The organism is Algiphilus sp., assembly GCF_965216485.1.
Classification (GTDB): domain Bacteria; phylum Pseudomonadota; class Gammaproteobacteria; order Nevskiales; family Nevskiaceae; genus Algiphilus.
This window is the reverse complement of the sequence record NZ_OZ244162.1, coordinates 57,672-170,967: the sequence shown is the minus strand read 5'-3', so window position 1 is coordinate 170,967 and position 113,296 is coordinate 57,672. Positions and strand designations below refer to the sequence as shown.

The window sequence follows — 113,296 nt, the reverse complement described above, 5'->3', positions numbered from 1 at the left end:
ACCTGGTCTCTCGGGTCGGGGACTTCGCGTGCCGCATTGAAGGCATCCAGGACGTGGCCGACTTCCAGCCCGTGATTGGCGCCGCGATTCAGAATGACCAGATCGTATTGGCCGATCTGGGTCACGCCACCAAACACCGAAATGATACGGCCGCTTAAAGCCTGACCGGGCGCACGCGGGAAGAAATTGGCGGACAGCATGTCGCGCGGCCGCGGGATCAGGGCATCGCCGATGCGTGTTTCGCGCCGCGATTCCGACAGGCGCAGCACGGAGACTTCCTCCGCATGACGGCTGAGGGTGGCATCGGCAGCGGGGATGGCTTCGTAGCCGAGAATGCGCCCGCTTTCCGGGTCCACATAGGCCTCGCCTTCGTGCACCACCAGCCAGTCGGCGCGTGCCGAGGCAGGCAGGCCGCGGGCATAGGCATCGGTCCGGTCCGGGCCCATCAGGTGTTCGTCCGCGAACTCGACCAGATAGGGTGCGTTCTTGAAGGTATCGGGGCCGACCACCAGTGGGCCATCCAGGAAATCCCGGATCAGGTCGAGCGGAATGGTGGGAATCGTGGCCTCCAGCGGCTCGCGACGAATCTGCGGTTCCAGCTTGGCGACTTCGGACACGCTTTCCTCACCTTCCAACCAGCGCAGTTCGAGCACATCGCCGGGATAGATCAAGTGCGGATTGGCCACCTGACGATTGGCCACCCAGACTTCCGGCCACTTCCACGGGTCGATCAGAAAACGTTCCGAGATGTCCCACAATGTGTCGCCGGGCTTGACCACGTAGCGTGCTGTCTTGCGCACGCGCTGGCCTTCCCGGGTCTGGACCGGGCGTGGCGTGACTGATGACGCATTCTCGGCGGGAGCCGCCATCGCGTTGCTGTCCCTGCCTGCCGTGGGCGTGGCCTCGGGCGGCTGAGGAGCGCTTTGCTGCGCGCCTCCGCCTCCTTGTGGCGCCGTGGCGCAGGCGGTCAGAGCCGCAGCCAGTACGCACAGGCCGAGCCGGGATGATCGACGCACCGCGCTATACTTATGTCCTTGTTTTACAGTCATCGCTCCCCGTCGCTGCCAGACCCGTCGTTGACGTGATCGCACTGTAGCAGCCTCCGCATTTGGCCGGAATCGCATAACAGCATGGCACTGCTCGAAATACTCCACCATCCCGACCCTCGGCTGCGCGAAAAGGCGCAGACGGTTTCCGACTTTGGCCAGGACCTGCAGCGTCTCATCGACGATATGTTCGAAACGATGTACGACGCGCCCGGTGTGGGGCTGGCGGCCACCCAGGTGGGCGTGGCGCTGCAGGTGGCCGTCATGGATTGCGGCGCCGACGAACAGCGCGAGCCGCGGGTGATGATCAACCCTGAAATCATCGAGACCGACGAGCCCGAGGTGGTGGACGAGGGCTGCCTTTCCGTCCCCGAGGTGTCGGATCGGGTTCGTCGCTTCCGGCGAGTACGCCTGCGCGCCCTCGACCGCGATGGCAATCCCTACGAACTCGAGGCCGATGGCCTGCTGGCGCAGTGCATCCAGCACGAGAAGGATCACCTCGACGGCAAGCTCTACATTGACCATCTGTCCAGCATCAAACGGGATCGACTGCTGAAGCGTCAGCGCAAGCTCCGCAAGCAGGAGGGCTAGGCCGCTGACGGTGCGCATCGCATTTGCCGGTACGCCGGAGTTTTCCGTTCCCGCGCTGGAGGCACTGGTCGAGGCGGGCCATACCGTGGCGGCCGTGTTCACACAGCCGGATCGGCCGGCCGGCCGAGGACGCCGGCTGCAGCCGTCACCGGTGGGGCAGCGCGCGCAGGAGATGGGGTTGTCGGTCTACAAGCCCGAACGCTTCGACGCCATGGCGCAGGCGCAGCTGTCGGAAGCGGATGTGGACCTGATGGTGGTGGTGGCCTACGGGCTCATTCTCCCGCAGGCGGCCCTGGATATTCCCCGACATGGTTGTCTGAACATCCACGCCAGCCTGCTCCCACGCTGGCGCGGTGCGGCGCCCATCCAGCGCGCCATCGAGGCGGGCGACGCCGAGACCGGTGTCTGCATCATGCAGATGGAAGCGGGTCTGGACACCGGGCCGGTGTGGCGGCGTGCCGTCACGCCCATCCGCGAGGCGGATACCGCCGCCAGCGTGCACGATCGACTGGCCCAACTGGGCGCGCGCGAGGTGGTCGCCGCAGTACCGCAGGTTGTCGAGGGCCGCGGCCGGCCCGAAGCGCAGCCGGACGTGGGCGTGACCTACGCGCGCAAGCTCGACAAGGCCGAAGCCCGTGTCGACTGGCAGGAGGCCGCCGCATCCATCGCGCGTCGCATCCGCGCCTTCAATCCGGTCCCCGGCGCCTGGACCCACTGTGGGGAGGCCCGGGTGCGCTTGCTGGATGCACGCGCGCTGATGACGCCGACCGACGCCGCGCCCGGCACGGTGCTGGCCCATGACGCGGAAGGGGTCGTGATCGCCACTGGCGATGCCGCATTGCGGCTGCTGTGTGTGCAATGGCCTGGCGGGCGCGCCCAGGAGGCGCGCGTAGTGGCCGCCGAACGATTTCCCATCGGTCAGGTACTGACATGAAACATCCGCCGCGACCTGCCGCCTCGAATCGTTCAGCCCCCGGGGCCCCGGTGCGTGCCGCCGCTGCCCACGTCATCCAGGCCGTCATGCAGCACGGCCGCAGCCTGGACGATGCGCTGGCCTTTGCGACTTCTCGCAACCGTTTCGACGCGCGCGATCACGCCTTGCTCTCGGCCATGGTGTACGGCGTGCTACGCCACTACCGCCGCCTCGGCTGGCAGCTTGAGCAAATGATGGATCGACCCTTGCGCGACGCGCCGCTGGTCGATGCTCTGCTGCGGGTGGGCCTCTATCAGATGCACGACATGCGCATTCCGGATCACGCCGTGGTTTCCGCCACGACCTCGGCCGCAAGCTTGCTGCAGGCGGAGTGGGCCGGCTCCCTGGTCAATGCACTGCTACGGCGGTCGCAGCGCGAACCGGAGCGCCTGGAACCGCCCGAGGACCCCGCCATTCTGCATTCCTGGCCCAACTGGCTGGCCGAGGCCCTGCGTCACGACTGGGGCGAGGCAGCCGACGCCATCCTCGCCGAGGGCAGTGCCCAGGCACCGATGACGCTGCGCGTGAACCGGCGCCGCATGTCCGCGTCCGATTACCAGGCCCGTTTGTCGCGCATGGGGCGTGCAGCGCGGACCCTGCCTGAGGCGCCGGATGCGTTGGTGCTTGAGCAGGCGGGGGAAGTCGAAGCGTTGCCAGGCTTTTCGCGCGGCAGTGTGTCGGTGCAGGACGCCAGCGCGCAGCTCGCCGCGCCGCTGCTCGACATACAGCCGGGCCAGCGCGTACTGGATGCCTGCAGTGCGCCAGGGGGTAAGGCCGCACACCTGCTGGAGCTGTGCCCCAAGGCGCAACTGACCGCTCTCGACAGTGACCGCGCGCGTCTGCAGCGCGTGGATGAAACTCTGCGTCGCGTGGGGGTGCAGGCGACGCTCGTCGCCGCCGACGCCACCGATACCGCGCGCTGGTGGGACGGTACGCCCTTTGATCGCATTCTGATTGATGCGCCGTGCTCCGGTACCGGCGTGATCCGCCGCCACCCGGACATCAAGTGGTTGCGCCGGGTGGGTGACGTGCGGGCGCTGGCCAAGACGCAGCAGCAACTGCTGGAGACGCTGTGGCCGCTGCTCGCCCCTGGCGGTCGCATGGTCTTCGCCACGTGCTCGATCCTGCGCGCCGAGGGGCGTGATGTGGCGGCGCACTTCCTTGAACGTCACCCCGACGCCACAGCATTGCCCTGCGAATTACCGGTCGGTACCCCGGATGGTGCCGGCTGGCGCATTGCCCCCGGCGGGGACTGGGACGGCTTCTACTATGCGCTTCTGACCCGTTCCGACTGATCAAGCGGTCGCGCCCGCGTGCCGCTCGTCGCGGCATGCCCACCGCTTAACGCAGGACAATGTCGCGGCGCGTCATGAAGGGCGCAGCATGTGGAACAAGGCGCGATGACACGTGCGATGTCATCGGGCTCCGCCCGGCAAGGCCTCGCGCTGTGCCGGAAGCATGTCCACCACGCGAGGGATGGCGCACGATCTCTTGAACAGCCTGGCTTCCCTCTTCAATACCGACGGCTTCATGCCGCACGGCTACTGCTATACCTGGCAGCCTGGGCTGCTGTGGTCGATGGTGGTGTCTGAAGGGTTGGTGGCGCTGGCCTATTTCTCGATTCCGGTGGCCTTGCTGTTCTTCCTGCGCCGGCAGCCCAACATCCGCTACCGCGGTGTCTTCCTGCTGTTCAGTGCTTTCATCTTCTTCTGCGCGCTGACGCACGTGATCGGTATCGTCAATATCTGGATACCGCTGTACCGGATGGAAGTGGCGCTGATGGTCATGACCGCGGCCGTGTCCATTGCCACGGCCTTGATGCTGTGGCCGCTGCTGCCGCAAGCCTCGAACTTTCTGAGCGAGCAGGCGGCGATGAAGGAGCAGATGCGCGAAGCCAACGCGCGGCTCCAGCAGGCGCTGAACGAACTCGCGGAGCGCAATGTGGCGCTGGATCGTCGTCGGCGCGAGAGCGAGGAACTCAGCCGGCTCGAGATCGTGATGCAGTCCTGCCTGACGCTGGGCGAGACGCGTTTGCCCGTGCGCAGCTCTGCGCAGAGCCTGTTCCCGTCGGCATCGGGTGCGCTCTATCTGATTAATGCGTCGCGCAACTACCTGGAGCGCGTCAGTGATTGGGGCTCCGCCCACATGGGGGGCGGCGTCATTGGCATGGAGGACTGCTGGGCCCTGCGCCAGGGGCGTCGGGCCGTGCTGCATCTGGAGGATGAGAACGCCATCCGCTGCCGCCATATCGATGCAGACATGCATAGCGGACAATCGTGGTGCATCCCCATGAGTGCACAGGGGGAGCTGCTCGGCTTCATGACGCTGTACGTTCCCGACGCCGACGACCGCAACGCCGACTGTCCGAGCGGCGAGGCGGCGGAAGCGCTGCTCAACGAATTCGCCGACCGCGTCAGTGTCAATCTGGCCAATATCCGTCTGCGCGAGACGCTCAGTCGGCAGTCGGTGCGCGATCCTCTGAGTGGCTTGTTCAATCGGCGCTATCTGGAGGAGACCCTGACCCGGGAAATGGCGCGCGCCGAGCGTGACGGCAGCAGCTTCGCCCTGCTCATGGTCGACATCGATCACTTCAAGTCCTTCAATGACCAGCATGGCCATGCCCTTGGGGACTGGGTCATCAAGCGGGTGGCCGACATGCTGCGCGAGCAGCGACGCGGCGGCGACGTGACTTGCCGTTACGGCGGTGAGGAATTCGTCATCGCGATGTTCGAGACAACGGCCAAGGCCGCCGCCGAGCGCGCCGAGGCATTGCGTGCCGCGATCCAGACCATCACGCTGCCGCCCCCCTACGAGGGCGAGCCGGGCATCACCATTTCCATCGGCATGTCGGCCTTCCCCACCCATGGCACGACGCAGTCGGAACTGCTGGCGGCGGCCGACGGGGCGCTCTACGCGGCCAAGCGCGGTGGTCGCAACCGCGTGGTGGTGGCGGGCGAATCCGGCCACGAGCCCGAAGGCTCGAAAGCCCCGATGGCCGTACCGGCTGCGCCCCGCCTGATCAAGGGGCAGCAGGGCGCCTGAGACAGTGATTCCCGCGCGGTTCGGTTGGTGCCACCCCCTTGCTACGTGTGATGTTGCCGGCACCAGGTTGTGATCGTTTCGACGACGGCTTGGGGCTCTCGGGCCCATCGGTAATGGTCCGCGCGCGTGCCCAGGGTGGCCGCATCCAAGACCACCTCCTGGCAGCGAGCCGACGAGAGCTTGTCGGTGACGGCGTGACAGGCTTCGGCGGGAGCAAAGGCGTCATCGCTCAGGCGCAGGCTGAGCACGGGCCCCGCGTAGCGCGCCACGCCCGCTTCCATATCCTCGTCGATGCCTTCGGCCTGATAGCGGCCGCTGCGGGCCATCTGACCCCATTCCCGCATCAGCCGTCTTGACTGTCGCCCGCCGAATCCGACGCGGTCGCCGGGGAAGTAACCCAGCAACCAGTTGCACAGCGGGATCAGCGCACGGAGGAGATCAATGCGGCGGCGCGCGCGTGCGTCGAAGGCATCACGCCATGGCAGTCCGCAGGCGAGCAGGGCGAGTCCATCGACGGCAGGGGCGAGGCGACCGGCACTGATGGCCGCGAGGTGACCGCCGAGGCTGTGGCCGGCGAGCCACACCGGCAGACCATCGCCTTTGGCATGCAGCGGGCGCAGGGCCGCGGGGATGTCCTCATCGAGCATTTCGCGAAAGCCGAAGTCGCAATGGCGCCCGGCGCGCATGGGGCTGTCGCCCGTGCCGCGCAGCTCCAGTGTGTGCGTCTCCAGACCCGCGGCGGTTAGTTGCTCGGCAAGGGGATCGTAGTAGCGGGCCGGTACGCCCAGCGCAGGCAGCAGCAGCAGGCGTCCCAGGGTCGGTGGTGGTCCGGGGGCATGGCGAACAACGGGGTCCGCGCCGGGTGCTGTGCTATCGGTGGGATGGGACATACGGAAGGCCCTAGCCGTCTGAAGTCGGAGCGGAATGATCGCGCGATGCGCGTCCGAAGCCCAAGCGCCGGCGCAGCAGGCTGACGGCAACCGCGGTCGGCCGCCGCGTCCGGCGTGGACGCGGCACGAGCTCGCCCGCGCAATTCGGGCAGCGGTCGTGCAGGGCCTGCGCGCATTCCGGGCAGAAGGTGCACTCGAAGGAGCAGATCCGGGCGGGGTCCTGCCAACCCAGTGCCTGGGCGCACTGCTGGCAAGTGGATTTCATCTTGAGCATGGCGGCGCCTCGTGCTTCAGTGGTGGGGTGCGCGCGCCGCCAGGGCGTAGGTCGCTACCGCGATGGCCAGCAATCCCAGTCCTACGATGTCCACGCGCATCACGCGAAGGATGGCGGGCTCATGCGGACCGGTGCCTGCCATCCAGAGAAAGCCCGCCATGGACACCAGCGCTGCCAGGAATGCCAGGGGTTGCAGGCTCGGACGAAAGGCGGCGTACACCAGGAAGGCGCCCAGCAGCGCAAAGAGCAGCGCGCGGTGCTGGAGCAGGAGCACCAGCGTGGGCGCATCCGGCGCGATGCCGTACAGCTGCTGCAGGCGCGCCGGGGACCACGCCCCTGCGGCAGGCAGCAGATGAATGACGCCGAGGACGACCAGCAGGCTACTGACGATCAGGGAGGCAGGCATGGCGGAGTCACGGATACCAGTGCGGGGAACGCGTGCTAGCTTTCCTCAGCCCGCGCGCTCTGTCCTTAACATTTCTCAAGTGCCGCCTTGATGCGGCTGAGGGACTCCGGCGCGATACCCAGATAGGAGGCGACGTGATAGGCCGGAACACCCGCGACGATTTCCGGCTCCATGTGGCGCCGATAGAAGGCGTAGCGCTCTGCAGCCGTGCGCGACTGCAGCATGCGAACACGCCGCTGCAGCGCCCGGAAATGGCGCTCGGCCAGTTCGCGACGCATGGTTTCGGCGAGCAGGCCCGGGTGGTCGCGACAGAACGCGCGAAATCGGACCCAGTATCCACCGCCGCCGGACAGCGCCTGCAGCGCCTCTTCGGCGGCTTTCTGATCCAGGTAGCTCTGGTACGGCAAGGCGGCCGCCGGCGCGCTCAGCAGGCGCAGATTGATTTCCCGGCTGCCGTGGACGTAGTAGCAGCGCACCAGTCCATGGGTCAGCAGCACCAGATCGTCCACCGGGTCTCCAAGCTGGAAGAGGTGATCCCCGGCATCGAAACGGCAGCCACGAAAGTAGGGCAGCAGCGGCTCAAGTTGCACCGGCGCCATGTCCAGCCATTGCGCCAGATAGGCCTTCAAGACAGCGGCATCGGGGCGGTCGAGCAGGTGCATGTGGGCATGCTAGCGCGTGCCACGAAGGCCCGCGAAAGGCGGCGGCGTCTGGCATGCCGCACGCTGCGCTGCAGCGCGCCAGCCGACCCCGACCGTGCGGCGTATCATGCGCGGGTGCACAGCGATCCTTCATCGCATTGAAAATCATCATTCTCGGTGCAGGCCAGGTCGGGGCATCCCTGGCTGACAATCTGGCAGGCGAGCAAAACGACGTCACCGTCGTCGATACCGACGACGCGTTGCTCAATGAGTTGCGCGATCGTCTTGATCTGCGCATCGTGCATGGTCATGCCTCATTCCCGCAGGTTTTGCGCGACGCCGGTGGCAACGACGCCGATATGCTGATCGCGGTGACCGAGTCGGACGAGGTGAACATGGTGGCCTGCCGTATCGCCGCCAATCTGTTCAACACCCCGACCAAGATCGCCCGCGTGCGCGCCGACGAGTACCTGCGCAAGGGCGACGACCTGTTCAGCCACGGTGGCTTCCCGATGGAGATGCACATCTCGCCGGCGCAGCTCGTCACTGATTCCATCCGGCGATTGATCGAGTATCCGGGCGCGCTGCAGGTGGTCGACTTCGCCGAGGGGCGGGTGCGCCTCATCGGCCTGCGCGCCTATTACGGTGGGCCGCTGGTCGGCCGGCAGTTGAAGCAATTGCCCGAGCATCTGCCTGGCATCGATGCGCGCGTGGCGGCCATCTATCGCCGCGGGCGCCCGCTGTTGCCGGAAGGCGACACCATCATCGAGGCCGAGGACGAGGTCTTCTTCATCTCGGACGTGACCGTCGCACCCAAGATCATGGCCGAACTGCGCCGGGTGGACCGCCCAGTGCGCCGCATCATGCTGGCGGGTGGCGGCAACATCGGGCTCAAGCTGGCGCAGGCGATGGAAGGCCACGCGCAGGTCAAGATCATCGAACGCGACCGCGCCCGCGCGCGCATGCTGTCGGAGCGCCTCGATCGCGCCATCGTGCTCTGCGGTGATGCAGCCGACGAGGACATGCTGACCGAAGAGAACATCGAGGATATGGATGTTTTCTGCGCGATCACCAACGACGACGAGGCCAACATCTTGTCGGCCATGCTGGCCAAGCGTCTGGGGGCACACAAGGCCTTGTCGCTGATCAATCGGCTGTCCTACATCGATCTGGTCGAGGGCGGCATCATCGATATCGCGATCTCGCCGCAGCAGGCCACAGTGTCGGCCGTGCTTGCCCACGTCCGCCGGGGCGATGTGGCGCGCGTGCACAGTCTGCGTCGTGGCGCGGCCGAAGCCATCGAGGCGGTGGCGCACGGAGACCGCGACAACTCGCGCGTGGTCGGACGCCGTCTCGACGAGATCGACCTGCCGCCGGGCACCACCATTGGCGCCGTGGTGCGCGGCAACGAGGTGATCATTGCCCATCGCGATGTGGTCATCGAAGGCGGGGATCATGTCGTGCTCTTCATCGTGGATCGCAAGCACACGCGCGCGGTGGAGGAGCTGTTCAACGTGCCGCCTACCTTCCTCTGATGCGTCTGCCGCAGGTGCAGCATCGCTATGCCACGGTCCAGCGCGTGGTGGGCTTGTTGCTGATGGCCTTCTCCAGCACGATGCTGCCGCCGATTCTGGTCGATGGCTTCTATCGCGAGGGCGTGGCGCTGGCCTTCGTCTGGGGCTTCCTGATCACCCTGCTGTTCGGTGCGCTGCTCTGGCTGCCGGTGCATCGTCACCGGCGCGAGCTGAAGATTCGCGAGGGCTTTCTGGTAGTCGTGTTGTTCTGGACCGTGCTCAGCCTGTTCGCCGCCATCCCGTTGTACATCGCCTTGACCCCGCGCCTGGGCATTGCGCAGGCGGTGTTCGAAGCCGTGTCGGGGCTGACCACTACCGGCGCAACGGTGATTACCGGCCTGGATAGCCTGCCGCACGCGGTGTTGTATTACCGCCAGCAGATGCAGTGGCTCGGCGGCATGGGGATCATCGTCCTGGCGGTGGCCATCCTGCCCTTGCTGGGTGTGGGCGGCATGCAGATCTACCGCGCCGAGGTGCCGGGCCCGATCAAGGACAACAAGCTGACGCCGCGTATCAAGGAAACCGCGCGCGTGCTCTGGCAGATCTATCTGACGCTGACCATCGCCTGCGGCGTGGCCTATTACCTGGCCGGGATGACGCCCTTCGACGCTGTGGGTCATGCCTTCTCCACGGTGGCGACCGGGGGATTCTCCACCCATGACCGCAGCATCGGCTTCTATGAAAGCCACACCATCGAATTGATCTGCATTGCCTTCATGATCGCCAGCAGCATCAATTTCGGTCTGCACTTCGCCATGCTGCGCGAAAAGCACCCGCTGGCCTATTGGCGCGACGCCGAGTTCCGCACCTTTATCGGCATTCTGGGGGCGGGTGTGGTGCTGATTACCGTCGTGCTCTGGATCTTCGGGACCTACGGCAGTGGGCTGCAGGCCTTCCGCCAGGCGCTGTTCCAGGTGGTCTCGATCGGCACTACCTCCGGTTTCACCACGGCGGACTACAACGCGTGGCCGTCGCTATTGGCGCCGCTGCTGCTGTTCGGCAGCTTTGCGGGCGGCTGCGCGGCTTCGACCACCGGAGGCATCAAGGTGGTACGTATCGTGCTGCTGTTCAAGCAGGGCATTCGCGAGGTGGTGCGCATGATCCACCCGAACGCCGAGTTGCCCATCAAGATCGGTCACCGCAAGGTGCCCGACCGCGTGGTGCAGGCGGTCTGGGGCTTCTTTTCGGTCTACATGGGCTTCTACCTCATCATCTTCTTCCTGATGATGGCATCCGGGCTGGATGTGGTGACGGCCTTTTCGGCCGTGGCCGCGACACTCAACAACCTCGGTCCGGGCTTGGGCGATGTGGCGAACAACTTCGGTGTCGTGCCTGAATTCGGCCTCTGGGTGGGCATCTTCGCCATGTTGCTCGGGCGATTGGAGATCTTCCCCTTGCTGGTATTGTTGACGCCCTATTTCTGGCGGCGCTAGTCAGCAGCGCAACGGACGACGGACCGCCGCCTTCTCAACCGGTGCCCGTGGTGCGCCTTGAACGGAGGGGTGGGTGGCAGATCCGGTCCTTCTGACGGTATTGATTGTCAGTTCGCTGCTCGTACTGAGCATCTTCAGCAGTGTCCTGTCCTTTCGCATCGGGGCACCGCTGCTGCTGGTCTTTCTGACCATTGGCCTGGTGGCGGGCGCCGAGGAGCTGGGTGGCCTAGCCTTCGATGATGCCGGCTTGTCGTTTTGGCTGTGCAGCCTGGGCCTGGCCGTGGTGCTCTTTGATAGTGGCTTCGCAACGCCATGGAGAGCCTATCGCAAGGCGGCCGCACCGGCGCTGACGCTGGCCACCGTCGGCACGGTCATTACCGCAGGGCTGTTCGCCGTCTGCGCCTACTGGTTGTTGCCGATCGACTGGCCGCTGGCGCTGCTGCTCGGAGCCTGCCTGTCCTCAACCGATGCAGCGGCGGTCTTCTTCCAGTTGCGATCGGGTGGGGTGCGCATCCAGGAGCGGGTGCGCTCCACCATCGAAATCGAATCCGGCACCAACGATCCCATTGCGATCTTCATGGTGATTGCCGTCCTGGCGGTAATGGACGGTGACCGCAGCGCCGGCACGCAGTTGCTGCTGACGCTCATCGAGCAGTTCGGCATCGGTGCGCTGATGGGGTTGCTCGGCGGGCTGCTCATCGTGCGCGCGGTGAATATGCTCGACATCGAGACGGCGCTGTACCCGGTGGCGGTGCTGGGCATGACCTTGCTGCTGTTCTCGGCCACGGCGTGGATGGGTGGCAGCGGTTTTCTCGCGGTCTATCTGGCCGGATTGGTCGCGGGTAACCGGCCGTTGAAGGCAAAGTACTCGATGCGTCGCTTCCAGGCGGTGCTGACCTGGCTGGCGCAGATCCTGATGTTCGTCACGCTCGGCCTGCTGGCCGTGCCCGAGAATCTCATCACCGTGTTCTGGCCGGCCCTCGCACTGGCGCTGGTACTCATGTTCGTGGCGCGTCCGCTGGCGGTCGCCGCCTGTCTGCCGTTCCAGGGTTTCAGTCGGAACGAGACCCTGTTCGTGTCGTGGGTAGGTTTGCGCGGGGCCGTCAGCATTCTGCTCGCGATCATGCCCATGCAGGCGGGTATCGAGGGCGGACAGCTGCTGTTCAATGTCGTGGTGCTGGTGGTCGTGTTCTCGCTGCTTCTGCAGGGCTGGACGGTCAAGGCCGCGGCACGCGCCTCGCGTGTGCTGCTGTCCGAACAAAGCGCAATGATCGACCGCATCGAGCTGGAATTGCCTGGGCGCGCCGAGCATGAGCTGGTCGGTTACCGGTTGTTGGCGACCAGCCCGGCCATCACCGGCGCTCGCATTCCGCGCTGGGCGCGGCCGTCATTGGTGATTCGCGACGGACACAGCCTGCGTCCGCATCAGGCGGGGGCGCTGCAGCCCGGCGATACGGTGTACATGTTCTGTGCCGAGCATCATATCCGGCTGCTGGACCGTATCTATGCCACCTCGCATGGCCTGGACGCGCGGCAATGGTTGGGGGACTACTCGTTGCCACCCGATGCGCTGGTCGAGCCGGTCGCGCAGCGCTTTGCCATTGCCCTGCCGTCCGATCTCAAAGGTCTGACGCTTCGGCAGGTTTTCGAGAAGCGGTTGCGTGGCCGGATCGAATTGGGCGACCGCGTCCCGCTGGGCGAGTTCGCCTTGATCGTGCGTGACCTGAGCGTGGACGGCACCATCGAAGAAGTGGGATTGCTGGTTGACGACCCGGAGACGGTCGGTCGCTGAATGCCTCTGGAGCGGGCTTTCGTGTATTTTCCCGCCTTTATGACCTGAAAAGCGGCGCATGTCGGTCTTTACCAAGGTCTCGCACGAGGCGCTGACCAGCTTTCTGAAACAGTACCCCCTGGGCGCCCTGATCGGATTTCAGGGCATCGGCGAAGGGGTGGAGAACACCAATTACTTCGTCGATACCGAGGATGGCCGCTTCGTTCTGACCCTGTTCGAACGCCTGGACTACGACGATCTGCCCTTCTTTCTCGGTCTGATGGCCCATTGCGCCGACCGCGGTGTCCCCTGTCCCCGGCCTCTGCAGGGACACGACGGTCGCGTGCTGCGCGAACTCTGTGGCAAGCCTGCGGCACTGGTGCAGCGCCTGCGTGGGTCCAGCGCCCTCACACCGAATGTTGCGCAATGCCACTCCGCCGGTCAGGCGCTGGCCCAGCTGCATGCGGCCGCGCATTCCTTTTCCTTGAAGGCGGTCAATACCCGGGGTCCTGAATGGCGCGCGGAAACAGCCGCCCAGGTGCGACCTCAACTGGATGATGCCGGCATCGCCCTGCTCGACGCCGGACAAGCGGCCGACAGCTCAGTGGGATGGGAGCGGCTGCCGCGCGGCGTCATTCACGCCGATCTGTTCCGCGACAACGTGCTCTTTGTGGGGGAGGAGGTCAGCGGCATCATCGACTTCTATTACGCCTGCAATGACGCGCTGATCTTCGATCTGGCGGTGATGGTCAATGACTGGTGCTTCGAGCAGGACGGCCGACTCAACCGCGCGCGCTATCAGGCACTGACGGAAGCCTACTGCGCGCTGCGCGAACCTTCGGCGGGCGAGCGCACCGCCTGGGGCGCGGTGCTGCGCGCTGCCGCGCTGCGCTTCTGGCTGTCGCGTTTGTACGACTGGTATTTCCCGCGTGATGGCGACCTCGTGCATATCAAGGAACCGTCCCCGTATGAGCGCATTCTGCGCTACCACGTCGATCACGATGCCCTGAGCCTGTGAGCGAGTCGAGCCACCCTCTGGTGCGTGTCCTGACGCGGGCAGCCCGTGTCGTGCAGGCCTTCAACCAGTGGGTCGCGCGCGCCATGGCCTGGCTGGCCGTGGCCATGGTCGCGATCTTCGTCAGCGTGGTGGTGCTGCGCTACGGCTTCTCCCTCGGACCCATCTGGCTGCAGGAATCGGCGCAGTATCTGCACGCTGCCATCTTCCTGCTGGCGGCGGCCGGCGTCATTGTCGTGGACGGGCATGTACGGGTGGATGTCTTGCGCACCCGCTTCGCGCCCCATGTGCAGCGCCGCATCGAGGTCCTGGGGCACCTGTTGCTGCTGTTGCCCTTCGCGCTGTTCCTGCTGTGGGCGAGTACGCCCTATGTCATGGAGTCATGGCGCATTGGGGAAAGGTCGGTGGAGACCTCCGGCCTGCCCTTTGTCTATCTGCTCAAGACGCTGATGCCGTTTGCCGCCTTGCAATTGGCGACGCAGGCGCTGGCCTCCGCCTGGTTGCTGGCCGTCGAAGAGCAGCCACTGGCGCCGCCGCATCATGAGGAGGGGCTCTAGATGGAATGGATCGCCATCCTCATGTTCTTCGCGGTCTGTGCGACGCTGCTGCTGGGGTATCCCGTGGCCTTCACCCTGGCCGGGGTCGCGCTCTGGTTTGCCGGTCTCGGTATGGCGCTGGGCGCTCTGTCGCCGGGTGATCTGCTCGATATCGCCAGTCGCACCTACGGCACGATGACCAACGTCACGTTGATGGCGGTGCCCTTGTTCGTGTTCATGGGGGTCATGCTCGAACGCAGCAAGCTGGCTGAGCAGCTTCTGCAGACCATGGGCGCGCTGTTCGGGCGCGTGCGTGGCGGTCTGCTGGCCTCCGTCGTGGTGGTGGGCGCGCTGCTGGCTGCCAGTACCGGCATTGTCGGCGCCACCGTGGTCGCAATGGGATTGATTTCATTACCCACCCTGCTGGAGCGTGGCGTGTCGCCGCGACTGGCGAGCGGTGCGATCTGTGCCTCGGGCACGCTGGGGCAGGTGATTCCACCATCCATTGTCTTGGTGCTGCTGGGCGATGTGCTTTCCGCCGCTTATCAGCAGGCCCAGTTGCGCTCGGGCGTCTGGTCGGTGGAGACGGTCTCGGTGGGCGATCTCTTTGCCGGGGCCCTCATCCCCGGTCTCGTACTCGTCCTGTTCTACGTGGGCTACGTCCTATTTGCGGCCCAACGCGCCGCGCGGCGTGGCGATATGGGCGCGATGGCTTCGGATGCGCCGCTGCCATCGCTCATGACGGTGGTCACGGCACTGCTGCCCCCCGTCGCACTCATCATCCTGGTGCTCGGCACCATTCTCGGTGGCTTCGCCACGGCCACGGAGGCGGCCGGCATTGGGGCTGCGGGTGCAGTACTGCTGGCGGCAATGAAAGGGCGGCTCAGTCTCAAGGAGCTGCGCGCCACGGCACGGCAGACGGTGGTCGTCACAGCGATGGTCTTCATGATTCTGCTGGGTGCCTCCACCTTCTCCATGGTGTTCAACGCCTATGGTGGGGACGGGCTGATTCAGGCAGCCCTGCAGGCACTGCCCGGTGGTGCGGTCGGTGCGCTCATCAGCGTAATGGTACTGATGTTCTTTCTGGGATTTGTGCTCGATTTCATCGAGATTGTCTTCGTGGTCGTCCCGATCGTGGCGGTGCCGCTGCTGATGATGGGGCTAGACCCGGTCTGGCTGGGCGTGCTGATGGCGATCAACCTGCAGACCAGTTTTCTGACGCCGCCCTTTGGCTTCGCCCTGTTCTATCTGCGCGGTGTCGCGCCACCGGCGCTGGCGACCACCGACATCTACCGGGGCGCGGTGCCCTTCATCGGCATTCAGGTCGCCGTGCTGATGCTGGTCGCGCTGGTCCCGGTCCTTGCGACCTGGCTGCCGGGAGTGCTGTAGCCGGTATCAGTCTGGGGGAAGCGAGTAGCTGCCGGTGGCGTGGACCGCCGGCGGCTCGTCGACCGCGCCGACCGACACGCTCATCACGGCCAGGCGCTTGCCAAGCTTGAGAATCCGCGCCTCGGCGATGATGTCGCGTGGGGCACAGGCGCGCAGAAAGTGAAGATTGATATCGGAAGTCACGGCCATCGGCTTCTCGCCGATGTGCGCGAGCACCACGGCGTACATGGCGGTATCGATGGCCGCAAACAGCGTGGGCCCTGATACGCGCTCTCCGGGACGCAGCATGCGCGGCGAAAAGGGGATGCGAATGCTGGCCTGCCCGTTGCCGACCGACTCCACCCGTACGCGGATGGCTTCGGCCTCGGGCAGGCCGGCGTGGATGATGGCTTCGACGCGCTCCGCGCTCAGTAGGTTGTCCATAGCGCGATTATGCCGCTGATCAGCAGGTGGGCGGCGAGCAGGACGAGGGTCCACCGAAAGGCCGTGTGAAAGTGTCGGTCGGATAGGCGATCACCCCAGCGCGTGCCGAGCTGGGTGCCGGCAATGGCAGCCAGCACCATGCCAAAGACAAGCGTCGGCTGGTCAAGCAGCATCGCCCCGCTCAAGGCAAAGGCCAGGATCTTGACCAGATGGCCCATGGCCTGGGTGGCGGCCACCGTGCCGACAATGCGCGGCCGCGGCCAGTCGGGTTGCAGCAGCAGGCGCCCGACGATCAGCCCCGTGGCACCGATGACCATCCCCACGGTCCCGTTGAGCGCACCGGCCGCGGCATAGGCGGCCGAAGGCGGCCAGTGTGCGCGGCGCCCGGCGGGGCGAGGAAGCAGCGACCACAGGATGAAGGCGCCCAGCGTGACGGAAGCGGCAGCCGCCGGAATATACACCGCCAAAGGCGCGCACAGAATGGCCAAAGGAATGCTGATACCGCTGAACCAGAGCAAGGCGCGCCCGTCCACAGCTCGCAGATAGCGCAGGCTGCGACTGCCGTTGGCGGCCAGCTGCACCAATGCGAAGAGGGGAACGGCTTCGGCGGGCGGCATGCCGGCGGCGAAGAGCACCGCAATCAGCAAGGTGCCACCGCCCAAACCCAGAGCCCCAGAGACCGCCGCGGTCGCAAAGGCGGCGAGGCAGAGCAGGGCGGTCAGCACGGGGTTTGTCTTTGAGCGGTCTCAGCGCAGAAAGCGATAGCCGATGGACAGGCCCACAACCGGGTAGATATCGAACTCGTCGATCTGCTCCTCGAGTGCGCGACGCTCGCGTTCCAGTTCTTCGCGGAACTGCTGTGCGCGCGGGTCGTTGCCTTCGACGTCGAAGGACGTCACTGAGCAGGTCTGGGGCGACTCGTTGCAGGCGCTACCCGACGCCGAGGCGGAGGCCTGCGGGCTGCCCTGGAACAGCGCGCCAAGCTCGAACTTGAAGTAGATATTGCCCTTGCCGCTGGCAGCGTTGCCCCAGCCGATGCCGAGGTAGGGGGCGACAGAATTGAAATCCAGACCCGCGCGGAGTTCGAAGGGATCATCGGGGTCCGAGACATAGGTCTGATTGCCGACCTGGAAACTCTCGTTGCCGGTGGCTTCGCTGGCCAGCAGCTTGAGTTCGTTGCCGTTGCTGGCGACGCCGCCGGTGATGTGGAAGCCGCCACCAAAGACGTGATAGTCCGCGAGCAGCCCAACCGTCAGCAGTTCCAGATCGGCGTCGTAGCGAATGTCGTCCTCGGTGATGTCGTCGCTGTAGTTGAAGCCGCTGACCGGAATGCGCAGATTCAAACCATCCAGCATCGTGATAGAGACTTCGGCACCCAGGCCGAGGGTAGAAGCGCGTAGGCCCACCCCGAGATCCGCTGCCTGGGCAGCCCCTGACACGGCGGCTAGGAACACGCCGAGGAAAACACGTTGCTTCATGATGCCGTCTCTTTTTGTGCGCTTTTCTCTACGCTAGCACAGCCTCAGCGGCTGGCCGCACCCGTCTTCAGCGCATCCGGGTTGGCAATGCCAAGAGCCAGATCGTATTCGCGTTCGGTCGGGATGCGCGTCAGCGTCTGCCCGGCCCAGAGCACGAAGACCTTGCGGCCAGTACGGTCTTCGTACCAGCCGGCGGCGTAGCCCGGGGTACGGATGCGACCCACCGCCTCGAGGCTGTCGAATTGCAGTGGCTGAGCCGCGCTGGTGCGAATCTCGGCAAGGGGGATGTCGGCCGAAAAGGCGCGGCTGGCTCGCAGGTAGAGGGTGCTGTCGTCGCGCCAGACGCCGTTGACGCTGATCAGCCAACAACCGATGGCGGCCACGGTGGCACCGATGATGCCGAGAGCCAGCGGGATTCCGGACGCCACGGGCGCCGGCAGTCGCTGATAACCCGGCAATATCGCGCGTAGTAGCAGCACGAGGGCCAATGGCGCCAAGGCCAGGGCGCTGAGCCAGAGGTACTGCGTCAAGCCGGGCAGTGCGACATCAAGAGCCTGGAATGCGCCGGATTCGTTCATGGCGTGCGGTGTGCTGAGCAGTCAAAGGCGTCATTATGCGTGCCGCATTGACCGGAGACAGCAATTGGATACCCAATCGATGGCGAGCCTCGTGCTCGACGACGCAACACGCTTGGCGCTGACGGCGGCGGGGGCCTTCCTGCTGGTGGGGCTGCTCACCGGGGTGTGGAAGTACTGGCAGATTGCACACAGCGCCGAGGCACAGGCGCACCCCTACGTGGATATTGCGCATCGTGCCAGTCTGCTCTACAGCTTCGCGTCTCTGGTGCTGGCTGCCCTGGCCTGGTTCTCGGTCTGGTCCGATGCGGTCAACACCGTCGCCGTGGCTGCATCCGTGCTGTTCTTTGCGCTGGCGATTGGCAGTTACGTACTGCACGGCTGGTTGGCGGATACCGACAACCAGCTGCGTGCCCCGCATACGCTCGGGTCGGGCACGGTGTCGGGCTTGGCGGTACACGGCTTCATGGTGGCCCTGATCATTGCCGAAGTCGGCGGGGCCGCAGTGCTCTTTGCAGGGGCCATGCGGGCCATCTGGTGAATTCAGCCTGCACTGGCCGGCGCGCAGCTCAGATGCGCGCGTAGCGCGGCATCCTCGCGCAGCGCGTCCCGAAACCAATTGAGAGCAAGGCCCTGCTCGCCGCTCCGCCACGCCACCAGCAACCGGGTGCGCTCCCGCGGTACTTCTACCGCGATGCGCAACAGGCGGCCGTCGTCAAACCAGGGCTGAGCCAGATGCCGGGGCACAAAGCCGACGCCGAGACCGGCAGCCTGGGCGCGAATCTTGTTGAGTACACCTGAGACCGCCAGGATCGGTTGGCCCTCCTGCACGCCGGAGGTGCGCGCCGCCAGCTTGCGCGCCGTGTCCGATGCCACCACCGCGCGAAAGCGGCGGATGGTGGCCGCCGTCAGCGGGCGGGACGCCCCGGCGGCGATGTCTGCCAGCGGGTGGTGCGGGGCGCAGGCGAAATCCCAGGTGATTTCGGCCAGCAGGCTGCTGCTGATGCCGTAGCCTGCCGGCGCTTCGCCACCCGCGACCGCGATATCGGCGCGCCCTTCAATCAGCGCATCCCACGGTCCACCCAGGGTTTCTTCGTTCAGTCGCAGCGCCGTGCGCGTCTCCTTGGCATCAAAGGCGGCCACGATTGGAAACAGCCATTCGATCCGCAACATCGCATCCACCGCGACGGTGAGCCGTGCCTCCCAGCCTTCCCCCAGTTTCCGAAAGCGGTTCTCCGCGGCCTCGGCGTGGCGTAGCAGTGCACGCGCTTCGTCGACCACTGCCTGACCCGCCGCCGTGAGCTGCATGCGGCGCCCGACGCGCTCGAACAACACCAGGTCGTAGTCCGACTCCAGTTTCTGCACGGTGTAGGTCAGGGCCGATGGCACCCGATGCAGGCGCTCCGCGGCGCGCGCGAAGTTGCCGGCATCGGCGATGGTTTCGAGGGTACGCAGTGCGTCGAGGCTGAGGCGCATGGCCATCTCAAGCGTTCAATTTGATTGAATTCTATACGCTAAACATTCCGGTTTTCGGGGCGGAGCGATTCGCACAGACTCCATTGCACCATTCAGTAGGAGTGAAGTCATGAAGGTGCATATCGTTCGCTATACCCCGCGTACTGGCTCGCGCACGGCGCAACTGGTGGATTACGCCGTGTCGCAACTCGATCCCTCGTCGGTCACCGTGAGCGATCTGGCGGCACCTCTGCCACCGGCCCTGGACCAGCGCACCGTGGACGCCTATATCCAGCGCAACTATCTCGGACAGTCGGTGGATGCCGAGGCGGCCCAGGCGCTGGCGCCGCTGGACCACTATGTGGATGCGCTGCGCGCGGCTGACCATGTCATTCTGGCCACGCCGATGTACAACTTCGGGCTGCCGGGGGCCGTCAAGGCCTGGTTCGATGCGGTGATCCAGAAGGATCGCACCTGGACCATCCGCGACGGTCGGTACGAGGGTTGGCTGACCAGCCACAAGGCCTTGCTGCTCTACACCAGCGGCGGTGCCTATGAAGAAGCGCCCGGGGGCATGGATCTGCTCACGCCGATGGCGCGCCAGCTGTTCGGCTTCATGGGGATCCCCGCGATGGATGTGGTGTCTGCCCAGGGCACGGCGGGCGGCGAAGACGCGGTTACGCAGGCGATGTCGCAGGCGCGCGGGCAGATCGACCGCGTGCTCGCCACCTGGCGCGCCGAAGCGGCACCGGCCTCACCAGTAGAGCGCGGCCTGCATGCTGAAGTCGGGTGAGGCGTAGACGCCCAGATCCTCCTGGAAGAGCAGGTGCAAGCGTGTGCTGGCGGTGGGGCGGAAAACCGCACCCACCGACAGCTGCACGCTGTCGCGGCCCAGGGTTTCGATCTCGCTGTCCTTGAAGGGCGCGCGGTGCACATAAATCTGCGTGACGGCGGTCGCCCAGTCGAAGACGCGCAGGCTGACACCGCCGCCTGCGAAGGGGGTGACGCGGTGCTGCTGTTCGGGAAGGATGTCGCCGCGTTCATTGGCAGAGGCGCCGGCGGAGAGGAAGCCACCGAGACGACCAATCTGTCCGCTGCGCGTGACCCAGACGGAACCGCCCCAGGCGCCGCCGCCGGCCAATTGCTTCTCGTCGCCGGTCGGCAACTGCAGTTGCGCTCCCAACAGCCAACCGCTGGTTGGTTCGTAGTGCCAGGCAATCTCCATGTCGCCAAGGCGCGTGCCCGTGTCGGTGACATCCAGCACCAGCGTGCCTTCGCGTGCGTAGGCAAAGCGGTAGCGGTCGCCGGGCGCCGTGTCGCGCCCGCCTTGCGGCAGTCCGAAGAAGTCGTGCCAGTCAGTGATGATGTCGTCCATGAAGCCGCCACCCTGATTCAGCACTGGCAGGCGCACGCTCCAATGGCTGTTGTCGCTGTATCGGCCGCTGGCCGACAGAGTGAGCTTCACCACTTCACCGTCGGCCAGCAGGGCTTCGTCATCAGCGGCGAGGTTGGCGAACTCACTGGTCAGCTCCAGGCGGGCGCCGAAGTCGAGCTGGCCCGCCTCCGGTGCGCCGGGCAGCAGCACCGGCAACGGCACCGCGCGTGCGAACTGGTTTTCGTTGCGCACCTGAAAGAAGTCGGAGGCATGCGAGACGGAAGCCGCGCAGCCCAGAAGGATGAGGCTGCAGACGCGGGGAAGCATCATGGCGAGCAGGGCAGGATAGGCAGGATCAGCAGGAAGGATAGCCGATGGTGATCGGAATGCTCAGTTGCGTCTGCTACTATCGCGCGCCCGAATCATAGATCGACGATGGCGTCGTCAGGCTTCCCCATGTCCGCTGTTACCGAAAATACCCGCATTCGCAGTGTGCGCCCCGTCTCGACCCCGGCCGAAGTGCAGGGTGAGCACCCCATGTCGCAGGCTGCGGTCGATACCGTGCTGAGCGCGCGTCGGGAGATCCAGGAAATCCTCGCAGGCCAGAGCGATCGTCTACTGGTGATCGTCGGCCCGTGTTCGATTCACGACCCCAAGGCCGCACTGGAATACGCCGAACATCTGCGTGCGCTGCGTGAGCAGCTGTCGCGCGACCTACTGGTGGTGATGCGGGTCTATTTCGAGAAGCCGCGCACCACGGTTGGCTGGAAGGGCCTGATCAACGACCCGACCCTCGACGATAGCTTCCATATCGACACCGGAATCCGGACCGCACGCAAGTTGCTGCTGCAGCTGACCGAATCCGGCGTACCGGCGGGCGTGGAGTATCTCGATCTGCTCACGCCGCAATACATCGCGGACCTGGTGAGCTGGGGCGCGATCGGTGCGCGCACCACCGAGTCGCAGCTGCATCGTGAGATGGCCTCCGGCCTGTCCTGCCCGGTGGGCTTCAAGAACGGCACCGACGGCTCCGTCAAGCTGGCCGTGGATGCCGTCATGTCGGCTGCGCACTCGCACCACTTCCTGTCGATGACGCGCGACGGACAGGTCGGCATCTTCGAGACCACGGGAAATCCGGATGCGCACATCATCCTGCGTGGTGGCACCAGCGGTACCAACTACGACGCCGCCAGCGTCGACGCCGCCTGTGCAGCCCTGTCCAAGGCCGGGCTGTCAGAGCAGGTGATGATCGACTTCTCGCACGCCAACAGCCAGAAAGACCACAAGCGTCAGCTGCAGGTCGCGCAGGATGTGGGCGCACAGATCGCCGATGGCGACGACCGCATCATGGGCGTGATGGTGGAATCCCACCTCAAGGAAGGCCGCCAGGACCTCGGCGGCGAACTGGAGTACGGCAAGTCCGTGACCGACGCCTGCGTGGGCTGGGACGACACCGTCACGATTCTGCGCGAGCTGGCCGGCAGCGTGGCGCAACGTCGCAAGCGGCTGGCCGAAACCGCCTAGGCAACGCGCTTCGTGGAGTCAACAACGCCCGCCATCTGGCGGGCGTTTTTTTGTGCTTTGATCTGAGCACTGCCGGCGATCGCCGTCGTGTCCGATCGCTGCGCACGAGTTTGCAGGCCGGCATGAACGAGGCGCTTCTCCCGCTGGCGGGAGAAGGGTTGGGATGAGGGTGGGCCGCGCAAGCGGCTTGCAGCTGGCCTTAGGTTACGCGCGTCATAGGCCGCCGCTGTCACTAAACTCGATCTTCCTGATCTCGTTAAGTGCCCCGCGCTCGGCCGTCCGTGGCCGAGCGTGATTTGCTGCTGCGGCTTGCGGGTGCACTTAGGCGGCGCAAGGCATCGACAGCCGCAGTCACTAAGTTCGGCATCCCTGCCTCACTAAGTGACCCGCGCCAGCGCATCCATGTGCTGGCGCGATCTGAAAAAAGACTTGCCTTGGCGTTCCTTGTGAGCGCGCGATATCGACAGCCGCTGTCACTAAACTCGATCTTCCTGATCTCGTTAAGTGACCTGGCCTGGGCCGTCCTTGGCCCAGGCGTGCGCTACGCTGCGAACAGCCACTGGCTGTTCGGTCGTAGCGCACTCACCAATGTTCCCCCTTGAAGAGGTTGGCGAAGACCACCTGTTCGATGGTGGGCTTGCCGCCTTCCTTGATGCCCTTGGCGGCGCCGGAGGAGGGGAAGAGCTGGAAGCCCTTCGAGAGGATGTAGTCGTTGACCTTGGGCCACACGGCGTAGCTGAGCGCGGCGGCGGTGCCCACCGGCGTGGCGATGGACTTCGGCCGCTTCAGGATGGCGTCCACCACCGTGTCGGCAGCCTGTTCCGGTGTCCAGGTGGGCACGTAGTCGTACATCTTGGTGGGGGCGATCATCGGCGTGCGCACCAGCGGCATGTAGATGGCGGTGGTGTGGATGTTGCGCGAGCGCACCTCGGCCGACAGACAGCGCGTATAGGCATCGAGTGCCGCCTTGCTGGCAACGTAGGCCGAGAAGCGCGCCGCGTTGGCCAGTACGCCGATGGAGCTAATGTTGATGATGTGGCCGGACTTGCGACGTGCCATCTCGGGCAGCAGGTTCATGATGAGCCGGATGGCGCCAAAGTAGTTCAGCTGCATCGTGCGCTCGAAGTCGTGGAAGCGGTCGAAGGACTCGAAGACCGCGCGCCGGATCGAGCGCCCAGCGTTGTTGATCAGGATGTCGACGTGACCGAAGTCATGCAGCACCTGCTGCGACATGGCATCGATGGATTCGAGGTTGTTGAGGTCGGTTGGGTAGCAGTGCGCCTCGCCCCCCATCTTCTCGATGATGTGCTTGGTCTGCTCCAGTTTCTCCGGCGTGCGTGCGACCAGAATGACCTTGGCGCCGCCGGCCGCGATCTTTTTCGCGGAGGAGAAGCCGATGCCGCTGGAGGCACCGGTGATCAGTACGACCTTGCCACCGATGCGGCGCTGCAGGCTCGCGGGGACCTTGACGTCGAGGTCGAGATGAATCTCCCAGTACTGGAACAGCTTCTCAGCATAGTCGCGGATGTCCGGACACTTGATGCCGGTATCGCGCAGGGCGGCGCGCGCCTTGCGGTCGTCGAAGATGGCCGGATTGAAGACATAGCCCAGCACGGAAACCGGCACGCCGAGCGTTTGCGAGGTCATGCGCAGTACACGCGAGGGCACCACGCGGATGGCCGAATTCGTGACCTGTCGAATGGGCGAGGGCAGGGTGCCGAAGCGGCCCACATCGATGGTGCGCGTGATCTCCGGGCCGTGTGCGGCTTCGAGCAGAATGCCGAGTAGTTCGCCCACGCTGGGAGACGGCGACTGCAGCAAGTGGAAGCACTCGCCGTCGCCTTCCTTGCGATGGGCGATGGCATGCATGGCCAGGGCGACATAGTCGACCGGAACGATGGGCACGCGGCCACCGTCGATGCCTACCAGCGGCAGCCAGCGCGGCACACTGTCGCGCACCCGCTGGATCGACTTGAAGAAATAATAGGGCCCGTCCACCTTGTCCATCTCGCCGGTTTCGGACGAGCCCACCACCGCACCGGGGCGGTAGACCCGGAAGGGAACGCGGCACTCTTCGCGCACCAGCTTTTCCGATTCGAACTTGGTGCGGTAATAAGGGTGATCGAGGGGCTGTCCCTCGTCGAACATATCCTCGGTGAACTGTCCCTCGAACTGAATGCCCGCAACCGCCACCGAGCTCATGTGGTGCAGTCGCACGTCGCCGCCCAGGCTGTTCGCAAAGGCGACCACATTGCGCGTACCTTCGGTATTGACTCGGTCGGCGGTGGCGTCGTCCATGTTCATGTCATAGACGGCGGCCAGGTGGAAGATGTGGTCGATCTTCCCGGCGATTTTCTTGCGCGCACTCGCCGAAACCAGGCCGTCATCCGCGATATCGCCCCAGACGGCGTGGATGCGCTTGGCTGCACTCTCGCCCAGGTCGCGCTTCAGCTTCTCCACCTTGTCGCGCGAGGATTCGCGCGCAAGGACATGGACCACGGCATCCTCGTCCTGCAGGATGCGTGCGACCAGAAATCGACCGATGAAGCCTGTGGCGCCGGTAACGAAATAGTTCATGTGTCTGAGCTCCCCCTGTTGACACGGCCGCCCTTCGGCGGTGCGTGGCCTTAGATTGGTGTGGTGATCGTAGTGAGTGTACGGATTCTGTCGCCTGGGTAGAAAGCTTTTGCGGACTAGCGCGCGCGCAGCCGCATGGGAAGGGCCGACTCCAGCTCCTTGCTGTGCTGCCGGCTGGTGTGGTCATCCATCGGCTCGGGCGCGCCATTGCCCCACACCGGCCGCGGCCATGCCGCATCCCCCTGATAGCGCGCGATGTGGTGGATGTGCAGCTGCGCCACCTGATTGCCGAGGGCCGCCACATTGAGCTTGTGCGGGGTGAAGGCAATGCGCATGGCGCGGCACAGATCGGCGGATTCGTCCCACAGGCGCCGGTAGTCGTAGGCGCTCAGGTCAATGGCATCACGGGCGCCGGGTACGCGGGGGACCAGGAGGAACCATCGGAAGCGTGCGTCATTCATCATCAGCAAGCGGCAGAGCGGGAAATCCGAGACCCAGAAACAATCCTGCTGCAACTGCGAATCCAGCACGAAGGAGGTCATGGCTTTCCTGTGAATTGACTACACTCGACGCTGCAAGCTGCCAAATGCGCGGTAACTTGTCCACTGTGGGAGATCGAATGACCGAAGCAAAGCCGGTTCACGTGTGGCTTGCCGGCGGCACGGGCCTTGTCGGGAGCGCCCTGCTCGCACGTCTGCGCACGCATCCACGGGTGGCGACCATCGACGCTCTGTGCCGTCAGTCACCCAGCGCCGCCCAAACGGGCGTGCAGTGGCGGCCATGGTCCTGGCTGGACGAGGGCGCGGACCTGGCCTGCGATGTCGCCTTCTGCTGCTTGGGCACCACCCACAAGCAGGCCGGCTCAAAGGCGGCCTTTGCGGCCGTCGATCGGGATCTGGTACTGCGCTTCGCTGAGCGCGCCCAACAGGCCGGGGCGCAGCGTTTCGGACTGGTCAGCTCGGTGGGGGCGTCGTCGAGGGCGCGCTCGCACTACATGCGGATCAAGGGTGAGGTCGAAGAGCGTCTGCGTGCAATGGACTTTGCCGCTCTGCCAATCGTCCAGCCGTCGCTGTTGCTCGGTGCGCGCAAGGACACGCGCGTGGCCGAGGATCTGGCGCAGCGTTGTGCGCCGTTGGTCGGTGGCTTGATGCGCGGTTCGCTCGCACGCTACCGACCCGTGCCGGCCGATCGGGTGGCGGACTGTCTGCTTACGGCCACCCTGGAAGGTGAGCCGGGCGTACAGGTGCATTACCCTTGGCTGACGGATGCCAGGCGGCCAGAGAACTAAGGACAAGGGACAGACTCCCGAATGATTTCCGACATCGCATCCCACGCCATGCTGGTCGCGGTGCTCGCCTGTTTCGCGGCAGCCATTGCGGCGCCGGCGCTGCTCAGCCGACTGGGTACCGTGCTCGGTGGCCGCTTGCTGGCCCTGGTGCCGCTGGTCATGCTCGGCGTGCTGCTGTCCGGATGGGGCGGGCAGGTGGCGGCAGGCGGGACCGTGCTGCAGTCCCTGGCATGGATACCGGGGCTCTCGGTCTCGGCCTCCTTCCTGTTCGATGGCCTGTCCATGCTGATGGCCATCCTGGTGCTTGGTATTGGCGTGCTCATCGTGACTTTCGCCGCCACCTACCTCGCCGAGGACGCCCGCGCGCCCCGGTTCTTCGCCTATCTGATGTCCTTCATGGGCGCGATGCTGGGGCTCGTGCTGTCGGACAATCTGTTGTTGATGTTCATTTTCTGGGAGCTGACCAGCGTCACCTCCTTCATGTTGATCGGCTACGACCATGAGGATGAGAAGGCGCGCAAATCCGCATTCCAGGGCTTGTTCGTCACTGTGGCCGGGGGGCTGGTCATGCTTGCCGGCATCATCGTGCTCGCACAGCTGGCGGGTAGCTATGAGCTGAGCGTGATCCTCGCCGCCGATGATCTGCACGCAGCGCCGGGGGCTGGGCTGGCGCTGGGTCTGATTGCCATCGGCTGCTTTACCAAGAGTGCACAGTTCCCCTTCCACTTCTGGTTGCCCAATGCCATGGCGGCGCCGACACCGGTGTCCGCGTACCTGCATTCGGCCACCATGGTCAAGGCGGGGGTCTATCTGCTGGCGCGACTGCATCCAGTACTCGGCGAGCATGCGCACTGGTTCTGGTGGCTGGTGCCGGCGGGCAGCGTAACCATGCTGCTGGGGGCCGTTCTGGCTTTCCGCAGTTCCGGGCTCAAGCGGGTGCTGGCCTACACCACGGTCATGGCGCTGGGCACACTGACCTTGCTGCTTGGGCTCGGTGAAGCGGGAGCGGCGGTGAGTTTCCTGCTCGCGCATGCCCTCTACAAGGGTGCTCTATTCCTCGTCGCGGGCATCGTGACGCACGAGTCCGGCGCCAAGGACATTCGAGACGCCAACGGGCTGGCCCGTACTATGCCAGTCACTGCGGCCGCCGCTCTCGTTGCCGCGGCCTCGGCTGCGGGTCTGCCTCCGCTGTTCGGATTCATCGGCAAGGAATTGCTGATGGAGGCGGGTCAGCATGGCCCCATGCTGGTGCGCCTGATGGCGTTGCTGGCTGGCGCTTTGGTAGCGGCCATGGTGGCGACGCTGGTGCTGCGCGTGTTCTTCAGCGGTGACGGTGCCGCCAACCCGAAAGCGGCGCACGAGGCGCCCTGGTCGATGCTCGCGGGCCCGGTGGTGCTTGGCGTCGGCAGTGTGCTCTTCGGTCTGTTCCCGGCGCTGGCGACCGATGGCGTGCTTGCCGCCGCGGCTGCCGCCGCAGGACAGGACGGGAAGTTCTATCTGGCCCTATGGCACGGCTTCAATATGGCCTTGCTGATGTCCGCCATCTCGCTGCTCATCGCAGTCGGTCTGTACCTGGGATGGCCGACTCTGCAGCGGCGCTTCGCCGCCTGGACGGTGCCGGAACGATTCGGGGCCGAAGCCGGCTACGGGCGGCTGCTCGACGGTATTCTGGGCTTCGCCAGTCTGCAGACGCGGCTGCTGCAGAGCGGCTATCTGCGCTACTACGTCATGACCCTGTTGTTGGTGCTGCTCGTGCTGACCGGCGGCACCCTGCTGACGCGCACCGGCATCAATATCCCGGCCGGCGCCGAATTCGGGGCCTATGGGGTTCCCGGCGTGATGGCGGCCATTGTGCTCGCCGCCGGCTTGGCGGCGCTGCGCACCCGCACTGCGCTTAAGGCGGTACTGGCGCTGGGCGCCCTTGGCTTCGGCGTGGCGCTGGTCTTCCTCTGGTATTCCGCGCCAGACCTGGCAATCACGCAGGTGATGATCGAAACCCTGACCACCATTCTGCTCGTGCTTGTGTTGTTCCGTATGCCGCGCTTCCGGCGCTTGTCGACCGTGGCCGAGCGGGCACGCGATCTCATCATCGCCGTGTCGGTGGGCGCATTGATGACGGCGCTGGTGTGGATGGTCATTGGTGGCCGCCAGTTCCCCAGCATTGCCTCGTGGTTCCTGGAGCACTCGGTGCCGGATGGGCATGGCCGCAATGTGGTCAACGTGATCCTGGTGGACTTCCGCGCCCTGGACACGCTGGGAGAGATTTTCGTGCTGGCGCTGGCCGCGGTGGGCGTTTACGCGCTGCTGCGGGGCCCCGCGATGCTGGAAAGTGAGAGGAGCAAATCGTGAAGACCTCGATGCTGCTGCGTGTGGGCGCTCAATTACTGCTGCCGCTGCTCATGGTGCTGTCGGTCTATCTTCTGGTGCGTGGACACAACCACCCGGGTGGCGGTTTCATCGGTGGGCTGGTGGCATCCGCCGCTATTGCCTTGCATCTGTTTGCCGTGGACATCCGCTCGGCGCGCGGCGTGCTGCGCGCGGATCCGCGCACCCTGCTCGGCGTCGGGCTGTTGATCGCTCTCGTCGCGGCGGTCATGGGGCCGCTGGCGGGAGGCGCGGTGTTCGAAGGTCTGTGGATCGATGTCCATCTGCCGGTGGTCGGCAAGACCCATATTGGTACGCCGCTGCTGTTCGACATCGGGGTCTATCTGGTGGTCATCGGCGCCGTGCTGACCATGGCGCTGACGCTGGCCGAGGTGGAGGGCTGATGGCGGTCTGGCTGGCAATCACGGTGGGCGGCCTCTACGGCTGCGCCTTCTACATGCTGATGCGTCGCTCCATCACGAAGACGGTGATCGGCCTCATCCTGCTGTCGAACGCCGCCAATCTCCTGATTTTCGTTGCGGCCGGTCTGACCGAAGCGACTCCGGCCCTGATTCCGGCGGGCAGTTATCTGCCCGAGCCCGGTACTGCCGATCCGCTGGCACAGGCGCTGATCCTGACCGCCATCGTCATCGGCTTCGGTGTGCTCGCCTTTGCCATGGCGCTGATCTACCGCGCCCATGAAGTGCTGCATGTGGATGATTTCGACGCCCTGAAGGACGCCGACGAATGAGCTATCTGGTTGCTGCCCCGGTGCTGATCCCCATGCTCGCCGGGGCGCTCTCCCTGGTGGCATGGCGCTCGCACATGCTGCAGCGGGCGCTGGCGGTGCTGGGCACCGGCGCGCTGCTGATCTCGGCCATCCTGCTCATGATCGAGGTGGCGAACGAAGGCATTCAGGTCACCGAATTCGGCGGCTGGCCGGCACCGATGGGCATCGTCTTCGTTGCTGACTGGCTGAGCGTGCTGATGGTACTGCTGACCGGCATTACCGGATTGGCGGCCGCCATCTTCTCGTTGCCCGGTACCACGCTGCGCATGGAGCACGCCGGCTACTACGCGTTGCTGCATGTGTTGCTGGCCGGGGTCGCCGGCGCTTTCCTGACCGGTGACGTGTTCAATCTCTACGTCTGGTTCGAGATCATGCTGCTGGCCAGCTTTGCCCTGCTGGCCATGGGCGGCGAGCGCGCGCAGATGGCCGGCGCGCTCAAGTACGTTGTGCTCAACCTGATCAGTTCGGCCATCTTCCTGACCGCCATCGGCCTGCTCTACGGTCTGATCGGTACGCTGAACATGGCCGATGTGGCGGTGAAGGTGGCGGCGCTGGAGTCCAGCGACCGCGTCACCGTCATTGCGACCCTGTTCATGATCGCCTTCGGCATCAAGGCGGCGGCTTTCCCCTTGTTCTTCTGGTTGCCGGCTTCGTATCACACCCCGCCGGTGGCGGTGTCGGCGCTCTTTGCGGGGCTGCTGACCAAGGTCGGGGTCTATGCGCTGTATCGCTTCTTCACGCTCATCTTCACGGCCGATGTGGGCTTCACGCATGAGGTACTGAAGTGGGTGGCTGTATTCACGATGCTCTCCGGCGTCCTTGGTGCGGCGGCGCAGTTTGAATTCCGCCGCATTCTGTCCTTCCACATCATCAGCCAGATCGGCTACATGATCCTCGGACTGGCCCTGTATACGCCGCTGGCCGTTGCGGGTGGGGTCTTCTACCTCGCGCACCACATCATCGTGAAGGCCAATCTCTTCTTCATTTCCGGCGCCACCTACCATCTGCGCGGTTCGCATGATCTGTCGCGTATCGGCGGGCTATGGAAGACCCACCCATGGTTGGGCGTGCTGTTCCTCATTCCTGCGCTGTCGCTGGCAGGCGTGCCGCCGCTTTCCGGCTTCTGGGCCAAGTTCATTGTCATCAAGGCCGGCGTCGCCCTGGACGAATGGCTGGTGGTGGCCGCCGCGCTGTTGACGGGCCTGCTCACCCTGTATTCGATGATGAAGATCTGGATGGAGGTCTTCTGGAAGGCCACGCCACCGCAGACGGCGGAGTTGCGTGGCGTACGTCCCCCCTTCGCGATGATGCTGGTCATCGTCTCGCTGGCCGTGCTGACAGTGCTCATCGGCCTGGTGGCTGAGCCCGTCTGGCAACTGGCTGCGGCGGCCGCGGACCAGTTGCTGGATCCGAGCGCGTATATCGCGGCAGTACTTCCCGAGGGCGCGCAATGAACGGCTACGTCTTCAATCTGATGCTGATGCTGGCCTGGGCGGCCATCACGGGCTTCTTCTCGCTGAGCAATCTCGCGGTGGGCTTCGTGCTGGGCTATCTCATCATTGCCTTTACGCTGAGCAACGACCCGCGTTTTGCGCACTATGTGCGCAAGATTCCGCGGCTGGTGCGCTTCGTGGGCTTCTTCTTGAAAGAGCTGGTGGCGTCGAATCTGCGCGTGGCCTACGACGTGGTAACACCCACACACCTGATGCGGCCGGCAGTCATCCGCATGCCGATGGAGGCACGCACCAGCGGGGAGATCACCGTACTGGCCAACTTCATTTCACTGACCCCCGGCACGCTCAGCCTCGATATCGACGAGAAGAATCATGTGCTCTACGTGCATGTGATGTACCTCGATAACGAAGAGACCACGCGGGATCAGTTACGCGAGATGGAACGTCGCGTCCTGGAGGTTCTGCGATGAGCATCCTGATTGCGCTGAGCTACGGCATGCTCTGCCTCGGCATGATTTTCTCGTTCATCCGCTTGCTGCTGGGGCCGTCGCTGCCGGACCGGGTCGTGGCCCTTGAGCTGATCGCGTCACTCACCGTAGGCATGATCGCGACCTACGCCGTCGATACCAATGTCGGAGCGGCGCTCGATGTCGCCCTGGTGTTGGCGCTGACCGGCTTTCTGGCGGCGCTCGCCTTCGCGCGCTACCTCGAAAAGCGGGGGGAAGAATGATCTGGCTGGAATGGATTGCTTTGCTGCTGCTGGTGGTGGGCAGCGCCTTCATGATGATTGCCGCACTCGGTGCATTGCGCATGCCCGATCTGCTGACGCGCATGCACGCCACGACCAAGTCCGGGGTTTTCGGGGCCGGCCTGATGCTCGGTGGGGTGGCCTTGCACTATCTGGAGGCGAGCATCACCGCCCGCGTGCTCGCCATCGTCGGCTTCATCACCCTGACGTCGCCGCTGGCGGCGCATGCGATTGGTCGCGCAGGCTATTACACCGGTGCACCAATGTGGCGGGGCACCATCAAGGACGATCTGCGTGAGGACCTGGACGCCCAACGCGAGCGTGGCGAAGGCTAGCTGGCAGCGCGTTCTTCGGCCAGCTGCTTGATCCGTTGCACCATGGCATAGAAGCCATTGCGGCGGTTGGCGGTGATCTGATTCTCCAGGCCGAGACGGCTGAAGATGTCACCAATGTCCATGTCGCGCACTTCCGCCGCGTCGCGCTCGGACATGAGCATGCGTAGCAGGGCAATGAGGCCGCGCACGATGTGCGCGTCCGAGTCGCCACGGAACCGCAGCTGCGCTTCCGACCCGTTCTCGGGGACCAGCCACACCTGCGACATGCAGCCGCGCACCTTGTTTTCCTCCGTGCGCTCCTCGTCGGAGAGCGGCGGCAATTGGCTGCCCAGCTCGATGAGGTAGCGATAGCGCTCCTCCCAATCGCCGAGCATTTCGAAGTCTTCGATCAGTTCTTCCGGGTCCATGGCGATCATGCTAACCCGATTGTCCTCGTCGCCCGCAGGGCGGCGGGGTGCTGTCGGGCTTTGGCCGTCTCTGTCCCATGGACCAGCAGGCCATGGCTCGCGTTCGCGCGGGGGTGGAAGGCCATCGCTATACTGCGCGCCCTCTCGAACCTGGAAGCAAGCCATGGCCCGTCCCTCCGGCCGTACTCCGGATGCACTTCGCCCCATCCATTTCGAGCGCGGCTACACGCGGCATGCCGAGGGCTCCGTGCTGGTCGCCTTTGGCGATACCCGCGTGCTGTGCACTGCCAGCGTAGAGGAGCGCGTTCCGCCCTGGAAAAAGGCCGCCGGCGGCGGCTGGCTCACTGCAGAGTACGGCATGCTGCCGCGTGCCACCCACGATCGTGGCCGTCGCGAAGCTGCCAGCGGCAAGCAGTCCGGTCGTACCCAGGAGATCCAGCGGCTGATCGGTCGTAGCCTGCGCGCCTGTGTCGACCTCGATGCGCTGGGTGCGCGCACCATCACGCTGGACTGCGATGTGCTGCAGGCCGACGGCGGAACGCGAACCGCCGCCATCACTGGCGCCTATGTGGCGCTGGTCGATGCCGTCACTACCCTGCGTCGGCAGCACCTGGTGCGTCGGGATCCGATTCTTGGCCAGATCGCCGCGGTCTCTGTTGGTATCGTGGACGGCACGCCGGTGCTTGATCTGGACTATGCCGAGGATTCCAGCGCGGAGACCGACATGAACGTCGTCATGAACGAAGCCGGCCAGTTCATCGAGGTGCAGGGGACCGCCGAAGGACACGCCTTCCGGCGTGACGAACTCAATGCGCTGCTCGATCTGGCCGCGGCCGGAATCGCTGAACTGACCCGCGCCCAGCAGGAGGCACTGGCAGCATGAGGGTCTTGGTCCTTGCCAGCCGCAATGCCGGCAAGCTGACCGAAATGCAGGCGCTGCTGGCGCCGCAGGGCTGGCAGGTACGCCTGCTCTCGGAGTTCAGCGATGGGGCGGCGGCGGAGGATGCGCCCACCTTTGTCGAGAACGCGATCGCCAAGGCGCGTTATGCCGCCGCCGTCAGCGGACTACCGGCGCTGGCCGACGATTCCGGACTGGAAGTCGAGGTGCTGCAGGGCGCGCCCGGTGTGCGTTCCGCCCGCTACGCAGGCGTGGACGCCGATGACGCCGCCAACAATGCCAAGCTGCTCGCAGCCCTAGCCGATACGCCAGAGGCGGCGCGCATTGCACGTTTTGTCTGCGTGATGGCTTTCCTGCGCCATGCCGAGGATCCGGTGCCGCGCATCGCGCAGGGAGATTGGCAGGGTCGCATCCTCTCGGCCCCGCGAGGCGATGGCGGCTTCGGCTATGACCCACTGTTCGAGGTCACGGAGCTCGGCTGCAGCGCGGCGGAACTGTCGCGCGAACAGAAGCAGGCACGCAGTCACCGCGGGCAGGCCATGCGCGCGCTGCTTGCCCAGTTGCCGCGCGGAGGTGACGGCGGCTGATGCCCGCGACGTTGCCGCCACTGGCGCTGTACGTGCATCTGCCTTGGTGCGTCCAGAAATGCCCCTATTGCGATTTCAACTCCCACGGCTTGCGCGATGGCGCCCTGCCCGAGACCACCTACACCGAGGCGCTCCTGTCCGACATGCGCTGGGAAGCAGAGGTATTGGGGGTGGGGCGCCCGCTGGTCTCGGTGTTCTTCGGTGGGGGTACACCCAGCCTGTTCAGCCCATCCAGTATCGCTGCGGTGCTCGAGGCCGCGGATCGCGCCTGGGGGCTGGCCAGCGATTGTGAGATCACGCTGGAGGCGAATCCCGGAACCGCCGACGCGGCGCATTTTTCGGGTTATCGCGCGGCTGGCGTCAACCGCCTGTCACTGGGTGTGCAGAGTTTCGACGACGCGCAGCTGCGTCGCCTCGGCCGGATTCACGATGGGGCGGCCGCACAGCACGCCTATTCGTTGGCGCGTAAGGCGGGCTTCGGGAACATCAACCTCGACCTGATGTTCGCGCTGCCCGAGCAAAGCATGACGGAGGCGGCGGCGGACCTCGAGACGGCCATTGCGCTGGGCCCGGAACACCTGTCCTATTACCACCTGACGCTGGAGCCCAACACGGCTTTCGCTGCCGCGCCCCCGCCGTTGCCCGACGAGGATACGGCGGCGGACATGCTGGACGCCGGCGGGCGCTTGCTGCAGGCGGCCGGTTACGCGGGCTACGAGACCTCGGCCTGGGCGCAGCCCGGGCGGCGCTGCCGCCACAACCGCGTGTACTGGTCCTTTGGGGACTACATCGGCATCGGCGCTGGCGCGCATGGCAAGCATTCCGCACGCGGCGCCGACGGCAGCTTGTTGATCGAACGGCGCATACGTTGGCGGCACCCAAAGCAGTTCATGGCGGGGGCGGGGAGTGCAGAGGCGCTGCAGTCGCTTCAGCCCGTGGTGCCGCAGGCACGCCCCTTCGAGTTCGCCATGAACGCACTGCGCCTGCACGAAGGCTTTGATTGGGAGAGCCTTGCCGCGCACGCCGGGCTGTGTCGTGACGATCTGGCCGTTGTGCTGGAGGCGGCGCAACGGCGCGGCCTGTTGAGCGTGGACCAGACGGGGGTGCGGCCTACTGCACTGGGCCGGGCACACTTGAACACCCTGTTGCAGCTGTTCCTGGAGCCTGCGTGATCGAAGAAGTCGAGGTGACCTGTCCGGCGTGTTGGGAGTGCATCGCGCTGACGGTGGATCTGTCGGAGGGCAGTGCCGCCTACACCGAGGACTGCTCGGTGTGCTGCCGCCCCATGCTGGTGCGACTCGAGGTTGCGACGGACGGCGATTGGCAGGTCGACGTACAAGCCGAAAACGACTGAATGACGGGCTTTGCAGGCTGCCCGGGCAAACTTGCGGCGCCGGGCTAGCATTGGGAGTTGGCAATCATCTATACTCCGCGCCCCTTGTAGCTCCCGGGACTCGGCTATGAAGCCCGCTATTCACCCCAAATACGCACCGGTCAAAGTGACTTGCAGCTGCGGTCACTCCTTCGAAACGCAGTCCACGCTGGGCCAGGCGGAACTGTCTGTGGAAGTGTGTTCGAACTGTCACCCCTTCTACACCGGCAAGCAGAAGCTGCTTGACGCGGGTGGTCGCGTCGATCGTTTCCGCAAGCGCTACGGCGGCTAATCACGCTTGATTGGCGGTTGCCTGGGCGCGGTACGCGCCGGTGGCCGTCTGCCGCGTGTCGTGGCCGCTTTCCGTCGCCGCCCGTTGGCGTGACCCACCGCACTCACCAGTCCCCGGCATCCGATGTCCGACGCTTTCAAGCAGGCAGCGCTCGATTATCACGCCAAACCCCGGCCGGGGAAGTTGGCGATTGCCATCACTAAGCCTTTCACGACCCCGGAAGAGCTGTCGCTGGCCTATTCCCCGGGTGTTGCGGAACCGGTGATCGAAATCCAGCGGGACCCGGAGCTGGCCTTCCGCTATACCTCGCGCGGCAATCTGGTGGGCGTCATCACCAACGGCACGGCGGTGCTCGGCCTGGGCCGCACAGGTGCCCTGGCGGGCAAGCCCGTCATGGAAGGTAAGGCCGTCCTCTTCAAGAAGTTTGCGGATATCGATGTCTTCGATATCGAGGTGGATGCCAGCGATCCAGACGCCTTCATCGAAACGGTTGCGCGCATCGCGCCGACCTTCGGTGGCATCAATCTTGAAGACATCGCGGCCCCCGACTGTTTCCGCATTGAGCAGGCGCTGATCGAAAAGCTGGACATCCCCGTCTTTCACGACGATCAGCACGGCACGGCCATCATTGTTGCGGCTGGCCTGGTCAACGCCCTGCTGTTGCAGGAAAAACGGCTGGAAGATATTCGCATTGTCTGTCTCGGCGCTGGTGCCGCGGGTGTGGCCAGCATGAATCTGCTGGCCGCCATGGGCGCGCGCCGCGACAACATGCTGATGCTGGACCGCCAGGGCGTCATCCATAGCGGCCGCGAGGGCCTGCCACCGGAGAAGCAATCCTTCGCCGTGGAGACGGATCGGCGGACATTGGCAGAGGCGCTTGATGGCGCGGATGTGTTCATCGGCGTGTCCGGGCCGCGCTTGATGTCGGTGGACATGCTGAAAGGCATGGCCCCGCGACCGGTTGTCTTTGCTTTGTCTAACCCCGTGCCGGAGATCATGCCGAGCGAGGCCCTCGCCGCGCGCGATGACCTGATCATGGCAACCGGGCGCAGCGACTTTCCGAACCAGGTCAATAACGTTCTGGGCTTTCCCTATATCTTCCGGGGCGCACTGGATGTGAGGGCCCGCCGCATCAATACCGAGATGCAAATTGCTGCAGTGCACGCGCTTTGTGCCCTTACGCACGAGCGCGCGCCACGCGTAGTGATGGAAGCCTACCGCCAAACTTCGCTAAGCTTCGGGCCTGAGTACATCATCCCGAAGCCGCTCGATCCCCGGTTGATAGAGTTCGTGCCGCCAGCAGTTGCCGCTGCTGCGGTCGACACCGGGGTCGCGCGTTCGTCCTATCCAGCGCACTATCCGGCGCGTCCCGAGGCACCAAACCTGGAGTAGTTGCTCATGGCGCAATACAGCCTCCTCAATGAGGAAACCGGCGAAAAGACCGAACTGCCCGTCAAGACCGGAACCCGCGGTCCCCTCGGTCTGGACGTAGGCAAGGTCTACGCTCAGCAGGGTGTTTTCACCTACGATCCGGGCTTTACCAGCACCTGCTCTTGCGACTCGTCGATTGCCTACATCGATGGCGACGCCGGCATGCTGCTGTATCGCGGCTACCCTGTGGACCAGCTCGCGAAGCAGTCTTCCTTCATCGAAGTGGCCTACCTGATCCTCAACGGCGAGCTGCCGCAGAAGGATGAGTTGGAGAACTTCGACCGCAGCATCCGTCGTCACACCATGATCAATGAGTCGCTCAAGCGGCTCTTCGAGGGCTTCCGCTACGACGCGCACCCGATGGCCATGCTGTGCGGCGTCGTGGGTTCGCTGTCCGCTTTCTACCACGACACCACCAATAATCAGGATCCGGAACATCGCAAGATTTTTGCGCACCGGATGATCGCCAAGATCCCGACCATCACGGCGGCCGCCTACAAGCGCTACTTCGGTCAGCCCTTCATCTACCCGCAGAACCACCTGGACTACAGTTCCAACCTGCTGCAGATGATGTTTGCGGTGCCGTCCGAGCCTTACCACGTGGACCCGGTCGCAGCGAAGGCGCTGGATGTGCTGTTCATCCTGCACGCCGACCACGAGCAGAATGCCTCGACCTCCACGGTGCGTCTGGCCGGCTCCACCGGCTGCAACCCGTATGCCGCCGTCGCCTCGGGCATCGCCGCGTTGTGGGGGCCGGCGCACGGTGGCGCCAACGAAGCCGTGCTGCGCATGCTCGATCAGATCGGCACGGTGGAGAACGTCAAGCCCTTCATGGAGAAGGTCAAGAACAAGGAAGCGGGCGTGCGCCTGATGGGCTTCGGCCATCGCGTGTACAAGAACTATGACCCGCGTGCCACCATCATCCGTGAACACTGTCATAACGTGCTCAAGCACTTCGGGCAGGAGAATGACCCGCAGATGGAATTGGCGCTGGAACTCGAGCGCATCGCTCTGGAGGACGACTACTTCAAGGAGCGCAAGCTCTACCCGAATGTCGACTTCTACTCCGGCATCATCTACAAGGCGCTCGGCATCCCGGTGAACATGTTCACGCCGATGTTCGCCATTGCCCGCACGGTGGGTTGGGTGGCGCACTGGTCCGAAATGGTCTCCGATACGACCACCCGCATCGGCCGTCCACGCCAGGTGTATACCGGCGCCGATATCCGCGACTACCAGCCGATGGACAAGCGCTGAGGCGCGAAGCCGTCGCACAGCAAGAGCCACATCCCCGGATGTGGCTTTTCTTTTTCTGGGGGCGGGTACGCGTAGCCGAGATGGGTAATCAGGCGCCTTCATCCGTTCAAGGAGCAGGTCATGCCTGACGGGCACGCGCGATTGCGCTGGGGGCAACTGCTGGCCTACGGCACGCTCGGCTTGCCACTGACGGCCATGCTGTTGCCGTTGGTGGTCTTTCTGCCTCCTTACTACGCCGCCTTGCCGGGTGTGGGGGCCGCCGCCGTCGGTGCTGTGCTGTTCGGAGCGCGGATTTGGGACGTCATCACCGATCTGGGCGTCGGTTGGCTGTCAGACCGCTGGCGCGGCCGATATGGTCGGCGTCGCCCCTTCATCGTGCTGGGGGCGCCTGTCCTGCTGCTGGGGACGTGGCTGCTGTTTGCACCGCCGGAAGGCGCTGGCTGGGCCTATCTGCTCACCACCGCCTTGCTCGCCTATCTGGGCTGGACACTGGTGTCCTTGCCCTATCAGACCTGGGGCGCCGAACTGACGGCCGACTACGACGAGCGCTCTCGTGTCACCGCAGCCCGCGAGGGCTTTGCCGTACTCGGGACGATGGTCGCCATCCTGCTTCCGACCGTGGTGCAGCGCCAGACCGGGAGCGAAGCCGCCGGGCTGCAGTCGATCTTCTGGTTCCTGCTGGTGGCGCTGCCGCTGGCCATGGTGCTGCTGCTGCGCGCTGTTCGGGAGCCGCAGGTGCCGCAGCAGGCTGCGCTGCATCCGGGAGAGGGCTTGGCCTTGCTGGCGGCCAATCGCCCTTTCCGCCGTCTGGTCCTGGCCTATCTCGCCAATGGCGCGGCCAATGGTTTTCCGGCCACGCTGTTCATCTTCTTCAACATCCATGTGCTTGAAGTCAGCCGTGAAATGGCAGGCATTGCCCTCATCGTTTACTTCCTTGCTGCGGTCCTTGGGTTGCCGCTATGGATGCAACTGGGGCGCGCCATGCCCAAGCATCGGCTCTGGTGCGCGTCCATGCTGTGGGCGGCATTCGTCTTCGCCTTTGCCACGCAGCTGGGGCCGGGGGACTTTGGCTGGTATCTCCTCATCTGCGTGCTGGCCGGGTCCTGTCTCGGGATTGATCAGGCGGTGCCGGCGTCCATGCAGGCCGATGTCATCGACGAAGACACGGCGGCTGGCGGTGGTGGCCGCGCCGGTCTGTATTTCGGACTGTGGGGCATGGCGACCAAGCTGGCTTTTGCCGTGGCCGTCGGGGTGACCTACCCCTTGCTGGAATGGGCCGGTTTCGATGCCAGTCAGGACGGGCAGGAGGTGGCCGCACTGGGCATGTTGGTGTTCCTCTATGCGCTCTTGCCGGTCGTGGTCAAGCTCGGCGTGGTCGTCATGGTATGGCGCTATCCGCTGGATCGCGAACGGCACGCGCAGTTGCGTCAGCGCATTGCGGGTGGCTGAGTGACGCATCCGTCAGCTGTCCGGGGCCTGCTGTCCGCAGTTGGCGGCAGAATTCCAGGTCCAATGTGCTAGCCTTCCGGCAATTCCAGTGTTCGGGGGCGGTTCCATGGTCAGCAGGCACCTTGCGCAATGCGTCGTAGCCGGGGCGGTGTTGTCTTCGATGGTGTCCACGCTTCAGGCGGCGGATCTCTCGCCAGGACCCTATATCAAGGGCTTTGCGGGCTATAGCGATCTGGAGGTGGAGGTCGACGATGGCGAGGGCGGCGTCTCGCGCTTCGACGCCGACGGAAGCGTCTTTGGTGGTGCCCTGGGCTATCTCGCCCCTTGGGGACGCGGCGCCGTGGGCATTGAACTGAATGCCTATGCCGACGACGCAAACAAGCGCGCTGATGTGCTGCTGCGTGACCCGGAGACCGGCAACAGCAGCGAAGGAAGCCTCGAGTTGCAGGGCGACTATGGCTACGGTGTGAAGCTGCTGCTCGGCGGCTTCGTCGCGCGCAAGGTACTCGTCTATGGCTTTGGAGGCTGGCAGTGGTACCGCGCCGAGGCGACGGTTGGACGGTCGGACGGCAGCTTCACGCGCGATTCGGAGCAGTTCGAAGGCGCGCGCGGCGGCGTCGGGGCTGCCATTCCGCTCGTTGGCCAGGCATGGTCCGTACAGGTGGAATACAGCCGTAGCTTCTACGACGAGGAGTCCTTCAGCGAGCCGACGCAGGATCTCTTCACCGTCGGTCTGGCCTTCACCTACTGAAGCCCCTTCCGGGGTTCGGATCCGATCCCAACGTAGCGGCTGAGCCGCTTTTCCGCAGCAAACTTTTGCCTGCATGGCGACGCGCCAGGCGATGCCATGTCACGTTTTGGTCGGTTGGAGCTGCGGTCTCGAAGCAAAGCACACGCCACCCCTGTTGCCCTTCCTTTTGGCGCTGCGGTGCCTGCTAGGCCCCGCGTATGAAACGCTGATTGAAGGCACGGACATTGCTCTGCGGCACCGTGGACGAAGTATCGCTTTGCCCAGAGATCCCTATGGCCCAAAAAAAACGGGCTCCCGAAGGAGCCCGCAAATCGGTCCAGAAGACCGGGAGACGACACGGGGAAAACTTATTCGTTGGTGAACTCGGGGTAGGCTTCCATCCCGCACTCGGAGATGTCCACGCCCGCTTCTTCTTCCTCTTCCGAGACACGCAGGCCCATGATCGCCTTGATGAGGAAGCCGAACACGAGAGCCAGACCGAAGGTCCAGGCGAAGATCGAACCAATGCCGATGAGCTGAGCGCCGAAGCTGGCGCCGCTGAAGACGGCAACCGCGAGCACGCCCCAGATGCCGACCGTGCCGTGCACGGAGATCGCACCGACCGGGTCGTCGATCTTGGCCTTTTCGAGGCCGACGATCGAGAACACCACGATGACGCCGCCGATGGCACCGATGATCGTGGCCAGCAGGCCGGACGGTGACAGCGGATCAGCCGTGATGGCCACCAGACCCGCCAGCGCGCCGTTCAGCGCCATGGTGAGGTCGGCCTTGCCAAACATGGCCTTGGCCACGAGCAGCGCGGCGATCAGGCCACCGGAGGCCGCCATGTTCGTGTTCACGAAGACGCGGGCGACATTATTGGCGCTGTCGACGCTGGCAACGGCCAGTTCCGAACCGCCGTTAAAGCCGAACCAGCCCATCCACAGAATGAAGGTACCGAGCGTGGCGAGCGGCAGGTTGGCACCGGGGATGGCGTTGACCTTGCCATCAGCACCGTACTTGCCACGACGCGGTCCGAGAACGATCACCAGCGCAAGGGCCGCGGCCGCACCGCACATGTGCACGATGCCGGAACCAGCGTAGTCGCTGTAGCCCACTTCGCTCAGGAAGCCGCCGCCCCAGCTCCACAGACCCTGGATCGGGTAGATGAAGCCCGTCATGATGACCGCGAAGACCAGGAAGGAGAACAACTTCATGCGCTCGGCAACGGCACCCGAGACGATCGACATGGCCGTTGCGACAAACACAACCTGGAAGAAGAAGTCCGACAGGTTGGAGTAGTAGGGCGCATCTTCACCACCGGCAGTAACGGCTTCGGCGCTGTTGTCAGCCATGCTGAGGATCAGATCGAAGCCGGGCAGGACATAGCCGCCGCCGTACATGAAGTTGTATCCGATGATCAGATACATAATGCACGCCGTGGCGAAAAGCGCAACGTTCTTGGTAAGGATTTCAACCGTGTTCTTGGCGCGGACCAGGCCTGCCTCGAGCATGGCGAAGCCAGCCGCCATCCACATGACGAAGGCGCCGGATATCAGGAAGTAAAACGTATCCAGCGCGTATGCGAGTTCTTTTTCCATCGGGAATGCTCCTTGTGTTCAGGGGCGCCTTAGAGCGCGTCCGTTCCGGTTTCGCCGGTGCGGATACGCACCGCCTGCTCGAGCTCGAAGACGAAGACCTTGCCGTCACCGATCTTTCCGGTGTGTGCGGCCTTGGTAACGGCTTCAATGGCGGCATCGAGCTTGTCCGGCTCGATGGCAACTTCGATCTTCACCTTGGGCAGAAAATCGACGACGTATTCCGCGCCGCGATACAGCTCGGTGTGACCTTTCTGACGGCCGAAGCCCTTGACTTCGGTCACGGTGATGCCCTGCACGCCGATCTCCGACAGGGCTTCACGTACCTCGTCAAGCTTGAACGGCTTGATGATTGCACTGATGAGTTTCATTACCAGACTCCATGTGGTCGTGTGAGCCGGGACGCGGCTGCCTGCGCCCGGTTGGCTCTGGTGAATGCGAGACTCGTGCCAACTTTTGAAATAATCATGCAATCAGTGGTTTGGCGGTGGTGGTGGCATCCATAGCGCGCGCGCTCCATACTTTGGCTATGAACCAAGAACCACAGCTGGACGAGCTCGCCGCGCGCCTGGTCCGGGCCGTTCCGGGCATGACCGCAATGCGCACCGAATTGGAGCAGAACTTCCGCGCCTTGCTGCGCTCCCACCTGGATCGCCTTGACCTGGTCTCGCGGGAGCGTTTCGATACACAGGCGGAGCTGCTGGCACGCACCCGCGCGCAGCTCGAAGCACTGGAAGCCCGTATCCGGGCCCTCGAAAGCGAATCGTCGAACCAGCAAGGAAACCCGTGACGTGACTCTTGCCACCGTGGCCTCCCGAGCAGTCAATGCAATGACTGCCGATTTGGTGACGGTGGAAGTACATCTCGCCCCGGGTTTGCCCGGCTGGAGTGTCGTCGGCCTGCCGGAGGGCGCCGTTCGCGAAGCCAAGGATCGCGTGCGCGCCGCATTGGTCCAGTGTGGCTATGACATTCCGGCCAAACGCATCACCATCAACCTGGCGCCGGCAGATCTGCCCAAGGAAGGCGGGCGTTTTGATCTGGCAATGGCGCTCGGCATGCTGCTGGCATCCGGTCAGTTGCCTCGTGATGCCTTGCATGGTGTGGAGGTGCTCGGCGAGCTGTCGTTATCCGGTGCCGTGCGGCCTGTACGCGGCGTCCTCCCCGCCGCGATCCGCTGTCACGAAGCCGGTCACGCCCTCCTGCTCCCCAGCGAGAACCTGCTCGAAGCCTCGCGCGCTGGGGCGGTGCGGCTGCATGCAGCGGACACCCTTGCCGCCATCTGCCAGGCCTTGCAGACCGGGGAGCTGCCCATCAGCGCTGCCCCTGCAACTGCGGCCCCCGAGTCAGAGGTGGTGCTCGATATGGCCGATATCCATGGGCAGAGCCAGGCGCGGCGTGCACTCGAAGTGGCTGCCGCAGGTGCGCACAGCCTGCTCATGACAGGACCGCCGGGCAGTGGAAAATCCATGCTGGCCGCGCGTTTGCCGACCATCTTGCCGCGCCTTGGGCATGCGGAGGCTTTGGAAGTGGGAGCCATCGCCTCCGTCGCGGGCTGCTTCGATGCACAAAAATGGGGCATTCCCCCTTTTCGTCAGCCGCACCACACCACATCCGCGGCTGCTTTGGCGGGTGGAGGCTGTGATTTCGCGCAGTAGTTGGGACTGGTCACAGAAGTTAAGACTTGGTATGTATGCCAAGTCTTCACTACTTGCTGGTTTATGTGACACATCCTCAAAGGCGTGGCCACGGGTGGCCCACAGATGATCGTATCTGGCAAATACACTGGCTGGGTGGCTTAAGTAAGAACCCTGACCTGCCGTCAGAGCCTCTGCTAGAGGTCTTCTTGAAGCCTCGCATGCCGGGTTCGCCAAAGAACTCGACAGAGCCTAACGCGCATGGGGTGCGCGCAAAGGTGGGAGTCGGCTATTTCCCGGCAATGAGGGTTGGGGCCTTATGGGAATCCGGTCGACCGGTTGCGCTTGCTAGGCTGAATTCACTATCAGCAGCAGTCGACTTTTCGCGGAGCGGATGCCGGGTGGTTCGAGCGGGAGACAAGCTCCCACCTGGAGATCAGCGCAAGGCCGCGAACCACTTTTACATCCCTCCATTCGACTACCGATTGGAAGAAGCTGATGCTCGTCGGGCCTTCTGCGTCGTGTACCCGCTCACCAATGGACGGGATGAGATTATTCTCCCGTGCACTGAGGTAGCTCGCGCATGGTATCTGAGAAGCACCACATTGGTGCACGCCGTGCTCGGTACCGACCCGTATGACTGGATTGGGTCCGTCGCGAATCCCGAACGCACGTATTTGCAGGCTGATGGAGGCTACCGTCTTGGCCTTCGCAAGCAATTCTCGTTTCAGGACGCCGTGGTCGTTGCCACGGTTCTCCTGAATGAGGATGCACGCGTGGGCGCGAAGCGAATATTTGAGTCAATGGTGCGTTCACTACAGAGTGATAATCCCGCAGAGGTCTTCTGTATGCCCCCCGTCTCTGATGTGCAAAAGGTGCGGGCACATGGCGTCTGGACGTACTCAGGTGGTGTGAGGCGCTTCCTCGTGCACCACTTGTCGCAAGTGCCCTTTCCCGATCTACCAGAGCTTCACGTAGAACACGACAGTTACAACCCGGTTGGTCCTGGCACTGCAATCGATGGCGAGACAAACCAGCTCCCCGCCGCCTGGCCCGGCCACCGCAATAGGGGAAGTCGGGTGCTCGGAGAAGAGACCGTGTCATCCGAAGAGGAACCGGATCTGAACATGCCTTTGTGCCATGTCGGTGCGGACCTTCCCGAGATCAGTAATCCGCCCTCCATAACTCCGGCAGCACCCAGGGATCCAGTCTCGCGCTCAGTCTCCTCACCTGGGGGAGTCGAGTTCTCTCCTCATCATTCGACTGCCCCTGGTCGCTACTCGGAAGGCAATCCAACCCCGCTTCGCATTGTCAACGAGGCTTCGTCTTCACAGATGAACCGGACTTCCCGGCTGCCATCCGATTTTCAATCGTTCAGTCGTGCTCTGTCCTATCTGGAGTCGTTTGGACTGCACGCTGAAGTGCTGAGCATAGATGCGGATCCGATTAGAGCCAACGGCTTAGTCATCTCCCAGGTTGACGTCAGCGATCCTCGAAACAACCAGAGAGCGGCTCGCTCTGGCGGGCAGCCCAGGCAGTACGTGCTGGTCGAACTCACTCGAGATGGACTGGTGGCCTACTGCTGGGAATTCGAGCCGCGGCAATCATCTAGCCACTCGGCTTCGAAGTCGGGTCCACCCACCGCTGTCATTTGCACAAGCGATGGCTCTCAGATGACGAGAGAGCAAATCAGAGAATGCGTCTCGGCGTTCGTCACGAACAACGGGGTGTGGCCTCAAAGGATTGGCGACAGCATCCAAGTTGATCGCATTGCACATAGGCATACCAGTGAACGTGCGTTCGCGGAGAAAATCGTGCACAAGTACAAGACGCTCTGCGTCGGGTCTGATGCATCCGTAGCGAACGACCCGCAGCCTGAAGAGTCGGGGCTAGCAGCCGCGCACTAGCGAGTGATGTTGGACTGAGTTTTATCGTGCTTTATTGCGACCTTCGATAATTATTGCGATAGGCAATAAAGCGCGACAAAAGTGCCGTACCCTGGGTCGTCGGAGGTTCTATACACCGTGGGTCACGGCAATTTTGAAACGATCATCCGAGTGCAGGGCTTATTGAGTCAGAGGAATGATCAATCGGGCTGGCCGGTCTCCGTCTTGCCAGGCCGGAAACTCTTTCGCAGATCCTCAACTGTAATGTTACTGAGCGCAGCTACCGCTTGTCGGCCGCGTGGGCTGTTCAACTTCTCATGGACGCGATCGTAGTAATCGGGCTCCTTGCCATCCTGAACGCTGGCGCGGCGGCTCTTGTCTTGGGAAGAACTTCGTTGGTTCATAAGTTCTGCTCCTTGGTCAGCTTAGGTACCGAACCCCTACTTGAACACTGTTGGGCGACTCGCGGCGGTTGCCAAACGGCATCATTGCCCGTCGGAGAGTGATCTAGCGTCTCCCCGGCAAGGGCGCTAACCTTGCAACGCGACTACCTGAAGCAAGGCGTGAGAACACAGTACGACGTCAAGTTGATCGCTGCGATCCTCGGGTTGCACCATGGGCGTGAAGGCTACTCCAAAATATGGCTTTCTGAGCGCATGCGGCAAGGCTTGCCGGGCGTTTCGCTTGTGCGCGTCCATCAGAATGTTCTCGGAGGAAATAAGGAGCATCTGAGGCCTGTCGCGTCGCGGTCGACCCTGATTCGAGCGCGCAGGGGAAGCGGTCCCTTAAGCCCATCAACCAGTGAAAAGGTTGTGCGCTTGGCGCAAGTTTGGATCCAGGCTCAAGGGGTCTACAAAGACGATTCCAAGGCGCGAAGATTCCTTGCTGAGCCGCACATGATGCTCCGTGGGTTGCCCCCTTTGACCGTCGCTGTGACAAACAGAGCGGGTCTCGAAGCCGTGGAGCAATTAATCGGCCGACTACGCTTTGGATCCGCGCCTTGAGGTCTGCGCCGTTCTTCCGAGGCGTTCGCCAGGTAGGTCACCTGAGTTTGTTGTGTCCGCGAGCCGGTTTCTCTCGTCCCACGCCATTGATTGAGCGGCCAACGTGGTCCTGACTGCGCTAAAGCCAAGATCGACACGCATGCTTACCCCACTGTCCCAGAAAAATCCCACCTTCAGATCGCGATGGCGCTGGCGGGATCGCTCGTATTGGGATGCTCGTCGGCTGAAAGCGCGTTGACAGGCGTGGCTTCCGTCATCGACGGCGACACAATCGAGATTCACGGGGAGCGCATCTGCTTCGGTGGCATAGATGCGCCGGAGGGGGGACAAGTCTGTCGCCGTAATGGGGAGAAGTGGCGGTGTGGTCAGGCCGCGAGTTAAGCGCTGGACCATTGGATTGGCGGAAAAACCGTTCGTTGCGAAACGACCAACAAGGACCGGTATGGTCGCTGGATTGCCGAGTGCTTTCGACAGGACGAGAGCATTAGCCGTTGGTTGGTGCGCGAGGGCTGGGCGTTGGATTGGGCGCGCTATAGCAATGGCAAGTTCAGCGTCGAGCAAAAGCATACCGAGGCCGAACAACGTGGGGAGTGTCCTGAATTTCGGGGGGGGGGGGGCGATCGACAAAGCGCAAGGCGCGGGCCTTTTTCTTTACAGGCCCCGCAATTCCTTTTTCAGTATCTTGCCCACCGGATTGCGGGGCACCGCCTCAACCAATTTCAACTTCTCCGGCAGCTTGTAGACACTCATCCCCTGCTTCTTCAGGTAGTCGTTGATTTCCTCCAGGGCCGGAGGGTTGTCTGCATCGGCTGGCACCACACAGACACAGACCCGCTCTCCCATGATGTCGTCCGGCTGAGGTATCACGGCCACGTCCTTCACCTTGGCAAAACCCAGCACCGCGTTCTCCACCTCCACGCTAGAGATGTTGAAACCACCCCGAATCACCATGTCTTTCTTGCGATCATAGAAGCCCAGGTGCTTGTCATCCTGGACGATGAACAGGTCACCGGTGCGGAAGAAGCCATCCGCTGTGAAGGACCGCTCGCTAATATCCGGCCGCTGGAAGTAGCCGGCAAACACCCCCGGGCTGCGATAGCACAGCTCACCAATGCCACCGGGTTCGGTGATTTCCTCATCCCCGTCACCGAGGACCTTCACTTCGATACCACGGATACCGGAGGGCCATTCGACGCCTTCCTTGCCCCACCAGGGCAGATGATCCACCCGCCTGTCCAGATCCGGCACATCCGCCGGACCGGCCACCAAACAGGTCCCTTCGTTCTGCCCCCATATATTGACAATCTCGATATCCCAGCGGCGCTTGAATTCCTGCAGGGACCAGGCCGAGGGCGGCGCCGAACCGGTGGTGATCGTGCGCACGCTCGACAGATCTAGTTGGTCCACGTTGGGCAGTTTTGCAATCATGTTCAGCATCGCCGGTACCAGAATGGTGTACTCGATCCGCTCTTCGGTCAGCTGGCGCAGCAGGATCTCCGGCGTAATGGGATGATGCAGCACCAGGGTGCCCGCCGCCGCCAGCCAGGGTAGGTAGTTCACTCCTACCGCCGTCATATTCACCAGCGGCGCCACGCACAGAATGCGGTCGCCCTTCTGAAGGCCACAGGTGGTGAACACCAGGCGGACCATGAACTCCCAGTTGTTGTGGCTCATGGGGCAGCCCTTGGGCTCTGCCTCGGTGCCCGAGGTCCAGCACAGGGTGAATATGTCGTTGGCATCCACCGGCACCTGCGGGACGCGGCCAGGCTCTGCCAGGGCGATATCGGTCAGTTCCTCCAAGCCAATATAGTGCTCGAAGCCCAGATCCTGGCCCAGCGCCCGGTAATCAAAGCCGTGGAAGTTTTCCACAGAGACATAGAAACTGGCCCGGGTTATTTCTTTCACATAGCCCACATCCTTGCGTCGCCATTGCAGGGGCAACGCGGAAAGCAGGCCGCCGGCCTTTGCCGCGGCCAGATAGAGCATGGCCAGCTCCCAGACGTTGGGCAGCTGAGCCACCAGTATGTCATCCTTGCCGAAGCCCCGGCTTGCCAGTTCAGCGGCGGTGGCGTCCGCGGCCCGGGAGAACTCGGCCCAGGTCAGCCGCTGTGCTGGCGTACCGACCAGTTCATCGCGGTTGGGGGGATCCACCACCGCTTCCCGGTCGGGATGGGCGACGCAGTTGGCGGCAAAGCGTTCCAGCAACGTGCTGTTTCCCCAGTAGCGGTTGCCGGTGTATTCCTCAATGATTTCCGGTTTGTGCAGGATCACGATTTGCCACTCCTGTTGTCTTCATGTTGATAAAGGCCGCTTCCATAAGCTTCACGATGATCGGCACCGGGCTATCACCTTCCCGGGGGATGGACCACGCCCCTTGGCACTCGGCAACATGGTTTGCCGCACTGCACCCAGGCCCCTTCCCGTTTCTCCATAAACAGAAGTGGCGAGCGCTCATTCCAGTCCCCGCGCAATCAGCTCCTTCATGATTTCGTTGGTGCCGCCGTAGATCTTTTGCACGCGGGCGTCGGCGTAAAAGCGCGCGATGGGGTACTCGAGCATGTAACCGTAGCCACCGAAGAACTGCAGGCACTCGTCGACGATTTCGCACTGCTTCTGGGTGCACCACCATTTCGCCATCGAGGCCGTCTCCGCGTCGAGCCGATCATCAATCAGACACTGGATGCAGCGGTCGATAAACACCTGACCGAGGGTCACCTCGGTGTGCCGCTCAGCGAGCCGGAAGCGCGTGTTCTGGAAATCGAGCAGTCGCTTGCCGAAGGCCTTGCGCTCGCGCACATACGCGAGGGTGTGCTCCAGGGCCGCCTCGGCGGCGGTGATGGCACCGACGGCGATGATCAGACGCTCACGCGGCAGCTGTTTCATCAGTTGGTAGAACCCCTGGCCCTCCTGGCCGCCAAGCAGGTTTTCGGCCGGAACCTTCAGATCATCGAAGAACAGCTCGGCGGTGTCCTGGCCTTTCTGGCCGATCTTGTGCAGCAGCCGGCCGCGGCGGAAGCCGGGCTGCTCGGCCGGCTGTTCGACCACCAGCAGCGAGACGCCCCTGGCGCCCTCGACCGGATTGGTCTTGCAGACGATGACCAGCAGGCCGCAGTGATGGCCGTTGGAGATAAAGGTTTTCGCGCCGTTGACCACGTAGTTCTTGCCCTGGCGTTCGGCGCGCGTTTGCACTGCCTGCAGATCCGAGCCGGTGCCCGGCTCGGTCATGGCGATGGCCCCCACCCACTCGCCGGAGGCGAGCCTGGGCAGCCAGCGCCGCTTCTGCTCGGGCGTCCCGCAGCCGACGATGTAGTGGCTGACGATCTCATGGACGCCCTTGGCCCAGCTGGTATTGCCGGCACGCGCTTGCTCCTGGAGGATCACGGCCTCATGGGCGAAGGTTCCTCCCGCGCCGCCGTATTCTTCCGGCACGTCGGTGCACAGCAGGCCGGCGGCACCGGCCCTGGTCCACAACGCGCGGTCGACGTACTGCTGCGCGTCCCACTGTTCCTCGAAGGGCGTGATTTCCCTGGTCATGAACTTACGAACGTTGTCGCGGAACAACGAGAGCTCTTCGTCCATCCAGGGTGATTGATCCGATGTCATGGCGGCCGTCCCCCTCACATCGAGAAGCCGCCACCGCAAAGCAGCGTCTGGCCACTGACGTAGTTCGATTCCGGAATGCAGAACAGGTAGACGGCCCCGGCAGCCTCGGCCGGCGAGCCGGCGCGACCCAGCGGCACCATGGCCTCCATGGTCTTGAGCAGATCGGGGTTGACGCCGACCTTGATCTTGCGGCCTTCGACGTCGATGCTTGCATCCGAGCCGGCGGCAGCCTCGGTGAGCCGCGTCTTGATCAGGCCAAAGGCCACGCAGTTGACGTTGACGTTATAGCGCCCCCATTCCTTGGCCATGGCCTTGGTCAGGCCCATCACCGCCGCCTTGCCGGCCGAGTAGTTGGCCTGTCCGGCATTGCCGCCGGTACCGGCAAGCGAGGAGATGTTGACGACCTTGCGAAATACCTCGCGCCCTTCGTTGGCTTCTTTCTTGGCCTGCACGCGGAAGTACTCGGAGGCGGCACGAAGGATCTGGAACGGCGCAGTCACGTGCACGTCCATAATGGCGTGCCACTGCTCATCGGTCATCTTGTGGATGACATTGTCCCAGGTGTAGCCGGCGTTATTGACGATGATGTCCAGGCCGCCGAGGTGCTCGATCGCCGTGTTGACGAAGCGCTCGGCAAAACCGTCTTCCGTCACGCTGCCGATGCAGGCCACGGCCTTGCCGCCGGCGGCTTCGATCGCCGCGACCGTTTCCTCCGCCGGGGCAGCATCGAGATCATTGACCACCACGCTCGCGCCTTCGGCGGCGAGCTTGAGGGCGATTTCCCGGCCGATGCCGCGGCCCGAGCCGCTGACGATGGCCACTTTATCTTGAAGTTTCATGCAGTCTCCTCTTGTATGGGAATTAGGGTGCGTTTCATCATCAGGCCAGCGCCACCAGGGCCTCACCGGCGAGCTTGATCTCGCCCTGGTCGTCAACCACGCTAATCTTGAGCCGTGCCAGCGCCTCGCCGCCGCCCTCCGTGATCTCGACAACCTTGCCGGTGCAGGTCAGCCTGGCACCGACCGGTGTGATCGCCGCAAAGCGCACGGAGAAGTGGCGCAGCTGCGTCTGCGGGGCCCACTGGGTAAGGAACCGGCCAAGATAGGCCATCGGCAGCATGCCGTGCGCGAACACATCCGGCATGCCGGCGGCCCTGGCGAAGTCGCTGTCAATGTGAATCGGGTTGTGGTCGCCCGAGGCACCGGCGAACAGCGCCAGGGTTGTGCGCGTGATGGGCGGAAGCTCGAGCGGCGGCAGCTCCTCGCCGACCCTGATTTCGTCACGGCGCGGACTGTTCATGCTGCGTTCTCCTGTGGGTTGCGTACGACGATGACGCTGCGGGCCTCGACCACTGTCTCGCCTTGGGCATCCTTGATCTGCGAATCCTTGACGATGAACTCGATCGCGCCGCCCTTCTTGCTATAGATGTCGCTGATCTTCGACTCGACGCTGAGCACGTCGCCGGCGCACACCGGCGCGTGGTAGGTGAAGCTTTGCTCGCCGTGCAGGATTCGCTCGATCGGTACGCCCAGGGTGTCGAGCAGTGTGGTCATCGTCCCGGCATCAAGATCGGCGCCCATCAGGAAGGTCGGCGGCACCGGCAGGCTGCGGTAGCCCGCGGCCCTGGCCGCCTGCTCGTCGAGATACTCGGGCCGCGTTTCGCCGGTGGCCTTGGCGAAAAAGCGCAGGCGCCCCTTTTCGACCTCGAAGGGGACGGTCGGCAGCTGCAGGCCAATGTGTTTAGTATTAATCATATGCAACTCCTGTTTAGGTAGCCTGGTACATCGTCACCACGCAGGCGCCGCCCAGGCCGAGATTGTGCTGCAGGGCCTGGCGCGCACTTTCGACCTGGCGGTTCCCGGCCTGTCCGCGCAACTGCTGGACCAGCTCGGCGCACTGTGCCAATCCGGTGGCGCCCAGTGGATGGCCCTTGGACAGCAGTCCGCCCGAGGGGTTGGTGACCACACGCCCGCCGTAGGTATTGTCGCCGTCCTCGACCATCTTCTCGCCACCGCCTTCCGGCGCCAGCCCCAGTGCCTCGTAGGTCAGCAACTCGTTGGTAGCGAAGCAGTCGTGCAGCTCCACCACATCGACGTCCTCGGGGCCGATGCCGGCGGCCTCGTAGACCTTGTCAGCTGCGGCGCGCGTCATGTCGCAGCCGACCAGCTGCATCATGTTGCGTGCCTCGAAGGTATTTGGGGTGTCCGTGGTCATCGACTGCGCCACGATGCGTACCTGATGATCAAGGCCATGAGTCTTGGCAAAGGCTTCGGAGCAGACGATGGCAGCGGCCGCGCCGCAGGTCGGCGGGCAGGCCATCAGGCGGGTCAACGGGCCGATCAGCACCGGGGAGTCCATGACGTCCTCCACCGTCACCTCCTTGCGGAACAGTGCCACCGGGTTGCGCGCCGCATGCCGGCTGGCCTTGGCGCGGATTTTGGCGAAGGTTTCCGCCCTGGTGCCGTACCTGTCCATGTGCGCCATGCCGGCGCCGCCGAAGTAACGGATGGCCAGCGGCACGTCCGGTTGGCCGACCAGTTCGTCGCACACATGATCGAAGGGCTCGAAGGGCGTCGGCCGGTCGTGGTAGTAGCTGCCCAGTGCACCGGGCTGCATCTGCTCGAAGCCCAGCGCCAGCACGCAGTCGGCAGCGCCGGAGGCCACCGCCTGACGCGCCAGGAACAGGGCGGTCGAGCCGGTGGCGCAGTTGTTGTTGACATTGACCACGGGAATGCCTGTCATGCCGAGCGGATAAAGCGCCCGCTGACCGCAGGTGGAATCGCCGTAGACATAGCCCGCGTAGGCTTGCTGTACCTTGCCGTAGTCCAGCCCGGCGTCGGCCAGCGCCTGGCGTGCCGCCTCGGCGCCCATCTCGTAATAGGGCGCGCTGGCGCCCGGTTTGGCGAACGGCACCATGCCGATGCCGCTGACAACGGGAGTGTGTTTCATGCCTTGCTCCTTGAGCCCGGGTAGTAGACAGGTCGAAACCTTTGCATTTCCGGCCTGCTCCGGGTGTGGCAGGCCTCCAGTCATCAGGCGGTGTGCGCCTGTCGCGCGTACGGCCCGCGTGTGCTCACCCGCTCCCCTGTTGCAGTGACATCATCCGGCGCACGGCATCCCGTACCGCCTCGGGTCGCTCCATGGGCAGGAAGTGGGTCGTTCCAGGCAAGACCTCCACCTCGGCGCAGGGCAGCCGGGTCCGCAGGCGTTGCCGCGCTCTTTGCGAGAAGGTCGAAGCCTGTTCCGCGGCCAACGTGATGACCGGACACTGCAACCGACGGATGCCGGGCCAGGGGTTGTGTTCGGTATGGGCGAAGGTGGTGCTCTCCCATTCGGGTGCGCAGGCCAGGCGAAAGCGATTACCACTCTGTACGAGGCCATGCTGGACATAGGCTTCAAGCCAGGCCTCGGGCCAGGTCTTGAAGCCACCGCGGCCACGGAAGTTGTCAAGGGCTGCGGCATGCGAGTCGAACTCCCGGCGCCGGCGTGCCGCGCCGGCGGCGAGGGAGAAGCGGTACGACTGGCGAAGCAACTTCGCCAACCATAACTGCCAGCCCTGCCAGCGATCCATGATCACGGGTTCCGCCAGAATCAGGCCCCGCACCATCTCCGGCCGGCGGGCGGCGGCCATGATGCTGGTGGTGGCACCGATGGAATGGCCGGCCAGCCAGACCGGCTCATCTAGGCTCTGCAGCCAGGCGGTGAGGTCCTGGTAGTAGGTTTCCCAGCCGCGGAATGTCGCCATGTCCGCCGCCCCGGCGCTGGCGCCGTGGCCGCGCATGTCCCAGGCCAGCACATTGCAATCGCGCGCCAAATCGTCCAGCAGCGGTTGGTACAGGCGGCCATGGAAGCCTGTCGCATGCGCCCAGTGCAGGGTGGGACGACCTGGCGTATGCGGCCAGCGCCACAGGGCGATATCCTGGCCGTCCGGGGCCGTGAATCCGTCGCGCTCGATCACGCGGGGCGTCTCAGTAGGATTTGGGCAGGCCGAGGACATGTTCGCCGATGTAGTTGAGCAGCATTTCGTTGTTGATGGGCGCGATCTCCATCAGTCGCGCCGACGGCCATAGCGTGATGATGTCGTAGTCCCGGTCGAAACCGTAGCCGCCGTGGGTTTGCAGCGCGGCCTCGACGGCCTTGACCGCGGCGCGCGAACCCAGCAACTTGGCCATGTTGGCATGCGCGCCGGCATTGCCGCCCGCATCGAAGGTCGCGGCGGCCTGAATCATCATCAGCCGCGCGGCTTCCAGTTCGGCCTTGGCCTCGGCCAGCCGATGCTGCAGGGCCTGGTAGCTGCCGATGGGTACGCCGAAGGGTTTGCGCTCGTTGGCGTAGGTCACGGCCTTTTTCAGCGCGTAGTTGCCCAGGCCCACGGACATGGCGGTCACCAGCAGGCGTTCCGAGTTCAGCGCTTCGAACATGCCGGCCAGGCCCTGCCCCGGCTGGCCGATCAGGCGGTCGGCATCCAGCTGGACTTCATCGAAAAATACCAGGTACTGACGCTCCGGCCAGCCGACGTCGATATTCAGGGGTTGCAGTTCCACGCCGGGCGCGTCGGTATCCACCACGAACAGTGACATGCCCTCGGTGCGGCGCTCGACCTCGCCCGCCTTTTGCGTGCGGGCGACCACCAGCATGCGGTCGGCGTCCGCCGCGCCGGAGATAAACACCTTGCGGCCGGTCAGCCGATAGCCATCGCCATCCTGCATCGCCAGCGAGGACATCGCGAAGCTGTTGGTGCCGGCGTCCGGTTCGGTAATTGCGAAGCACAGTTTTTCGGCGCCGCTGATGGTCGGTTTGACGAAGCGCTCAATCTGCGAGGGCGTGCCCTGGCGGATGATCGGCACGCGCGCGAAGCCGGTCAGGAGCAGCATGGGCAGCACCAGTCCGGCCTCGGCCAGTGCCTCCATCAGCGCGACCAGTTCCACTTGCCCACCGCCTGAACCGCCCAATTCCTCCGGTATGGTGATGCCGAGCAGCCCGTACTCGCCCAGGGCTTTCCAGGCTTCCTGTGGAAAGCGGTGATTATCGATGCACTCGCGCATGTATTCCCGGCTAAAGCCCTCGCTCACGCCGCGGGCGGCCTCGCGGATGTCACGCATGCGCTGGGCCACGCTGACTTGGTCGAATTCAATTTCGGGCACTGCACTCATTGTCTATCCTCCTCGTCTCACCCTCTCGGGGTGAACAGGTTGCGTTGACCGTCGCTGCGCACGTGGCCGGCGCGGTTGAGAAACTCGTCGTCGGTCATGGCATTGAGCAGGTCCGGGTCGGCAGGGGTGTTGGCGATGAATCGGCGGCCATCGTCCAGGCGGCCCAGGACAATGCCCTGGGCCGGCCGGTCGTCACGGTCGTGCATGACGGTATAGCTTTCGATGCGCCCGGCACCTTCCGGCTGCGCCGCAACCTCTACACCGGGGCCGGCGTCGATTTCCGCCTGCACGGCCGCCGCGTCGACCCGCCGCCAGCCGCCGGCCGGTGGCCGCGACCCGTACAGCCCCAGCGAATGCTTGCTCATGTACCACCCCACGCCGCTGACCAGTGCGTGAGCGTCGGGCTCGGCGCGGATACGGGCCATGGTTTCTGCGATGGCGTGGGTGCAATAGTTGCTGCCGGGCCCACCGTGGTACGCGAGACCGCCCGTGACGGTGAGCGGCCGGGGATCATCTTCGGCGATGCCCAGGGCGTTGCGCGCCATCTGCACCGCGCTGGGAAAGCAGCTATACAGATCGAGATAATCGATGTCATCTACGGCCAGCCCGGTAGCCTCGAACAGGCGGCGGGCGCAAGCGGCGATCGCCGGGGAGCGGGACAGCTCCGCCCGTTCGGAAACGAACCAGCGATCGCTGGCATCCGCCGCGGCCAAGGGATACACCCAACGCCTGGGGTCGATCCCCAGAGCTCGAGCCTTGGCGGCCGACATCATCACCAGCGCGGCCGCCTGGTCCACCGCGATGATGGCGTTCATGCGCTTGGTGTAAGGCGCGCCAACCATGCGGTTTTCCGGCGTGCGCTCGGCAATATCAGCTGCGGACAAGGGCTCGCGGCGCCAGGCCTTTGGGTTGTTCATGGCGACGGCGTTGAAACCGGCATACAACTTCCCCAGCGCCTGCCGGTGCGCGACCGGGTCGCGCCCGTACTGGCCGCGCAAGGCCTGCTCGAACAGTGGGTAGATCTGCACGGGCAAATTCAGCCCGTGCCGTTGTTCGGCGGCGTTGGTCGGTTCACGGTCGTCGCCGAGCAGCCGGGGACCCTCGCCGGCTTTGGTGTCGATTACCCCGGACAGGCCCGCCCCCTTGCCGCGCATTTGCGTGGCCAGCGCTTCGCCTCCCCCGATCAGCGCGCAATCGAGTTGGCCCGCGGCGATGCGATCGGCATAGTAACCGACCAGCCATTGACCCATATTGCCCCCGACGGGTGTGTAAAAGCATTCGCCGGGGCCGATACCCAGCGTTTGGGCCAGGCTGGCCGGTGCGTCGGGATAGGCCGGCGCCAGGATGTTGAGACAGGTCAACGACTGGATATGGCGCAAGACGCCGTCGATGCCGCAGTCCGCCGCCGCGGCCCGGGCGGCCTCGGCGATCAGACCGATCGGTGTGCGCTGGTCATCGGGTTCGCGCGCGGTGATCTGGCCGGCGCCGACGAGCACCGGCGTGTTGCTATCAAACGTCATTGTTCTTCCCTGGTTTTACCACCGAAGGCGGTCTCGAACAGCAGTTGCACGCGCCCATGGGCGACGGGTGTGCTGGCCCTTTCCTGCCAGCAGCTGACATGGACCAGCGTCGTACGCCGCCCCTGGCGGACGATCTCGGCGGCGGCGTAGGTGGATCGCGCCCGCGCGGAACGCAGGTAGTCCACGTTGCAATCGAGGATGCGGGGGCGGCGAGCCTGTGCATCGCGGTTTTGCGCGGCGACGCGCGCCGTAATCTCGATCAATCCGCCGATCACGCCGCCATGCACGGCCGGCAACATGATGTTGCCTATCAGCGCATCGCGATACGGCAAATGGACTTCCATGCCGGTGCCGCTCTGATGGATTGCGAGCCCAAGGTGCCGCGCGTAGGGAATGCGCTCCAGCAACCTCTGCCAAGTAGCCGGCGTATCGGCGCACACATCCTGGTCGAGCGTCCTTGATGACATTGGGCGGGCTGTCTCGCTCATACAACATCGCCCCGCGAAGCCTTCGTCTCGACGTGCTTGCCCTGGGTGCCGCGCATGAAGGTGGCATTTCCTATAGCAACCGGGCCATCCTCTTCCTCGGAAGACACTTCGCAGCGCACAAACGCAACGTCATCGGTCAAGTGATGACAGCGGGCGGTGGCCACCAAGGCCCGTTCGCTACCGGCTGGCCGGAGGTAATCCATGCGCAAATCCAGCGTGGCTATGGGGTTCAATTCCCGAAGCGCGGCGAACACCGCTAACCCGCACGCTGAGTCCACCAGCGAATACAGGACGCTGGTACAGAGTTCCTCGGCTGCATCGTCGGCGCGCAGTTCGGGAGCCGGCACCAGTCGCATGCAGACATGGTCTGCTTCCATCGCCAGCACCTGCATCCCGAGATCTCGGCTGTGGGGCACCTGCTCGCCGAACTGCCGCGCCGCAGCGATTGGATCATGGTCCGCCAAGTTGCCTGTACCGGCCATCAGCCCTGAGTCCTGTCCTGTTCCATCTCCGCTGCCATGTCTCCGCTTAGTGCGTCAGGCGCAGCCAACAGACGCGGGTAATGTTTGCGATAAGCCGCCGCCAGTTCGGCATAGGGCAGATCGGCGCGGGGGCCGTGATCGGTCAGGTACTGCATATGGCGGCGCCCGGCGGTGTCGAATTCGTGCATGAGCGCATGCTGGCGGCCGTCGAATTCCAGTGCCTTGACGCCGAAGCGTTCGCACAGTTCGATGTTGAACGCCGGGGTGGCCTTGACCCAGCACCCATCTAACCAAAGCTCGGTATAGCCGTGGTAATAGAATATGTCCGTCTGCATCAATGCCAGCAGACGTTGACTGGCCAGGTGGTTTTTTACATCCGCCAGACCGATGCGAGCGGGGATGCCCGCGGCCCGGGCGCAGGCCGCCAGCAACATGGCCTTGGGCACGCAATAACCACGGCCAGCATGCAGCGTTGCGCTGGCGCGTAACAGGTCAGGCTCCAGCGAGAACGCGTAGGGGTCGTAGCGGATTTCATCGCGGACTGCATAGTAAAGCCGGATGGCGCGCTGCTGGTCATCGCCTTCCCCGGCGCGGTTGCGGGCGAAGGCCTGGACGTCGGGGTGGTCGCTATCAATAAAATCGCCGGGCGCCAGGTACTCGCGGGTGTCTGCCTTCATGTGAGCGTCCTTTCGATTCAGAGCGGAAGCACTCGCAGCCGAGCGGGAACGACCGCGGCGAATGCCAACTTCAAGAGTTTCACACTAGGTAGACGGCGAGACGCCGGCGAGGACATTTTTTGACATCATGGGGGCATTTAAAGACACGGGCGCCGTGCTCTTGGGGCGGCCGCTAACTCGCGCTTTGCCGGAATTGTTCGGGCGGCATGGCGAACCAGCGCTTGAAGGCACGCCTGAAACTCGCGGTGTCGTGGTAATTCATGAGCGCGGCAATGGCCTCGACGGACATTTGGCTGTCACGCAAATAGCCTGCGGCCTGGCGGGACAGAATCTCCTCGCGAATTTCCCGAAAACCGCTGTTTTCCTGTTTGAGTTTACGCGCCAGGGTACGTTTGCTCATGAACAGGGCAGCTGCCGCTTCTTCTTCACAGAGCGTGCCTGGCGGGTGGGACAGCATCATTTTCTTGAGCCGGGTCCGGTAGTCCGGTTCACGGCTCTGCAGTCGAGCGAGCATGGACTCGCACTGCTGCAAGGCTAGGCCATAGTTTTCACTATTGGCAGATACGTTCGGCATCCTGCACAGCGCCATAGGGAGTCTGAGCTTCAACTGATCGCAGCCGAAGTAAACTCGCCCGGGCAAATACGCCGAGTAGTTGGCTCGGTAAGCCGGCGCCGCGTGGGCAAAACAGGCCTCGGCCTCATCTAAGGGCCGGCCGGCGATAAATTCGCCGGTTGCAAAGAATGCTTTGACCGCCGTTTCCGCCAAGCAACGCGCAACGTCCTGATCCAGCTGTGCCTGGAAATCCAACAAGCACTCCATGTGGTTTTCCGCCTGTTGCAAGCGCAAGTGGATGAAGCTCGCGCGCGTGGGCAGGAACTTGTGAAACGCTTGTAGAGCGGTGAGCAGGTCAGGGCTACTGCAAACGGCAAACCCCATCGCGCCGTGTGTGGCCGGCGTCAGGCGCTCACCCAGCCGTAATCCGAAGTCCGGCTGGCCAGACAGCGCCAGCGCGTTGCGCAGAATCTGGACCTGCTGGTCCGACGTAAGCAGGCTGTCATCAGCCAGGAATTGCCGAGTGCCAACCCCCGTACCGCGCAACAGTTTGGGCAGTTGTCGTGCGGTAAGCCCCAGTTCACGGGCGATCAGCCTTGAGTAGTTCGACGGAATGTCGGCTCCGGGGTTTTGCAAGCCTGCCACCTGCCTGGTCGTTGTCATAACGCCCTCCACGGACCCGCAAGTGTCTTTAAATGCCCCCATGATGTCAACAAATGTCCTCCCCTGAGGGCTAGCACACAGTCACTCTAAATTGCAGTCAGAACCGACAGGAGGAGTGCCGTGGGCAAAATTACTTTTATCGAGCACGACGACACCGAGCATGTCGTTGAATTCAAGGCAGGCGCCTCACTGATGCAAATCGCCGTGGATAACATGATTCCCGGCATTGATGCGGACTGTGGCGGGGAATGTGCCTGTGGCACTTGCCACGTGATCGTCGCGGACGAGTGGTACGACAAGACTGGCACGCCGGGTGATGACGAACAGCAGATGCTGTCGATGACCCCGGAGCTGGCAAAAACCTCGCGTCTGGGCTGCCAGGTTCAAACCACCGAGGCGATGGACGGCATGACCGTCCGTCTGCCCGAATTTCAGATGTAAGCACTGGAGGACGCCATGTCAACAGAATTGCAGATGAGCGATGTAGTCCAGACCAAGCTGGTCAACGCCACATCCAGAGTGGTGCCGATGCACCTGCAGATCCGGGCACTCAAGTTTCTGGTAACGGCAAAGAAGAAGGTTATCGGCCCGCGACGCCCCCCGGTCCACTTCTTCGAAGCCCCGGTTCCCGATGTCAACACGTTGGCGCTCGAAGACATCGACACCAGCAACCCGTTTCTGTACCGGCAAGACCAATGGCGGGCCTACTTCAAGCGCCTGCGTGACGAAGCGCCGGTGCATTATCAGAAGCACAGTCCCTTTGGCCCGTTCTGGTCGGTGACGCGCTACGAAGACATCCTGTTCGTGGACAAGAACCACGAGCTGTTCTCCTCCGAGCCGATTATCGTGCTGGGCGATTTTCCGGAAGGGATGCCGGTAGAGATGTTTATCGCCATGGACCCGCCCAAGCATGACGTGCAGCGCCGCTCTGTGCAGGGCGTGGTGGCGCCGCAGAACCTGAAGGAAATGGAAGGACTCATCCGCCAGCGCACCGGCGAAGTGCTCGACAACCTGCCCCTCGATCAACCATTCAACTGGGTGCCAGCGGTATCGAAGGAGCTGACGGGCCGCATGCTAGCCACACTCCTGGATTTTCCGTACGAGGAGCGTCATAAGCTGGTTGACTGGTCGGATCGTATGGCCGGCACCACAGCAGCGACCGGTGGCGAGTTCGACGATGAAGACAACATGTTCGATGCCGCCGCAGACATGGCCTGGGCTTTTTCCCAGCTGTGGCGCGACAAGGAGGCACGACGTGCGGCCGGTGAAGCGCCCAGTTTTGATCTGATCAGCCTGTTGCAGAGCAGCGACGATACCAAGGACATGATCAATCGTCCGATGGAGTTTATCGGCAATCTGGCGCTGCTTATCGTTGGTGGCAATGACACCACGCGTAACTCGATGAGCGGCGGCGTGCTTGCCCTGAATCAGTTTCCCGAGGAATTCGCCAAGCTCAAGGCCAACCCGGAGCTGATTCCCAACATGGTTTCGGAAATCATCCGCTGGCAAACTCCGCTGGCGCACATGCGCCGGGTGGCGACACAGGACGTGGAACTGCGTGGCCAGACCATCAAGAAGGGGGATCGCGTGCTGATGTGGTTCGCCTCGGGCAATCGGGACGAGCGCAAGTTCGACAACCCGGATGACTTCATCATCGACCGCAAGGGCGCGCGCAACCATCTTTCGTTCGGCTATGGCATCCACCGTTGCATGGGCAACCGTCTGGCCGAATTGCAGTTGCGCATCCTGTGGGAAGAACTCATCAAGCGCTTCGACAACATCGAAGTTGTCGGCGAACCCGAGCGGGTTCAGTCGAACTTCGTGCGAGGCTATTCCAAGCTGATGGTCAAACTGACGCCCAAAGGTTGAGGCACGGTGTAAACCAGTATGGCCTCCGGACCATTCGATTATGTGGTGGTTGGCGGCGGCTCGGCCGGATGCGCCGTCGCCAACCGCCTCTCCGAGAGCGGCCGCCATTCGGTGCTGCTGCTCGAAGCCGGTCCGGAGAGTCGCCGCAATCCTTTCGTGAACACACCGCTGGGCTTTCTGCAGCTGATGTTCAGCCGTCGCTACAACTGGCAGTTCAATACCGAACCGCAGCGGCACATGCACGACCGTGCGTTGTTCCAGCCGCGGGGCAAGATGCTCGGTGGGTCCAGCGGCATGAACGCGCAGGTGTATATCCGTGGCCATGCCTGGGACTACGACGAGTGGGCACGGCTGGGTTGCGATGGTTGGTCGTACGCCGACGTGCTGCCGTATTTCCGCAGGTCAGAACATTTCGAGCCGAAGGTGACCCCGGATGAGGCAGCCTTCCATGGCCAGGGTGGTCCGCTCAATGTGGCCGAGAGACGCTATACCAATCCGTTGAGCACGGCATTCGTCGGCGCGGCGGCGCAGGCGGGGTACCGACGCAATCCGGATTTCAACGGTCATGAGCAGGAGGGCGTGGGTTTCTACTACGCGTACCAGAAGGACGGCGCGCGCTGCAGCAATGCGCGCGCCTATCTCGAACCCGTAGCGGGCCGTTCCAACCTGACTGTCCGCAGTAGCGCCCACGTTACCCGTGTGCTGCTCGAAGGCACCCACGCTACCGGGGTCGAGTATCGGGACCCGGCGGGGCTGGCGCAGGTCCGCGCCAAGCGCGAAGTTGTGCTCTGCGGTGGCGCGTTCAATACGCCGCAGCTGCTGATGCTGTCCGGAATCGGCCCACGCGAGGAATTGGCCCGGCACGGCATCAAGCTGCGCCACGCGCTGGAAGGCGTGGGACTGAATCTGCAAGACCATATCGACGTGTTCGTGCGTGTCAAATCACGCAGCCGCCAGAGCATCTCAATGCATCCGAGCTACTGGCTCAAGGGCCTGTGGGCGCTGCTGCAGTACATGAGCGGCCGCCGCGGTGTGCTGTCGAGCAACGGCGCCGAGGCCGGTGGGTTCATCCGGTCCCGGCCGGGGGAGCCGATACCCGATCTGCAACTTCACTTCGCACCCATGCTGTACGCCGACCACGGGCGGGACCTGAAGACCGCCATGAGTGGCTACGGCTATGCAGTGATGATCTACGGACTCAGGCCATCGTCGCGCGGCCGCGTCGGCCTGCACAGTGCAGATCCGTTCGCGGCGCCGCTGATCGATCCCAACTACATGGCCGAGTCCGCCGACGTCGAGCGGCTCGTGCGCGGGGTGCGCCTGGTGCGCAGTATTCTGGCGCAGCCGTCTTTCGCCCCGCACCACGAGGTCGAGATGTCGCCGGGGCCGGCACTGCAGAACGACGACGACCTCGCCGACTGGGCGCGGCGCAGCGGGGAGTCGGCGTATCACCCTGTCGGCACCTGCAAGATGGGCGTCGATCCGATGGCGGTGGTCGATCCGCGTCTGCGCGTGCATGGTCTGCAACGCCTGCGGGTGGTCGATGCCTCCATCATGCCGACGCTGGTCGGAGGTAACACCAACCAGCCGGCGACCATGATAGGCGAGAAGGGCGCGGCGATGCTGCTCGAGGATGCGGAGGCCAGTGGCGGCTGAGCGCCGCGTGTGTTGTAGCGGTGGGCGCGGTTGACAGCACCACACCAGGCGCCCCGACCTTGTGCTCGTCCCGATTGGCAATTCGAGGCCTGAACGATCCAATCCCCAGGAACAGTCAAAGAGAGAGGCTATGGCGAACAGACGCCAAGATGCGACGGTCATCGTTGGAGGCGGGCACGCGGCAGGCGCGCTCCTGACAACCTTGCTGCAAAAGAAATATCAACAGGAGGTGGTTCTGGTGGGCGAGGAGCCCCATCCGCCCTACCAGCGACCACCTCTGTCCAAGAATTATCTGGCAGGAGAGATTGATCAGGAGTCTCTGTACCTAAAGCCGCGTTCGGTGTACGACGACGCGGGCTACCAGCTTCGGCTCGGGGAGCGCGCCGAGCACATAGACCGGGACAACAAGACCATCACGCTATCGGACCAGAGTACGTTGAAATACGGTCAACTTGTCCTGGCCACGGGATCTCGTGTTCGATACCTGAACGCGCAAGGGGCCGACTTGAAAGGCCTTCATTATCTGCACGACATCGCTGACTCGGATGCCCTTCGTGAACAATTCGTCCCGGGGAAGAGTCTGGTCATCGTTGGCGGCGGCTACATCGGCCTGGAGGTGGCCGCCATCGCCGTCAAGGCAGGCCTCAAGGTCACGGTGCTGGAAGCCGCCGAGCGACTCATGCAACGGGTCACAGGCCCGGAAATCTCCGCGTTCTTTTATGCCAAGCACCGAGGTGCCGGAGTGGATGTGCGCCTGGACACGGCGGTCACCGGCTTCGAGGCCGGCAACCACGGCTACGTGGCCGGCGTAACACTGGCCGACGGCACGACCGTACCGGCCGATTTTGTGCTCGTTTCGGTCGGCATCGCACCGGAAACCGCTCTGGCCGAAGCCGCCGGCCTGCCTTGTGACGACGGTATTCTCGTGGACGAATATACGCGTACTAACGATCCCGATATCCTGGCAATCGGTGACTGCACCCGCCACAGAAATCTTTTCTTTGAACAAACGCAGCGGATGGAGTCAGTCGCCAACGCGGTCGATCAGGCCCGTACCGCGGCGGCGACCCTGATGGGAGAGGACAGGCCCTACGATGCCGCACCCTGGTTCTGGTCGAATCAGTATGACGTGCGCCTGCAGATGGTGGGGTTGTCCCACGCTCATGATGAGCGGGTAGTACGTGGCAAGCCCGAGGACGAGGCATTCGCGGTGTTCTATCTGCGCGAAGGTCATCTCATTGCCGTGGACGCGGTCAATCTGCCTATGGCTTTCATGGTGGGTAAGAAACTCGTCTACCAACACAGGGAGGTCAAAGCGCAAGCGTTGCGTGATCCGGATATCGAATTGAAGTCCTTGATCTGAAGCATGCACAAACCCCCAACCGTGGCTAGGCGCCCTTCCGCGACATGGCTGGAAAGATTCGGGCATTACCCTCTTTTAAAGGCGCAGGTCGCCGTGCGCGTCGCTTTCTCGACCGCATCGAGTGACCAAATCGAGGTGTATGCCGATATGCCATGCGACCTGGGCGGCGCTGCGAACTGCATGACTTTACAACTCAACGGCTTTGCACTTCATGTCGGGGCTGCATCGTCTTTTCTGGGATATGGGCACTCTTTTCAGCCAGTGTGGCCTGCTTCGTTTTCGTCATTCTCAGTGCTGACGCGACAGAACTCCACGCTGTGTTCCAGTTCACGAGACGACACGCGTACAGGGATTTCCCACATTCCATTCTGGTTTACAGGTTATATGTCGTACTCGGCCCTGCCATCGAACCCACTCTGTATTCCGGATACCCATAAATTTTGCTGAGGGCTGAAGGCAGGAGTCTGGTGTTTACCCTATGTCAACATTGGAACAGGCCCATGAGCGACAGAATGGACGGCGCGCAGGTGCACCAGACCGAACTGGATAATTTGGACTTCTTCGCCATGTCTGATTCCCCGCCGCGAACCGCGCAACTATTCCGCAACGGCCGCAATCAATCTGTGCGATTACCGAAGGAGATGGAGTTGGGTGATGTCGAAGAGGTGCTCACGTACCGAGTGGGTTCTCGACTTGTCATTGAGCCAAAGCGCCCCAGCTGGAGCGCATTGATGGATGCTCCGGATGTTGGTGACTACTTTTTGTCCGAGCGCCCGGGGATTGGTATTGACCTGATTCGGAGTGCTGATGATGCGCTACATGCTGGACACCGGTACCAGCAGTTGCAGCATCCGTAATGCGCCGATGTCGTTAATCCAGCTGCTGGAACGGGCTGCTTTCTCGGGCCACGAAATCTTCGTGTCTGTCGTCACCTATGCAGAACTCTCATGCAAGGCGTAGTCGCCAGGCCAGAGAGCCTTAGCGCGTGCAACGGTTTCAGGCGTTCCTGGCGCCGCTGCATGCCGTGCTTCCTGGGGGCGTTACACCGCCGACGCGGGACACCTAACGGGTCGCAAGACACGATGATCGCTGCACATGCGCTCAGTGCTGGGCGGTCGTGTTGACGAATAACGTCAGGCGTTTCTGCTTCCGCGTAGTCGAGCTGCACGTTGAACTAGGTCGATCATGTTTCTTGATGCCGGTACGCCCTAGCCCCTGAACCTACACTCCACTCTGGATGCCCTTGCATAAAAGGGTGACCTGCCTACCTTTCCACGATGTTCGAGCATGAGCGCGAGGTTGAGCGCTACAACCCGGTGATCGAGGATACCCAATCGATCGATCAGGGCGATGCCAACGTGACTGCCGTAGGGCATTTCGCGCCTTATCGGACCCATTATCTTCGGGCGCGCAATCAGCAGGAAACTCGCATTGACGGGGGCGTTGCCATCGCGCAGGACCTACAGGAGCTAGCGACCTTTGTGAATGTCAAATAAGGGATGGCGAGACGATCAACCAGGCGGCAGCATCGCCTTCCATGGGGCAGTCCTCGAGCGGAACAACAAAACAGCCGCGCGAAACCCGTACATGAACATCCTGGTTGACGGAGATCTGATTGGTGGCCACAACCACATCAGCGGAAAGCGCATCCAGGAGTTTGCGCGCCAGCTGATTCTGATCAACACTCAGAGCGGAGACGATGCCCAGAAGGAAAAGATCCAGTCCCTCATCAAGGCGAAGGCCCAACGCTGACGGGCGCTATCCAGCACACACGGGCGTGAATACACCCGTTCAGAGGCTCACGCAGTCTCAGCGCACTTAGCTCTATACCAATCGCCTTGATGCGTCAATTGCACTTGCGCAGTGTCTCGGCTCGGCTTCATAGCATTGGCCGAGAGGCTGATCGACTTGAGAGCCTAGGATGTTCCTCTGCCTTGCGGCTGCTACTGGGGCTGGTTCATCGGATGGCCGTGGGGGGCTCCGCCCTATTAGCTGTCCGCCACCTGTCGTTGTGGGCCCGCGGAATTAAAATGGCCCCTGAATACTCGGTGCATTGTGTCCGCTTTTCAGGGGCGGGGGTACTCCATCTGTAAGCGCGAGCCGAGGCTCAGGCGGCACAGGTTCTGCGCCGTTTCTCGGTTTCCTCGATAGCGTCGCCAGCGACCAGTTCATCTCTCACTTCCATAAGAAGCGTGCCGAGCATGTTCTTGCCAGCGCCGTTAACTTCGCCCCACAGCCTGTTGACCTCGTTGTCGACCATGGCGGATTCAACCAGTCTTGCGGAGCCTGTCGCGAGCAGCAGCTCACGCAGGTCCTCGTGTTGGGCGAATTTGGCGCGTAGCACGCGCTTCATTCGGTCGAACTTGTTCTTGGACCAGCCTGGCGCAATATCCCAATAGTAGAGTCCGTGAGCAGCCATCGCCAGCAAGGCAGGTGTCGGCGCGGCCATTAACCAATCCCTAACGGCTTGCTTGCGCGCTTTTCCTGCCTGATAGGCATGCTCAGCGGTAGGAAATACCTCCCCTTCGAACTCAACTTCTCGCCTGTACAGGTTGCTGAAGGCACCGTAGGGCCGCTCGTTTGCTCGGTAAAAGCGAATCTCGTCCATGTCGGCGATTGCTAATTGGCGTAGGATAAGAGTAAACTATTTTTAATAGAGTGACAAATGTGACTAGACGTGGCCAAAGTAGGTCGTCCCTCAGCACCAGAAAGTGAAGCTGCCGCCAGGATGCAAGCTGTAGCAAGGCGTCTGATGGATGAGAATGGGATAACTAACAGTGCTTTAACTAAGGCGACCGGCCGCTCCGCCAGCGCCGTAGGTGCAGCTCTGAACAGTGAGCCGCCGCGAGAGACGCCAACTCTAGTAGAGATTTTTAATTATTTGACGTGCAGGAAAAAGTCTACGGAGGTCGCCCGGCACTTAATCTCGGAGCGCGTCGCGCAACAGCCGTTGACAGCCCGTCAACTAGCTGCGGCCCTCAGAGATTTGGCGGACTTGTTGGCGCCGTAGGAGCACGGTGATTGAGTCACGCTCCGGTGCACACCACGCAAGACTCAATGGCTTCTACCGGTTCCACGAGGGCATGACTATCGACCGCGGATACTAATGATCGATCGCCGGATAGGTGACGAAGCGCCTCGCGCGCGCCTGCTTCGTAAAGAGCACCCCGAGCACCCGCGAACCTGCAACTCCACGACGCGAGCTTTTGTGCTGCAAGCACTTCTCGGTCGACCTCTTGCGGGCTTATACCTTGTCGGTGAGCGCTCATGAGTTCAAACATGCCCATCAGTAAACCTGCAGTCATCCAGTCGCCGGCTCCGCAGGTATCAACCACATTTGCGGCAGGGCTAGCGGGAAGCGTGCGCCAGTCTTCGACTGAGATGTCGCGCCAGCGCCATGCCGCGCCTTTAGCCCCTTCTGTCCTCACGACCAATGAATCGGACCCATCGGTTAACCAGGGCATTTTCTTCTCCCTGTCTGACGAATACTTAACTATATCTGCGGTGGCTAGCATCTCGGCCGACCAAGGCTGATCCGCAGGATCCGAGGGCTCATAAACGACCACGGTTCCACGTTCTCGCGCAGCGAAAGCTGCTTCAACCACTCCTGGAAATAAGCGATCTACGAAGAAGACGTCCCGGCCTTGCAATAAGGAGGCAAGCTCCGGGAGGGGGGATGTGCTTCGCCGGAAAGTAGGGAACCCATGCCCACAGGTCGGACAACTGAATGAGAAACGGTGCGATTCACCGCGTTGCAAATGTTCGACGACGACGGGGAAATCTTGATCGTACAACTCATGATAAACCGCCCCACAGCGTTCGAAGTCACCAACCGCCAAGTTGGAAACTAACGACCCACGCCTTGGGCCTGCGATCGTCGTTCCCCACCCAAGCGCCCCTAGAATGGCTGCAACATTGCCTGCAGTTCCCCCCGCGCGGTAACGAGAGCCCCGAGCGGCCCCATCAACATGCAATACGTCGAGCGCGACAAACCCGGTGACGAGGGCGCTTCTCGGCGTACCGATGGCTACATGCTCAAGTGTCATTTGACGCTCCTGACCTGTGTAGAGGATACACCTCCCCAAGGAGCCAAACATGAACAAGTCGCGTCGAGTCCAATTCTCCAGAGCATGGCTCTTGACTTGGAACGAAGCGACGCGCCTCGACGTAAGCCACCGGCAGGTCGAACTCCAGTGCAGCCATCAAGGCCCCGATTGCCTGCGCTTTGGACCCTATTGGTGACAAGACCGTTGCTGACAAACGCCCCGCTCGGTCGTACACATCCTTGCGCGTGACATGCACGCGAGCGATGGTTCTATAAAGATCAAGCGGGTCGTGTTCTGCAGCAAAGAGCATCTGATGCAAGTCCACACCCCATTCGTCGGTGAGCTCACCACTGAAGTCCTCAAGCAGTTGCTCAACCTGGCGCGGCTCATGGCAGGGAAAAGGAAAAATTGGGCAGACTTCTCTAGGCTCTAATTCCTTGTAAAGGTTAGAAAAGGCACGTTTCTTTGCCGAAGTGAGCTGTGGCAACCAAAGCCGAACAGTGTCGTCCGCTTCCGACCGGTCGCCCTTAAAACCTTTAGGGTGCTGATAACGTTCTGCAAACTCCGCAATCTCGGCGAATTGCCCAGATTGCGGTGAAGCAGCTGCAACAACATGCAGATTGATTCTGTCCTGTTGGTCAAGCTTCTCAAAAAGCAGCCCCACTATTGGAAAGCTCACGCCAATTGAAAGGGCTGATATGTCAACAATGACGTCGGTAAATTCGTTTAGTTGAGAATCCGAGAGGCAGTCCCGGATCTTCAGGCAAACACTTTGCCCGCCGACAACGGCGTGTTCCTCATCGAATATGTGCACAGAGATAACATCGGAGGTTGGATATAGGCGTCCAAGCACCTCTGCGTTATCGTCGCCGCGCCTCACCAGTTCGTAATCGGGGTTCGGACGCTCTTCTCTTATAAAGATTCCTCGGCGTGAAACCCCGTTCTTCGCAACTATACTTGGCAATTGCGATGACCGCGGATCAAAGCCAGCTCCCGCGATGTAAAGGACGTTCCTGGTCCCATCGGACAATAATGAATCCAGGAATTCGGGGACTTCTTCGCCGAGGTGTGCCAGTCCTTCTTCCCAGCGGCAACTATTCATTACTCCGCCTCGTCGATCATGGCAATCAGTTCGTTCACCTTTAGCGGAATGAATCCGCCTCGACTGGTCGTCAATCCATGGGCCGCTATCGCAGGACCGCAGAGTTCGAGTAATGTCCAGATCTTGCCCTTGGCTCTTCTCCCAGGTGTCAGTACAAGAGCGTTGTACCCACACGCAAAGCGCAATACCTCGCGGAATCGGGGTTCTTCAAGCACGGCGCCGAATTTCTCTTGGTCAATTCCTATTGCGTGCGCACCACCGCCAAGCGGCGCTGAGTCTTCCAAGCTACGATCAACGCACCGTCGTGCAATTCGATCCACGAGTCGACGCACCTCGACCGCATAAGGGAAGCTCCATTCGCTAAGAATTCGCTCGGATTCGCGTCGGAGCGCTTCGTGTTGGTCATTGACGCTCAGTGCCGTGGACCCGCGGCGGTCATACGCGATCAACGAAGCCTCAAGTAATCGAATAATCTGCCAGGCAAGTTGGAGGGCTGTTTCAGCGTTCTCGCTGCCGAGATCTGCTAGCGTATCAAGGCCCCTAGGTAGGAAAGGCCGGCCCGGTGCCACGCGTGAACTTGTGCTCCGGCGAGAATACCGGGATCAGCGGCAACTTGTACCTCTTCCGCTAGTTCAGGCTGTGAACTCTCGTCGAACAACGACCTCTGGGGGGTGCGTTTGAACTGGCGGTGCAAGAGAATTGTTGCCATCGGGGGAAGTAGTCCGTTCGAGCTGTACTGCGGCTTCTCTCGCAGATACTCTCTGACGCCATCGACGATTTGCTTTACTTGTGCGGGGGGTAGCTCCAATTGCGAAATCGCGCTTTCCATACGCTTGTTCAGCTTTTCGAGCTGCTTATCCGTCGGCTCGCTCCGCTCCTCTAAGTTGGGAATGGTGATGCCCAACCTTGTCAGGTTCGGCATTTGCGCAATATTGCGGGATACCAACTCAGCTACTGCTTTCCGAAACCGCTTACGAACGGCGCCTCTCGCCTCATCGTAAGACTGGGTCATTCGAATATCGAGAACGGACCGGCTCCTTTGCAGGCCACTTGTAGGATTAGGTCTTGTTTCGTCCCCCCAGGCGATTACACCTTCAGCATCTAATGCTTCCATTCGTTGTAGAACCCAACGCCCAATAACGACTTCTCGACTGGATAGGTGGTTCAAGAGGGCGTCGTGTTGCTCGCGACTAATGGAGTGGGCGTCATCCATCATCAACAGTGGTAGGACCTGCCCGTGATTATCTGGGAGCTCGAAACGAGAAATGGCCACCAAAGGAAGGAACGAAGATCGTATAGATTCGAGTAGCTCCTCCTCGTTAGGCGGAACAAAACGCGTCGTCAGTTGAAAAAGGCGTGACTCGACGAATTCCGCACGTTCAACGATGCTTTGAAAGTTGCTACCGCCGATTGAATCAAGTCGGGCACTACCCTCGCTGGTCGGTACGACGCGAATAGAATTGAGGCTTAATCCAGCATCTTGGAAGCCACGTCGCCACGACAGAACTGCACGGGCACCGAGAAGACTAAGTAGAAGGGTATCTGCCGTTTCCTGGCGATATCCCAATAGCGCTAGGTCTCGGTAGTCACGCTCAAGCGAAACTCGCGCACCGCAAACAGAAACACGTTCGTGCGATATAAATCCTCGCTCAGACGCGAGTTGGAGCAGCTCTTCATGTTGCTTGTCCGGACTACGGCGTTGTTTATCGAGAAGTCGAGAAAGTGTCGCGAACTGGAAGAAGCGAGAAAGCGTGGTCTTACCCGTACCCGGGGGGGCGCTAAACACTACTACCCTTGTTAACAGGTCCTCAGGGTCCTTGTACTCGTCGAGAGTCATGCGGAACAGTGAGGGTGTCAACGTCGCCAGGAATTCGAACTCGTTGCCCTGATATTCGCTGGCGCGATGTTTAAATGGATTTGGCAAGGCTGTTACTCGTGGCGTTGCCGACGGCGAAATAACGGGCGCATCTGATGGCTTCCGTTCTTGCCCGCAGACTCCGCCCACAGCATCGCAAGGGAGTTGTTGGGTGTGTTGTGGTCCAACACCAAAGGCAAGCCGCAAGCCGCATAGCCCATACCTAAGTGGTCAACACCCCCCTTGCGAGTGGCTGGCGTCTCAATCGCGTTGTCGTAGTAGTCATCTGTAAGCGGGATTACCTCTTCGTCCAGCGGGCAACCCTCTTGCACTGGAAGGCGCTCTGAAAATTTATGCCCGTAAGTCACCTCGTAGTCACTAAACCGGGGCAAGCATTCATCCGCGCAGGCCATAAACTCTTGAATGCTATCCTGTAAGTGCTTACACGCTTTATCCGTAATCATCAAGTGATGCACGATGAGTCTCCAATTATCTGCCTGTATTGGGTCCTCATTGAATCCAAGCGGCTCTAAAAACCGGGGCAGCTTGCCCTTCCAGTCCGCGCCTTCATCGGATCCTTCGTTCCGCAGAAATGACGTCCCAGAAGCTGAAAAGTCGTCCACTAGGTAAATGCAGTCGAAAGTGGGCTCGATGTCCGCCCCGAGGTGCTGTAGGTCGCGCGTCAGATCCTTCTTCAGATCAGCCCATTTGCGCTTGTCCAGCTGGGCGCCCATGACAACTTGTTCATTCGAGATACGGCCCCCCACGTTGGCGTGACGGAACGAGTCAAGACGTGCGCCATCGCTAAGCCCCAGAAACAGAGTTCTACGTCTCGCAATCCTCACCTGCTTCATGAGCTCGCCACTCTTATGGACTTTCCATGGTGGGATTTGCGCTTTATTGGCAACTGCCTTCAGTAGTCTGGGGTAGACCGTCCGGGGATACATCGCTTGGATCAACCGTTCTCGTTCAAGCGCGCTGACGTAGACCAAGCGGTGGCGAGCGAACTTGTATGCCGCCTCTCTATCTTCCTCGCTGAACTGCAGCAACCAGCCCACGAGGCTTTCAAGAAATCGCGCACCCGCGAGGAAGTCACGGTAACCATCGTATTTGACGGCTGAGATCAGTTTCCACCACCGCATCTCGTCAACCGCTTTATCAAGCTGCCAGTCCATCACTTTCGCTAACAGTTCGAGTGCCACTTCGTTATTCACTGAGTTCACCTCGATATGCGAACGGTCGCCCAGGTCCTCCATCGAATAGGCGGAGTTGGGCAAGTGTTGAGGCGAGTTGCCTCCGAGGAAACCCCGCTAGGTTCCAGCAGCGGTCGGGAGTGAAGGAGCAACGGTCGGCGGAAAGGGAAAGAGGGTTTCCTAGCAATTCAGTGTCGTTGCCTGGCCATCGACCTTGGTCGCCGATGCATACGATGTTCTCGACGGTGCAGCCGAGCTGTTGGGCGATAGCATCTACCACGGCAGTCTTCGAAACATCGGATAACACGATATCGACCGAATGCGACGATTTCCAAACCTTAACCATTTGATTGTCAATCAAGCTGGCCAAGACGGCGGAAACTTCCATCCAACCTTGTTCGACACTTCGTCCGTCATAGAACGTGACCGAACACTGTTTCTCGTACGTCCGGATCGATGCCCTTCGGCCTGAAGGCGCGATATCCTCTATCCGTCGGCGAACGTTCATAATTTGCTCGCTCGCTTCCTTTTCCAGGAAAGAAGTATCGTCAAGGCGCCTTATCAACGAACCGTTGTAGTACCCAATGGTCACTTTAGCCCAAAGATGCTTGGGAAGTGCCGCCCGCAGGGCTTCGCCACAGGAATCGCCCCGGCCCGTCGCAATTCCGACTGTTTGGCCGGCATTGAGTACGCGGATCAACTCTTCGACGATGGGCGCGGCGAGGGGCTCGAATCTTCGAGTTGTGTCGATCAGCGTGCCGTCATAATCGAAAATGAGAGCTCGGACGCTTGCCCCTCTCAGCCTCTCTTCGAAACCACGCAAATGTAGCTTCCATTGCTCATAGGCGTCGCGTTCTAGCAGCGCGTCGGTCGGGGCCATGCCTAGCTTGGCGGCAATAATGCGCTGTTCACGATCGTATGAGGCCGCCCGCTCCTGATAGGGCATCCGAAGGTTGTACAGGGACTCCCCAAACTTCGGTACGCCGGGACGGCCAGGGTCACGGCGTATATGTGCACCCAGCGCTCCAGCGGCGTAGAGGGAGAAGGCGATCGCGCTTAGCATCCTGGAATCAGAATCACCTGGAATCGTAACTACGGTCGCCGGACTGCCAGTGCCGATCAATTCGGCGCACTTGTTAGCAAAACCGGTGTATTCCTCTGAAACCAGGAAGTAGGCGCACGCATTGCGGCCATGAGCCGCGAACCAATAATGACGGCCATGGCCCAGGTTTCGCAGGTCAGTGGCCCAGATAGAAGCGAGCGCCGCTTCCTCGGCCCTCATGGTTAAATCGCGGGCCCCGACCAATGTGCTTGGATCTCCAATCAACACAAGGTTGCTGCACGGTTTGAATTGTTCCGTAACCGCGTTGCGTGCCCAGGTGATCATCGCTTGCGCATCCGGGGCCTCGACCCCTCTCTCCGCGCTGGAGAACACGGCACGGAAGGCTCTCACCAAGAGCAAACACGTCCCCCAAAGGCTATTGGTTGCAAGAAAACCGTCTTTCCCGCATGTCAACTCAAGAGTGATCACGCGCCCCGACTCGTGCTGTTCGACAAGGTCGGACAACTTCGACTGCCGGCTAGCAACGATCGCAGTGACAGAGTGAGCGCCAGATAAGAAAGCATGCCGTGCGGCATCGAGGATGTCGTGGTTTTCGCCGCCAGCACTAATGAGCCACACGTTCGAATTTGCAAGCGCCTCGAGAGCTCGGAACTCAAGCGGAGACATCGCTCGGGCCAGATTTCCTACTGCTGCCATATGAAGGTCAGCAGCCAAGCTGGCTGAAGTTGTAGATCCACCGGAGGCGACAACGATGAGGCCGCGACTAGCGCCGTCCGCGATGACCCTCTGGAGTGGTGAGAGGTCCGTGGCGAAGACCTCTGAGGTTGTCGTGTAAAGCGCAGCTAGTTCATGTTCGTACGGCCTGCCCACTATGTCTCCCGAATTATGTACCGGCTAAGACCGAGCACCCATGCATTCTTAGCAGAGCGTCCCGCTGCTTGTTCGTGGCGCTGTTGAGGCTGCCTTCCTGCAGTCTATCGAGCGGTGGAGGCGAGCCTCAATAGCGAGGCACATACTGAGATCAGATCTGTTCGCAACCGCAGAAAAACTACCGAGACCTATCAGGCGCGTCAGGAACGCATGGAGCGGCCCTGTTGGCAATGGTTCCAGCGTTTGGAGATGTAAGGGTGAAATAGTTCGGGCCTGTAGCCATTCAACCTTCTTAATCATGCTCTCAGTACAGCGATGTTCGGCTAGTGCCAAATTGGTCTTCCTCTCGTCCGATGGACTACCTTGCTGGCTGGGGGGGGGGGGGGCAGAAACTTGCTTGACTGTGTCACTTGAGGGAGACACCCGCGGAGGGCCCGCGCTGACCTGCTATCGCGGTCGCTGTGCCCCGGGTCCGTGTACTACTGGGGTTCTATGTCTGCAACGGTTAGAACGGGATAGGACATATACGCATCCGCCAGTTCACTTTGGCGATCGCCACTCCATCGCCTCCTGCTCATGGAAGAGTCCCCACTCGTTCAGTGACTGTGATTCTGATGTCCAGCCGTGGCGTTCGCAGATGCGATGAATGGCGGTTAGTTTGCCTGGATCGGCGGTGACACCAATACCGTGGTAATCGGTGCTGCACATCCCCCACAAATCCAAGCGGTACCCCTCCATAGCGGCACGCTCCGCTATACGTGAAGCAATGCGAAATCCTCCAAGATCAACGTCTCCCCAATGCAGCACTGAAGCGGGCTTCAGGCTCCGTAGGATCTTCTGATAGGCGTCTAACAGCGAAGGGGAAGGGTGACCCGCAGTGTAGATTGCCACGAGGCCGCAATTGTTGTCCGCGAATGCAGCCTCGTTGAAGCTTGATAGGTTTTCGATGGATATCACGCATTGGATCGGGCCGCCACGTACTTCAGTCAGTGTCGTAGGTGCAAAGCCTATATAGGGCTGTACCGCTTTGATGTGTTGCCCATTGATCGACAGCAAGGCCTCGGAAGTGCAATGCAATAGCATCGTTTGCGGGTGCTTCACGAGTCCAAGGCGAGCGAAGACGGACTCAGGTTCATCAGGGTCCGGTTCCTCCAGAAGGAGCGCAAGCGGGCGCGCGAGTGATTCGATGCGCTTTGTGTCATTGAACAAGTCCGCACTAACGCGACGGAGTAGCGCATCATGCTTCTCCGTGTTGAGTCGCTTGGTCTCTTTGATCACGCGAATAGCGTCAGAAATTTGATCCGCCTTTTCCGCCGGAATGCCGCCCGCTGATTTTCCGTAGCGCCACGCATCCATCAAGGCGCGCGTTGTTGGCAGTTGGTCCGCCTGCAACGCTTTCACTTGCTGGATCGCCTTTTGCGCTATCTCCCATGGTAGGGGCTGGCCGAGGATTGCGGCCGCGGCCTTGGGGTCTTTTAGTTCGACACGCGCCAGCTGACCTGCATCGCCTGCAGACGGGTCCCACGACAGCGCAATGGCGCCATGGCCGGCATATAACCTCGCTCGAGCGTGATACTCCTGTCTGTCTGCGAAGCGTTCCAGAGCGTAATACTCAGGAAGACTGGCATTGGTTGCGGGAAACCCGATCGTTTGGTGCGATAAAACGCACTCATGATCGAGCGTGCCGGTTTGGAATACGCGATTGGCGCAACGCCGCAATAAGCGACGAACAGTTTCATCGCATGACTTACAGCCTGAATTCACAGTTGAACGCGCACGGCGTCGTCTTGTTCTTCGGTCGGCGGCGTGAGACCCAGCTGCTGATATGCCTCCTGCTCTATTGCCGGGTTTTCGGAGGGGAAGTCGCTGACCATCAATGCGTTGGCCGCCGGCTTGAGGCGCGTCCGTTCCATCAGAAGGTCTGTGCCCTCCCGATCTAGGTCGTAAATGGTTTGGGTGATTGGCTGCAATTTGGTGCGTTCGAGTTCGGGGCCGGCCATGATCAGTTGCATGCCGAGGCTCTGTAGGAACCGGGCGGTGGCGACGGCATTCGTGGTGTCCATTCCGTGGAAGGCCTCATCGAGGCACATCACCCCCATCGCGGCTTGTTCGCCTTTACGGTTGTGCAGACGGTATGCTTTGGCAAGCGCCGCGCCGGCAGCAATGTACATTGGCGCAATATGCTCGCCATTCGAGCCTGCGCCTTGACGGTTGCTCATGCGGTCGACCCGATGGCCGTCCACTATGATGTCCAGATCGTAGGTGAAGAATTGGCGGTAATCGAGGACGGCCTCCGCGTTGCTCGATTCAGCGGCCGCCTCGACAAGATCGCTCAGCGCCTTATTGACTTCACTGGCGTTATCTCCCAACAAGGCGTACTGCTGATCGTTCTTCGCGATGTACTTGATGTAGTCCACCAGCTCCTTATAGTGCGGAACCACCGTGACGGTGAAGCGATATCGCTCACCACCCGTAAACGCAGGGCAGGCATCCAGGATCTTGTTGCGCTCTCTTCGTTCCAGCTCCATCTCGTTGAAGCGGTCATTGAGAGACATCGCTATATCTGAGCGCAGCGTGTCTTCTGACGCCTTGCGCGCGACCTCCGCTTGGGCCTCGTAGTTCGCCAGATCGGTATTCTGCAGCTTGTCCTTCTCGTTGCCGGCCCAGTCGTATCGTTCGTGCCAACCCATTGCCTGCAACTGAACGTCAAGGCGGTGGTCGCTGATGTACTGGCTCAAGGCGAGAGAAGCGTTCTCGTGCGCGCTCTTTAGGCGAGAGCGATTGTTTTCTACGCGGCTGTCTACCCCCTCCAATCGCTTCTCATAGGAGTCCGCCGTGCGTTCGATCTCGTCCTTGATTTCATCCAGTTGGGTCGGGTCGATCAACGGGTTATCGCGCGCTTCCCGCTCCTTCTGGAGCAGGCCATCAACTTGCGACGCAAGATTGGCGTGCTCTCGCTCCGCGGCTTTTATCTGTTCGTCGAGTCCGCCTTCTAGGCGGAGGGTCTTTAGGTAATCCTCGTGGCACACCTCAATTTCCTTATCCAATGTCTCCACGGCTTCGCGCACCTCATCCAGATGAGATACGTCGAGCCGCTCAAGCTCGCTCTTGAGTCGATCTACATCCGATGCCACAGCTTCGATTTTTCTGGCGGCATCTTGGTCGCCGTCGAGCGCAAAGGCGGACAGCACGGATAGCAACTCATCGAGCGGCCGGACGCGTTTATCAATGGCGGCAATCTTGTTTTCCAGCTCAAGCACGTGTTGGGTGAGTGAGGCGGTGTCGGTGGCGGCATGGCCAATGCGCAAATCATTCTTCGAGACGGTGCCGATGGATTTGGTCAAGCCGTTTTGGCTGAGCATGCCGTCTTGCGTAAGCGCGCGAGCGAAGCGCTCAAGTTCCTCTTCGGTGCTGACGAGCCGCATGGAACCGAAGCGATTCCAAAGGAAGCGGCGCGCGGTCTCGTTATCGGCATCCAATACACCGAGCACATAGTCTGCACTTCTCGGTGATATATCGACGCGCTGCAAATGCGCGGGCTGCACGATGGCCGCGCCTTTGCATTGCCCGCCGCGTTGCCGTGCTTCCCTGAGAATGCGCACGGCCTCTCGCGTGTCCCCATCGAGTACAACCAGCGCATCGCGGTCGTCACCGAGGTAGCGTTCGATCGCAGGCGCCCAGCTCTGGTCAGTGATGCGAGCCAAAGCGGATACGGGCTGACTGTCTATGCCGTGGCGCTCCAGGAGGCCGTGTAAGAACACGGCCCCATCGTTCATCATGCGGCCAGTGTTGCCGATGACCTGGATCGTAGCCCGCGTATTGTCGCGCTCCTGGGCGGCTCGGTCCTTATCGCGGTTCAGGCGATCGACCAATGCTTTTACCGCCTTCTGAATGTCGCTGAAGCTGTCTGATCGATGGCGCAAGGCGCCGAGGGTGGCGCCAGGGTCATTGGATTCGCGCGCGCCTGTCAGGGCACGCAGCGTTTCGTGGATTGTGGAGCGCGCGTCGCGCAAATCCAAATCGTCGATGGCAGCGCGAAGGGCGTTGATCAAGCGGTTAGCGCGATTAACCGCAGGCTCTTGATAGGCATGGATGATCGCCTCTTGCGAACTGATCTTTTCCATCAGGTGTCGCCGCTCTTGCTCGCTGGCGTCACTATCCAGGTGCGCTTTGAGTGTTTCGCGCTCCCCACGCTTGGCTTGCAGTCGCTGCTCGTCTTTCTTTACCTGCGCGGTGGCCTTCGAGCTTTGATCGCGCAGGGTGTTGATTCGCTCGCCGACGTTATCGATTTGTTCAGATAGATTCTCATGGTCGAAGATGGCCTTGATCGCATCCAGAGCCGCCAGACGGCGCTCGGCCGAACGCGCGCGGCTGAAGTCGCCCAATATCCCCTGCAGACGAGAAAGGCGGGCTTTGGTTTCCTGGATCATGTTGCGCAATTGTACGAATTGCTCGACCTGCTTTCGGAACGCGTCGATCTTCACCGGGTTCGGCTCGATCACATGATTGCGCACAAACTGATCGACGGAGTCGACGTTCTTGAGCGTCATCGATTTCACGAACGAGGTCATGAACCGGTCAGGGTCTGGCATATGCTGGCCGCTCAGAGCGTAGAGAAGCTCTCGCACGTACTCACTGGACTTGTCGGTGAAGGTGGGCGTGCGACCCGCTGCTTGCGCATGCGCGCGTCGCTGCTCCTTAAAGTCCGAATAGGCAATTGGGCAGCGCTCATCGCCCATGCGCTCAATGCAGTCGGCGGCACAGAGCTCTTGCCCAGGAAGAACGAAGAGTCCTTGGTTTTCGTGTTCCCCTGTCTCTATGTCGGCTTCCATACAGAGACCGGCGGAGAGCACGCCATCCGGTGTTCCATCGCCAAAGACCAGGGCAATATAGGTTCGTGCTACGTCACGGGCACGGCCAATAATCTCGCCGCCCTCGTCGGGGCTCCGGAGCAGGCCGAGGCAGTAACCCGCGAGCGTGCGGCGATTCTTGCTAGAGACCGATTGCGTATTGAACCGCAGGTGTCGCTGGTTCCCGCCAAGCATTGCGATCTGAATCGCATCTAGCGTGGAAGACTTGCCTGACCCGTTGGGACCCAGAAACGCCGTAGACCCTTCTATTTCGACGTCATACTCCTCGTGCAGGTAATACTGGACAAGAACGACACGTTGAAGTGCTTTCATGCCGCGGCCTCCGCGTTGTTGGCGTTGATGCCCTCCGTTCCAGCCGTCTGTGAATCGGGTTCATAGAGCGCTTCGGCGTGCGCCTTGAGGCGAGCAAGGGAGGCCTGGTTAATAAGGCTTTGAATGCCCGGGAGAATCTCCACATACCAAGTGGGTTCGCCGAATTCCTCCGTTTTTGCGGCCCGCGCTATACCCCATCGCTTCATGTCATCCAGCAGCCCCATGATCTCGTTTTGTGGCTTCAGTGAAAGATCGCGTTGGGTGGCCGCCTTATAGGCGGCGGCAAGTTCCGACATGCTCACACCAGCGACACCTTTGTCCAGCGTGCCCCGACCCATGTGGTGGTCGTATAACTGAGCTAGAACAAGAGCGAGAAGTGATTGCTTCAAACCGATCTTGTGCCCCTCTGGAATTTTGGGGACCGCTGCAACATAGCGTGCTGCCTCGTTATGATCGAGAACGCAGCCGAACAGCCATAGGGCCTCTTGAAACTCCCGCAGATACCTCACCACCAGGTCGTAATCTGTGCGTTGCTGCGGATTCGACTGGTATAGGACCTGCTCGTTGAATAAGCGCATGGCAGCGCGTTGGAAGTCGACTTCTCCGTACTGCGTTTGCCCCTCGACGAGCAGATTCCACGTCTTTGGCACAGCTACTTCCTCTGGTTAATGCGGTGAATGCGTACTTCTGGCGCCTCGAGATAGGCGTTGCCAAAACGTCGACCCGTCGGCTCAATGACGATACGCCCACCCGCCACAGTCAAAGGGCGATGGCGGCCCGGTTTTCCCTGTGCGCGAGCTTCTGCGCGAACCGCAAGCAAACCGAGCCGACTAAAGCTGGCAAGAATGCAAAGATCGTTGATGGACTCCACCGCAAGCTCACTGGTCGTCACAGAGCCTTCCTGTGGCAGGTGTCGATCGATGTAGCGCAGGATGCGCTCATCGGAAACCTCGCGATTCCCGCGCATGATCTGTCGGAGGTAGCGGCGGACCTGTTGTTCGGGTGACAGGGCGCGCTTGCGAATGACGGCTTTCGTGCGTTCTTTGGGTTTGCCCGCAGGAAGGCGTAGACCTTCGTTGCTAAGCAAGCGGCCAGCTGACCAGCCGAGGGGAACCGACAGGGCGCCGTCGCCTGCATCATCGGCGCGAACAAGAGCATCGATGGCTTGCCCAACCCAGGAGGAGAAATCCCCTTGCGATCGCACTTGGTAGTTCAGATACCCCAAGGCTTCGTCATTCGCGCGCGTAACGGCGTCTTGCAATTGAGAGAGCAAGCGGTCGACCTTGCGCAGCGCTTGAACGCTCTCGGTGTCACGGTCGATCAGTTGGTCGGCCGCACTCTGGTCCTTGCAGCGGTAATTCTTCTGGTACCACTGCCGTAGCGCTGCGCGACTATCCGGAAGTTCGGTGATATCGGCAACCAGCTCGATGATGTCCCAGCGCGCGGTCAATGGATGATTCCTTGAAAACAGGTCCGCGTAATCGCCAATGTAGAGACTGGCGATATAGTCACCGAAGAAGTGTTCAAGAAAGGCGGGGGTGGAATCCATTTCTCGCAAATGGTCACTCGCCTCTCGAACGCGCATGCGCGTCGTATTGAGCATTTGCAACATCGCCGCGCACTCCTTGGCGGCCACGGGAAAAACCGCAGCATTGTCACGCGGGTCGGCTTTGACCTGCCGAAGGTTGTTGCGAATCGACTGAACGCGTCCGCTAATGAAGTCCGGCCCCTGCTCAGAAAAATTCCGCAGAAGCTCGAACAGGCTCTGCACCGTTGGCCGCATGATGACGAACTGCAGGAAGCCGACTTGATCGAAGGCAAGCCAGTCCGTCTCCACCAAGTACCGCAAGGAGTCGCTGGCTCTGATATTCAGCGGCGCACCCGACTCTTCGCCGTCTGCGCCATGACGGTCCTCCCAGCGTTGTAGGAAGTGCTCCAGTGAAGCGATAACTTTGCGCTGCGACCAGCCATCACCTTCCGGGGGCGCCGCGCCTGGCGCGAAAAAATCGTCATAAAGGTGACAGAGCATCGCCCAGTAACGCCGCACATGATCCGTCGCCCCCAGCGGGCGAAAAAGCCGCTCGGGGATGCGATCAAAGAGGTTGACGGATTCGTCGGCCACGCGCACCCGGGAATTTACATTGATGATAAGTTATCATAGATGTTAAGAGTAAAAAAGGTGGCAGTTTGAGCGCATATCCAAAGCACGCAAAGCGGGAGGAGCAGTTCGCCTTCATGGAGCTGGTGCTCGGCTTTGAAGGACTGCTGACCAACGAGCGTCTGCGACGCCACTTGGGGGTCACCAATGTCAGCGCGTCACGGCTTATCGGCGCTTACCGAGAAATGCACCCTCGCAACATTCAGTCGATGTCGGGCGACGGGCGCGGTCGTTACTGTCCCAGCAGCGATTTCTCGCCGCAGTTCACTGAACTGACTACCGAGGCATACTTTCGTGTCGCGGCCCCTTCATGCCAGGATCTAGCTGTCGAGTATGTCGCCCATGATTTCACCGCCATCGAGCCGGCGCATTTCCGAGAAATTCAGAAGGCGCTTCGAGAGTCAGCCGCGCTGCAGGTCGTTTACCGCTCCATGACGCACCCGAAGGGGGTCGCCCGTGTCCTGCACCCGAAAGCGTTCGTCTTTGCCAGCCGCCGCTGGCACCTGCGTGCATTCGATGAGCATTCGGATGAGCACCGTGATTTCAATCTCGCCCGCTTAAGCCGCGCCGAGTGCGTCACTATAGAGCGCGTCCCGCCTGCGGATATCGATTGGGACAAGTTCGTCGATCTAGTCCTGTGCCCTCACCCACAGTTGTCAGCTGATCAACAGATGCTTATCCGTGACGAATTAATGCAGGGAGCGGCCGCCCGCCGCGTTAGGGTCCGAAAGGCACTTGTACGATATGCCTTAGCCGAGCTGGCGGTTGCGCAAGATGCAGAACAACAACCACCCCCAGATTTTCAGCTTTACTTGCAACGCATTGACGAATCTGACAGGGGCTGATTTTGGGGCTATTGGCAATACTATCGATATCCCGCAATTTTCTCAGGGTGATAGGTTGGATTGCATAATCACTTCTCGTACGGGGTGAAGTTAACCCCCCACGGCGCTCGTACGAAAGTAAACGGCAATGCGCATGACAAATCCTGTCCCGGTCCTTGGTTGTGCGTATTTGTCAGGGGGAGCTAGGGTGACTGGTTATGGTATTGACCTGCCTGCCTTTATCTGACCACTGATTCAAGGAATCCGGCCTCCGGTTGGTGGTTGCTGCTGAGAGTGGCTTTGTACCCGTTTGGTGTTGGGTAGCCAAGGCTTGAATGCGGGCGGACGGCGTTGTAATGACGACGCCATGCTTCGATGATGACCCGGGCTTCGGTGCGGGAGCGGAACCACTCCATCGACAGACATTCGTCACGTAGCTTGCCGTTGAAACTCTTGTCCGTGCCGGTCTGCCATGGCTTGCCGGGTTTGCTGTGCGCCGTATCGACCTTGGAGTCGTTGATTCTTGCAGGACGGCGCGCGACACGAATTCAGGCCCATTGTCCGATCGAATGATCTGCGGTGCGCCATGCTGGTTGATCAACCGGCTCAGCACATCGACGACCCGTGCGGAGCGGATAGAGCCGGCCACGTCGATGGCCAGGCACTCGCGGGTGTATTCGTCGATGATCGTCAGGCATTTGAGCTTCGGGCCCTTGGCACAGGCATCGAAGACGAAATCATAGGCCCAGACCTGGTTGCGCATGCTGGGTGTCAGTGGCTTGGGACGAGAAACAGCCACGCGCTTCCTCGGCCGCTTGCGGGGCACCTGGAGGCCGGCCTTGTACCAGAGCCGGTGGCAGCGCACGACGCTCATCGGATGACCTTCTCTGGCAAGGAATATTCGAATGCGCCGGTAGCCGTAGCGCGGGTACTGGACGGCCAGCTCGCGCATGACAGCGATGGCCGGGGCAACTCGCTTCTCCAGAACCGACTCGTAACGCAAGGTGGATCTCGCAACGGCAAGCAGCGCGCCCGCTCGCCTCTGTCACACACCGAGTCGGACCGCGTGCTGCACGGCCCGTCGGCGTGCGGGCGCGCCTAGAATTTTCCCTTGGCGATGTCCTTGAGTGCGTCGACCTCCAGGTCGCGCTCAGCCAGTAGGCGCTTCAGGCGCGCGTTTTCTGCCTCCACAGCTCGAAGCCGCTCCACATCCGCTGTCTCCAGCCCGCCAAAGCGCTTGCGCCACGAATACAACGTCTGCTCGCTTACTCCGTGCTTTTTGGCGACCTCACTGACCGGGCGGACATCCGTCTCCCGCAAGATGCGCACCATCTGCCCTTCACTGAATCGACTCTTCCTAATCTGCCTCTGCTCCGTGTGCAGAGGCCATCTTCTCAAGTTTCAGATGGACCGAGAATCGGCTGGAAGGACACGCAACAAAAGTTATGCACGGATTCTCATGAGGAAATCGAGGCTCCCGCGCGTAACGACAAACGAATGCGTGCCACTTCAGCAGTTGAGCAACTCACGAACCACCAACTTTCAAAACGGTGCTTAATCGGCCTGACACGAAGCCTGAACCACTTGTCAGCTATGCCGTACCTCTGGGTCATGCCCGCCTCTCGGACGCGGATTTTCGCACCTATTGTTATCGCACCTGACCTTCCAACTCCACGCGATACACCTGCTCAACTCTTCCGCCATAGGTGACCAAAATGTCCGTTTCATCCGCATTGCACCGACTGAACCGTGAAAAGTGCTGCTTGCACGCGGTCTTCTTTCTTATTTTCTTGGCGCCAATTTTCATGCTATCCGGGTGTTCACGTTTTGACGAGGCAGCTGAAGAGCATTCCGGAGACCCAAATGCAAACGCAATATACTCAAAAATTCTAACAAACGGACTGGCTAACGAAGTTCATGAAAATGCATTGGTTCAGGCCCCTTCAGCTGATGTGGGTGAGGTTCGCTTTCGCAGCGCTAGTAGTGAGCCAGGGGTGCCCTACGTGGTGGATAATGGGGACCCTAACCGGCCTTCTTGTAGCTATTACGGAAATGAAATGTATCTTTGTACGATATTCCAGGGAGATACTGTCACCTATAGGCCAGAGTTAGCTTGCGCTCCGCTTGGCACGGTCATGGAATTTGCGTTGGATGAGTCGTCTGTTCCGGTAGGCGCTACAGTAACCTTGGAGCCGAAAAGAATTGAATATAACGGCTGCACCGCTTTCCCCAAAAGAGGCCTAGAAATAACAATTATTACTAGTCCGGATATGACCACTGAAGAGATGCATGAAATCTCAATCGTGGCGACAGTGACTGGCCCAAACTATAGTGGGGTTGGCGACTATAAAGCCTCAATACTGCTAGAAAAAAACGCAGACCCGGATTGCTTCACGAACTCGCACAACGCAGCGGCAGGAACGGTCGAAATTATTTCCGGCAACGTTGTTCTGCGGGAGAACGACGGGCTGAGCTTTCACGAGGATTTCCTCTCGCCTCCGAGAGTCTTGGATTCACGAGAATCGCGATGGAAGATTGGGCAACATTATCCAGTTTTCGGGCTTCGGACTACACGCACAATTGCTGACGCCGAAAGCGGTGACGTAGTGGCGATGAATGAGACAGTAGATGTCATTTGGCCGGATAGTCGGCACACCACATTTTATCGGTTGCTGGGTCAAGTCGGCGAGTATTATGCTGACTCCAGTGTTAGCGACAAAATGGAATATCTGGAACCTGTTGCGCCTGACGGGGCACGCTATGTTTTGACCTCTCGTGACGGCTCTGTAACAAGGTTTGCTGAAGACGGACGCACACTAATTTCCCACGAGCTCAGTAACGGTAGGGTCTTAACGCAGTCTTCGAAAATGGAGTCAGGGAGCACGACTAAAGGGACTGTGACGTTCAAGAGTGATCTAGGAGAAGAATTTAGTTATCGCTTCGATGCGGAGCGCTGCCCGGCAATCACCGGCCTCGTTCATCCAAATGGTGGCGAAACCCATTATGAATACGACTCAAACTGCAATCTCTCGCGCGTCATTGACCGCGCTGGTGATACTCTGGAATACGAGTACGTAGCAAGCGAACCACTGGATGCTGGAGGGGGTGTTTTGATACCCCGCGCAAAACTACGCTCAATGATTGATGAGAGTGGAAATAAGCGCTATGAGTGGAAGTACGATGATAATGGTAGGGTCATAGAGGTTGCAGAGGGAAACGGTTTGCGGACAACGTCAATCGAATACCTAAGCGACCAAATGATGCGTGTGAGCCAGCCGAATGGCAATGTGCAAGAGTACGCTTATAGGAATACTGTGAGAGGTCCGCTCCTAGAACGTATTACGACCCCTTGCGGAGATTGCTCCAACAGAACCTCTGAGCGAATTTTCAGCCCAGACGGAAAGGTGATCAGTGAGATAAGTTTTGGGGGGACGCAGACTCAATACAACTACGACCTGGACCGGAATCTCGTGACACAAATCGTGGAAGCAGCTGCAACCCCAGAGGCGAGGGTGACAACCATCGGGTGGCACGCTGATTTTGATACACCGGTCCGAATTGAACGTGGAGGGAGAATCGTAGAGCTTTCGTACGACCAGTATCGAAACCTAGTAGCTCGTTCTGTTACTGACTCTTCGGGCGGGCGTGTCCGCGAGTGGCACTATTCATACGATGAGAACAACCGCCTAGTCAGCGTAGACGGCCCCAGGGACGATGTCGCTGACATTACAACGTACGCATACCACCCCATTGGTGGAGAAGCACCCAGTTCCGGGCAGCTTGCTCAAGTAACGAACCCTCTCGGTCATGTCACAAGTTATAGCGGATATATAGGGCCCGGACAGCCTACCCAAATTACCGATCCTAATGGAACCGCTACGGTCGTCTCATACAACGCCAAAGGTGGAGTAGCGTCGATAGAGATCGAAGGGTTGAAGACAGAATACACTTATCACCCCACCGGCGAGCTTCACCGATGGCTCCAGCCAAGCGGGAAGGAGTTTGTATTCGAATACAACCTGCTAGGCGAGTTCTTGGAAGTTACGGATGCCGACGGCAATCGCGTTGAGTTTGAACGAGACGCCGCCGGGAACCGTGTACAAACGGATATCCGAAACGCACAAGATCAGCTAATTGGCTTGCAAAAAGCCGAGTACGATGCGCTTGGTAGGATTGTTGCCAGCTCGGGCGCTTATGGTGGAGAAGTGACTGCTTTTGACTACGATGCAGAAGGCAACCTTGCTAGTGTTACGGATCCCCTAGGTCGCGTCACTACACGTCAATACACACGTCTTAATCTTGAGTCGAGCGTTACGTTGCCCGATGGAGCAGAAGTACAGCTAGAATATAACGAACTTGACGATCTCTTATCAGTAACTGATCCTCGTGGGTTGAAAACCACCTATTCCAGTAATTCCTTGGGAGATCTTCTAGCAACTGACAGCCCTGACGCAGGGCTCAGCCTTAACTTGATGCACGACTCGGCGGGAAATCTGCTGAAGCGGAAGGACGCCAAAGGGCAAGAGACGGAATTTCAATATGATGCCTTAGGTAGAATAGTTCGCGTTACTTACGCTGACGGGGGGGCAGAAGCCTTCGTTTATGATTTAACGGATCCAGACCATGGGAAGGGTATTGGAAAGTTGACCCGAATGGTCGATGAAGCTGGAGTAACGGATTGGAAGTATGATGGACTCGGCCGGGTGGTAAAGACAGTGGTCACTGTGGGCGGGACCTCGCTCGTCACCCAATATGCTTATGACACAGCTACAGGCTCTCTGAAGCAAGTAGTGCGCCCGAGCGGCAAAGTCCTGAGCTACACTTCGAGCAAGGGGAGTATCCGCTCAGTCGCTGTCAATGGCTACACGATAGCGACTAACCTTACCTATTCCCCCTTTGGAATGCTTGAGTCATGGACTTCCTATGACGGCACTACGCATTCAAGAACGTTTGACCTAAATGGCAGAATCGTCGAGGACTCTATCCACAGTGAGATCCGTTACGATACCGCTTCACGTGTAGTGGGATACACCTATGGGAATGAGAGTGCGCTGAGTGGCTCCTACGAAATTCAGTACGAGTCTCAATCAGATCGGATTTCATCAATAATAGGGAACGGTTTTGAGCAGACATTTACTTATGACCTGAATGGTAACCGCACTACAATGCGTAAGGGGGATATTTCTACCTCCTATTCAATTGATCCTGCCAGCAATAGAATCTTGAGCGTCAATTCTGAGGCTGTCACTTATGATCCAAACGGATCGAGTCTCACTGGTGGAGAACGGGTCTACGCATATAATGCTGCAAACCGGCTAGCGCATGTTAAGAACATGGCAAACCCAGCAGAAGTGCTGCTCTCAGCTACTTACAATGGATTGGGGCAGCGACAAAGAAAAACTTCGCAAGCAGGAGTTCGGCTGTTCACCTATGATGAGAGTGGACGCTTAGACGGTGAGTATGACTCTAATGGAAGGTTGGAGCAGGAAACGGTATACATAGGAGGGTATCCAATGGCGGTGCTTCGGCCGTATGTTGCATACTATATGCACTCCGATTGGAGAAACGCACCGCGACAGATTGATAACTATAATTCTCGACCTGTTTGGGCGTGGGATGCCTTGGCTTTTGGCGATGCCAACCCGGACGGATCGCCTGATGGTCAATTTGTAGAAGCGAAATACGCGTTGCGCTTTCCTGGGCAGTACCACGATGAAGAATCTGGACTGAATTACAACTGGCATCGGTATTATGACCCTGATCTGGGCCGGTATATTACCAGTGATCCTATCGGTTTAGTGGGGGGGCTGAACACCTACGGGTATGTAGGGCAGAACCCCCTAAACTTCATTGATCCATGGGGCCTGGCCGGATGTTATGTCGGCTTTCCGGGGTATCCGATCACGATTCCAGGGACAAACACCAAAGTCCCGCTTACTCACGCCGGCGTGGTGTCCTATGACGATCAAGGTCGCACCAGATACTACGAATATGGCCGTTACGAAAGCGACTTTGGCAACGTACGGCGAAGGACGATTCCCGACTTAGATATTGGGCCGGGCGGTCAGCCTACGCCCGAATCTTGGGCACGACTCCAGGAAGCACTGAACCGCATCGGAAACGGCACCGAGGCTGAGACAAGCTGCGAAGCCGATGCTGACGCGGATCGGATCAACGATTTCGCTGAGAACCGAATGAATGAGCCGAATCGCGCGCCATATAGTTGGATGCCGTGGAATTTTAACACCTGCACCACGTTCGCTCGTGACGCATTAGGTGCGGGGCTGAGATGATCAAATGGCTGCCTTGGTTTTTACTCGGATTAGTAGCACTTGGGGCGATCTTCTCGATGGTGCTGCTACTTAATGCCGGAGCCGCACTCGATAACTCTAGGTCGGAAACGAAACGTCTCGCAGATAGGAGCGACTTGGCGATGGTGATCCTGCGCCGAGACTGGCGCGGAAAAGATGAGTCCCGAGTTATTGCGCTTGGCAATGAACTAAGTGCAGATGGGGTAATCGTCAAGAGAGTAGAGAGTGGCCACCAACTGGGCGATATTGTCTTTGAGATAGAGCGTGGCAAGGTACGAGACGTCCAATACATCGACTGAAAAGCAGCAACACGATCCGCAAACCCCGCCTTGGCGGGGTTTGTTTTGGCGCAGCACGAAACTTCCTTGATCGTGTTTCTCAGCCCTCCATGGCCTTGAGGGTATCGGTCATCTGATGCTTGGCGATCATGGCGTCCAGCACCTTGATGATGACCTGCCCGCCGATTCTGAGTCCATCCGAAACTTGAGAAGATGGCTTCTTGACCGGCTCCCAGAATCAGGTCCGACCGATAGTGGAAAAATCGGCCTCCTGAGATGCGGCGAAACCCGCTCGGGCCCTGTATTCGCGGGCGAACTCCGCTGGCGTCTTCCATCCGAGGGCAGAGTGGCGTCGTCCCTCGTTATAGAAGCATCGCCACTGCTCGATCTTGCACCGGGCGTCGGCCAGTGACAAGAACCAATGCTCGTTCAGACACTCCTGCCGGAGCAGGCCATTGAAGCTTTCCACCAGCGCGTTGCCGCAATGTCTCGGATGCGACCGCGCAGGGCCGCGCAGTTTCGTGGCTTCGCCTCGTAGCGGCACACCGACCGCGCCAGACGCATCACCGAGCAGCCGCGCCGCTCGCTGACTCCATATCGCTCTTGCAACCGACCCACCAGCTCGCGCTTCCTGGCGGGCCTAAGAGCTTTTTTGCAACGACGTCCTGCAGCATGGCCTTGTCCAGGCTGAGATCCGCGACCAGCTGCTTGAGCTCCCGGTTCTCCTCTTCGAGCAGCCGGAGCCGCTTGAGCTCAGATGGTCCGAGACCACCGAACTTCTTGCGCCAGCTATAGAAGGTTGCCTCGGATATCCCCATCTTGCGGCAGACCTCGCCTACCGCCATGCCCAGCTCCGCCTGCTTCAGCGCGTAGGCAACCTGCTCCTCGGTAAATCGCGACTTCTTCATGCCATGTCTCCCTCATCCCAACAGGGCCAGCATGACCGAATCCTCTACTTCTGGTCGGACCAGTTTTCTGGGAGCCGGTCAAGCCGGTTACTTGATGCATTGCAGGTCTAGCTTGATGCTAGTAAGCGTGCAGAAGCCCCCAAGCGGGAAAGTCTCGCAGAAACAGTTGCAGCGGCCACGCTCCGGTGCAGGCTATTGCCTGGGAAGAGGTGATGACTGTGAGCTGCTTTGGCTCCGTCTCTTAGGGACAGGTAATTGGTAAGTGCGTGAGTAAGCCGCTGGTCGAGAGCAATGGCGGCGCTTTCTGTCCGAAAGAAGTAAGCGTCATACCCTGTGGGTTCGATTGCTCGTACGCCAAGCCTGACGACTTGCTCCAGCGGCAGGCCGGTAAGCCCAACCAATACTCCAGCCATTGCGGCGCGCGCATCGGCAAAGTTGTTAGTAGTGTCAAGCACCTCCAGAAGCTGCCTGATCGCTGCGTCTGCCGCATTGCGTGATGTGGCCGCCTCACGAGCGCGTGTTGGCTTCAACTCAACGCTATGTCCATTTCGGCGCAAGTGCCCAACGAAGGGCATTAAAGCGTTACGCTGGCCTGGGCATCGTCGGAGGTAGCTTGTGATTGCTCGTTGATCAAGCGGCTTCGTTGCTGTGTGCTGCAGCAATCCCGTCGCGGCTTGGAGGTAGCTCTTCCGCGTGCGCGTCGATCGAAACGCGCCTCTGTGGTTGGGTCTTTTCAGTTCATCGGCAAAGGCCCGGAGCGTCGGCCACCACGGCTCGCTGGCGACGCGTTGCAGTAGCGTGTCAATCTTTCTTTCTTCTGCAGCTTCGCTGACTTCGCTGGTTGTGGGAGTGCGTATCCCGAGTCCCGCCAGATACGCCATGACGGCTTGAGAGCCGCGCAACTCTTCGGGCGTATAGCGCTCTAATAGCTTCTTCGAGTCTATTTCCCTGATGTGCTCGAACCTGGACTCGAGTTGCGCAAAGTCTGTGACGAAGTTGTTGAGGCGAGCCGCGAGCGGCTTTGCCGCGATTTCGCCGATCTTCTGCTCAACAAACATGTCAAAGAGTTCACGCGCCCACGGTGCTGCGAGCCTCTGGCGAGCCTTAAGCTGCCGTTCGGCGACTTCCGATATCCAATAGTCGTTCCCCGCGCGCTTCAGATCGTCGCTCCGATCGACTTCCGAGCATAGGGGACATAGCGGTCGCCCATGCTGCGTGTAACGCGCGACGCGCCGATATTTGTAGCATCCCGAGCATGTTCGGCGGTTGTTCCACGATGGCGCAGTTTTCCCGCCCGGGTAGTGCTTTCGGCACTGCTTGCAAACCACCCCCTCGCCCACGCGAAGTGCCGCACGAGGAGTATCGCGCCCGCAACGCAAGCACTTGCGGTTGATCCTTGAACACGGCCCGCAAAGGCCGCTCTCCTGAGACCGATGTATTCGCGCTGTGTTGCCGCAACTTGCGCAGGCAACGCGCTGGAACTCGCGCTTGTAACACGCTGCGCAGAAGCGAACGCCACCGTGCACGCGTGTGGCCTTTTTCATGGGGCGACCACAGCAACCGCAATGGCTTTTCCCTATAGGCGTAGATCCAGAGGTCACCGATTCGACGCGGCTCATCTCGACCGTGCTCCGAGCACGCGATCCAGGCGCTCGCTAATCCGCTTGGAAGCATCCGGATGGGCGAGTGCCTTGCGCTTATTCGCGCGTTGCTTGGGAGGCTTGTAGATCTTCTTCACGCGCTTTCGCGAGGGTCGAAGCTCAGCGCGCACGACTTCAGCCAGCCATGTCGGGACACCAGAGCGCCGAGGGTGGATCACCATTCCTTGGGTGAGGTCGCATTGCCGAGCCCTCAATATGAACCTGTTCGGCCACTCAGTTGATAGCGAAACGACGGCACGAAGGCCTTGCGCCCGCCTCTCGACCCGGGATTTCTCCAGTTGCGGGTGTTGTGGGCCCCGGCCGACCAATGTCGCGGCGTCGTCCTGCCAGAGGCCGGGTGTTCCGTTGTCGCGCGCAGCTGCGCCAAACATCACGCGCAGTCCGGCAAGCCAGTCTGCGAATGGCGCGTTCAGTGCCCCACTCATGAATCTATTCGTGTGCAGCGCCTGTAGGAGCTGCTTCTGCGTTGAAATGGTCGTCGGGTCGCAGCGCACCCTCTCTCCGCGGGTCAACGAGGTGCCGCATTCGCCGCAATGCGTTAGCGGCACATCTGAGGGCCGATACGCGCTTATTGGGCTATCGCATGCCGAACATGCGTCTCGCAGCAGGCGGTCATGTCGCACGCAGGCGAAGACGAACGCGAGCCGCCACGTGCGCCGCAAATGGGGCGCCTTATCTTGTGAGAGACAGTCGGGGCATACCTGTTGGCCATGGAGTCGGCGCGTTCTGTGGTGCACGCCGACAGCGAGAATACCGGGTGCTATGGCGCGTTTCCGGTCGTCCCCTGCGGATTGGCTTTCCGCGGCAAGGAGCGACGTGTCCGTCGCCCTGGATGCGTGCGTGCGTGCGAAACGCGCAATCGCATCCAGTTGCTTGTTGCTCAAGCTCCGATCAAGGTCGCGCGTCCAGGGAGAGCCTTCGCCCCAAATGAATTTCGCAAGGCCGTGTGGCGTTTCCCCGTGCGCCTGCGCAAGCCTGAACAGCCAGCTTGAGGTGAGCTCGCCAGAGAGGGGTGGAACCCTCGCAACGGTTCCTCCAATCATCGAACTAGAAGAATGCCGCCGAAGCAGTCCTGATTCGCTCAGATGGCTTGATCCAGCCGCATTGTTCGATGGTTTCCATTGTCAGCTTTGGCTGATCGCGCATGATCGCCCAGTGCGTCATGTCTGCCAGCAGGTCGATCAGCCCGCCGATCGTGCTCTCCGCCTCGAAGAGCAATCGCTCCGCGAATCTGGGTTCGGCCAAATGTGACGGTTCCGGAAACGGCAAATGCCCTTCGATACTGTGAGCCAGTCGGCGCCAAGCATTGCCTCCCCACAATGGGAGGTGCACGGGTCGAAATCTGCTCGAGAATTGAGTGTCGATGGCCAGGGCTGCCGTCGCCTCCTGGACGCCAGACACCACGATGCTCATGCGTCTGCGGGAGCTGAGGTTCTTCAGGATATTGAGCAGGTTGCGCTGCGCTGCCGGGGTCCCGCTCGCGATCACGTGGAACTCATCGATGAGCAGCACTCGTGTCTTGAAATACGTGAGCAGTCGCTCCGCCTTGTAGCGAAGGCGATGAATGTTGTCATCTGGCCGGAATGGCACTCCAAAAGCATCGATCACCTGATTGAAGAATTGCCGTTCGTGCGGTCCATCGAGTGCTTCGATCAAGACAACAGGGACCTCTAGCGGCTCGTCATCCATGGACGGCTCTTCTGGAGGGGCGTGCTTCTTTGCGAACCGTCTCAGCAGCCGCGTCTTGCCATTGTTCGGGGCTGCCAGAAGCGCCCGGCAGGGCGGTCTGTGCGAGGCAGGGAGCGTCAGGAGGTGCTCCAGGTCGAGATGCAACGTCTCAGCGGCTGGATAGTTGATCCAGGGGAGTGCATGCGCTTTTCGGATCCTTTCCTGTTTGCCCAGCTGTAGGGCCTCCCTTGCATGGTCGTGCAAGTGCGGAAACGCTTTAGTCCCATTCATGGTCGTACGCGCCGACTTCTAGTTCGGCCAAGTCCGTGGGGGGCATGCCGGCACCAGCGGTTATATCCGTGCCTTGATTACTGTGTGGTCTTGGTGGCGGCGAAGGGGGTGGCCGAGTCGATTCCTTGTGGGCGGCGCGGCGCTGAACTGACCGTCGCGCCGATTTGGTCTTCTTCGCGGCCCCCACTTGGATGCGCTCCATTTCATCAATGGACTTGAATATGGCGGCCTCGTTGACGGGCTTGCCTTCCTTGAGGAGCTTCCTTCGCGCGGCCCGAATCTCCCAAAGGCTTACGTGAGCGCGGGACAAATTGGCGGTTGGAATGTCGTGGTATGTCTCTGAATCTGGATCCCAGAACAACACTCGCGCCATGTTGCGCGGGTCATACCGAACCTCGAACTTTCGGGACTTTCCGCTCGAAGTGTCGACGACACCAACCCACTTCCGGAGCGCCTCACCAAAATATCTGATGCCCTCTAGCGATATGCCAGTCGATTGAACAGTTCGGTACGTAATCGGGAGGAAGTCGATCTGTAGTGATCTTGGGTCGGCTGGCTTGGCGGGCAGGCCCGCTGCGAGCGTGTCCTTCGAGCCGAGGATGCCGTCTTGAAATTTCTTTAGCGGCGGAATTCCCAAGCCGGAATGCCGCTTGTTGTGGTACTCACCCAATAGGAAATGTGCGAGCCACTGCTCAAGCTCTCGCAAGGTGAATTGGGCGCGGGCATCGGAATCGTAGTCGCCTCGCTCGTTCACATTTGAAAAGGTTGCGCCCTCAAGATTCTTCATCCTCCTCGCGATCGTGCCGAGCAAGCGCTCAATGTGAGCGCCAAACCTTGGTTTTTTGACTGGGCGCCAGTGGATGTCGATCAGCTGGTTCTCACACCCCTTGGTCACCGCAGCACAGCGAAAGTCCGCCCCATTGTCGGCGTGGATGGAGTCTGGCTTTCCCCATACAGGCCACTCCAGATCCAGTTCCCGTTCGGCTAACCACTGGTCCTTCGGGAGCATTGATTGTGCAATCACCAGGCCAACGGAAAGCGCGCTGGGCGGGTCGAGCGTCACAAGAAAGCCCGTCACCATGCGGCTGTACACATCAATCGCGACAGTGATCCAAGGTCGCCCGATCGATTGCCGGTGCGTGTCGTCAACCACCATGAGGTCGACAGGCGTGTGGTCAATTTGGACCACCTGCAACGGCCAGTGCGCATCCGGAAAGGTTCCCGGGGTTGCCTCCATGCGCTCTGAGGCTCTCCGGTCGCCTCGGCGCTCGGCTTTTACCCTCGCGGAAACGCGCGAGATGCGCTTGCGGATTGTGCTGGGATGCGGCGGCTTAATGCCAGCCTGCTTACAGGAGCGCAGCACCTCTTCGCAGATGAAGCTAGGTGAGGGTTTTTGGGTGGTGAGGTAGGAATGCTCAATGTGGTGCTTAATGATCGCTTCGGCTTCAGCCGAGATCCTGGGCTTATCGTATCCACCAGACCGCTCTTGGGGCACCAAGGACAGGAGCGTCCCGGTGTCTTCGAAGAGGCTGAGCCAGCGATAAATCGAAGATGCACCAACATTGTGCTTTCGTGCGATTGATTCGACTTCCGAGCGGGTTCTATTCGTCCGCCCCAAGAGTGGACGGATAACCTCGTGGCGGAATCGCGCCTGCTCCCAGCGATGGTCGGGAATGTCAGAGAGGCTGATTGGATCAACCGCGTTTGCCCCATCTCTCGCAGCTGTCAGAGTCGATACGCGAAGGATGTCACGGTGCCCTGTTTCGGTGCTGATACCCACGACAGCGTTGCAGTCCAGGACATGCGATATCTCGTATTCGCACCCTTCAGACAGGACCTTGTCGCCGGGCGAAAGCGAAAAGAATTTCGTCATACCGCCACCTCGCGCTCATGGGGCTCGGCGTCTAGTTGGGGGGCTGCGACTCTGAGGCGGGTGTCGGGGCCGAGAGGGAGTGAAAGGTCTGTTTTGAGTCTGCGCGTGGCAACGAGGTGCCAAATAGTCGCAGCGAGCGCTCCTTGCCCACCTGGCCAAGGCGACAGGCTGCTGAGAAGTTCATTGATGCTCGGGTCAACACACGAACGCACCTGATTCAAGACCCGCTGCGCTTCAATGTCATTGACCGGATGGAAGCGCCACCGTCGCAGGAACTTCACATTCGCCAAGTGCCGCGTTCGTATACCGAGCTCTGTGCGGATGCGAAATTTCCACCCCCTGTCTCGGCAAAGCGCAATAGCTGCGGCAAACCGTGGCCGCAAGTCGCTCCAATGCTCGCGCAAGTCCTGGCGCGTCTTGATTTCATAGAGTTCTGGGGCGCGCCGGGCTTCTGGCACGAAGTGGACTAGCGCGTCGGGCGTGTATGTGCCCTCTGACCCGTCGGACCTCGTGAAGGTGACCTGGAGCGGTTGCTCTTCTACCGAGAGCACCGCTTCGTCGAAATCGAGGAGGACGTAGAAATCTCTTTCAAGGGGTGACTCAAAGGCGACGGAGCGTCCCATGCAGGCGATCGACACACGGCCCGTCACATTTCGATAGTTCCTGGGGATTTGTCTCGCTGGCACCTGACGCGGCCTCTCCAAGGGGTGGGATGTTCGCCTGCTAATGCAGTCTCACCTACTTCGCGTAATTTGCAACATAGTCTCAACTACTTTGCACACCAGTCTCACTAGCTACGATCAAAAGTACGCCAATTTTGCTTTTCAGTACAAGTATCTTCGCGAATTTACAGAGGCAGCGTTCCACGCCCGGGTGAGATCAGTCTGAGCCATTTTGGTGCACTATTCCTGGATGAGCTGCCCGAATGGCGACGCGATGCCATAGAGGTGCTGCGGGAGCCCCTGGAAACGGGGCGGATCAGCATTTCCCGGGCCGCGCGCAGTTGCGAATTTCCCGCTCGCTTCCAGTTGATCGCCGCCATGAATCCCTGTCCGTGCGGCTATCTCGGCGACACAGCTCGGGAATGTGGTTGCACGCCCGAGCAAATCGCGCGCTATCGGTCGCGCATTTCCGGACCGGTGCTCGACCGCATCGACCTCCATGTCTCTGTACCGCGGGTGCCGGTGGAAGACCTGGTCGGCGGAACCTCTTCCAACAAGCCGCGTGGTGAATGCAGCGAGGCCATCCGGGCACGGGTCGCAGCTGCGCGCGAGGGGCAGCAGCAGCGGCAGGGCAAGTTGAATGCGGCATTGAGTGCCCGTGAACTGGAGTCGCTGTCAGTCTCGCGTCAGGCCATGGATCTGCTGCTTAGCGCGATGGAACGGCTCGATCTTTCCATGCGCGCCTACCATCGCACCCTACGCGTGGCCCGCACCGTTGCCGATCTGGCTGGCGAGCCTGTGGTGATGCCTGCGCACATCTCCGAGGCCGTGCAGTACCGGGAACCGGCGACGCGGGCCTGAGCGAAGCTGTCCTCGCGCACGGGTGTGCATAAAAAAGGACCGCCCCGAGGGGCGGCCCTTGAAGTACCAGCAAGTACTGCTTGCCTTACATCAGGTCAAAGCTGTAGCTGGCATCCACGATCAGCTTGGGATCGTCGTCGTCGATGTCGGTGGCGACGAAGCTGAAGCCGAAGCCGAAGCCGTTCTCGAGGCCCGCGGACACGCCGAGGTTGTACTCGATGTAGGAATCGCCATCCGGGGTGAAGGCTTCGTTGCCCTTGCCGCCGTTCAGGCCCACGGCCGCGTCGAAGGCGAGGACGTCGGTCAGCGGGAAGCTGCCGGAAGCGTAGACACCGTAGGCCGAATCATCGGCGCCGAAGTAGGTGTCCGGGGCAAAGTAGCCCGACAGGGCGACCGGGCCGAAGCCCAGCGAGCCATAGAGCTCGATCGTGTTGTAGGACGGATCCGGCTGGTCCAGCTCGTCTTCTTCGCTGTACCAATAGTAGATCGCGCCGATGTCATAGGTGATGGAATCGCCACCGGAGAAACCGGCGTACACGTCCACTTCGGCGCCGGTGCTGCCGTTGTCGCCCAGGTTCGGCGTACCGCCGAAGTTCACCGTGGCCGCCCAGGTACCAACGTAGAAGCCGGAATCAGCGGAGTAGTCCAGGCCGCCGTAGACGGACGCACCGTCAGACTGCGCGAGACCGCGGAACAAGTATTGGCTCATCACACCCGCGTTGCCGCTGAGGTCCGCACTGGCTAGGCCGGGTGCGAGCGTGGCGGTGCCCAACGCGGTGATTGCTGCGATTCGCTTGAAAGTCATCATGAGTAAGCCTCTCCAAATTTCTAACGTTAAGGAAAGGACCTGACCGTTGCCTCGGCAGCCTGGAGGCGCGGATCTGGACCTGCCCCTCCAAAAGCAAAGGGCGTGCCATCTTGGCACGCCCTTTGTAAATCAGTCACTTGAAGCTTTCGTTACACGCCGGATTCTTCCAGCATGTACTCCACCGCTTCGCGCACGTTGTCGTCACTGAGGTCGGAGTTGCCACCACGGGCCGGCATCTGGTTGAAACCATTGATAGCGTGGTCGACAAGCGTGTCTAAGCCCTTTTCATCCAGCCGGGCCTGCCACTCGTCGGCATCGCCCATCTTCGGCGCGTTGAGCGTGCCAGCGTTATGACAGGCGCCGCAGGCGAGGTCATAGACTTCGGCGGCAGAGAGATCGAGTCCTCTGCTTGCGGTTTCAACCGGCTTCGGTTGCGGCAGCTGGGATTCGTCGGTAGCGACGATGGCCAGGGGCTGGATGCGCTGCTGCACCTTGTCCACTTCGGCTGGGCGCAGACCCTCGCTGTCGTCTCCCCCGATGACATTGGCGGCAGCGATGATGAGGATGGTTATGACAACCAGTGCTCCCATGACGCCCAGCGCGGTACCCATGAATTGTTGATCGTTGGCTGCAGACACGGCAATTCCCAGAAAACGGTGGCAGGAACGCATTATAGCCGCGACACTATTGATAAGCGTGGAAAGGGCACTTGCCGTTGCAGCAGATGGTCAGATGCCGAAGTAATTGAAATTGAGGAAGGAAGCTATGAGTGAACTGACCATCGGACCGGAAGGCATGCCCTACCTCCATTGGTTACGCGGGCGCGCCGCGATTGCCAAGTGGGAGTTGGATGCGGACGGACGCACCCTGAAGGATGAAGACGGCCCCATCGCCCAATGCGAGCGCAGCGAGGATGCGCGCTTCATCCTTGCAGTCTGCGATCTGGTGGCGCGTCATGAGGGCGCCGACTACGATGTCGTCGTGCAGGCCGAACCGCCCAGCCCCTCGCTCTGGTGCCGTGATGAAGTGGCGGATGGTACCGAAGACGAACGCCAGCTACGTGACGGACACGAGCAGCCCATCATCAAATTGCACGTTACGCATCCGCGCAGTGTGTACAACGAGGACTTCATTCTGGTCTCCCGCAACGATGTGGGCGATCCATCCGTGTCTGTCAGTTGACGGGTATGCACTTTTTTGGTGCAAGGCATGGTAAAACCAATCAAATGGTGGGTTGTTTCCGGAGCTGCTTCGCCGGCAACGCCACTTTTTGATGCGTGTGCACCTTAGCGGTGCATTTCCGGCTGGCGTGGAGCAAGAGATGCGAGGCGGCGTGTGAGTGTGAATCGTCACTTCCTCGAGGCAGATGCGGCCTTGCCGGTCTGCTTGCTGAGGCGCGTCGGATCGCCGTGCTGGGCGCTCGCGGAGACAGCCACCGCCAACGGCCGGCCTATTACGTGCCGCGCTATCTGCAGGAAGCGGGATATCGGCTGTTCCCGGTGCCGGTGCACGAGCCGCGGCCCATCGAGATACTCGGTGAACCCATCGTGCCCAGTCTGTCCGCGCTGCCACCGGTTGACATCGTCAATGTCTTCCGGCGCTCGGAGCAATTACCCGAGCACGAAGCGGATCTGTTACAGCTTCGGCCTCGCGCGGTCTGGTTCCAGCAGGGCATCGTCAACGACGCTGTTGCGGGCCGTCTCGCTGAAGCGGGGATCGATGTGGTGCAGGACCGCTGCATCATGGTGGAGCACCGTCGTCTGCTGCCCGGTGCCGCTCACTAGATGCGCCTGCATACCAGCGGCGTGACCGCGTGACGATTGCGACCAGGGCCAGCATCAGCGGGACCTCCACCAGCACACCCACCACAGTCGCCAGGGCTGCCCCACTGTCCAGACCGTAGAGGGCGATGGCCGTCGCAACGGCCAGTTCAAAGAAATTGCTGGCACCAATCAGGCAGCTGGGGCCCGCGATGTCATGACGCTCACCGACCGCACGATTGGCGAGGTAGGCAAGGCCGAAGGTGATGCTTCCCTGCAGCAGAATCGGCACTGCCAACAGCGCAATGATCAGCGGCTGGCTGAGTATCTGCGGCCCCTGAAAACCAAACAGCAGCACCAGGGTGGCGAGCAACGCCAGCGTTGAAAAGGGGGTGAGCTTCGACACCACGGTGTCGAAATGCGCTGTAGATCGCCGCAGCAAGGCGCCGCGCATGGCCTGGGCGACGAGCAAAGGCAACACGATGTAGAGCACGACCGACAGCCACAGCGTGCCCCACGGCACTGGCACATTGGTGACCCCAAGCAGCAGGGCAACCAGGGGCGCAAAGGCGATCAGCATGATGGCGTCGTTCAGAGCGACCTGTGTCAGCGTGAAATTCGCGTCACCGCCCACGAGGTGACTCCAGACAAAGACCATCGCCGTGCACGGAGCGGCAGCGAGTAGGATCAGCCCCGCGATGTAACCGTCGAGCTGTTCAGCCGGTAGCCACTGGTCGAATAAAACACGAATACACAGCCACGCCAGTGCCGCCATCAGAAAGGGCTTGATCGCCCAGTTCACCAATAATGTGATGGAAAAACCCCGCCAGTGGCCTCGAACGCCGGCCAGGCTGCTGAAATCGACCTTCATCAGCATGGGGATGATCATGGCCCAGATGAGCAGCCCCACGGGAAGATTGACCTGGGCGACCTCGAGGCGTCCCAGGGCCACAAAGGCGGTGGGAAAAGCCTCTCCGAGCATGGCGCCCGTCACCATGCATGCGGCCACCCACAGACTGAGCCAGCGCTCGAACCCGCTCATAGCCGCGCTCCGGCGGCAGCCGCCGCTGCCGAAGCGTGTTGTTCCACACGTTCGCTGTATCGATCCGTGAGGGTGTCCCGGTGCGGGCGAGTGAGGAGCGTGAAGCGCACCAGTTCCTCCATGACGTCGACGACGCGTTCGTAGTAGGCCGAGGGTTTCATGCGGCCCTGGCCGTCAAACTCCTGCCAGGCCTTGGCGACCGAGGACTGATTGGGGATGGTGATCATGCGCATCCACCGGCCCAGCAGACGCAAGGTGTTGACCGCATTGAAGGATTGCGAGCCGCCGCTCACCTGCATCACCGCCAGTGTGCGCCCCTGGGTGGGGCGACTGGCGCCCAGGCTGAGCGGAATGTGGTCGATCTGATTCTTGATCACCGCGGTGATGGCGCCGTGGCGTTCCGGGCTGCACCAGACATGGCCTTCCGACCACAGGGAAAGCGCGCGCAGTTCTTCCACCTCCGGGTGTTTGGCCGCGTCCGGCGCGTCCGCCTGGGGCAGCTGCGAGGGGTCGAATATGCGCGTCTCACAACCCATGTACTGCAGCAGGCGGGCCGCCTCTTCGGTGAGCAGGCGCGAGTAGGACTGCTTCCTCAACGAACCGTACAGCAGCAGAATGCGGGGCGGCTCGCCCTCGGGCAGGCCCAGAGCCTGGGCCGGGCGTGGCGGCAGCATGCGGGTGTCGAGCGCAGGCAGATGCGCCGGCTCGGGGAGGGTTCTCAACATGGCTTCGGGTGTTCTTGCGCGATGTCAGGCGGTGAGCGGCTGCGGAAGCCGGTTGTGCAGCTCGGCCACACGTTGGACAAAGTCGTCCCGATCCCAGTCGGCGTCCGGGATCGTCAGCAGCGCGTCGATGCGTGTTTGGAGTGCGTCGCGTACGGCCCGGAAACGCGCCCACCGTTCGTCGTCGCTGGCGCCGGCGGGCGGGTCCGGAAGCCCCCAATGCGCCCGCTGCGCTTTGCCGGGAAACAGCGGGCAGGCCTCACCGGCGGCCGCGTCGCAGACCGTCAGCACCAGATCCAGCGGCGGCGCATGCGCCCCGGTGAAGGCGTCCCAGGACTTGCTGTACAACCCGGCGGTGTCGATGCCCACCTCGGCAAGGCATTCCAGTGCCATGGGATGCGGTTCGGCCTTGGGGTGCGAGCCGGCGGAGTGCGCACGCACGCGTTCACCGCCCAGATGATTGATGACGGCTTCGGCCATGATGGAGCGCGCCGAGTTTCCGGTGCACAGGATCAGGACGTTGCGCATGAAGGCGGCTCCACGCAGGGATGAAGGGAGGTGCGGCTCTGCTCGCAGCAGTTCTCCATGAGATAGCCGACCAGGCTTTGCATGGCGTCGAAGTCCGCCGAATAGAACAACTGCCGACCGGATTGCCGCACTTTCGCCAAGCCTGCCGAACGTAGCGCTTTCAGATGAAAGGACAGCGCAGAGGGCGAGACGCCCAGCTCACGCTGCAACTCGCTGGGGCAGACCCCCTCCGGCCCGGCGCGCACCAGGCGGCGAAACACGGTCAGCCGTGTCGGCTGGGCCAGTGCGTTCAGGCATTCAACGGCGCTGTCGGTTTCCATATTTCAACTATACAATAAATATTGAACTAATTCCGGCGCTGACCTTGCCGGCGCGGCTGATGCAGAATCCGGGCATGTGTGGACGCTACGTTTCCCCGGAGCAGGCGGAGATCGAGCGCGCCTGGGCCATTGGCCGGCGCAACCCTGCGCCGTTTCAGCGCCGCTACAACACAACACCGGACGCGCTGGTACCCGTCCTGCGCGGGGAGGAGGACGGCACGCTGGCGCTGGATGCGGCACGTTGGGGCTTCGTACCGAACTGGTGGAAGGACGACCAACCACCGCGCAACACCATCAATGCGCGGGTCGAAACGGCGGCCGAAAAGCCCATGTGGCGCAGTGCGTTCCAGCGGGCGCGCTGTGTCCTTCCAGCCGTCGGCTGGTACGAATGGGCGCAGCCGAGCGGCGCGTCTACGGGCGGAAAACGGCCGCCCAAACAACCCTGGTTCTTTGCCGCCCGCGATGGCGCCTTGCTGGCATTCGCCGGCCTCTGGTCCCTCCGTCACGACGCGGATGGCGAAGCCACATTGACCGTCGCCATTCTGACCCGTCCCGCCGAAGGCCCCTCGGCCGAGATCCACGCGCGCATGCCGGTGGTGTTGCCGGCCGAGCTGCAGGCTCAGTGGCTGGATTCGGGCGTGCGCGATGCGCGCGCCCTCGCCGCCACGGTGGCCGAGCAATCCACAACCGAAGTGGCGCAGCGGCCGGTACGCCGGCTCGTGAACAATCCACGCAACGAAGGTCCCGAGCTCATTGAGCCCCTGTCCGAATCCGGAGATCCCGCGGCATGAAGGCAACCGACGACGCACCCGTCGTACTCATCACCGGCTGTTCCACCGGCATTGGTCGAGCCCTGGCCAAGCGCTTTCAGCAAGCCGGTTGCACCACCTGGGCGACAGCGCGCCGGCCCGACGCCATCGACGATCTGCCGGCCCTGGGTATCCACACCACCGTACTCGATGTCACCGATAGCGCGTCGATCAGCAGTGCCGTTCGCACGGTCGAATCGACGCATGGCCGCATCGATATTCTGGTCAACAATGCCGGCATTCCGGTCATGGGGCCGGTCGCCGAAGTGCCCCTCGACGACCTTCGCAAGCTTTGGGAAACCAATCTCACCGGAGCCGTGGCCATGGCGCAGGCCGTCATCCCCGGCATGGTCGAGCGCCGCACGGGGCATATCGTGAACGTGGGCAGCGTGTCGGGCATTTTGACCACGCCGTTCGCCGGCCCCTACTGCGCCAGCAAAGGCGCATTGCATCACCTCAATGACGCCATGCGCATGGAACTCAAACCCTTTGGCGTCTTCGTGCAGTTGGTGCAGCCGGGCGGCATCGCCTCCAATTTCGGCGCCAGCGCCAAGTCCCAGACCGCCAGGGACTGGAAGCTCTATGCCGCGTACAAGGCGGGCATTGAACGGCGGGCCGGGGCCTCCCAGGAAGGTTCGACGCCGACGGATACCTTCGCGCAATCCTTGGTTGCGGCGGTGCTGGCATCCAAGCCCAAGCCGATCGTGCGCATCGGCGCCGGCAGTGACCTGTTGCCCCGTCTTGCGAAGCTGCCCGTGCGGGTGAAGGATCGCCTGCTGTCGCGCCGCTTCGGGCTTGCCGATTAGGGCATCCCATGGCTAGCCTCGCACGCGAAGCCTATGGTCCGACCGGCGATCCGGCCCGGCACCTTTCTCTGCGCACGCTGCGCGAGCAATGGGAAAGCCTGCCGCAGCCTGAAACGGAGACGGGGCGGCTTCGCTTCATCTCACGCCGCCTGGCCGATGGCCAACGCGAGCGCTTGTCGGAGGCGCGGCTGCTCCTGGAGGATGGCCTCGAGGGTGACGGCTGGTCGCGGCGACCACCGCGCGACCCGGAGGCACAGCTGGCCGTCATGGCGTATCCGGTTGCCACGTTGATCGCCAACGGCCAACCCCTGACGGTATTCGGCGACAATCTTTTCGTCGATCTGGATATCACGATGGCGAACCTTCCCACTGGCAGTCGCCTGCGCGTCGGCGAGGCGGAGGTCGTCGTCACCCCGAAGCCACACACCGGCTGCGCCAAATTCCACCGACGCTTCGGAGACGATGCCCTGCGTTTCGTGCAGTGGTCCGGCTATCGAGCGCAGCGCCTGCGCGGCGTGTTCTGGCGGGTCGTCGCTTCCGGCGCGGTTTGGCAGGATGCACCCATCAGCGTGCTGCAACGCGAGGCCTGACCATGGCGAAGATCACGCTCTACTACAACGCGTACGGTCCGGACTGCCGCCGACAGGCTGCGCGCACGGAACGCCTGGACTGGCTCCAGCGCGTGAACCTGTCGATGGACGATTCACCGATCGGCGAAGTCCCCATCGGTGAGATCGTCGTCCTCGACGCGCGAAACCAGCGTGTGTACAGCGGCATCGACGCCACGCGCAAACTCTGCTTGCAGGTCCCTGCCTATTGGCTGGTGGGCTGGCTGCTCTTTCTGCCACCGCTGCGAGCATGGCTGGGTCGGAAGAAGCCTGGCTGCAACGGGGCGCAATGTGAGATCGGACCCACCGCGGAGCGCCATTGACCGCCGAGTTGTTCCCCGAGACCCGGCAATCGCACCGCATTGCACCGGGCGCGGTCCTGCTCGGTGGCTGGGCACAGTCCGAGGCACGCGCGTTGAAGGCGGGCGTGGATGCCGTCATCGCTTCTGCTCCCTGGCGGCATATGCGCACACCTGGCGGTCGCAGCATGTCCATGGCCAATAGCAATTGCGGCCCGCTCGGATGGGTGAGCGATACCGATGGCTACCGCTACCTGTGCGCCGACCCCGAAAGCGGCCGCGCCTGGCCCACCATGCCGGCGGCCTTTTGGCGCCTTGCGGTGGCCGCCGCCGAGGAAGCGGGATATCCCGGCTTTGCGCCGGATGCCTGTCTGCTGAATCGCTACGCGCCCGGCGCACGGCTTTCGCTGCATTGCGATCAGGACGAGCACAATGCCGCAGCACCCATTGTTTCGGTGTCCTTGGGTTTGCCCGCAATCTTTGTGTTCGGCGGGGCGCGCCGCAAGGATCCCTGCCAGCGCATTGCGCTAGAGCACGGTGATGTCGTGGTCTGGGGCGGGCCGACGCGCTTCAACTACCACGGCGTTCTTCCCGTGCCCGACGGGCATCATCCGCTGGTCGGTCGCTATCGCATCAATCTGACCTTTCGAAAGGTCTATTAAGCCCAGGGACCGGGTGGCGGACGCCGCGGTCGGCGCCACCGCTGCAGCAGAATGAAGGCACCGATCAAGCCGCCAAGATGCGCGAAATGCGCGACCCCGGACAAGGTGCCGGTGATGCCGGCAAACAGCTCGAAGGCGGCGAACACGGCCACGAAGACCGGCGCCCGCATCGGGATGGGAGGAATCAGGAGCATGATCTGGCGACGCGGGAACAGCACGGCGAAGGCCGCCAGCAGGCCGAACAAACCGCCGGATGCCCCCACCGTCGGGACTGGATCGCCAAAGCCCACGGCAACGATCTGGGTCACCGATGCCGTGAAGACGCTCACCGCGAACAGCTGCACGAAGCGGGCCGTGCCGAGCGCGGTCTCCACCTCTCGGCCGAACATCCAGATCCCGAAGCAGTTCACGAAGAGATGGAACATGCCGCCGTGCAGGAAGGCACTGGTGACGACCTGCCAGGGCTGGAAGCCCGCACCCAGCGGCCACAGCGCAAAGTCGCGAAGCAGGCCGTCCGGGCTCTGCAGTTGCAGCCCGAAGACGCCGATGCAGAGGGCGAGAATGATGTAGGTGGCCGATTCGGATCGCATAGCGTCTCAGTTCAGGCGAGGGTCGCCATGGACAGGTCACTGCCCACGACGTTCCCTCACACTGCCATGTGCGACGAGCAAGTGGGCGGGATGTCGAGGCATGCCACTCGCACGCGGGCGAATTCAGTCGGCCTCGATGGCAGTGACCACGCGATCCACGCCCGCTGAAAAACGTTCGATGGTGGCATCGACATCGTAGAGCTTGTCGAGGCCGAACAGCCCAACACGGAAAGTGAGGAACGCCTCGGGCTCGCCACACATCAGCGGCACACCCTTGGCAATCTGGAGGCCCTGTTCGGCAAAGCACTTGCCGCTATGGATATCCGGATTGCTGGTGTGGAAGACCACCACGCCCGGCGCCTCGAAGCCCGGCGCGGCCACACTCTTGAAGCCGCGTTCGCGCAGCGTGGCGCGGACGCCGTTGCCGAGCTTGAGCAGGGCGCTGCGCGCTTTCTCCAAGCCAAAATCGCGCGTTTCGCGCATCGCTTCGTGCAGGTGCACCAGGCCGTCGGTGGGCAGAGTGGCGTGATAGGCGTGGCCACCGCCTTCATAGGCGCGCATGATGTTGAGCCACTGCTTGAGGTCGCAGGCAAAACTCGAACTGCGCGTGTGCTCAATGCGCTGAGTCGCCTCGGCGCCGAGCATCACTAGTGCGGCGCAGGGCGTGGCACTCCAGGTCTTCTGTGGCGCGCTGATGAGGATATTCACCCCCAATGCGGCCATGTCGATCCAGAGCGCACCGGAGGCGACGCAATCGAGGACAAACAGGCCCCCAGCCTCGTGCGTGGCCTCGGCGAGCGTGCGGATGTAGTCGTCCGGCAGCAGCAATCCGGCCGAGGTTTCCACATGTGGGGCGAAGACCATCTCGGGTTGATGCGCGCGAATGGCTTCAACCACCTCTTCGATGGCCGGAGGCGACCAGGCCGCATCCGCCGCGCCCGAATCCGGCTCGGCTTGCAGGACGGTCGTTTCCGCGGCGATGCCACCTGCGTCCAGAATCTGCGACCAGCGATAGCTGAACCACCCGTTGCGCACGACTAGGCAGCGCTTGCCGGTGGCGAACTGGCGGGCCACGGCTTCCATTCCCATCGTGCCGCCACCGGGAACGATGACAGCCGACTCCGCCGCGTAGCTGTGACGCAGCATGTCGGACAGGTCGCGCATGACGCGCTGGAAGCGCGCCGACATGTGATTCAGCGAGCGGTCGGTGAATACCACCGAGAACTCATGCAGCCCGTCGGGATCGGGATGCGGACGTGTCGTGGTCAACGCGTGTCTCCTGAAGCTACGGCTTTTCACGCATGATGCGAGCAGCCGGGGGTGAGCGCCAGCCGTGCACCGGCGGATGTCCAGGCCGGCAACGCGGTGCCGGCCTGTCCATCTTGCACCCCTTGCAGGACGCCTGCTCTACCGGTTGGGCTGCTTGGTGACGCGCAGGTAGGGCTTGATCGTCTTCCAGCCGTCGGGGAAGTGCGCCTTTGCCTCTTCGTCCGACAGGGTCGGAACGATGATGACGTCGTCGCCATCGCGCCAGTTCACCGGAGTCGCCACCTTGTAGCCGTCCGTCAGCTGGATCGAATCGATAACGCGAAGAATCTCTTCGAAGTTGCGACCGGCGCTCTTGGGGTAGGTCAGCGTCATGCGGACCTTCTTGTTCGGGTCGATCAGAAAGACCGAACGCACCGTGGAGGCGTCGCCTTCGCCGGGGTGCAGCATGTCGTAGAGTTGAGAAACCTGACGATGCTCATCGGCGATGATCGGGAAGTTCACGGTGCACTGCTGGGTCTCCTCGATGTCCTTGGACCAGCCCTTGTGGTCCTCCACCGAATCGACCGATACCGCAATGACCTTCGTGTTGCGCTTGTCGAACTCGTGCTTCAGCTTCGCCGTTTCGCCCAGCTCGGTGGTGCATACCGGCGTGTAGTCGGCCGGGTGGGAGAACAGCACACCCCAGGCATCGCCCAGCCAGTCGTGAAAGCGGATGCGGCCTTCCGTGGTGTCGGCTTCAAAATCCGGTGCGGTATCACCTAGTCGTAGTGCCATGATGTCCTCCTGTCGTTAGGGGAAGGCATTCATAACGCACTGAGCGGGTGCGGGTAAACGCTCATAACCAAGCCGTCTTTCTTAGTGCGTATTGGCGCGGCTTCAGGCCTTGATGTCCGTCACGGACGGGCTGGAAAAGCTGCTCCACACTGCCCCTCCTCGCCACAAGGATTTTCCTCATGCCCACGGCGCGCATTGTCTATGCCTCGACGCACGGCCAGACGGAGAAGATGGCCGGCTACATGGCCGGTCATCTACGGGCGCAGGGTGTGGACGCGAAAGCGCTCGATGTCCAGGCCGCGGCGCTGTCCGAGCAATGGATGCCGAGCGACCTGCTTATCATTGGCGGCTCGGTGTACGTGCGGCGCTTTCAGCGCGTCCTTGATGCCTTCATCCGGCAGCACCACGCTGCACTCAACGCGCATCCCAATGCTGTCTTCTTTTCGGTCAGCGCTTCTGCCGCCAACGCGCACGGGCGGGACGCCGTATCGGCACTGGTCGACGCCTATCTGGCATCGGTGGACTGGCAGCCCCGGGCGCGTGCGCACTTCGCCGGCGCGGTGAAGTATCCGCGCTACGGCCGTTTCACCCGGTGGATCATGAAGCGCATCTCGCGCAAGGAAGGTGGCGGCGTAGATACCCGCTTCACATACGAGTACACGGATTGGGATGCGGTGGACGCGCTGCTGAGTCAAAACATGCCGCATTGATCGCGGTGGTGTCGGTAGGTAATGCAGGCACTGAGGCCGCGCCTCCCGTAGAGCGACACGCCTGCGTGCCACTTCCTTCGCCTTTCCTACAGCCATTTGGGAGTGCGCGCATGTTCGGCATCGCCAACCCAGGTTGCGCGCTGGCTCCCGCATCGCACCCTAGACACGCCAGCGCGTGCTGTGTCTTAGTGCTTGGCTCGAGAGTGCCAAAAATGCGGCAAACGCAAGCCTCGCGGCCATCTCGATAGGCAGCGCCGATCATTTTCTATGAGGGTCTAAACAAATATCTATTGGCAACCGAAAGGCGCAGGGGTGACTTTAGATGGGCACGAAGGCTCAGGAGCGGCATCGCTTGCGGCGTGATCGCATCTGCTCGCCTTCCGTGCCGTGTCTATAACCACAGGAGTCGATTCACATGCGTACAACAGGCGTCCGTTCATTGGGTGCAGCTGCAGCTGTGTCCATGCTCGCGCTCTCAGCGCAGGCCTTTGCCGGAGGAGAAGCAAAGCCGAATTCATTCTGGTGGCCGGAGCAGCTCAACCTCCAGCCCCTGCGGGACCACGCCCCGCAATCCAATCCCTACGGCGAGGACTTCGACTATGACGAAGCCTTCGCCAAGCTCGACCTGGATGCCGTCAAGGCCGACCTCAAGGAGGTCATGAAGACCTCGCAGGATTGGTGGCCCGCCGACTGGGGGCACTACGGGCCGCTCTTCATTCGCATGGCCTGGCACAGTGCAGGCACCTATCGCACCTCGGATGGTCGCGGCGGCGCGGGTGGCGGCCAAATGCGCTTCGACCCGCTCAACAGCTGGCCTGACAACGCCAACCTCGACAAGGCCCGTCGCCTGCTGTGGCCTATCAAGCAGAAGTATGGCCGCAATATTTCCTGGGCCGACCTGATGGTGCTCGCCGGCACGGTGGCCATGGAAGACATGGGTTTCAAGACCTTCGGCTTTGCCGGTGGCCGCGCGGATGATTGGGAACCGGAAATCGTCAACTGGGGCCCGGAAACCGAGATGCTCGGCCGTGATCGCCACGACGCCGAAGGCAACCTCAAGGAAGGTCTGGGCGCCACGCAGATGGGCCTGATCTATGTGAACCCGGAAGGGCCCGGCGGCAATCCGGACCCGCTGGCCTCCGCCAAGCAAATCCGCCAGAGCTTTGGGCGCATGGCGATGAACGACGAGGAAACCGTCGCGCTCATTGCCGGCGGCCATACCTTCGGCAAGGTGCACGGCGCCCACAAGCCCGAAGAGTGCGTCGGTCCAGAACCTGCCGCGGCTGATATTGAAGAACAGGGTCTGGGCTGGAAGAACAAGTGCGGCAAGGGCAACGCGGAAGATACCGTGACCAGCGGCCTGGAAGGTGCCTGGACGCAGGCCCCCACGCAGTGGACCCATCTCTACCTGAGCAACCTGTTCAACCACGAATGGGTGCAGACGCGCAGCCCGGCCGGCGCCATTCAATGGGTGGCCAAGGACGGCGCACTGGACGGCACCGTGCCCGACGCCCACGTCGAGGGCAAGCGCAACGCGCCCATCATGCTCACCACAGACCTGGCGCTGAAGAAGGACCCGGCCTATCGCGAAGTCTCCAAGCGCTTTCTCGAAAACCCGAAGGAATTCGAGGATGCCTTCGCCCGCGCCTGGTTCAAGCTGACCCATCGCGACATGGGGCCGCGCGCCCGCTACATCGGCAATAACGTGCCGGACGAGATGCTGATCTGGCAGGACCCACTGCCCGAGGCGGACGGCAAGCCGATCAGCGACAAGGACGTGCAGCGGTTGAAGCAGGCCATTCTGGATTCCGACCTCACCGTGCCGGAACTGGTGCGCACGGCGTGGGCCTCGGCGGCTAGCTACCGTGGCACCGACATGCGCGGGGGCGCCAACGGCGCACGCTTGCGCCTGGAGCCGCAGAAGAGCTGGCCGGTGAACGACCCGGACGCGCTGTCAAAGGTGCTGGCTACCCTCGAATCAGTGCGTGCGGACTTCAATGAAGGGCTGCGTGGCGGCAAGCAGGTGTCGTTGGCCGACACCATTGTCATCGGTGGCGCCGCGGCGGTGGAGAAGGCGGCGCGTGATGCCGGCTACAAGGTCGAAGTGCCGGTTGCTCCTGGTCGTGTCGACGCGACGGCCGAGCAGACCGATGCCGAATCCTTCGAACCGCTCGAACCGAAGGCCGATGGCTTCCGCAACTACTACGGCGAAGGCAGCATGCTGCGCTCTCCCGCCGAAGAGCTGGTGGAGCGCGCGGACCTGCTGACCCTCACCGTGCCGGAGATGACGGTGCTGGTCGGAGGCATGCGGGTACTCGACGCCAACACCGGCGGTGCGGCCCACGGGGTATTCACCGACAAGCCGGGCACGCTCAGCAACGACTTCTTCGTCAACCTGCTCAGTATGTCTACCGAGTGGAGCAAGTCGGATGAGGCCGAAGGGATCTACGTTGGGCGTGACCGCGCCTCGGGTGAGATGAAGTGGACGGCGACGCCGGTCGATCTCATCTTCGGCTCGAACTCCGAACTGCGCGCGGTGGCGGAGGTCTACGCCGCCAACGACGGCAAGGAGAAGTTCGTGCGTGACTTTGTCGACGCCTGGGTCAAGGTGATGCGCCTGGACCGCTTCGACCTAAGCTAAGCGCGGATTCCTGCAGCCTGGTCGCCGGCGCAGCGTCGGCGTCAAGGCAATACGGCTGCAAGAAGGGGCGGTGCCGGTGCGGCACCGCCCCATTTTTTTGCATTGCCAATGGCCGCACGCGGCGGGCATGATGTTTATGCCGTCCTGGTATAGCGGGCAAAAAAAAAGCCGGGACTAGCCCGGCTCAAGAACACCACCACAAGCGAAAACAAAAGTCATTCCGGTCTAGGGCATCAGTACGGTGTCGATGACGTGTACGACGCCATTCTTGGCCTTTAGATCCGTGGCGGTCACGGTGGCCGTCTGACCTTGGCCGTCGGTAATGACGACGTTGCCGTCATCCAGCGATACCGTCAGCGAGCCGCCGGCCACGGTTTCGACCATCGCTTCACCGTCACCCTTTTCAATGGCCGCGAGGACGTCCTTGGCCTTCAGCTTGCCGGCGACCACGTGATAGGTCAGCACGCCCTGCAGCTTCTCCTGGTTGGCAGGTTCAAGCAGCGAGGCCACCGTGCCTTCTGGCAGAGCATTGAAGGCCGCGTTCGTCGGTGCGAACACGGTGAAGGGGCCTTCACCCTGCAGAGTGTCCACCAGCTCGGCGGCCTTCACGGCGGTCACCAGCGTACTGTGCGCCTCGGACGCCATGGCCACCGCAACCACGGATGCAGGCTTGTCGCCATAGCCTCCGGCCATCTTCTTCTCTTCATGATGGCCGGCGTGGGCTGCCGTCGAAACAGCCAGCAGGGCGGGTACTGCCCAACGCGATACTGCGATCATCTGGTACCTCCTCAATGCGAGTGCGCCCCATATGGGGAGCGCTGAGGCTAGCGATATCTGCGACCAATATTCGCTATGTCATGGACCTGTTCAACCAAACTTTCTCTTTGTCATAAGACGGTCAAAGATCGACAAGCAGAAGACACAGGCCGATGCCAGGCCAGCCGCAGTCTGACGAGCACCATCCGGCGCCAGGCGTGGCGCCATTCATAGCGTGTCAAGTGCGATGGGGTGGCTTAGAGTGAATCGTCCGGAGCCATCGGGAAGCTGGCGTGCAATACCGTACCCACGCCGGCCGTGCTTTCGGCATGAATGTCACCGCCATGCGCCTGGACGATGGCCTTGGCGACGGCAAGCCCAAGGCCCATGCCGCCACCGCTGCTTTCGTCTTCGCTGGTCCCGCGGAAGAAGCGATCGAAGATGTGCGGCAGGTCCTGTGGATCAATGCCCGGACCGCGGTCCTCCACGCGTAGATGCCAGTGATCGTCCACTTGCGTCCAGCGCACCTGAATGGTGCTGCCCGTTGGGCTGTAGCGCAAAGCGTTATCCAGCAGGATCATCAGCAACTGGCGGACGCGGTCGGGGTCGGCTGACAAGTGCCCTCCTGCATTGTCCATCGTGCACTGCAAGCCGACGCCCCGTGGTTCCGCCTTGTGGCGCATCGCCTGAAAGACGTCTTCACACAGTTGCCCTGGGTCCACCGTGCGGCGGCTCAGGCGGATGGTGCGTGCGTCCGAGCGCGCCACGAAGAGCATGTCGTCGACCAGCCGGCTCAGGCCGACTGCCTGATCCAGGATGGCGTCCAGCGCTTCGCGGTACTCGTCT

Annotated in this window: 109 protein-coding genes and 3 pseudogenes (2 of these 112 only partly in view); 54 read left to right on the top strand and 58 right to left on the bottom strand. The window is 61.9% G+C overall.

Translation table 11 applies throughout. The annotated features are described in order from the left end of the window. Positions 1-869: the 5' portion of a LysM peptidoglycan-binding domain-containing protein gene (locus ACOOFO_RS00785; RefSeq protein WP_420427762.1), read on the bottom strand. Its footprint begins 145 nt before the window's first position; the window shows 869 of its 1,014 coding nt (coding positions 1-869); the start codon lies at positions 867-869; the stop codon falls past the left edge of the window. A gap of 261 nt (positions 870-1,130) precedes the next feature. Here ACOOFO_RS00785 and def point away from each other — a divergent pair, with 261 nt between their 5' ends. From def to ACOOFO_RS00765, 4 genes are all read left to right on the top strand, one after another. Further along, positions 1,131-1,637, top strand: a complete 507-nt coding sequence (gene def / locus ACOOFO_RS00780) for a peptide deformylase (protein ID WP_420427761.1) — start codon at positions 1,131-1,133, stop codon at positions 1,635-1,637. 10 nt (positions 1,638-1,647) lie between these two features. Continuing rightward, positions 1,648-2,571: a methionyl-tRNA formyltransferase gene (gene fmt / locus ACOOFO_RS00775; RefSeq protein WP_420427760.1), complete on the top strand. Its 924-nt coding sequence runs from the start codon at positions 1,648-1,650 to the stop codon at positions 2,569-2,571. Next, on the top strand, positions 2,568-3,905 hold the full coding sequence (gene rsmB, locus ACOOFO_RS00770; RefSeq protein ID WP_420427759.1) for a 16S rRNA (cytosine(967)-C(5))-methyltransferase RsmB: 1,338 nt from the start codon (positions 2,568-2,570) through the stop codon (positions 3,903-3,905). The genes fmt and rsmB overlap by 4 nt, the downstream gene beginning before the upstream one ends. Positions 3,906-4,068: 163 nt before the next feature. Continuing rightward, positions 4,069-5,652 (top strand): diguanylate cyclase, encoded by a 1,584-nt coding sequence (locus tag ACOOFO_RS00765; protein ID WP_420427758.1) that lies wholly within the window; start codon positions 4,069-4,071, stop codon positions 5,650-5,652. 41 nt (positions 5,653-5,693) lie between these two features. On the opposite strand, the gene ACOOFO_RS00760 is transcribed toward ACOOFO_RS00765, so the two are convergent. From ACOOFO_RS00760 to ACOOFO_RS00745, 4 genes are all read right to left on the bottom strand, one after another. After that, a complete protein-coding gene (locus ACOOFO_RS00760) occupies positions 5,694-6,542 on the bottom strand; it encodes an alpha/beta fold hydrolase (RefSeq protein ID WP_420427757.1) in 849 nt (282 codons plus the stop codon). A 10-nt stretch (positions 6,543-6,552) separates the two neighbouring features. Next, a complete protein-coding gene (locus tag ACOOFO_RS00755) occupies positions 6,553-6,807 on the bottom strand; it encodes a DUF1272 domain-containing protein (protein ID WP_420429819.1) in 255 nt (84 codons plus the stop codon). Between the two features lie 25 nt (positions 6,808-6,832). Continuing rightward, positions 6,833-7,222, bottom strand: coding sequence for a phosphopantetheine adenylyltransferase (locus ACOOFO_RS00750; protein ID WP_420427756.1), 390 nt, complete (start codon positions 7,220-7,222; stop codon positions 6,833-6,835). A 65-nt stretch (positions 7,223-7,287) separates the two neighbouring features. Further along, positions 7,288-7,884: a Crp/Fnr family transcriptional regulator gene (locus ACOOFO_RS00745; RefSeq protein ID WP_420427755.1), complete on the bottom strand. Its 597-nt coding sequence runs from the start codon at positions 7,882-7,884 to the stop codon at positions 7,288-7,290. Between the two features lie 137 nt (positions 7,885-8,021). Between ACOOFO_RS00745 and trkA the strand changes: the two genes are divergently transcribed. The 6 genes from trkA to ACOOFO_RS00715 all read left to right on the top strand — a co-directional run bounded on the left by trkA (position 8,022) and on the right by ACOOFO_RS00715 (position 15,581). Continuing rightward, the gene (gene trkA / locus ACOOFO_RS00740) at positions 8,022-9,398 is read left to right on the top strand and encodes a Trk system potassium transporter TrkA (RefSeq protein WP_420427754.1); all 1,377 of its coding nucleotides are present in this window, start codon (positions 8,022-8,024) and stop codon (positions 9,396-9,398) included. Further along, positions 9,398-10,870, top strand: a complete 1,473-nt coding sequence (locus ACOOFO_RS00735; RefSeq protein ID WP_420427753.1) for a TrkH family potassium uptake protein — start codon at positions 9,398-9,400, stop codon at positions 10,868-10,870. The genes trkA and ACOOFO_RS00735 overlap by 1 nt, the downstream gene beginning before the upstream one ends. A gap of 73 nt (positions 10,871-10,943) precedes the next feature. Beyond that, positions 10,944-12,662, top strand: coding sequence for a potassium/proton antiporter (locus ACOOFO_RS00730; protein WP_420427752.1), 1,719 nt, complete (start codon positions 10,944-10,946; stop codon positions 12,660-12,662). A gap of 58 nt (positions 12,663-12,720) precedes the next feature. Then, positions 12,721-13,659, top strand: coding sequence for a homoserine kinase (locus tag ACOOFO_RS00725; RefSeq protein WP_420427751.1), 939 nt, complete (start codon positions 12,721-12,723; stop codon positions 13,657-13,659). Beyond that, entirely contained in the window at positions 13,656-14,213 is a 558-nt protein-coding gene (locus ACOOFO_RS00720) for a TRAP transporter small permease subunit (protein ID WP_420427750.1), read from the top strand. Before ACOOFO_RS00725 ends, ACOOFO_RS00720 begins: the two co-directional genes overlap by 4 nt. After that, positions 14,214-15,581 carry a TRAP transporter large permease gene (locus ACOOFO_RS00715; protein WP_420427749.1) on the top strand — a complete coding sequence of 456 codons (1,368 nt, stop codon included), beginning with the start codon at positions 14,214-14,216 and terminating at the stop codon, positions 15,579-15,581. A gap of 6 nt (positions 15,582-15,587) precedes the next feature. Here the strand turns inward: ACOOFO_RS00715 and ACOOFO_RS00710 are convergent, their stop codons facing one another. Genes ACOOFO_RS00710 through ACOOFO_RS00695 form a run of 4 tightly spaced genes read right to left on the bottom strand, consistent with a single transcriptional unit; the run spans position 15,588 to position 18,060 of the window. After that, the gene (locus tag ACOOFO_RS00710) at positions 15,588-16,004 is read right to left on the bottom strand and encodes a PaaI family thioesterase (RefSeq protein WP_420427748.1); all 417 of its coding nucleotides are present in this window, start codon (positions 16,002-16,004) and stop codon (positions 15,588-15,590) included. Then, positions 15,989-16,729, bottom strand: coding sequence for a sulfite exporter TauE/SafE family protein (locus tag ACOOFO_RS00705; RefSeq protein ID WP_420427747.1), 741 nt, complete (start codon positions 16,727-16,729; stop codon positions 15,989-15,991). Before ACOOFO_RS00705 ends, ACOOFO_RS00710 begins: the two co-directional genes overlap by 16 nt. A gap of 21 nt (positions 16,730-16,750) precedes the next feature. Continuing rightward, positions 16,751-17,482 (bottom strand): hypothetical protein, encoded by a 732-nt coding sequence (locus tag ACOOFO_RS00700; protein WP_420427746.1) that lies wholly within the window; start codon positions 17,480-17,482, stop codon positions 16,751-16,753. A gap of 44 nt (positions 17,483-17,526) precedes the next feature. After that, positions 17,527-18,060 carry a hypothetical protein gene (locus ACOOFO_RS00695; protein WP_420427745.1) on the bottom strand — a complete coding sequence of 178 codons (534 nt, stop codon included), beginning with the start codon at positions 18,058-18,060 and terminating at the stop codon, positions 17,527-17,529. Positions 18,061-18,124: 64 nt separating this feature from the next. Between ACOOFO_RS00695 and ACOOFO_RS00690 the strand changes: the two genes are divergently transcribed. After that, the gene (locus ACOOFO_RS00690) at positions 18,125-18,598 is read left to right on the top strand and encodes a hypothetical protein (protein WP_420427744.1); all 474 of its coding nucleotides are present in this window, start codon (positions 18,125-18,127) and stop codon (positions 18,596-18,598) included. 2 nt (positions 18,599-18,600) lie between these two features. On the opposite strand, the gene ACOOFO_RS00685 is transcribed toward ACOOFO_RS00690, so the two are convergent. Further along, positions 18,601-19,533, bottom strand: a complete 933-nt coding sequence (locus tag ACOOFO_RS00685; protein ID WP_420427743.1) for a LysR family transcriptional regulator — start codon at positions 19,531-19,533, stop codon at positions 18,601-18,603. Positions 19,534-19,642: 109 nt separating this feature from the next. Between ACOOFO_RS00685 and ACOOFO_RS00680 the strand changes: the two genes are divergently transcribed. Then, complete coding sequence (locus tag ACOOFO_RS00680) at positions 19,643-20,305, top strand: FMN-dependent NADH-azoreductase (protein WP_420427742.1); 663 nt, start codon at positions 19,643-19,645, stop codon at positions 20,303-20,305. Here ACOOFO_RS00680 and ACOOFO_RS00675 read toward each other — a convergent pair. Beyond that, on the bottom strand, positions 20,267-21,217 hold the full coding sequence (locus ACOOFO_RS00675) for a DUF3187 family protein (protein ID WP_420427741.1): 951 nt from the start codon (positions 21,215-21,217) through the stop codon (positions 20,267-20,269). The two genes, ACOOFO_RS00680 and ACOOFO_RS00675, sit on opposite strands and share 39 nt — an antisense overlap. A 126-nt stretch (positions 21,218-21,343) precedes the next feature. Here ACOOFO_RS00675 and ACOOFO_RS00670 point away from each other — a divergent pair, with 126 nt between their 5' ends. Continuing rightward, complete coding sequence (locus tag ACOOFO_RS00670) at positions 21,344-22,411, top strand: 3-deoxy-7-phosphoheptulonate synthase (protein ID WP_420427740.1); 1,068 nt, start codon at positions 21,344-21,346, stop codon at positions 22,409-22,411. A gap of 582 nt (positions 22,412-22,993) precedes the next feature. Here the strand turns inward: ACOOFO_RS00670 and ACOOFO_RS00665 are convergent. Both ACOOFO_RS00665 and ACOOFO_RS00660 read right to left on the bottom strand, forming a co-directional pair. Further along, complete coding sequence (locus ACOOFO_RS00665) at positions 22,994-24,988, bottom strand: SDR family oxidoreductase (RefSeq protein WP_420427739.1); 1,995 nt, start codon at positions 24,986-24,988, stop codon at positions 22,994-22,996. Between the two features lie 116 nt (positions 24,989-25,104). Next, on the bottom strand, positions 25,105-25,530 hold the full coding sequence (locus ACOOFO_RS00660) for an HIT domain-containing protein (protein ID WP_420427738.1): 426 nt from the start codon (positions 25,528-25,530) through the stop codon (positions 25,105-25,107). Positions 25,531-25,607: 77 nt separating this feature from the next. Between ACOOFO_RS00660 and ACOOFO_RS00655 the strand changes: the two genes are divergently transcribed. The 8 genes from ACOOFO_RS00655 to mnhG are packed head-to-tail and all read left to right on the top strand — an operon-like array spanning position 25,608 to position 31,967. Continuing rightward, positions 25,608-26,276: an NAD-dependent epimerase/dehydratase family protein gene (locus ACOOFO_RS00655; protein ID WP_420427737.1), complete on the top strand. Its 669-nt coding sequence runs from the start codon at positions 25,608-25,610 to the stop codon at positions 26,274-26,276. A 48-nt stretch (positions 26,277-26,324) separates the two neighbouring features. After that, positions 26,325-28,625, top strand: a complete 2,301-nt coding sequence (gene mbhE, locus ACOOFO_RS00650; RefSeq protein WP_420429817.1) for a hydrogen gas-evolving membrane-bound hydrogenase subunit E — start codon at positions 26,325-26,327, stop codon at positions 28,623-28,625. 8 nt (positions 28,626-28,633) lie between these two features. After that, positions 28,634-29,044, top strand: coding sequence for a Na+/H+ antiporter subunit B (locus tag ACOOFO_RS00645; protein ID WP_420429815.1), 411 nt, complete (start codon positions 28,634-28,636; stop codon positions 29,042-29,044). Further along, positions 29,044-29,391 (top strand): NADH-quinone oxidoreductase subunit K, encoded by a 348-nt coding sequence (locus tag ACOOFO_RS00640; RefSeq protein ID WP_420427736.1) that lies wholly within the window; start codon positions 29,044-29,046, stop codon positions 29,389-29,391. The genes ACOOFO_RS00645 and ACOOFO_RS00640 overlap by 1 nt, the downstream gene beginning before the upstream one ends. Beyond that, the gene (locus tag ACOOFO_RS00635) at positions 29,388-30,884 is read left to right on the top strand and encodes a Na+/H+ antiporter subunit D (protein ID WP_420427735.1); all 1,497 of its coding nucleotides are present in this window, start codon (positions 29,388-29,390) and stop codon (positions 30,882-30,884) included. The genes ACOOFO_RS00640 and ACOOFO_RS00635 overlap by 4 nt, the downstream gene beginning before the upstream one ends. Then, positions 30,881-31,354, top strand: a complete 474-nt coding sequence (locus ACOOFO_RS00630) for a Na+/H+ antiporter subunit E (protein ID WP_420427734.1) — start codon at positions 30,881-30,883, stop codon at positions 31,352-31,354. Before ACOOFO_RS00635 ends, ACOOFO_RS00630 begins: the two co-directional genes overlap by 4 nt. Then, entirely contained in the window at positions 31,351-31,614 is a 264-nt protein-coding gene (locus tag ACOOFO_RS00625; protein WP_420427733.1) for a monovalent cation/H+ antiporter complex subunit F, read from the top strand. The genes ACOOFO_RS00630 and ACOOFO_RS00625 overlap by 4 nt, the downstream gene beginning before the upstream one ends. Further along, the gene (gene mnhG / locus ACOOFO_RS00620; protein WP_420427732.1) at positions 31,611-31,967 is read left to right on the top strand and encodes a monovalent cation/H(+) antiporter subunit G; all 357 of its coding nucleotides are present in this window, start codon (positions 31,611-31,613) and stop codon (positions 31,965-31,967) included. The genes ACOOFO_RS00625 and mnhG overlap by 4 nt, the downstream gene beginning before the upstream one ends. On the opposite strand, the gene ACOOFO_RS00615 is transcribed toward mnhG, so the two are convergent. Next, entirely contained in the window at positions 31,964-32,374 is a 411-nt protein-coding gene (locus ACOOFO_RS00615) for a SufE family protein (RefSeq protein ID WP_420427731.1), read from the bottom strand. The two genes, mnhG and ACOOFO_RS00615, sit on opposite strands and share 4 nt — an antisense overlap. Before the next feature lie 163 nt (positions 32,375-32,537). Here ACOOFO_RS00615 and rph point away from each other — a divergent pair, with 163 nt between their 5' ends. From rph to ACOOFO_RS00570, 9 genes are all read left to right on the top strand, one after another. Then, on the top strand, positions 32,538-33,257 hold the full coding sequence (rph, locus tag ACOOFO_RS00610; protein ID WP_420427730.1) for a ribonuclease PH: 720 nt from the start codon (positions 32,538-32,540) through the stop codon (positions 33,255-33,257). Beyond that, positions 33,254-33,859, top strand: a complete 606-nt coding sequence (gene rdgB / locus ACOOFO_RS00605) for an RdgB/HAM1 family non-canonical purine NTP pyrophosphatase (RefSeq protein WP_420427729.1) — start codon at positions 33,254-33,256, stop codon at positions 33,857-33,859. Before rph ends, rdgB begins: the two co-directional genes overlap by 4 nt. Further along, complete coding sequence (hemW, locus tag ACOOFO_RS00600; RefSeq protein ID WP_420427728.1) at positions 33,859-35,031, top strand: radical SAM family heme chaperone HemW; 1,173 nt, start codon at positions 33,859-33,861, stop codon at positions 35,029-35,031. Before rdgB ends, hemW begins: the two co-directional genes overlap by 1 nt. Then, positions 35,028-35,213, top strand: coding sequence for a CPXCG motif-containing cysteine-rich protein (locus ACOOFO_RS00595; RefSeq protein ID WP_420427727.1), 186 nt, complete (start codon positions 35,028-35,030; stop codon positions 35,211-35,213). Before hemW ends, ACOOFO_RS00595 begins: the two co-directional genes overlap by 4 nt. Positions 35,214-35,319: 106 nt before the next feature. Further along, positions 35,320-35,523 (top strand): 50S ribosomal protein L31, encoded by a 204-nt coding sequence (rpmE, locus tag ACOOFO_RS00590; RefSeq protein ID WP_420427726.1) that lies wholly within the window; start codon positions 35,320-35,322, stop codon positions 35,521-35,523. A 123-nt stretch (positions 35,524-35,646) separates the two neighbouring features. Further along, the gene (locus ACOOFO_RS00585; RefSeq protein ID WP_420427725.1) at positions 35,647-36,915 is read left to right on the top strand and encodes a malic enzyme-like NAD(P)-binding protein; all 1,269 of its coding nucleotides are present in this window, start codon (positions 35,647-35,649) and stop codon (positions 36,913-36,915) included. 6 nt (positions 36,916-36,921) lie between these two features. After that, positions 36,922-38,211: a citrate synthase gene (locus ACOOFO_RS00580; protein ID WP_420427724.1), complete on the top strand. Its 1,290-nt coding sequence runs from the start codon at positions 36,922-36,924 to the stop codon at positions 38,209-38,211. A gap of 120 nt (positions 38,212-38,331) precedes the next feature. Further along, positions 38,332-39,660 carry an MFS transporter gene (locus tag ACOOFO_RS00575; protein ID WP_420427723.1) on the top strand — a complete coding sequence of 443 codons (1,329 nt, stop codon included), beginning with the start codon at positions 38,332-38,334 and terminating at the stop codon, positions 39,658-39,660. A 106-nt stretch (positions 39,661-39,766) separates the two neighbouring features. Further along, positions 39,767-40,411 (top strand): outer membrane beta-barrel protein, encoded by a 645-nt coding sequence (locus tag ACOOFO_RS00570; RefSeq protein WP_420427722.1) that lies wholly within the window; start codon positions 39,767-39,769, stop codon positions 40,409-40,411. A gap of 347 nt (positions 40,412-40,758) precedes the next feature. Here ACOOFO_RS00570 and ACOOFO_RS00565 read toward each other — a convergent pair whose 3' ends face one another. Together ACOOFO_RS00565 and glnK are read right to left on the bottom strand one after the other, a co-directional pair. After that, positions 40,759-41,991 carry an ammonium transporter gene (locus ACOOFO_RS00565; RefSeq protein ID WP_420427721.1) on the bottom strand — a complete coding sequence of 411 codons (1,233 nt, stop codon included), beginning with the start codon at positions 41,989-41,991 and terminating at the stop codon, positions 40,759-40,761. A 29-nt stretch (positions 41,992-42,020) separates the two neighbouring features. Then, positions 42,021-42,359 carry a P-II family nitrogen regulator gene (gene glnK / locus ACOOFO_RS00560; protein ID WP_420427720.1) on the bottom strand — a complete coding sequence of 113 codons (339 nt, stop codon included), beginning with the start codon at positions 42,357-42,359 and terminating at the stop codon, positions 42,021-42,023. Between the two features lie 158 nt (positions 42,360-42,517). Here glnK and ACOOFO_RS00555 point away from each other — a divergent pair, with 158 nt between their 5' ends. The 4 genes and pseudogenes from ACOOFO_RS00555 to ACOOFO_RS00540 form a co-directional block, all read left to right on the top strand. After that, complete coding sequence (locus ACOOFO_RS00555; RefSeq protein ID WP_420427719.1) at positions 42,518-42,778, top strand: accessory factor UbiK family protein; 261 nt, start codon at positions 42,518-42,520, stop codon at positions 42,776-42,778. Positions 42,779-42,818: 40 nt separating this feature from the next. Continuing rightward, positions 42,819-43,643 carry a magnesium chelatase domain-containing protein gene (locus ACOOFO_RS00550; RefSeq protein WP_420427718.1) on the top strand — a complete coding sequence of 275 codons (825 nt, stop codon included), beginning with the start codon at positions 42,819-42,821 and terminating at the stop codon, positions 43,641-43,643. 2,428 nt (positions 43,644-46,071) lie between these two features. Then, positions 46,072-46,512, top strand: coding sequence for an antitoxin Xre/MbcA/ParS toxin-binding domain-containing protein (locus ACOOFO_RS00545; RefSeq protein WP_420429813.1), 441 nt, complete (start codon positions 46,072-46,074; stop codon positions 46,510-46,512). A gap of 384 nt (positions 46,513-46,896) precedes the next feature. Then, a pseudogene (locus ACOOFO_RS00540) lies at positions 46,897-47,082 on the top strand (thermonuclease family protein); the annotation flags it as partial. Between the two features lie 81 nt (positions 47,083-47,163). On the opposite strand, the gene ACOOFO_RS00535 reads toward ACOOFO_RS00540, so the two are convergent. From ACOOFO_RS00535 to ACOOFO_RS00475, 13 genes are all read right to left on the bottom strand, one after another. Then, positions 47,164-48,783, bottom strand: a complete 1,620-nt coding sequence (locus tag ACOOFO_RS00535; RefSeq protein ID WP_350165134.1) for a class I adenylate-forming enzyme family protein — start codon at positions 48,781-48,783, stop codon at positions 47,164-47,166. 180 nt (positions 48,784-48,963) lie between these two features. After that, positions 48,964-50,091 carry an acyl-CoA dehydrogenase family protein gene (locus ACOOFO_RS00530; RefSeq protein ID WP_350165135.1) on the bottom strand — a complete coding sequence of 376 codons (1,128 nt, stop codon included), beginning with the start codon at positions 50,089-50,091 and terminating at the stop codon, positions 48,964-48,966. Positions 50,092-50,129: 38 nt separating this feature from the next. After that, positions 50,130-50,954, bottom strand: coding sequence for an SDR family NAD(P)-dependent oxidoreductase (locus tag ACOOFO_RS00525; RefSeq protein ID WP_350165136.1), 825 nt, complete (start codon positions 50,952-50,954; stop codon positions 50,130-50,132). 40 nt (positions 50,955-50,994) lie between these two features. Then, a complete protein-coding gene (locus tag ACOOFO_RS00520) occupies positions 50,995-51,414 on the bottom strand; it encodes a MaoC family dehydratase (protein WP_350165137.1) in 420 nt (139 codons plus the stop codon). Next, positions 51,411-51,869 (bottom strand): MaoC family dehydratase N-terminal domain-containing protein, encoded by a 459-nt coding sequence (locus tag ACOOFO_RS00515; RefSeq protein WP_350165138.1) that lies wholly within the window; start codon positions 51,867-51,869, stop codon positions 51,411-51,413. Before ACOOFO_RS00515 ends, ACOOFO_RS00520 begins: the two co-directional genes overlap by 4 nt. A 13-nt stretch (positions 51,870-51,882) precedes the next feature. Continuing rightward, positions 51,883-53,064: a lipid-transfer protein gene (locus ACOOFO_RS00510; RefSeq protein ID WP_350165139.1), complete on the bottom strand. Its 1,182-nt coding sequence runs from the start codon at positions 53,062-53,064 to the stop codon at positions 51,883-51,885. Positions 53,065-53,188: 124 nt separating this feature from the next. After that, positions 53,189-54,112 carry an alpha/beta hydrolase gene (locus tag ACOOFO_RS00505; RefSeq protein ID WP_350165140.1) on the bottom strand — a complete coding sequence of 308 codons (924 nt, stop codon included), beginning with the start codon at positions 54,110-54,112 and terminating at the stop codon, positions 53,189-53,191. Further along, a complete protein-coding gene (locus ACOOFO_RS00500; RefSeq protein WP_350165141.1) occupies positions 54,084-55,268 on the bottom strand; it encodes an acyl-CoA dehydrogenase family protein in 1,185 nt (394 codons plus the stop codon). The genes ACOOFO_RS00505 and ACOOFO_RS00500 overlap by 29 nt, the downstream gene beginning before the upstream one ends. Positions 55,269-55,285: 17 nt before the next feature. Further along, on the bottom strand, positions 55,286-56,788 hold the full coding sequence (locus ACOOFO_RS00495; RefSeq protein WP_350165142.1) for an acetyl-CoA acetyltransferase: 1,503 nt from the start codon (positions 56,786-56,788) through the stop codon (positions 55,286-55,288). Further along, positions 56,785-57,276 carry a PaaI family thioesterase gene (locus ACOOFO_RS00490; RefSeq protein ID WP_350165143.1) on the bottom strand — a complete coding sequence of 164 codons (492 nt, stop codon included), beginning with the start codon at positions 57,274-57,276 and terminating at the stop codon, positions 56,785-56,787. Before ACOOFO_RS00490 ends, ACOOFO_RS00495 begins: the two co-directional genes overlap by 4 nt. Continuing rightward, a complete protein-coding gene (locus tag ACOOFO_RS00485; protein WP_350165144.1) occupies positions 57,273-57,758 on the bottom strand; it encodes a PaaI family thioesterase in 486 nt (161 codons plus the stop codon). The genes ACOOFO_RS00490 and ACOOFO_RS00485 overlap by 4 nt, the downstream gene beginning before the upstream one ends. Beyond that, positions 57,758-58,435 (bottom strand): transglutaminase family protein, encoded by a 678-nt coding sequence (locus ACOOFO_RS00480; protein ID WP_350165145.1) that lies wholly within the window; start codon positions 58,433-58,435, stop codon positions 57,758-57,760. The genes ACOOFO_RS00485 and ACOOFO_RS00480 overlap by 1 nt, the downstream gene beginning before the upstream one ends. 172 nt (positions 58,436-58,607) lie before the next feature. Then, on the bottom strand, positions 58,608-59,651 hold the full coding sequence (locus ACOOFO_RS00475) for an AraC family transcriptional regulator (protein WP_350165146.1): 1,044 nt from the start codon (positions 59,649-59,651) through the stop codon (positions 58,608-58,610). Between the two features lie 120 nt (positions 59,652-59,771). Here ACOOFO_RS00475 and ACOOFO_RS00470 point away from each other — a divergent pair, with 120 nt between their 5' ends. From ACOOFO_RS00470 to ACOOFO_RS00440, 7 genes are all read left to right on the top strand, one after another. Further along, positions 59,772-60,092 (top strand): 2Fe-2S iron-sulfur cluster-binding protein, encoded by a 321-nt coding sequence (locus ACOOFO_RS00470; protein WP_350165147.1) that lies wholly within the window; start codon positions 59,772-59,774, stop codon positions 60,090-60,092. Positions 60,093-60,107: 15 nt separating this feature from the next. Then, positions 60,108-61,520: a cytochrome P450 gene (locus ACOOFO_RS00465; RefSeq protein ID WP_350165148.1), complete on the top strand. Its 1,413-nt coding sequence runs from the start codon at positions 60,108-60,110 to the stop codon at positions 61,518-61,520. An 18-nt stretch (positions 61,521-61,538) separates the two neighbouring features. Further along, positions 61,539-63,176: a choline dehydrogenase gene (locus ACOOFO_RS00460; RefSeq protein ID WP_350165149.1), complete on the top strand. Its 1,638-nt coding sequence runs from the start codon at positions 61,539-61,541 to the stop codon at positions 63,174-63,176. A gap of 130 nt (positions 63,177-63,306) precedes the next feature. Next, positions 63,307-64,539 carry an NAD(P)/FAD-dependent oxidoreductase gene (locus ACOOFO_RS00455; RefSeq protein WP_350165150.1) on the top strand — a complete coding sequence of 411 codons (1,233 nt, stop codon included), beginning with the start codon at positions 63,307-63,309 and terminating at the stop codon, positions 64,537-64,539. A gap of 500 nt (positions 64,540-65,039) precedes the next feature. After that, entirely contained in the window at positions 65,040-65,396 is a 357-nt protein-coding gene (vapB, locus tag ACOOFO_RS00450) for a type II toxin-antitoxin system VapB family antitoxin (protein WP_350166147.1), read from the top strand. Positions 65,397-65,816: 420 nt separating this feature from the next. Further along, entirely contained in the window at positions 65,817-66,035 is a 219-nt protein-coding gene (locus ACOOFO_RS00445) for a hypothetical protein (RefSeq protein WP_350166148.1), read from the top strand. A gap of 91 nt (positions 66,036-66,126) precedes the next feature. Then, entirely contained in the window at positions 66,127-66,291 is a 165-nt protein-coding gene (locus ACOOFO_RS00440) for a hypothetical protein (RefSeq protein ID WP_350166149.1), read from the top strand. A 355-nt stretch (positions 66,292-66,646) separates the two neighbouring features. On the opposite strand, the gene ACOOFO_RS00435 is transcribed toward ACOOFO_RS00440, so the two are convergent. From ACOOFO_RS00435 to ACOOFO_RS00390, 10 genes are all read right to left on the bottom strand, one after another. Further along, the gene (locus tag ACOOFO_RS00435; protein WP_350166150.1) at positions 66,647-67,147 is read right to left on the bottom strand and encodes an NADAR family protein; all 501 of its coding nucleotides are present in this window, start codon (positions 67,145-67,147) and stop codon (positions 66,647-66,649) included. Between the two features lie 418 nt (positions 67,148-67,565). Further along, positions 67,566-68,003: a PfkB family carbohydrate kinase gene (locus ACOOFO_RS00430; RefSeq protein WP_350166230.1), complete on the bottom strand. Its 438-nt coding sequence runs from the start codon at positions 68,001-68,003 to the stop codon at positions 67,566-67,568. 571 nt (positions 68,004-68,574) lie between these two features. Then, on the bottom strand, positions 68,575-69,687 hold the full coding sequence (locus ACOOFO_RS00425) for a hypothetical protein (RefSeq protein ID WP_350166152.1): 1,113 nt from the start codon (positions 69,685-69,687) through the stop codon (positions 68,575-68,577). A 523-nt stretch (positions 69,688-70,210) separates the two neighbouring features. Next, a complete protein-coding gene (locus ACOOFO_RS00420) occupies positions 70,211-71,611 on the bottom strand; it encodes a hypothetical protein (protein ID WP_420427717.1) in 1,401 nt (466 codons plus the stop codon). 5 nt (positions 71,612-71,616) lie between these two features. Beyond that, positions 71,617-72,756, bottom strand: a complete 1,140-nt coding sequence (locus ACOOFO_RS00415; RefSeq protein ID WP_420427716.1) for a phosphoribosyltransferase-like protein — start codon at positions 72,754-72,756, stop codon at positions 71,617-71,619. Beyond that, positions 72,749-74,494, bottom strand: coding sequence for an HAD family hydrolase (locus ACOOFO_RS00410; RefSeq protein WP_420427715.1), 1,746 nt, complete (start codon positions 74,492-74,494; stop codon positions 72,749-72,751). The genes ACOOFO_RS00415 and ACOOFO_RS00410 overlap by 8 nt, the downstream gene beginning before the upstream one ends. 714 nt (positions 74,495-75,208) lie before the next feature. Then, on the bottom strand, positions 75,209-76,432 hold the full coding sequence (locus tag ACOOFO_RS00405) for a Wadjet anti-phage system protein JetD domain-containing protein (RefSeq protein ID WP_420427714.1): 1,224 nt from the start codon (positions 76,430-76,432) through the stop codon (positions 75,209-75,211). Further along, entirely contained in the window at positions 76,429-79,851 is a 3,423-nt protein-coding gene (locus ACOOFO_RS00400; RefSeq protein ID WP_420427713.1) for an SbcC/MukB-like Walker B domain-containing protein, read from the bottom strand. Before ACOOFO_RS00400 ends, ACOOFO_RS00405 begins: the two co-directional genes overlap by 4 nt. Continuing rightward, positions 79,848-80,501, bottom strand: coding sequence for a DUF4194 domain-containing protein (locus tag ACOOFO_RS00395; protein ID WP_420427712.1), 654 nt, complete (start codon positions 80,499-80,501; stop codon positions 79,848-79,850). Before ACOOFO_RS00395 ends, ACOOFO_RS00400 begins: the two co-directional genes overlap by 4 nt. Before the next feature lie 2 nt (positions 80,502-80,503). Beyond that, positions 80,504-81,973, bottom strand: coding sequence for a Wadjet anti-phage system protein JetA family protein (locus ACOOFO_RS00390; protein ID WP_420427711.1), 1,470 nt, complete (start codon positions 81,971-81,973; stop codon positions 80,504-80,506). A 113-nt stretch (positions 81,974-82,086) separates the two neighbouring features. Here ACOOFO_RS00390 and ACOOFO_RS00385 point away from each other — a divergent pair, with 113 nt between their 5' ends. Continuing rightward, complete coding sequence (locus ACOOFO_RS00385) at positions 82,087-82,854, top strand: WYL domain-containing protein (RefSeq protein WP_420427710.1); 768 nt, start codon at positions 82,087-82,089, stop codon at positions 82,852-82,854. Between the two features lie 218 nt (positions 82,855-83,072). Here ACOOFO_RS00385 and ACOOFO_RS00380 read toward each other — a convergent pair. Beyond that, positions 83,073-84,195: pseudogene (locus ACOOFO_RS00380) on the bottom strand (IS3 family transposase). A gap of 353 nt (positions 84,196-84,548) precedes the next feature. Between ACOOFO_RS00380 and ACOOFO_RS00375 the strand changes: the two are divergent. Both ACOOFO_RS00375 and ACOOFO_RS00370 read left to right on the top strand, forming a co-directional pair. Then, positions 84,549-89,126: an RHS repeat-associated core domain-containing protein gene (locus ACOOFO_RS00375; RefSeq protein WP_420427709.1), complete on the top strand. Its 4,578-nt coding sequence runs from the start codon at positions 84,549-84,551 to the stop codon at positions 89,124-89,126. Then, positions 89,123-89,443, top strand: a complete 321-nt coding sequence (locus ACOOFO_RS00370; RefSeq protein WP_420427708.1) for a hypothetical protein — start codon at positions 89,123-89,125, stop codon at positions 89,441-89,443. The genes ACOOFO_RS00375 and ACOOFO_RS00370 overlap by 4 nt, the downstream gene beginning before the upstream one ends. A gap of 217 nt (positions 89,444-89,660) precedes the next feature. On the opposite strand, the gene ACOOFO_RS00365 is transcribed toward ACOOFO_RS00370, so the two are convergent. The 7 genes and pseudogenes from ACOOFO_RS00365 to ACOOFO_RS00335 form a co-directional block, all read right to left on the bottom strand. Next, on the bottom strand, positions 89,661-89,891 hold the full coding sequence (locus tag ACOOFO_RS00365) for an integrase core domain-containing protein (RefSeq protein ID WP_420427707.1): 231 nt from the start codon (positions 89,889-89,891) through the stop codon (positions 89,661-89,663). A gap of 2 nt (positions 89,892-89,893) precedes the next feature. Then, positions 89,894-90,330, bottom strand: a pseudogene (locus ACOOFO_RS00360) (transposase); the annotation flags it as partial. A 107-nt stretch (positions 90,331-90,437) separates the two neighbouring features. Beyond that, complete coding sequence (locus ACOOFO_RS00355) at positions 90,438-91,388, bottom strand: hypothetical protein (protein WP_420427706.1); 951 nt, start codon at positions 91,386-91,388, stop codon at positions 90,438-90,440. A gap of 557 nt (positions 91,389-91,945) precedes the next feature. Continuing rightward, positions 91,946-93,034, bottom strand: a complete 1,089-nt coding sequence (locus ACOOFO_RS00350; protein ID WP_420427705.1) for a TniQ family protein — start codon at positions 93,032-93,034, stop codon at positions 91,946-91,948. 4 nt (positions 93,035-93,038) lie between these two features. After that, a complete protein-coding gene (locus ACOOFO_RS00345; protein ID WP_420427704.1) occupies positions 93,039-93,950 on the bottom strand; it encodes a TniB family NTP-binding protein in 912 nt (303 codons plus the stop codon). Continuing rightward, positions 93,937-95,823, bottom strand: coding sequence for a Mu transposase C-terminal domain-containing protein (locus ACOOFO_RS00340; protein ID WP_420427703.1), 1,887 nt, complete (start codon positions 95,821-95,823; stop codon positions 93,937-93,939). Before ACOOFO_RS00340 ends, ACOOFO_RS00345 begins: the two co-directional genes overlap by 14 nt. Further along, positions 95,820-96,446, bottom strand: a complete 627-nt coding sequence (locus ACOOFO_RS00335; RefSeq protein ID WP_420427702.1) for a TnsA endonuclease N-terminal domain-containing protein — start codon at positions 96,444-96,446, stop codon at positions 95,820-95,822. Before ACOOFO_RS00335 ends, ACOOFO_RS00340 begins: the two co-directional genes overlap by 4 nt. Before the next feature lie 222 nt (positions 96,447-96,668). On the opposite strand from ACOOFO_RS00335, the gene ACOOFO_RS00330 reads away from it, so the two are divergent. Continuing rightward, on the top strand, positions 96,669-97,346 hold the full coding sequence (locus ACOOFO_RS00330; RefSeq protein ID WP_420429810.1) for an ATP-binding protein: 678 nt from the start codon (positions 96,669-96,671) through the stop codon (positions 97,344-97,346). Positions 97,347-97,431: 85 nt separating this feature from the next. Here the strand turns inward: ACOOFO_RS00330 and ACOOFO_RS00325 are convergent, their stop codons facing one another. Together ACOOFO_RS00325 and ACOOFO_RS00320 are read right to left on the bottom strand one after the other, a co-directional pair. Then, complete coding sequence (locus ACOOFO_RS00325; protein ID WP_420427701.1) at positions 97,432-98,154, bottom strand: TorF family putative porin; 723 nt, start codon at positions 98,152-98,154, stop codon at positions 97,432-97,434. 149 nt (positions 98,155-98,303) lie between these two features. After that, complete coding sequence (locus ACOOFO_RS00320; RefSeq protein ID WP_420427700.1) at positions 98,304-98,792, bottom strand: c-type cytochrome; 489 nt, start codon at positions 98,790-98,792, stop codon at positions 98,304-98,306. Positions 98,793-98,919: 127 nt separating this feature from the next. On the opposite strand from ACOOFO_RS00320, the gene ACOOFO_RS00315 reads away from it, so the two are divergent. Beyond that, positions 98,920-99,336, top strand: coding sequence for a hypothetical protein (locus ACOOFO_RS00315; RefSeq protein ID WP_420427699.1), 417 nt, complete (start codon positions 98,920-98,922; stop codon positions 99,334-99,336). A gap of 227 nt (positions 99,337-99,563) precedes the next feature. After that, a complete protein-coding gene (locus ACOOFO_RS00310; RefSeq protein ID WP_420427698.1) occupies positions 99,564-99,938 on the top strand; it encodes a CoA-binding protein in 375 nt (124 codons plus the stop codon). Here the strand turns inward: ACOOFO_RS00310 and arsB are convergent. Genes arsB through ACOOFO_RS00290 form a run of 4 tightly spaced genes read right to left on the bottom strand, consistent with a single transcriptional unit; the run spans position 99,895 to position 102,526 of the window. Next, a complete protein-coding gene (arsB, locus tag ACOOFO_RS00305) occupies positions 99,895-100,956 on the bottom strand; it encodes an ACR3 family arsenite efflux transporter (protein ID WP_420427697.1) in 1,062 nt (353 codons plus the stop codon). The two genes, ACOOFO_RS00310 and arsB, sit on opposite strands and share 44 nt — an antisense overlap. After that, complete coding sequence (gene arsH, locus ACOOFO_RS00300) at positions 100,953-101,681, bottom strand: arsenical resistance protein ArsH (protein ID WP_420427696.1); 729 nt, start codon at positions 101,679-101,681, stop codon at positions 100,953-100,955. Before arsH ends, arsB begins: the two co-directional genes overlap by 4 nt. 24 nt (positions 101,682-101,705) lie before the next feature. Further along, positions 101,706-102,206, bottom strand: coding sequence for an arsenate reductase ArsC (locus tag ACOOFO_RS00295; protein ID WP_420427695.1), 501 nt, complete (start codon positions 102,204-102,206; stop codon positions 101,706-101,708). Then, positions 102,191-102,526, bottom strand: a complete 336-nt coding sequence (locus tag ACOOFO_RS00290) for an ArsR/SmtB family transcription factor (protein WP_420427694.1) — start codon at positions 102,524-102,526, stop codon at positions 102,191-102,193. The genes ACOOFO_RS00295 and ACOOFO_RS00290 overlap by 16 nt, the downstream gene beginning before the upstream one ends. Before the next feature lie 74 nt (positions 102,527-102,600). Between ACOOFO_RS00290 and ACOOFO_RS00285 the strand changes: the two genes are divergently transcribed. From ACOOFO_RS00285 to alkB, 5 genes are read left to right on the top strand one after another with little or no spacing between them, the layout of a single operon-like run. After that, positions 102,601-103,317: an SOS response-associated peptidase gene (locus tag ACOOFO_RS00285; RefSeq protein ID WP_420427693.1), complete on the top strand. Its 717-nt coding sequence runs from the start codon at positions 102,601-102,603 to the stop codon at positions 103,315-103,317. Continuing rightward, positions 103,314-104,141, top strand: a complete 828-nt coding sequence (locus ACOOFO_RS00280; protein ID WP_420427692.1) for an SDR family NAD(P)-dependent oxidoreductase — start codon at positions 103,314-103,316, stop codon at positions 104,139-104,141. The genes ACOOFO_RS00285 and ACOOFO_RS00280 overlap by 4 nt, the downstream gene beginning before the upstream one ends. Positions 104,142-104,149: 8 nt before the next feature. Then, positions 104,150-104,731 (top strand): MOSC domain-containing protein, encoded by a 582-nt coding sequence (locus tag ACOOFO_RS00275; protein WP_420427691.1) that lies wholly within the window; start codon positions 104,150-104,152, stop codon positions 104,729-104,731. 2 nt (positions 104,732-104,733) lie between these two features. Beyond that, positions 104,734-105,072 carry a hypothetical protein gene (locus ACOOFO_RS00270; protein WP_420427690.1) on the top strand — a complete coding sequence of 113 codons (339 nt, stop codon included), beginning with the start codon at positions 104,734-104,736 and terminating at the stop codon, positions 105,070-105,072. Continuing rightward, positions 105,069-105,710 (top strand): DNA oxidative demethylase AlkB, encoded by a 642-nt coding sequence (alkB, locus tag ACOOFO_RS00265; protein ID WP_420427689.1) that lies wholly within the window; start codon positions 105,069-105,071, stop codon positions 105,708-105,710. Before ACOOFO_RS00270 ends, alkB begins: the two co-directional genes overlap by 4 nt. Here the strand turns inward: alkB and ACOOFO_RS00260 are convergent. The 3 genes from ACOOFO_RS00260 to ACOOFO_RS00250 all read right to left on the bottom strand — a co-directional run bounded on the left by ACOOFO_RS00260 (position 105,707) and on the right by ACOOFO_RS00250 (position 108,343). Next, positions 105,707-106,300, bottom strand: coding sequence for a rhomboid family intramembrane serine protease (locus ACOOFO_RS00260; protein ID WP_420427688.1), 594 nt, complete (start codon positions 106,298-106,300; stop codon positions 105,707-105,709). The genes alkB and ACOOFO_RS00260 overlap by 4 nt on opposite strands. A gap of 123 nt (positions 106,301-106,423) precedes the next feature. Beyond that, positions 106,424-107,569, bottom strand: a complete 1,146-nt coding sequence (locus tag ACOOFO_RS00255) for an alanine--glyoxylate aminotransferase family protein (RefSeq protein WP_420427687.1) — start codon at positions 107,567-107,569, stop codon at positions 106,424-106,426. 138 nt (positions 107,570-107,707) lie between these two features. Beyond that, positions 107,708-108,343: a peroxiredoxin gene (locus tag ACOOFO_RS00250; RefSeq protein WP_420427686.1), complete on the bottom strand. Its 636-nt coding sequence runs from the start codon at positions 108,341-108,343 to the stop codon at positions 107,708-107,710. A 179-nt stretch (positions 108,344-108,522) separates the two neighbouring features. Between ACOOFO_RS00250 and ACOOFO_RS00245 the strand changes: the two genes are divergently transcribed. Both ACOOFO_RS00245 and katG read left to right on the top strand, forming a co-directional pair. Further along, entirely contained in the window at positions 108,523-109,053 is a 531-nt protein-coding gene (locus ACOOFO_RS00245) for a flavodoxin domain-containing protein (RefSeq protein WP_420427685.1), read from the top strand. 463 nt (positions 109,054-109,516) lie between these two features. Further along, positions 109,517-111,694, top strand: coding sequence for a catalase/peroxidase HPI (gene katG / locus ACOOFO_RS00240; RefSeq protein ID WP_420427684.1), 2,178 nt, complete (start codon positions 109,517-109,519; stop codon positions 111,692-111,694). Between the two features lie 225 nt (positions 111,695-111,919). Here the strand turns inward: katG and ACOOFO_RS00235 are convergent, their stop codons facing one another. Together ACOOFO_RS00235 and ACOOFO_RS00230 are read right to left on the bottom strand one after the other, a co-directional pair. Continuing rightward, positions 111,920-112,471 (bottom strand): fasciclin domain-containing protein, encoded by a 552-nt coding sequence (locus tag ACOOFO_RS00235; protein ID WP_420427683.1) that lies wholly within the window; start codon positions 112,469-112,471, stop codon positions 111,920-111,922. Positions 112,472-112,707: 236 nt separating this feature from the next. Then, on the bottom strand, positions 112,708-113,296 hold the end of the coding sequence (locus tag ACOOFO_RS00230; protein ID WP_420427682.1) for a sensor histidine kinase. It continues 977 nt past the right edge of the window; the window shows 589 of its 1,566 coding nt (coding positions 978-1,566); its start codon lies off the right edge, out of view; the stop codon is at positions 112,708-112,710.

Bases quoted from the DNA above. Each gene is read 5' to 3' on its own strand.
- def (WP_420427761.1), top strand. From the start codon at position 1,131: ATGGCACTGCTCGAAATACTCCACCATCCCGACCCTCGGCTGCGCGAA.
- rsmB (WP_420427759.1), top strand. From the start codon at position 2,568: ATGAAACATCCGCCGCGACCTGCCGCCTCGAATCGTTCAGCCCCCGGG.
- ACOOFO_RS00765 (WP_420427758.1), top strand. From the start codon at position 4,069: ATGTCCACCACGCGAGGGATGGCGCACGATCTCTTGAACAGCCTGGCT.
- ACOOFO_RS00760 (WP_420427757.1), bottom strand. From the start codon at position 6,542: ATGTCCCATCCCACCGATAGCACAGCACCCGGCGCGGACCCCGTTGTT.
- ACOOFO_RS00755 (WP_420429819.1), bottom strand. From the start codon at position 6,807: ATGAAATCCACTTGCCAGCAGTGCGCCCAGGCACTGGGTTGGCAGGAC.
- ACOOFO_RS00750 (WP_420427756.1), bottom strand. From the start codon at position 7,222: ATGCCTGCCTCCCTGATCGTCAGTAGCCTGCTGGTCGTCCTCGGCGTC.
- ACOOFO_RS00745 (WP_420427755.1), bottom strand. From the start codon at position 7,884: ATGCACCTGCTCGACCGCCCCGATGCCGCTGTCTTGAAGGCCTATCTG.
- ACOOFO_RS00735 (WP_420427753.1), top strand. From the start codon at position 9,398: ATGCGTCTGCCGCAGGTGCAGCATCGCTATGCCACGGTCCAGCGCGTG.
- ACOOFO_RS00725 (WP_420427751.1), top strand. From the start codon at position 12,721: ATGTCGGTCTTTACCAAGGTCTCGCACGAGGCGCTGACCAGCTTTCTG.
- ACOOFO_RS00715 (WP_420427749.1), top strand. From the start codon at position 14,214: ATGGAATGGATCGCCATCCTCATGTTCTTCGCGGTCTGTGCGACGCTG.
- ACOOFO_RS00710 (WP_420427748.1), bottom strand. From the start codon at position 16,004: ATGGACAACCTACTGAGCGCGGAGCGCGTCGAAGCCATCATCCACGCC.
- ACOOFO_RS00700 (WP_420427746.1), bottom strand. From the start codon at position 17,482: ATGAAGCAACGTGTTTTCCTCGGCGTGTTCCTAGCCGCCGTGTCAGGG.
- ACOOFO_RS00695 (WP_420427745.1), bottom strand. From the start codon at position 18,060: ATGAACGAATCCGGCGCATTCCAGGCTCTTGATGTCGCACTGCCCGGC.
- ACOOFO_RS00685 (WP_420427743.1), bottom strand. From the start codon at position 19,533: ATGCGCCTCAGCCTCGACGCACTGCGTACCCTCGAAACCATCGCCGAT.
- ACOOFO_RS00680 (WP_420427742.1), top strand. From the start codon at position 19,643: ATGAAGGTGCATATCGTTCGCTATACCCCGCGTACTGGCTCGCGCACG.
- ACOOFO_RS00675 (WP_420427741.1), bottom strand. From the start codon at position 21,217: ATGATGCTTCCCCGCGTCTGCAGCCTCATCCTTCTGGGCTGCGCGGCT.
- ACOOFO_RS00670 (WP_420427740.1), top strand. From the start codon at position 21,344: ATGTCCGCTGTTACCGAAAATACCCGCATTCGCAGTGTGCGCCCCGTC.
- ACOOFO_RS00665 (WP_420427739.1), bottom strand. From the start codon at position 24,988: ATGAACTATTTCGTTACCGGCGCCACAGGCTTCATCGGTCGATTTCTG.
- ACOOFO_RS00660 (WP_420427738.1), bottom strand. From the start codon at position 25,530: ATGACCTCCTTCGTGCTGGATTCGCAGTTGCAGCAGGATTGTTTCTGG.
- ACOOFO_RS00655 (WP_420427737.1), top strand. From the start codon at position 25,608: ATGACCGAAGCAAAGCCGGTTCACGTGTGGCTTGCCGGCGGCACGGGC.
- mbhE (WP_420429817.1), top strand. From the start codon at position 26,325: ATGCTGGTCGCGGTGCTCGCCTGTTTCGCGGCAGCCATTGCGGCGCCG.
- ACOOFO_RS00645 (WP_420429815.1), top strand. From the start codon at position 28,634: ATGCTGCTGCGTGTGGGCGCTCAATTACTGCTGCCGCTGCTCATGGTG.
- ACOOFO_RS00640 (WP_420427736.1), top strand. From the start codon at position 29,044: ATGGCGGTCTGGCTGGCAATCACGGTGGGCGGCCTCTACGGCTGCGCC.
- ACOOFO_RS00635 (WP_420427735.1), top strand. From the start codon at position 29,388: ATGAGCTATCTGGTTGCTGCCCCGGTGCTGATCCCCATGCTCGCCGGG.
- ACOOFO_RS00630 (WP_420427734.1), top strand. From the start codon at position 30,881: ATGAACGGCTACGTCTTCAATCTGATGCTGATGCTGGCCTGGGCGGCC.
- ACOOFO_RS00625 (WP_420427733.1), top strand. From the start codon at position 31,351: ATGAGCATCCTGATTGCGCTGAGCTACGGCATGCTCTGCCTCGGCATG.
- mnhG (WP_420427732.1), top strand. From the start codon at position 31,611: ATGATCTGGCTGGAATGGATTGCTTTGCTGCTGCTGGTGGTGGGCAGC.
- ACOOFO_RS00615 (WP_420427731.1), bottom strand. From the start codon at position 32,374: ATGGACCCGGAAGAACTGATCGAAGACTTCGAAATGCTCGGCGATTGG.
- rph (WP_420427730.1), top strand. From the start codon at position 32,538: ATGGCCCGTCCCTCCGGCCGTACTCCGGATGCACTTCGCCCCATCCAT.
- rdgB (WP_420427729.1), top strand. From the start codon at position 33,254: ATGAGGGTCTTGGTCCTTGCCAGCCGCAATGCCGGCAAGCTGACCGAA.
- hemW (WP_420427728.1), top strand. From the start codon at position 33,859: ATGCCCGCGACGTTGCCGCCACTGGCGCTGTACGTGCATCTGCCTTGG.
- rpmE (WP_420427726.1), top strand. From the start codon at position 35,320: ATGAAGCCCGCTATTCACCCCAAATACGCACCGGTCAAAGTGACTTGC.
- ACOOFO_RS00585 (WP_420427725.1), top strand. From the start codon at position 35,647: ATGTCCGACGCTTTCAAGCAGGCAGCGCTCGATTATCACGCCAAACCC.
- ACOOFO_RS00580 (WP_420427724.1), top strand. From the start codon at position 36,922: ATGGCGCAATACAGCCTCCTCAATGAGGAAACCGGCGAAAAGACCGAA.
- ACOOFO_RS00575 (WP_420427723.1), top strand. From the start codon at position 38,332: ATGCCTGACGGGCACGCGCGATTGCGCTGGGGGCAACTGCTGGCCTAC.
- ACOOFO_RS00570 (WP_420427722.1), top strand. From the start codon at position 39,767: ATGGTCAGCAGGCACCTTGCGCAATGCGTCGTAGCCGGGGCGGTGTTG.
- ACOOFO_RS00565 (WP_420427721.1), bottom strand. From the start codon at position 41,991: ATGGAAAAAGAACTCGCATACGCGCTGGATACGTTTTACTTCCTGATA.
- glnK (WP_420427720.1), bottom strand. From the start codon at position 42,359: ATGAAACTCATCAGTGCAATCATCAAGCCGTTCAAGCTTGACGAGGTA.
- ACOOFO_RS00555 (WP_420427719.1), top strand. From the start codon at position 42,518: ATGAACCAAGAACCACAGCTGGACGAGCTCGCCGCGCGCCTGGTCCGG.
- ACOOFO_RS00550 (WP_420427718.1), top strand. From the start codon at position 42,819: ATGACTGCCGATTTGGTGACGGTGGAAGTACATCTCGCCCCGGGTTTG.
- ACOOFO_RS00530 (WP_350165135.1), bottom strand. From the start codon at position 50,091: ATGGACGAAGAGCTCTCGTTGTTCCGCGACAACGTTCGTAAGTTCATG.
- ACOOFO_RS00525 (WP_350165136.1), bottom strand. From the start codon at position 50,954: ATGAAACTTCAAGATAAAGTGGCCATCGTCAGCGGCTCGGGCCGCGGC.
- ACOOFO_RS00520 (WP_350165137.1), bottom strand. From the start codon at position 51,414: ATGAACAGTCCGCGCCGTGACGAAATCAGGGTCGGCGAGGAGCTGCCG.
- ACOOFO_RS00515 (WP_350165138.1), bottom strand. From the start codon at position 51,869: ATGATTAATACTAAACACATTGGCCTGCAGCTGCCGACCGTCCCCTTC.
- ACOOFO_RS00510 (WP_350165139.1), bottom strand. From the start codon at position 53,064: ATGAAACACACTCCCGTTGTCAGCGGCATCGGCATGGTGCCGTTCGCC.
- ACOOFO_RS00505 (WP_350165140.1), bottom strand. From the start codon at position 54,112: ATGTCCTCGGCCTGCCCAAATCCTACTGAGACGCCCCGCGTGATCGAG.
- ACOOFO_RS00500 (WP_350165141.1), bottom strand. From the start codon at position 55,268: ATGAGTGCAGTGCCCGAAATTGAATTCGACCAAGTCAGCGTGGCCCAG.
- ACOOFO_RS00495 (WP_350165142.1), bottom strand. From the start codon at position 56,788: ATGACGTTTGATAGCAACACGCCGGTGCTCGTCGGCGCCGGCCAGATC.
- ACOOFO_RS00490 (WP_350165143.1), bottom strand. From the start codon at position 57,276: ATGAGCGAGACAGCCCGCCCAATGTCATCAAGGACGCTCGACCAGGAT.
- ACOOFO_RS00485 (WP_350165144.1), bottom strand. From the start codon at position 57,758: ATGGCCGGTACAGGCAACTTGGCGGACCATGATCCAATCGCTGCGGCG.
- ACOOFO_RS00480 (WP_350165145.1), bottom strand. From the start codon at position 58,435: ATGAAGGCAGACACCCGCGAGTACCTGGCGCCCGGCGATTTTATTGAT.
- ACOOFO_RS00475 (WP_350165146.1), bottom strand. From the start codon at position 59,651: ATGACAACGACCAGGCAGGTGGCAGGCTTGCAAAACCCCGGAGCCGAC.
- ACOOFO_RS00465 (WP_350165148.1), top strand. From the start codon at position 60,108: ATGTCAACAGAATTGCAGATGAGCGATGTAGTCCAGACCAAGCTGGTC.
- ACOOFO_RS00460 (WP_350165149.1), top strand. From the start codon at position 61,539: ATGGCCTCCGGACCATTCGATTATGTGGTGGTTGGCGGCGGCTCGGCC.
- ACOOFO_RS00455 (WP_350165150.1), top strand. From the start codon at position 63,307: ATGGCGAACAGACGCCAAGATGCGACGGTCATCGTTGGAGGCGGGCAC.
- vapB (WP_350166147.1), top strand. From the start codon at position 65,040: ATGAGCGACAGAATGGACGGCGCGCAGGTGCACCAGACCGAACTGGAT.
- ACOOFO_RS00445 (WP_350166148.1), top strand. From the start codon at position 65,817: ATGTTCGAGCATGAGCGCGAGGTTGAGCGCTACAACCCGGTGATCGAG.
- ACOOFO_RS00440 (WP_350166149.1), top strand. From the start codon at position 66,127: ATGAACATCCTGGTTGACGGAGATCTGATTGGTGGCCACAACCACATC.
- ACOOFO_RS00435 (WP_350166150.1), bottom strand. From the start codon at position 67,147: ATGGACGAGATTCGCTTTTACCGAGCAAACGAGCGGCCCTACGGTGCC.
- ACOOFO_RS00430 (WP_350166230.1), bottom strand. From the start codon at position 68,003: ATGCCCTGGTTAACCGATGGGTCCGATTCATTGGTCGTGAGGACAGAA.
- ACOOFO_RS00425 (WP_350166152.1), bottom strand. From the start codon at position 69,687: ATGAATAGTTGCCGCTGGGAAGAAGGACTGGCACACCTCGGCGAAGAA.
- ACOOFO_RS00410 (WP_420427715.1), bottom strand. From the start codon at position 74,494: ATGGCAGCAGTAGGAAATCTGGCCCGAGCGATGTCTCCGCTTGAGTTC.
- ACOOFO_RS00400 (WP_420427713.1), bottom strand. From the start codon at position 79,851: ATGAAAGCACTTCAACGTGTCGTTCTTGTCCAGTATTACCTGCACGAG.
- ACOOFO_RS00385 (WP_420427710.1), top strand. From the start codon at position 82,087: ATGGAGCTGGTGCTCGGCTTTGAAGGACTGCTGACCAACGAGCGTCTG.
- ACOOFO_RS00375 (WP_420427709.1), top strand. From the start codon at position 84,549: ATGTCCGTTTCATCCGCATTGCACCGACTGAACCGTGAAAAGTGCTGC.
- ACOOFO_RS00370 (WP_420427708.1), top strand. From the start codon at position 89,123: ATGATCAAATGGCTGCCTTGGTTTTTACTCGGATTAGTAGCACTTGGG.
- ACOOFO_RS00355 (WP_420427706.1), bottom strand. From the start codon at position 91,388: ATGTTTGTTGAGCAGAAGATCGGCGAAATCGCGGCAAAGCCGCTCGCG.
- ACOOFO_RS00350 (WP_420427705.1), bottom strand. From the start codon at position 93,034: ATGATTGGAGGAACCGTTGCGAGGGTTCCACCCCTCTCTGGCGAGCTC.
- ACOOFO_RS00345 (WP_420427704.1), bottom strand. From the start codon at position 93,950: ATGAATGGGACTAAAGCGTTTCCGCACTTGCACGACCATGCAAGGGAG.
- ACOOFO_RS00340 (WP_420427703.1), bottom strand. From the start codon at position 95,823: ATGACGAAATTCTTTTCGCTTTCGCCCGGCGACAAGGTCCTGTCTGAA.
- ACOOFO_RS00335 (WP_420427702.1), bottom strand. From the start codon at position 96,446: ATGGGACGCTCCGTCGCCTTTGAGTCACCCCTTGAAAGAGATTTCTAC.
- ACOOFO_RS00325 (WP_420427701.1), bottom strand. From the start codon at position 98,154: ATGATGACTTTCAAGCGAATCGCAGCAATCACCGCGTTGGGCACCGCC.
- ACOOFO_RS00315 (WP_420427699.1), top strand. From the start codon at position 98,920: ATGAGTGAACTGACCATCGGACCGGAAGGCATGCCCTACCTCCATTGG.
- arsB (WP_420427697.1), bottom strand. From the start codon at position 100,956: ATGAGCGGGTTCGAGCGCTGGCTCAGTCTGTGGGTGGCCGCATGCATG.
- arsH (WP_420427696.1), bottom strand. From the start codon at position 101,681: ATGTTGAGAACCCTCCCCGAGCCGGCGCATCTGCCTGCGCTCGACACC.
- ACOOFO_RS00295 (WP_420427695.1), bottom strand. From the start codon at position 102,206: ATGCGCAACGTCCTGATCCTGTGCACCGGAAACTCGGCGCGCTCCATC.
- ACOOFO_RS00290 (WP_420427694.1), bottom strand. From the start codon at position 102,526: ATGGAAACCGACAGCGCCGTTGAATGCCTGAACGCACTGGCCCAGCCG.
- ACOOFO_RS00285 (WP_420427693.1), top strand. From the start codon at position 102,601: ATGTGTGGACGCTACGTTTCCCCGGAGCAGGCGGAGATCGAGCGCGCC.
- ACOOFO_RS00280 (WP_420427692.1), top strand. From the start codon at position 103,314: ATGAAGGCAACCGACGACGCACCCGTCGTACTCATCACCGGCTGTTCC.
- ACOOFO_RS00275 (WP_420427691.1), top strand. From the start codon at position 104,150: ATGGCTAGCCTCGCACGCGAAGCCTATGGTCCGACCGGCGATCCGGCC.
- ACOOFO_RS00270 (WP_420427690.1), top strand. From the start codon at position 104,734: ATGGCGAAGATCACGCTCTACTACAACGCGTACGGTCCGGACTGCCGC.
- ACOOFO_RS00260 (WP_420427688.1), bottom strand. From the start codon at position 106,300: ATGCGATCCGAATCGGCCACCTACATCATTCTCGCCCTCTGCATCGGC.
- ACOOFO_RS00250 (WP_420427686.1), bottom strand. From the start codon at position 108,343: ATGGCACTACGACTAGGTGATACCGCACCGGATTTTGAAGCCGACACC.
- ACOOFO_RS00245 (WP_420427685.1), top strand. From the start codon at position 108,523: ATGCCCACGGCGCGCATTGTCTATGCCTCGACGCACGGCCAGACGGAG.
- katG (WP_420427684.1), top strand. From the start codon at position 109,517: ATGCTCGCGCTCTCAGCGCAGGCCTTTGCCGGAGGAGAAGCAAAGCCG.
- ACOOFO_RS00235 (WP_420427683.1), bottom strand. From the start codon at position 112,471: ATGATCGCAGTATCGCGTTGGGCAGTACCCGCCCTGCTGGCTGTTTCG.